92 protein-coding genes and 2 pseudogenes (2 of these 94 running past the window's edge) are annotated in these 115,343 nt (G+C 70.7%); 56 read left to right on the top strand and 38 right to left on the bottom strand.

Annotated features, from left to right (window positions below):
• The 4 genes from ACZ4N5_RS13910 to ACZ4N5_RS13895 all read left to right on the top strand — a co-directional run.
• On the top strand, positions 1 to 1,484 hold the 3' portion of the coding sequence (locus ACZ4N5_RS13910; RefSeq protein WP_467757315.1) for a DUF4118 domain-containing protein. 1,060 nt of this gene lie to the left of the window's left edge; only the last 1,484 of its 2,544 coding nucleotides appear in the window; its start codon lies off the left edge, out of view; its stop codon occupies positions 1,482 to 1,484.
• Complete coding sequence (locus tag ACZ4N5_RS13905; RefSeq protein ID WP_467757314.1) at positions 1,481 to 2,164, top strand: response regulator; 684 nt, start codon at positions 1,481 to 1,483, stop codon at positions 2,162 to 2,164. The genes ACZ4N5_RS13910 and ACZ4N5_RS13905 overlap by 4 nt, the downstream gene beginning before the upstream one ends.
• Positions 2,165 to 2,305: 141 nt before the next feature.
• Entirely contained in the window at positions 2,306 to 2,704 is a 399-nt protein-coding gene (locus ACZ4N5_RS13900; RefSeq protein WP_467757313.1) for an OB-fold nucleic acid binding domain-containing protein, read from the top strand.
• Positions 2,705 to 2,707: 3 nt separating this feature from the next.
• Positions 2,708 to 3,475, top strand: a complete 768-nt coding sequence (locus tag ACZ4N5_RS13895) for a DUF3159 domain-containing protein (RefSeq protein ID WP_467757312.1) — start codon at positions 2,708 to 2,710, stop codon at positions 3,473 to 3,475.
• Between the two features lie 152 nt (positions 3,476 to 3,627).
• Here the strand turns inward: ACZ4N5_RS13895 and ACZ4N5_RS13890 are convergent, their stop codons facing one another.
• A complete protein-coding gene (locus ACZ4N5_RS13890) occupies positions 3,628 to 4,308 on the bottom strand; it encodes a potassium channel family protein (RefSeq protein ID WP_261707696.1) in 681 nt (226 codons plus the stop codon).
• On the bottom strand, positions 4,308 to 4,979 hold the full coding sequence (locus tag ACZ4N5_RS13885) for a potassium channel family protein (RefSeq protein WP_467757311.1): 672 nt from the start codon (positions 4,977 to 4,979) through the stop codon (positions 4,308 to 4,310). The genes ACZ4N5_RS13890 and ACZ4N5_RS13885 overlap by 1 nt, the downstream gene beginning before the upstream one ends.
• A 424-nt stretch (positions 4,980 to 5,403) precedes the next feature.
• On the opposite strand from ACZ4N5_RS13885, the gene ACZ4N5_RS13880 reads away from it, so the two are divergent.
• Entirely contained in the window at positions 5,404 to 7,467 is a 2,064-nt protein-coding gene (locus ACZ4N5_RS13880; protein WP_467757310.1) for an APC family permease, read from the top strand.
• Between the two features lie 144 nt (positions 7,468 to 7,611).
• The gene (locus ACZ4N5_RS13875) at positions 7,612 to 8,940 is read left to right on the top strand and encodes a class I SAM-dependent RNA methyltransferase (RefSeq protein ID WP_467757309.1); all 1,329 of its coding nucleotides are present in this window, start codon (positions 7,612 to 7,614) and stop codon (positions 8,938 to 8,940) included.
• 184 nt (positions 8,941 to 9,124) lie between these two features.
• Here the strand turns inward: ACZ4N5_RS13875 and ACZ4N5_RS13870 are convergent, their stop codons facing one another.
• The 7 genes from ACZ4N5_RS13870 to ACZ4N5_RS13840 all read right to left on the bottom strand — a co-directional run bounded on the left by ACZ4N5_RS13870 (position 9,125) and on the right by ACZ4N5_RS13840 (position 14,939).
• Complete coding sequence (locus ACZ4N5_RS13870; protein WP_467757308.1) at positions 9,125 to 9,544, bottom strand: contact-dependent growth inhibition system immunity protein; 420 nt, start codon at positions 9,542 to 9,544, stop codon at positions 9,125 to 9,127.
• Positions 9,545 to 9,755: 211 nt separating this feature from the next.
• Positions 9,756 to 10,979 carry an IS110 family RNA-guided transposase gene (locus tag ACZ4N5_RS13865; protein WP_467757307.1) on the bottom strand — a complete coding sequence of 408 codons (1,224 nt, stop codon included), beginning with the start codon at positions 10,977 to 10,979 and terminating at the stop codon, positions 9,756 to 9,758.
• Between the two features lie 344 nt (positions 10,980 to 11,323).
• Positions 11,324 to 12,190 carry an MGMT family protein gene (locus ACZ4N5_RS13860; protein ID WP_467757306.1) on the bottom strand — a complete coding sequence of 289 codons (867 nt, stop codon included), beginning with the start codon at positions 12,188 to 12,190 and terminating at the stop codon, positions 11,324 to 11,326.
• 67 nt (positions 12,191 to 12,257) lie between these two features.
• On the bottom strand, positions 12,258 to 12,893 hold the full coding sequence (locus ACZ4N5_RS13855; protein ID WP_467757305.1) for a hypothetical protein: 636 nt from the start codon (positions 12,891 to 12,893) through the stop codon (positions 12,258 to 12,260).
• Between the two features lie 125 nt (positions 12,894 to 13,018).
• Complete coding sequence (locus ACZ4N5_RS13850; RefSeq protein WP_467757304.1) at positions 13,019 to 13,921, bottom strand: hypothetical protein; 903 nt, start codon at positions 13,919 to 13,921, stop codon at positions 13,019 to 13,021.
• On the bottom strand, positions 13,918 to 14,511 hold the full coding sequence (locus tag ACZ4N5_RS13845) for a hypothetical protein (RefSeq protein WP_467757303.1): 594 nt from the start codon (positions 14,509 to 14,511) through the stop codon (positions 13,918 to 13,920). The genes ACZ4N5_RS13850 and ACZ4N5_RS13845 overlap by 4 nt, the downstream gene beginning before the upstream one ends.
• Positions 14,512 to 14,513: 2 nt before the next feature.
• On the bottom strand, positions 14,514 to 14,939 hold the full coding sequence (locus ACZ4N5_RS13840; RefSeq protein WP_467757302.1) for a hypothetical protein: 426 nt from the start codon (positions 14,937 to 14,939) through the stop codon (positions 14,514 to 14,516).
• A gap of 273 nt (positions 14,940 to 15,212) precedes the next feature.
• On the opposite strand from ACZ4N5_RS13840, the gene ACZ4N5_RS13835 reads away from it, so the two are divergent.
• A complete protein-coding gene (locus ACZ4N5_RS13835; protein WP_467757301.1) occupies positions 15,213 to 17,870 on the top strand; it encodes a WD40/YVTN/BNR-like repeat-containing protein in 2,658 nt (885 codons plus the stop codon).
• A 38-nt stretch (positions 17,871 to 17,908) separates the two neighbouring features.
• Here ACZ4N5_RS13835 and ACZ4N5_RS13830 read toward each other — a convergent pair whose 3' ends face one another.
• Positions 17,909 to 18,064, bottom strand: a complete 156-nt coding sequence (locus ACZ4N5_RS13830) for a hypothetical protein (RefSeq protein WP_467757300.1) — start codon at positions 18,062 to 18,064, stop codon at positions 17,909 to 17,911.
• 579 nt (positions 18,065 to 18,643) lie between these two features.
• On the opposite strand from ACZ4N5_RS13830, the gene ACZ4N5_RS13825 reads away from it, so the two are divergent.
• The 8 genes from ACZ4N5_RS13825 to ACZ4N5_RS13790 all read left to right on the top strand — a co-directional run bounded on the left by ACZ4N5_RS13825 (position 18,644) and on the right by ACZ4N5_RS13790 (position 30,500).
• On the top strand, positions 18,644 to 20,326 hold the full coding sequence (locus ACZ4N5_RS13825; RefSeq protein WP_467757299.1) for a TIGR02677 family protein: 1,683 nt from the start codon (positions 18,644 to 18,646) through the stop codon (positions 20,324 to 20,326).
• Positions 20,323 to 21,570: a TIGR02678 family protein gene (locus tag ACZ4N5_RS13820; RefSeq protein ID WP_467757298.1), complete on the top strand. Its 1,248-nt coding sequence runs from the start codon at positions 20,323 to 20,325 to the stop codon at positions 21,568 to 21,570. The genes ACZ4N5_RS13825 and ACZ4N5_RS13820 overlap by 4 nt, the downstream gene beginning before the upstream one ends.
• Complete coding sequence (locus tag ACZ4N5_RS13815; RefSeq protein ID WP_467757297.1) at positions 21,567 to 25,775, top strand: TIGR02680 family protein; 4,209 nt, start codon at positions 21,567 to 21,569, stop codon at positions 25,773 to 25,775. Before ACZ4N5_RS13820 ends, ACZ4N5_RS13815 begins: the two co-directional genes overlap by 4 nt.
• Entirely contained in the window at positions 25,772 to 27,154 is a 1,383-nt protein-coding gene (locus ACZ4N5_RS13810) for a TIGR02679 family protein (RefSeq protein ID WP_467757426.1), read from the top strand. Before ACZ4N5_RS13815 ends, ACZ4N5_RS13810 begins: the two co-directional genes overlap by 4 nt.
• 141 nt (positions 27,155 to 27,295) lie before the next feature.
• Positions 27,296 to 27,793, top strand: coding sequence for a winged helix-turn-helix transcriptional regulator (locus ACZ4N5_RS13805; RefSeq protein WP_467757296.1), 498 nt, complete (start codon positions 27,296 to 27,298; stop codon positions 27,791 to 27,793).
• Between the two features lie 212 nt (positions 27,794 to 28,005).
• Positions 28,006 to 28,530, top strand: coding sequence for an SRPBCC family protein (locus ACZ4N5_RS13800; protein ID WP_467757295.1), 525 nt, complete (start codon positions 28,006 to 28,008; stop codon positions 28,528 to 28,530).
• The gene (locus ACZ4N5_RS13795; RefSeq protein ID WP_467757294.1) at positions 28,530 to 29,636 is read left to right on the top strand and encodes an LLM class flavin-dependent oxidoreductase; all 1,107 of its coding nucleotides are present in this window, start codon (positions 28,530 to 28,532) and stop codon (positions 29,634 to 29,636) included. The genes ACZ4N5_RS13800 and ACZ4N5_RS13795 overlap by 1 nt, the downstream gene beginning before the upstream one ends.
• Before the next feature lie 330 nt (positions 29,637 to 29,966).
• Positions 29,967 to 30,500, top strand: coding sequence for a DUF7144 family membrane protein (locus tag ACZ4N5_RS13790; protein ID WP_467757293.1), 534 nt, complete (start codon positions 29,967 to 29,969; stop codon positions 30,498 to 30,500).
• On the opposite strand, the gene ACZ4N5_RS13785 is transcribed toward ACZ4N5_RS13790, so the two are convergent.
• Complete coding sequence (locus tag ACZ4N5_RS13785) at positions 30,488 to 30,661, bottom strand: hypothetical protein (protein ID WP_467757292.1); 174 nt, start codon at positions 30,659 to 30,661, stop codon at positions 30,488 to 30,490. The two genes, ACZ4N5_RS13790 and ACZ4N5_RS13785, sit on opposite strands and share 13 nt — an antisense overlap.
• A gap of 29 nt (positions 30,662 to 30,690) precedes the next feature.
• On the opposite strand from ACZ4N5_RS13785, the gene ACZ4N5_RS13780 reads away from it, so the two are divergent.
• The 5 genes from ACZ4N5_RS13780 to ACZ4N5_RS13760 all read left to right on the top strand — a co-directional run bounded on the left by ACZ4N5_RS13780 (position 30,691) and on the right by ACZ4N5_RS13760 (position 36,807).
• Positions 30,691 to 30,903, top strand: coding sequence for a hypothetical protein (locus ACZ4N5_RS13780; RefSeq protein WP_467757291.1), 213 nt, complete (start codon positions 30,691 to 30,693; stop codon positions 30,901 to 30,903).
• The gene (locus tag ACZ4N5_RS13775) at positions 30,900 to 32,237 is read left to right on the top strand and encodes a hypothetical protein (RefSeq protein WP_467757290.1); all 1,338 of its coding nucleotides are present in this window, start codon (positions 30,900 to 30,902) and stop codon (positions 32,235 to 32,237) included. The genes ACZ4N5_RS13780 and ACZ4N5_RS13775 overlap by 4 nt, the downstream gene beginning before the upstream one ends.
• Before the next feature lie 298 nt (positions 32,238 to 32,535).
• Entirely contained in the window at positions 32,536 to 33,960 is a 1,425-nt protein-coding gene (locus tag ACZ4N5_RS13770) for a hypothetical protein (RefSeq protein WP_467757289.1), read from the top strand.
• Between the two features lie 328 nt (positions 33,961 to 34,288).
• Positions 34,289 to 35,551: an AAA family ATPase gene (locus ACZ4N5_RS13765; RefSeq protein WP_467757288.1), complete on the top strand. Its 1,263-nt coding sequence runs from the start codon at positions 34,289 to 34,291 to the stop codon at positions 35,549 to 35,551.
• On the top strand, positions 35,548 to 36,807 hold the full coding sequence (locus ACZ4N5_RS13760) for a vWA domain-containing protein (RefSeq protein WP_467757287.1): 1,260 nt from the start codon (positions 35,548 to 35,550) through the stop codon (positions 36,805 to 36,807). Before ACZ4N5_RS13765 ends, ACZ4N5_RS13760 begins: the two co-directional genes overlap by 4 nt.
• A 279-nt stretch (positions 36,808 to 37,086) precedes the next feature.
• Here ACZ4N5_RS13760 and ACZ4N5_RS13755 read toward each other — a convergent pair whose 3' ends face one another.
• The 4 genes from ACZ4N5_RS13755 to ACZ4N5_RS13740 all read right to left on the bottom strand — a co-directional run bounded on the left by ACZ4N5_RS13755 (position 37,087) and on the right by ACZ4N5_RS13740 (position 40,372).
• Positions 37,087 to 37,878 (bottom strand): SDR family NAD(P)-dependent oxidoreductase, encoded by a 792-nt coding sequence (locus ACZ4N5_RS13755; protein WP_467757286.1) that lies wholly within the window; start codon positions 37,876 to 37,878, stop codon positions 37,087 to 37,089.
• Between the two features lie 5 nt (positions 37,879 to 37,883).
• Positions 37,884 to 37,991: a hypothetical protein gene (locus ACZ4N5_RS13750; RefSeq protein WP_467757285.1), complete on the bottom strand. Its 108-nt coding sequence runs from the start codon at positions 37,989 to 37,991 to the stop codon at positions 37,884 to 37,886.
• 121 nt (positions 37,992 to 38,112) lie between these two features.
• Positions 38,113 to 39,786: a hypothetical protein gene (locus ACZ4N5_RS13745; RefSeq protein ID WP_467757425.1), complete on the bottom strand. Its 1,674-nt coding sequence runs from the start codon at positions 39,784 to 39,786 to the stop codon at positions 38,113 to 38,115.
• A gap of 166 nt (positions 39,787 to 39,952) precedes the next feature.
• Positions 39,953 to 40,372: a TOBE domain-containing protein gene (locus tag ACZ4N5_RS13740; RefSeq protein ID WP_467757284.1), complete on the bottom strand. Its 420-nt coding sequence runs from the start codon at positions 40,370 to 40,372 to the stop codon at positions 39,953 to 39,955.
• Positions 40,373 to 40,547: 175 nt separating this feature from the next.
• On the opposite strand from ACZ4N5_RS13740, the gene ACZ4N5_RS13735 reads away from it, so the two are divergent.
• From ACZ4N5_RS13735 to ACZ4N5_RS13720, 4 genes are all read left to right on the top strand, one after another.
• Positions 40,548 to 40,937 carry a cell division protein SepF gene (locus ACZ4N5_RS13735; protein ID WP_387202222.1) on the top strand — a complete coding sequence of 130 codons (390 nt, stop codon included), beginning with the start codon at positions 40,548 to 40,550 and terminating at the stop codon, positions 40,935 to 40,937.
• Between the two features lie 227 nt (positions 40,938 to 41,164).
• The gene (locus tag ACZ4N5_RS13730; RefSeq protein ID WP_467757283.1) at positions 41,165 to 42,322 is read left to right on the top strand and encodes an AAA family ATPase; all 1,158 of its coding nucleotides are present in this window, start codon (positions 41,165 to 41,167) and stop codon (positions 42,320 to 42,322) included.
• Positions 42,319 to 42,651: a nucleotide pyrophosphohydrolase gene (locus ACZ4N5_RS13725; RefSeq protein WP_467757282.1), complete on the top strand. Its 333-nt coding sequence runs from the start codon at positions 42,319 to 42,321 to the stop codon at positions 42,649 to 42,651. Before ACZ4N5_RS13730 ends, ACZ4N5_RS13725 begins: the two co-directional genes overlap by 4 nt.
• A gap of 193 nt (positions 42,652 to 42,844) precedes the next feature.
• Positions 42,845 to 43,324, top strand: coding sequence for a DUF6099 family protein (locus tag ACZ4N5_RS13720; protein ID WP_467757281.1), 480 nt, complete (start codon positions 42,845 to 42,847; stop codon positions 43,322 to 43,324).
• Positions 43,325 to 43,641: 317 nt separating this feature from the next.
• Here the strand turns inward: ACZ4N5_RS13720 and ACZ4N5_RS13715 are convergent, their stop codons facing one another.
• Both ACZ4N5_RS13715 and ACZ4N5_RS13710 read right to left on the bottom strand, forming a co-directional pair.
• The gene (locus tag ACZ4N5_RS13715; protein WP_467757280.1) at positions 43,642 to 44,565 is read right to left on the bottom strand and encodes an LLM class F420-dependent oxidoreductase; all 924 of its coding nucleotides are present in this window, start codon (positions 44,563 to 44,565) and stop codon (positions 43,642 to 43,644) included.
• 236 nt (positions 44,566 to 44,801) lie between these two features.
• The gene (locus tag ACZ4N5_RS13710) at positions 44,802 to 45,515 is read right to left on the bottom strand and encodes an SDR family oxidoreductase (RefSeq protein ID WP_467757279.1); all 714 of its coding nucleotides are present in this window, start codon (positions 45,513 to 45,515) and stop codon (positions 44,802 to 44,804) included.
• Positions 45,516 to 45,623: 108 nt separating this feature from the next.
• Between ACZ4N5_RS13710 and ACZ4N5_RS13705 the strand changes: the two genes are divergently transcribed.
• From ACZ4N5_RS13705 to ACZ4N5_RS13695, 3 genes are all read left to right on the top strand, one after another.
• A complete protein-coding gene (locus ACZ4N5_RS13705) occupies positions 45,624 to 46,247 on the top strand; it encodes a TetR/AcrR family transcriptional regulator (protein WP_467757278.1) in 624 nt (207 codons plus the stop codon).
• Between the two features lie 294 nt (positions 46,248 to 46,541).
• Positions 46,542 to 48,023 carry a 3' terminal RNA ribose 2'-O-methyltransferase Hen1 gene (locus ACZ4N5_RS13700; RefSeq protein ID WP_467757277.1) on the top strand — a complete coding sequence of 494 codons (1,482 nt, stop codon included), beginning with the start codon at positions 46,542 to 46,544 and terminating at the stop codon, positions 48,021 to 48,023.
• A complete protein-coding gene (locus ACZ4N5_RS13695; RefSeq protein ID WP_467757276.1) occupies positions 48,020 to 50,563 on the top strand; it encodes a polynucleotide kinase-phosphatase in 2,544 nt (847 codons plus the stop codon). Before ACZ4N5_RS13700 ends, ACZ4N5_RS13695 begins: the two co-directional genes overlap by 4 nt.
• Before the next feature lie 732 nt (positions 50,564 to 51,295).
• Here ACZ4N5_RS13695 and ACZ4N5_RS13690 read toward each other — a convergent pair.
• Positions 51,296 to 52,189 carry a hypothetical protein gene (locus ACZ4N5_RS13690; RefSeq protein ID WP_467757275.1) on the bottom strand — a complete coding sequence of 298 codons (894 nt, stop codon included), beginning with the start codon at positions 52,187 to 52,189 and terminating at the stop codon, positions 51,296 to 51,298.
• Positions 52,186 to 53,265 (bottom strand): SPFH domain-containing protein, encoded by a 1,080-nt coding sequence (locus tag ACZ4N5_RS13685; RefSeq protein ID WP_467757424.1) that lies wholly within the window; start codon positions 53,263 to 53,265, stop codon positions 52,186 to 52,188. The genes ACZ4N5_RS13690 and ACZ4N5_RS13685 overlap by 4 nt, the downstream gene beginning before the upstream one ends.
• 164 nt (positions 53,266 to 53,429) lie before the next feature.
• Between ACZ4N5_RS13685 and ACZ4N5_RS13680 the strand changes: the two genes are divergently transcribed.
• The 3 genes from ACZ4N5_RS13680 (at position 53,430) to ACZ4N5_RS13670 (ending at position 57,418) form a co-directional block, all read left to right on the top strand.
• Positions 53,430 to 54,653, top strand: coding sequence for an arginine deiminase (locus tag ACZ4N5_RS13680; RefSeq protein ID WP_467757274.1), 1,224 nt, complete (start codon positions 53,430 to 53,432; stop codon positions 54,651 to 54,653).
• A 154-nt stretch (positions 54,654 to 54,807) separates the two neighbouring features.
• Positions 54,808 to 55,815, top strand: a complete 1,008-nt coding sequence (gene argF / locus ACZ4N5_RS13675) for an ornithine carbamoyltransferase (RefSeq protein WP_467757273.1) — start codon at positions 54,808 to 54,810, stop codon at positions 55,813 to 55,815.
• 139 nt (positions 55,816 to 55,954) lie between these two features.
• Positions 55,955 to 57,418 carry an amino acid permease gene (locus tag ACZ4N5_RS13670; RefSeq protein ID WP_467757272.1) on the top strand — a complete coding sequence of 488 codons (1,464 nt, stop codon included), beginning with the start codon at positions 55,955 to 55,957 and terminating at the stop codon, positions 57,416 to 57,418.
• Here ACZ4N5_RS13670 and ACZ4N5_RS13665 read toward each other — a convergent pair.
• The gene (locus tag ACZ4N5_RS13665; protein WP_467757271.1) at positions 57,375 to 57,830 is read right to left on the bottom strand and encodes an ATP-binding protein; all 456 of its coding nucleotides are present in this window, start codon (positions 57,828 to 57,830) and stop codon (positions 57,375 to 57,377) included. The genes ACZ4N5_RS13670 and ACZ4N5_RS13665 overlap by 44 nt on opposite strands.
• A gap of 488 nt (positions 57,831 to 58,318) precedes the next feature.
• Between ACZ4N5_RS13665 and ACZ4N5_RS13660 the strand changes: the two genes are divergently transcribed.
• Both ACZ4N5_RS13660 and ACZ4N5_RS13655 read left to right on the top strand, forming a co-directional pair.
• Positions 58,319 to 59,146: an enoyl-CoA hydratase family protein gene (locus ACZ4N5_RS13660; RefSeq protein WP_261707765.1), complete on the top strand. Its 828-nt coding sequence runs from the start codon at positions 58,319 to 58,321 to the stop codon at positions 59,144 to 59,146.
• A 7-nt stretch (positions 59,147 to 59,153) separates the two neighbouring features.
• Entirely contained in the window at positions 59,154 to 61,499 is a 2,346-nt protein-coding gene (locus tag ACZ4N5_RS13655; RefSeq protein WP_467757270.1) for a bifunctional salicylyl-CoA 5-hydroxylase/oxidoreductase, read from the top strand.
• A 119-nt stretch (positions 61,500 to 61,618) separates the two neighbouring features.
• On the opposite strand, the gene ACZ4N5_RS13650 is transcribed toward ACZ4N5_RS13655, so the two are convergent.
• Together ACZ4N5_RS13650 and ACZ4N5_RS13645 are read right to left on the bottom strand one after the other, a co-directional pair.
• The gene (locus ACZ4N5_RS13650; RefSeq protein ID WP_467757269.1) at positions 61,619 to 62,461 is read right to left on the bottom strand and encodes a PaaX family transcriptional regulator; all 843 of its coding nucleotides are present in this window, start codon (positions 62,459 to 62,461) and stop codon (positions 61,619 to 61,621) included.
• Between the two features lie 15 nt (positions 62,462 to 62,476).
• The gene (locus ACZ4N5_RS13645) at positions 62,477 to 64,207 is read right to left on the bottom strand and encodes an AMP-binding protein (RefSeq protein ID WP_467757268.1); all 1,731 of its coding nucleotides are present in this window, start codon (positions 64,205 to 64,207) and stop codon (positions 62,477 to 62,479) included.
• Between the two features lie 127 nt (positions 64,208 to 64,334).
• On the opposite strand from ACZ4N5_RS13645, the gene ACZ4N5_RS13640 reads away from it, so the two are divergent.
• A complete protein-coding gene (locus tag ACZ4N5_RS13640; RefSeq protein ID WP_467757267.1) occupies positions 64,335 to 65,501 on the top strand; it encodes an acyl-CoA dehydrogenase family protein in 1,167 nt (388 codons plus the stop codon).
• Between the two features lie 66 nt (positions 65,502 to 65,567).
• Positions 65,568 to 65,966, top strand: coding sequence for a RidA family protein (locus tag ACZ4N5_RS13635; protein ID WP_467757266.1), 399 nt, complete (start codon positions 65,568 to 65,570; stop codon positions 65,964 to 65,966).
• 21 nt (positions 65,967 to 65,987) lie between these two features.
• On the opposite strand, the gene ACZ4N5_RS13630 is transcribed toward ACZ4N5_RS13635, so the two are convergent.
• Positions 65,988 to 66,182 (bottom strand): DUF5999 family protein, encoded by a 195-nt coding sequence (locus tag ACZ4N5_RS13630; RefSeq protein ID WP_467757265.1) that lies wholly within the window; start codon positions 66,180 to 66,182, stop codon positions 65,988 to 65,990.
• Between the two features lie 252 nt (positions 66,183 to 66,434).
• On the opposite strand from ACZ4N5_RS13630, the gene ACZ4N5_RS13625 reads away from it, so the two are divergent.
• Positions 66,435 to 66,860 (top strand): DUF6299 family protein, encoded by a 426-nt coding sequence (locus ACZ4N5_RS13625; protein ID WP_467757264.1) that lies wholly within the window; start codon positions 66,435 to 66,437, stop codon positions 66,858 to 66,860.
• A 197-nt stretch (positions 66,861 to 67,057) separates the two neighbouring features.
• A complete protein-coding gene (locus ACZ4N5_RS13620; RefSeq protein ID WP_467757263.1) occupies positions 67,058 to 67,357 on the top strand; it encodes a hypothetical protein in 300 nt (99 codons plus the stop codon).
• Positions 67,358 to 67,544: 187 nt separating this feature from the next.
• On the opposite strand, the gene ACZ4N5_RS13615 is transcribed toward ACZ4N5_RS13620, so the two are convergent.
• The 3 genes from ACZ4N5_RS13615 to ACZ4N5_RS13605 form a co-directional block, all read right to left on the bottom strand.
• A complete protein-coding gene (locus tag ACZ4N5_RS13615; protein WP_467757262.1) occupies positions 67,545 to 69,074 on the bottom strand; it encodes a helix-turn-helix domain-containing protein in 1,530 nt (509 codons plus the stop codon).
• Positions 69,075 to 69,303: 229 nt separating this feature from the next.
• Positions 69,304 to 69,498 carry a DUF4236 domain-containing protein gene (locus ACZ4N5_RS13610; protein WP_467757261.1) on the bottom strand — a complete coding sequence of 65 codons (195 nt, stop codon included), beginning with the start codon at positions 69,496 to 69,498 and terminating at the stop codon, positions 69,304 to 69,306.
• Between the two features lie 511 nt (positions 69,499 to 70,009).
• Positions 70,010 to 70,588: a PepSY domain-containing protein gene (locus tag ACZ4N5_RS13605; RefSeq protein WP_467757260.1), complete on the bottom strand. Its 579-nt coding sequence runs from the start codon at positions 70,586 to 70,588 to the stop codon at positions 70,010 to 70,012.
• Positions 70,589 to 70,724: 136 nt separating this feature from the next.
• On the opposite strand from ACZ4N5_RS13605, the gene ACZ4N5_RS13600 reads away from it, so the two are divergent.
• The 4 genes from ACZ4N5_RS13600 to ACZ4N5_RS13585 all read left to right on the top strand — a co-directional run bounded on the left by ACZ4N5_RS13600 (position 70,725) and on the right by ACZ4N5_RS13585 (position 77,768).
• A complete protein-coding gene (locus ACZ4N5_RS13600) occupies positions 70,725 to 71,402 on the top strand; it encodes a response regulator transcription factor (RefSeq protein ID WP_467757259.1) in 678 nt (225 codons plus the stop codon).
• Positions 71,403 to 71,436: 34 nt separating this feature from the next.
• A complete protein-coding gene (locus tag ACZ4N5_RS13595; protein WP_467757258.1) occupies positions 71,437 to 72,852 on the top strand; it encodes an ATP-binding protein in 1,416 nt (471 codons plus the stop codon).
• A gap of 254 nt (positions 72,853 to 73,106) precedes the next feature.
• Positions 73,107 to 75,821 carry an aconitate hydratase AcnA gene (acnA, locus tag ACZ4N5_RS13590; RefSeq protein WP_467757257.1) on the top strand — a complete coding sequence of 905 codons (2,715 nt, stop codon included), beginning with the start codon at positions 73,107 to 73,109 and terminating at the stop codon, positions 75,819 to 75,821.
• 294 nt (positions 75,822 to 76,115) lie between these two features.
• Entirely contained in the window at positions 76,116 to 77,768 is a 1,653-nt protein-coding gene (locus ACZ4N5_RS13585) for an ATP-binding protein (protein WP_467757256.1), read from the top strand.
• 275 nt (positions 77,769 to 78,043) lie between these two features.
• Here ACZ4N5_RS13585 and ACZ4N5_RS13580 read toward each other — a convergent pair whose 3' ends face one another.
• Entirely contained in the window at positions 78,044 to 78,436 is a 393-nt protein-coding gene (locus ACZ4N5_RS13580) for a hypothetical protein (protein WP_467757255.1), read from the bottom strand.
• 435 nt (positions 78,437 to 78,871) lie between these two features.
• On the opposite strand from ACZ4N5_RS13580, the gene ACZ4N5_RS13575 reads away from it, so the two are divergent.
• On the top strand, positions 78,872 to 79,882 hold the full coding sequence (locus ACZ4N5_RS13575; RefSeq protein ID WP_467757423.1) for a lytic polysaccharide monooxygenase auxiliary activity family 9 protein: 1,011 nt from the start codon (positions 78,872 to 78,874) through the stop codon (positions 79,880 to 79,882).
• 173 nt (positions 79,883 to 80,055) lie between these two features.
• On the opposite strand, the gene ACZ4N5_RS13570 is transcribed toward ACZ4N5_RS13575, so the two are convergent.
• Positions 80,056 to 80,340: a hypothetical protein gene (locus ACZ4N5_RS13570; RefSeq protein ID WP_467757254.1), complete on the bottom strand. Its 285-nt coding sequence runs from the start codon at positions 80,338 to 80,340 to the stop codon at positions 80,056 to 80,058.
• Between the two features lie 129 nt (positions 80,341 to 80,469).
• Between ACZ4N5_RS13570 and ACZ4N5_RS13565 the strand changes: the two genes are divergently transcribed.
• Positions 80,470 to 83,748 (top strand): GH92 family glycosyl hydrolase, encoded by a 3,279-nt coding sequence (locus tag ACZ4N5_RS13565; protein WP_467757253.1) that lies wholly within the window; start codon positions 80,470 to 80,472, stop codon positions 83,746 to 83,748.
• Between the two features lie 134 nt (positions 83,749 to 83,882).
• Here ACZ4N5_RS13565 and ACZ4N5_RS13560 read toward each other — a convergent pair whose 3' ends face one another.
• The gene (locus tag ACZ4N5_RS13560; protein ID WP_467757252.1) at positions 83,883 to 87,707 is read right to left on the bottom strand and encodes a GH92 family glycosyl hydrolase; all 3,825 of its coding nucleotides are present in this window, start codon (positions 87,705 to 87,707) and stop codon (positions 83,883 to 83,885) included.
• Between the two features lie 487 nt (positions 87,708 to 88,194).
• Here ACZ4N5_RS13560 and ngcE point away from each other — a divergent pair, with 487 nt between their 5' ends.
• The 10 genes and pseudogenes from ngcE to ACZ4N5_RS13510 all read left to right on the top strand — a co-directional run bounded on the left by ngcE (position 88,195) and on the right by ACZ4N5_RS13510 (position 101,018).
• Positions 88,195 to 89,646, top strand: a complete 1,452-nt coding sequence (gene ngcE / locus ACZ4N5_RS13555) for an N-acetylglucosamine/diacetylchitobiose ABC transporter substrate-binding protein (protein ID WP_467757251.1) — start codon at positions 88,195 to 88,197, stop codon at positions 89,644 to 89,646.
• A gap of 62 nt (positions 89,647 to 89,708) precedes the next feature.
• Positions 89,709 to 90,632 carry a carbohydrate ABC transporter permease gene (locus ACZ4N5_RS13550; RefSeq protein WP_467757250.1) on the top strand — a complete coding sequence of 308 codons (924 nt, stop codon included), beginning with the start codon at positions 89,709 to 89,711 and terminating at the stop codon, positions 90,630 to 90,632.
• On the top strand, positions 90,632 to 91,552 hold the full coding sequence (locus ACZ4N5_RS13545; protein ID WP_467757249.1) for a carbohydrate ABC transporter permease: 921 nt from the start codon (positions 90,632 to 90,634) through the stop codon (positions 91,550 to 91,552). The genes ACZ4N5_RS13550 and ACZ4N5_RS13545 overlap by 1 nt, the downstream gene beginning before the upstream one ends.
• A gap of 293 nt (positions 91,553 to 91,845) precedes the next feature.
• Positions 91,846 to 92,166 (top strand): annotated as a pseudogene (locus tag ACZ4N5_RS13540) (ABC transporter permease family protein); the annotation flags it as partial.
• Positions 92,167 to 92,406: 240 nt separating this feature from the next.
• Entirely contained in the window at positions 92,407 to 93,606 is a 1,200-nt protein-coding gene (locus ACZ4N5_RS13535; RefSeq protein ID WP_467757248.1) for an ROK family transcriptional regulator, read from the top strand.
• Between the two features lie 133 nt (positions 93,607 to 93,739).
• Positions 93,740 to 94,831, top strand: coding sequence for a sugar ABC transporter substrate-binding protein (locus ACZ4N5_RS13530; RefSeq protein ID WP_467757247.1), 1,092 nt, complete (start codon positions 93,740 to 93,742; stop codon positions 94,829 to 94,831).
• A gap of 246 nt (positions 94,832 to 95,077) precedes the next feature.
• A complete protein-coding gene (locus ACZ4N5_RS13525; RefSeq protein WP_328552899.1) occupies positions 95,078 to 95,869 on the top strand; it encodes an ATP-binding cassette domain-containing protein in 792 nt (263 codons plus the stop codon).
• Positions 95,866 to 97,188, top strand: a complete 1,323-nt coding sequence (locus ACZ4N5_RS13520) for a sugar ABC transporter permease (RefSeq protein WP_467757246.1) — start codon at positions 95,866 to 95,868, stop codon at positions 97,186 to 97,188. Before ACZ4N5_RS13525 ends, ACZ4N5_RS13520 begins: the two co-directional genes overlap by 4 nt.
• 227 nt (positions 97,189 to 97,415) lie before the next feature.
• Positions 97,416 to 99,347, top strand: a complete 1,932-nt coding sequence (gene dxs / locus ACZ4N5_RS13515) for a 1-deoxy-D-xylulose-5-phosphate synthase (RefSeq protein WP_467757245.1) — start codon at positions 97,416 to 97,418, stop codon at positions 99,345 to 99,347.
• A 147-nt stretch (positions 99,348 to 99,494) separates the two neighbouring features.
• Positions 99,495 to 101,018, top strand: a complete 1,524-nt coding sequence (locus ACZ4N5_RS13510; RefSeq protein WP_467757244.1) for an amino acid permease — start codon at positions 99,495 to 99,497, stop codon at positions 101,016 to 101,018.
• Positions 101,019 to 101,379: 361 nt separating this feature from the next.
• Here the strand turns inward: ACZ4N5_RS13510 and ACZ4N5_RS13505 are convergent, their stop codons facing one another.
• Positions 101,380 to 101,754, bottom strand: a complete 375-nt coding sequence (locus ACZ4N5_RS13505) for an NYN domain-containing protein (RefSeq protein ID WP_467757243.1) — start codon at positions 101,752 to 101,754, stop codon at positions 101,380 to 101,382.
• A 114-nt stretch (positions 101,755 to 101,868) separates the two neighbouring features.
• Between ACZ4N5_RS13505 and ACZ4N5_RS13500 the strand changes: the two genes are divergently transcribed.
• The gene (locus tag ACZ4N5_RS13500; protein WP_467757242.1) at positions 101,869 to 102,885 is read left to right on the top strand and encodes a DUF8189 domain-containing protein; all 1,017 of its coding nucleotides are present in this window, start codon (positions 101,869 to 101,871) and stop codon (positions 102,883 to 102,885) included.
• A 306-nt stretch (positions 102,886 to 103,191) separates the two neighbouring features.
• Here ACZ4N5_RS13500 and ACZ4N5_RS13495 read toward each other — a convergent pair whose 3' ends face one another.
• From ACZ4N5_RS13495 to ACZ4N5_RS13475, 5 genes are all read right to left on the bottom strand, one after another.
• Positions 103,192 to 105,318: a 3-hydroxyacyl-CoA dehydrogenase NAD-binding domain-containing protein gene (locus tag ACZ4N5_RS13495; RefSeq protein ID WP_467757241.1), complete on the bottom strand. Its 2,127-nt coding sequence runs from the start codon at positions 105,316 to 105,318 to the stop codon at positions 103,192 to 103,194.
• A complete protein-coding gene (locus ACZ4N5_RS13490; RefSeq protein WP_351130466.1) occupies positions 105,315 to 106,541 on the bottom strand; it encodes a thiolase family protein in 1,227 nt (408 codons plus the stop codon). Before ACZ4N5_RS13490 ends, ACZ4N5_RS13495 begins: the two co-directional genes overlap by 4 nt.
• Positions 106,542 to 106,988: 447 nt before the next feature.
• Positions 106,989 to 108,266, bottom strand: a complete 1,278-nt coding sequence (locus ACZ4N5_RS13485) for an HRDC domain-containing protein (protein ID WP_467757240.1) — start codon at positions 108,264 to 108,266, stop codon at positions 106,989 to 106,991.
• Between the two features lie 171 nt (positions 108,267 to 108,437).
• Positions 108,438 to 109,100 (bottom strand): response regulator transcription factor, encoded by a 663-nt coding sequence (locus ACZ4N5_RS13480; RefSeq protein ID WP_019073943.1) that lies wholly within the window; start codon positions 109,098 to 109,100, stop codon positions 108,438 to 108,440.
• Between the two features lie 281 nt (positions 109,101 to 109,381).
• Positions 109,382 to 110,059: a DUF3000 domain-containing protein gene (locus ACZ4N5_RS13475; RefSeq protein WP_467757239.1), complete on the bottom strand. Its 678-nt coding sequence runs from the start codon at positions 110,057 to 110,059 to the stop codon at positions 109,382 to 109,384.
• Between the two features lie 184 nt (positions 110,060 to 110,243).
• Here ACZ4N5_RS13475 and hemE point away from each other — a divergent pair, with 184 nt between their 5' ends.
• Positions 110,244 to 111,311, top strand: coding sequence for a uroporphyrinogen decarboxylase (gene hemE, locus ACZ4N5_RS13470; protein WP_467757238.1), 1,068 nt, complete (start codon positions 110,244 to 110,246; stop codon positions 111,309 to 111,311).
• Between the two features lie 22 nt (positions 111,312 to 111,333).
• On the opposite strand, the gene ACZ4N5_RS13465 is transcribed toward hemE, so the two are convergent.
• Entirely contained in the window at positions 111,334 to 112,152 is an 819-nt protein-coding gene (locus ACZ4N5_RS13465) for a rhomboid family intramembrane serine protease (protein WP_467757237.1), read from the bottom strand.
• Between the two features lie 212 nt (positions 112,153 to 112,364).
• On the opposite strand from ACZ4N5_RS13465, the gene ACZ4N5_RS13460 reads away from it, so the two are divergent.
• Complete coding sequence (locus tag ACZ4N5_RS13460; protein WP_467757236.1) at positions 112,365 to 112,697, top strand: hypothetical protein; 333 nt, start codon at positions 112,365 to 112,367, stop codon at positions 112,695 to 112,697.
• 237 nt (positions 112,698 to 112,934) lie between these two features.
• Here ACZ4N5_RS13460 and ACZ4N5_RS13455 read toward each other — a convergent pair.
• Positions 112,935 to 113,518 (bottom strand): annotated as a pseudogene (locus ACZ4N5_RS13455) (hypothetical protein).
• A gap of 27 nt (positions 113,519 to 113,545) precedes the next feature.
• Positions 113,546 to 114,685, bottom strand: a complete 1,140-nt coding sequence (locus tag ACZ4N5_RS13450) for a DUF4349 domain-containing protein (protein WP_467757235.1) — start codon at positions 114,683 to 114,685, stop codon at positions 113,546 to 113,548.
• A gap of 195 nt (positions 114,686 to 114,880) precedes the next feature.
• Between ACZ4N5_RS13450 and hemG the strand changes: the two genes are divergently transcribed.
• Positions 114,881 to 115,343, top strand: the 5' end (the start) of a protein-coding gene (hemG, locus tag ACZ4N5_RS13445) for a protoporphyrinogen oxidase (RefSeq protein WP_467757234.1). 1,028 nt of this gene lie beyond the right edge of the window; the window shows 463 of its 1,491 coding nt (coding positions 1–463); the start codon lies at positions 114,881 to 114,883; the stop codon falls past the right edge of the window.

The following is a 115,343-nucleotide window of genomic DNA, read 5'->3' as shown; positions in this document are numbered from 1 at the left end:
TCGTCACCCACGAAGAGGTCGCCAAGGGGCGCGGTCTTCCGGTGGCCCGCGGGGCACGGCTCGGGCGCTCCCGGATCATCTGGGGCTGGGTGATCGGGGTGGGCGGCCCCGTGGTCATGGCGCTGCTGCTGAACACCATCGACCTCGGCCTCGCCAACGACATGCTGCTGTTCCTGGCGGTGACCGTCGCGGCCGCCCTGCTCGGCGGTCTCCTCCCCGCCCTCGCCTCGGCGGCCTTCGGCTCCCTGCTACTGAACTACTTCTACACGCCACCCCTGCATCGGCTGACCATCGCCGACCCGAAGAACATCGTCGCCATCGTGATCTTCGTCGGCGTCGCCGTCTCCGTGGCGTCGGTGGTGGACCTCGCGGCCCGCCGCACCCACCAGGCGGCGCGGCTGCGGGCCGAATCGGAGATCCTCTCCTTCCTGGCGGGCAGCGTGCTGCGCGGCGAGACCAGCCTGGAAGCCTTGCTGGAGCGGGTCAGAGAGACGTTCGGGATGGAGTCGGTCGCGCTCCTGGAGCGGGCGGGCGACGTCGACCCGTGGACGTGCGCGGGCAGCGTCGGACCGGCGCCCTCGACGCGCCCCGAGGACGCCGACGTCGACGTGCCGGTCGGCGACCGCATGGCGCTCGCCCTGTCCGGACGGGTGCTGCCCGCCTCCGACCGCCGGGTGCTGGCCGCCTTCGCCGCGCAGGCCGCCGTGGTCCTGGACCGCCAGCGCCTTCAGTTCGAGGCAGACCAGGCCAAGGAACTGGCGGAGGGCAACCGCATCCGCACCGCCCTGCTGGCCGCCGTGAGCCACGACCTGCGCACCCCGCTCGCCGGGATCAAGGCGGCGGTGTCGTCCTTGCGCTCCGACGACGTGGCCTGGTCCGAGGAGGACCGGGCCGAACTCCTCGAAGGCATCGAGGACGGCGCCGATCGCCTCGACCACCTGGTGGGCAACCTGCTGGACATGTCCCGGCTCCAGACCGGCACCGTCACCCCGCTGATCCGGGAGATCGACCTCGACGAGGTCGTCCCGATGGCGCTCGGCGGCGTCCCCGAGGACAGCGTGGACCTGGAGATCCCGGAGAGCCTGCCGATGGTCGCCGTCGACGCCGGACTCCTGGAGCGCGCCGTCGCCAACCTCGTCGAGAACGGCGTCAAGTACAGCCATGTCGACGAACGGGTCCTGGTCGCCGCGAGCGCCATCGCCGACCGGGTGGAGGTACGCGTCGTGGACCGCGGCCCCGGCGTCCCGGACGAAGCCAAGGACCGTATATTCGCGCCCTTCCAGCGCTACGGAGACGCCCCGCGCGGCACCGGAGTGGGCCTCGGCCTCGCGGTCGCCCGGGGCTTCGCCGAGGCGATGGGCGGCACCCTCACCGCCGAGGACACCCCCGGAGGCGGACTCACCATGGTGCTCACGGTGCGGGCGGTGGACCGCCTGCCCGACCTGGCCGCCCGATCAGCAGTCGCAGAAAGGCAGGCCTCATGACCCGGGTCCTCGTGGTCGACGACGAGCCGCAGATCACCCGAGCCCTCGTGATCAACCTGAAGGCACGCAAGTACGAGGTCGACGCGGCCCCCGACGGAGCCACCGCGCTCCAGCTCGCCGCCGCCCGCCACCCCGACGTCGTCGTGCTCGACCTCGGCCTGCCCGACATGGACGGCGTCGAGGTGATCAAGGGGCTGCGCGGCTGGACCCGGGTGCCGATCCTGGTGCTGTCCGCGCGGCACTCCTCCGACGAAAAGGTCGAGGCACTCGACGCCGGCGCCGACGACTACGTCACCAAGCCGTTCGGCATGGACGAGCTGCTCGCCCGGCTGCGCGCCGCGGTCCGCCGCGCGGAGCCCACCGGGGGCGATGAGGACGACGTGATCGTGGAGACGGCGGGGTTCACCGTCGACCTGGCGGCGAAGAAGGTGCACCGCGACGGGCGGGACGTCCGCCTCACCCCCACGGAGTGGCACCTGCTGGAGGTACTGGTCCGCAACACGGGCCGCCTGGTCAGCCAGAAGCAGCTGCTCCAGGAGGTCTGGGGACCGTCGTACGGGACGGAGACGAACTACCTGCGGGTCTACATGGCTCAGCTGCGCCGCAAGCTGGAGGCGGACCCCTCGCACCCGAAGCACTTCATCACCGAGCCGGGGATGGGGTACCGCTTCGAGCGATGACGTGCGTCACCGGTGCGAGTGACAAAGTGCGGGCCGGTTCGAGGGGGCGGCGCGACCGCCGGATCGAGCGTGGTTCGTACCCGGTTCGGGTGACGGTGCCGCGGGTACGTAGCCGTCAGCGCCCCCCGGTACGCTTTCGGTATGAGTGCTGTTCCTCGTTCCGAAAAGCCGGCGGGCCGCTTCCGGCGCATGATGGACCGGCTCTCCTCGTCCCAGGAGGACCTGGAGTCCGAGGAGCTGCGGGAGGACGCCGCGACCGCCGGCTGCACCCGGATCGGTGACTGCCACGACCGGCAGATCGTCACGGTTACTGGTACCTTGCGCACGGTCACTCTGCGGCCGCGGGCCGGTGTTCCGGCCCTGGAAGCCGAGCTGTTCGACGGCTCGGCCGCCCTGGACGTGGTCTGGCTCGGCCGCCGCTCCATCGTCGGCATCGAGCCCGGACGCAAGCTGATCGCCTCCGGCCGTATCTCGCTGAGCCGGGGCCGTAGGGTGTTGTTCAATCCGAAGTACGAACTCAGACCCCTCGGACGGGAGTAGCCGGTGACGTCGCTCGACAAGCCGACCGAAGACGCCCAGGACGCCCAGCAGGATGCGCGGGCGGTGACCGAGGCCGCACTCTTCGAAGCGTTCGGCGGCTTGCGGGGCATGGTCGAAACGGTGGTGCCGGGCCTCCTCTTCGTCACCATCTTCACGATCAACAAGGATCTGCACTGGTCGGCGATCGCCGCCCTCGCCGTGTCCCTGCTGCTCGTCGTGGTCCGCCTGGTGCGGCGCGACACCGTGAAGCACGCCTTCAGCGGTGTCTTCGGCGTCGCCTTCGGTGTGGTCTTCGCGATGATGACGGGCAACGCGAAGGACTTCTACCTGCCGGGCATGCTGTACACGCTCGGGCTCGCCGTCGCCTATATCGTCACGACCCTCGCGGGTGTACCGCTGATCGGCCTGATGCTCGGCCCGGTCTTCAAGGAGAACCTCTCCTGGCGCACCCGCAACCCCGGCCGGAAGAAGGCGTACACGAAGGCCAGTTGGGCCTGGGGCCTGATCCTGCTCGCCAAGTGCGCGGTGCTCTTCCCGCTCTACTGGTGGGGCGACACCACCCAGTTCGGCTGGGTTCTGATCGCCCTGAAGATCCCGCCGTTCCTGCTCGCCGTCTGGCTCACCTGGGTCTTCCTGGCCAAGGCGCCGCCGCCCATCGACGTGTTCGCGGAGATGGAGGCCGAGGAGCAGGCGGAGAACGAGCGCAAGGCCGCCCTCGCGAACGAGCGCGGTGAGACCGCGGCCCCGGCCCGGCACCGCCGCGAGGCGTAAGCCCCAGGACGCCTGAGCAACGCTGTTCCACGACGAAGGGGGCGCCCGGAGAAATCTCCGGGCGCCCCCTTCGTCGTACCGCCGCGCGGAACGCCCTTCCGTCGGCGGTACGTCCTCCCGTCGCCGGGACGTCGTACCGCCGACGGGAACGGTTAGCTCGTCGCGTTCGTGTCGCGGCGGACCGACAGCAGGTCCTCCAGCTGCTCCTCACGGGCCTGGGCGGCCACGAAGAGGAGCTCGTCGCCCGCCTCCAGGGAGTCCTCCCGGGAGGGCGTCAGGACGCGGGTTCCGCGGATGATGGTCACCAGCGAGGTGTCCTCCGGCCACGCGACGTCGCCGACGGTCGTGCCCGCGAGGGCGGACTCCGGCGGCAGGGTCAGCTCGACGAGGTTGGCGTCGCCGTGGCTGAAGCGGAGCAGCCGCACCAGGTCGCCGACGCTGACGGCCTCCTCGACGAGGGCCGACATCAGCCGCGGGGTCGAGACGGCGACGTCCACGCCCCAGGACTCGTTGAACAGCCACTCGTTCTTGGGGTTGTTCACCCGGGCCACGACCCGCGGGACCCCGTACTCGGTCTTCGCGAGCAGCGAGACCACGAGGTTGACCTTGTCGTCTCCCGTGGCCGCGATGACCACGTTGCAGCGTTGCAGCGCGGCCTCGTCCAGGGAGGTGATCTCGCAGGCGTCGGCGAGCAGCCACTCCGCCTGCGGGACGCGCTCGACCGAGATGGCGGTCGGCGCCTTGTCGATCAGCAGGATCTCGTGGCCGTTCTCCAGCAGTTCGCCCGCGATCGAGCGGCCCACGGCACCGGCACCGGCAATGGCGACTCTCATCAGTGACCCGCCTCTTCCTCAGGGCCCTTGGCGAACGCCGCCTCGACCTTTTCCACCTCGTCGGTACGCATCATCACGTGCACGAGGTCGCCCTCCTGCAGCACCGTCTGGGAGGTGGACAGGATCGCCTCACCCAGCCGGGTGAGGAAGGCGACGCGTACGCCCGTCTCGTCCTGGAGGCGGCTGATCTTGTGGCCCACCCAGGCGGTGGAGGCGTGCACCTCGGCGAGCTGCACACCGCCCGTGGGGTCGCGCCACAGCGGCTCGGCGCCCGAGGGGAGCAGCCGGCGGAGCATCTGGTCGGCCGTCCAGCGGACGGTGGCGACGGTCGGAATGCCGAGGCGCTGGTAGACCTCGGCGCGGCGCGGATCGTAGATGCGGGCGGCGACGTTCTCGATGCCGAACATCTCGCGGGCCACGCGGGCGGCGATGATGTTGGAGTTGTCACCGCTGGAGACCGCCGCGAACGCGCCGGCCTCCTCGATGCCCGCCTCGCGCAGGGTGTCCTGGTCGAAGCCGACTCCGGTGACACGACGGCCGCCGAACCCGGAGCCCAGCCGCCGGAAGGCGGTGGGGTCCTGGTCGATCACGGCGACCGTGTGCCCCTGCTGCTCCAGGTTCTGGGCAAGCGCGGAACCCACTCTTCCGCAGCCCATGATGACGATGTGCACGACCGTCCTTCCGCATGTGAATGGTTACGGCTCAGGCTAAACAGGGTCTCAGACCGCCGCCCAAGCTACACACGCGCGGTCGACCAGGGGCACCCTTGCGCAGGTTCGCCTGCGGTTTTTCGCGGAACGCTCCGGGAACGCCGGTGAACGCAGGGTTCAGCGTCGTGTGATGCTGCGGACACTCGCGAGAGTCAGGATTCCGAGGCCGATCAGTCCGAGGGTGGCGCCGATGAGCTCCGCGCTCAGGTGCATGGGTCCTCCAGGGCGGTCGGGGAACAGGGTTTTGTCATATAGACACGTGGACCTTCCGGGCTGCGGAATCCGCAGCCGGAGCCCGCCCCGTTTTCACCCGGAGAGCAGATGATGTGCCGAAGAGGGACGGCGGGTGGGCGACTGCCAGTTCGAACCCTTACGATTCCCTGTTGTGTCCAAACTGACCGACGTGCCCAAGCGGATCCTCATCGGGCGCGCACTGCGCAGTGACCGGTTGGGTGAAACGCTTCTGCCGAAGCGCATTGCCCTCCCCGTCTTCGCATCCGACCCGCTTTCCTCTGTGGCGTACGCGCCTGGAGAGGTACTGCTGGTCCTCTCCATCGCGGGCGTGTCGGCCTACCACTTCAGCCCCTGGATCGCGCTCGCGGTCGTCGTGCTGATGTTCACGGTGGTCGCGTCCTACCGCCAGAACGTGCACGCGTACCCGAGCGGCGGTGGCGACTACGAGGTGGCCACCACCAACCTCGGTCCGCGGGCCGGCCTCACCGTCGCCAGCGCGCTGCTCGTCGACTACGTCCTCACGGTCGCCGTCTCCATCGCCTCCGGCATCGAGAACCTCGGCTCGGCGGTTCCCTTCGTGGTGCAGCACAAGGTGGCCTGCGCGGTCGCCGTCATCGTGCTGCTCACACTGATGAACCTGCGCGGAGTCAAGGAGTCCGGAAAGCTCTTCGCGATTCCGACGTACGTCTTCGTCGCGGGCGTCTTCATCATGATCGCCTGGGGCGCCTTCCGCGGACTCGTGCTCGGCGACAGCATGAACGCGCCGACCGCCGAGTACCACATCAAGGCCGAGCACCAGGGGCTCGCGGGCTTCGCCCTCGTCTTCCTGCTGCTGCGCGCCTTCTCGTCCGGCTGCGCGGCGCTCACCGGCGTCGAGGCGATCTCCAACGGTGTCCCCGCCTTCCGCAAACCGAAGTCGAAGAACGCCGCGACGACGCTCGCGGCGATGGGCCTGCTCGCCGTCACCATGTTCTGCGGCATCATCGCCCTGGCCATGACCACCAAGGTGCGCATGGCCGAGAACCCCGCCACGGACCTGATCCACAACGGCGTGGCGGTCGGTGCCGGATACGTCCAGAACCCGGTGATCTCCCAGGTGGCCGAGGCCGTGTTCGGCAAGGGCAGCTTCCTGTTCATCGTGCTGGCCGCCGCCACCGCGCTCGTCCTGTTCCTGGCCGCGAACACCGCGTACAACGGCTTCCCGCTGCTGGGTTCGATCCTCGCCCAGGACCGCTACCTGCCGCGCCAGCTGCACACCCGCGGCGACCGTCTGGCCTTCTCGAACGGCATCGTGCTCCTGGCCGGCGCCGCGAGCATGCTCGTCATCATCTACGGAGCCGACTCGACGCGTCTGATCCAGCTCTACATCGTCGGCGTCTTCGTCTCGTTCACTCTCAGCCAGACCGGCATGGTCCGCCACTGGAACCGCCACCTGGCCACCGAGACCGACCAGGCCAAGCGGCGCCACATGGTCCGCTCCCGGGCGATCAACACCTTCGGCGCCTTCTTCACCGGGCTGGTCCTGGTCGTCGTCCTGGTCACCAAGTTCACGCACGGCGCCTGGGTCGCCCTGCTCGGCATGGTGATCTTCTACGCGACGATGACCGCGATCCGTAAGCACTACGACCGCGTCTCGGAGGAACTGGCCGCCCCGGAGGGGCCGTCCGACGACAGCGTCCGCCCCTCCCGCGTCCACTCCGTCGTGCTGGTCTCCAAGATCCACCGACCGGCGCTGCGCGCCCTCGCCTACGCCAAGCTGCTGCGCTCCGACACCCTCGAAGCGCTCAGCGTCAACGTGGACCCGGCCGAGACCAAGACCCTGCGCGACGAATGGGAGCGGCGCGGCATCGACGTACCGCTGAAGGTCCTCGACTCGCCCTACCGCGAGATCACCCGGCCGGTCATCGAGTACGTGAAGGGCCTGCGCAAGGAGTCGCCGCGCGACGCGGTCTCCGTGATCATCCCCGAGTACGTCGTCGGCCACTGGTACGAGCACCTGCTGCACAACCAGAGCGCCCTGCGTCTCAAGGGCCGACTGCTGTTCACGCCGGGGGTCATGGTCACCTCCGTGCCCTACCAGCTGGAGTCCTCCGAGGCCGCGAAGCTGCGTGCCCGCAAGCGGCAGGACTGGAACGCGCCGGGTGCGGTGCGCCGGGGACCGGCCCACGAACGGCCCAAGGAGCACAGCCCGAAGGAGCACAGCCCGAAGAACTAGCGGTCGAAGGAGCCGAGCCCGAAGGACTGGCGGCCGAAGGAGCGCAGCCCGAAAATCGACGGGCGCGGGAAGCGCGCCGGAAGCACGTAGACTGGTGGGCTGTTGTCCGGCCGTTTCCCCCTTCTCATCTGGAGTCACCCCACCATGCAGGCAGAACCGAAGAAGTCGCTGGTGGGGGACGAGTACGAGGTCGAGATCGGCCCCGTGGCGCACGGCGGGCACTGCATCGCCCGTACGGACGAGGGCCAGGTCCTCTTCGTCCGGCACGCGCTGCCCGGTGAACGGGTCGTCGCCCGGGTGACCGAGGGCGAGGAGGGCGCGCGGTTCCTGCGCGCCGACGCCGTGCGGATCATCGACGCCTCCAAGGACCGCGTCGAGGCGCCCTGCCCGTACGCGGGTCCCGGTCGCTGCGGCGGCTGCGACTGGCAGCACGCCAAGCCCGGCGCCCAGCGCCGGCTCAAGGGCGAGGTCATCGCCGAGCAGTTGCAGCGCCTCGCGGGGCTCACGCCCGAGGAGGCCGGCTGGGACGGCACGGTGATGCCCGCCGAGGGCGACAAGCTGCCCGCGGGCGAGGTCCCGGCCTGGCGCACGCGCGTGCAGTACGCGGTCGACGCGGACGGCAACGCCGGACTGCGCCGCCACCGCTCGCACGAGGTCGAGCCCATCGAGCGCTGCATGATCGCCGCCCCGGGTGTCACCGAACTCGGCATCGAGGAGCGCGACTGGTCCGGCATGGAGGCCGTCGAGGCGATCGCCGCGACGGGCTCCCAGGACCGCATGGTCATCCTGGAGCCCCGCCCCGGTGCCCGCCTGCCCCTCGTCGAGCTCGACAAGCCGGTCTCCGTGATGCGGGTCGCCGAACAGGACGGCGGCATCCACCGCGTCCACGGCCGCGCGTTCGTGCGCGAGCGCGCCGACGGCCGCACCTACCGCGTCGGCAGCGGCGGCTTCTGGCAGGTCCACCCGATGGCCGCCGATACCCTCGTCAAGGCGGTCATGCAGGGTCTGCTGCCGCGCAAGGGCGACATGGCGCTCGACCTGTACTGCGGTGTCGGCCTCTTCGCGGGCGCGCTCGCGGACCGGATCGGCGACCAGGGCGCGGTCCTCGGCATCGAGTCGGGCAAGCGCGCCGTGGAGGACGCCCGGCACAACCTCGCCGCCTTCGACCGCGTCCGCATCGAACAGGGCAAGGTCGAGGCGATCCTCCCGCGCACCGGCATCAGCGAGGTCGACCTCATCGTCCTGGACCCGCCCCGCGCGGGCGCCGGCAAGAAGACGGTCGAACACCTCGTGTCCCTGGGCGCGCGAAAGATCGCGTACGTGGCCTGCGACCCGGCGGCGCTGGCCCGGGACATCGCGTACTTCCGCGACGGCGGCTACAAGGTGCGGACGCTGCGGGCGTTCGACCTGTTCCCGATGACGCACCACGTGGAGTGCGTGGCGATTCTGGAGCCGGTGAAGAAGGACGCCTGACCGGAGTCCCTGCCGAAGCGGACGGTGGTCCGCCACGGTCAAAGGCTCATCCCGTCCACGGTCAGTGGCGGCCGGCGCATGGCTCGCTGGAGCCAGCCGTATGTGCCGCCCTGTTCCGACGACGTACGGCGGAAGCGCGAAGGTCCGCTGCGGGCTGTTCCATCACCTTGGTCATGCCTCGCTCTCAGGCATCGTCCCCGGGTAGCGCCGAGAGGAACGCGTCGATGTCCTGGCGGACGTAGCGCGAGACGTCGGTCAGGACGGCGACGGTTTCCTTGAGTTCGTGAGCCAGCTCCGGGGCGGCGGCCCAGACCTCTGGCTTTCTGGTGATGACCGCGTACAGCAGGTCATCGTCGAACCAGCCGCTCTCGGCCTGCTTCGGCGCGGTGTCCCGCAGAATATCCACGGCCAGGGGCAGCAGCCAGGGCAGTCCCACGTCCTGCCCGATCAGCCGGGCCAGCTCGTGCGGCTGCAGGGTCGCGACCGGCCGACGCCGCAGCTCGTACACGTTCCGGGCCATGGGGGTCGTGTCCGCAGGAGGAACCGGCCAGCGCAGGCCCTCCAGCTTCTCAAGGGAGCTACCGCGGTCGAACTCTTCGGGCATCGTCGGATCCTCTCGTGCTCCGCCGCTGCGGCGCAAAGGCGTAAGCGGTCCTGGCGGCAGCAGTGTCGCGGCGGCGCCGCGAGTTCCTGACGCTCGAATGACGCCCGCTCGGGGCGCGCTGCGCGCCGCCGCATCGTCTACGCGTCCATGGAGAGAAGCACACCGCCAGGATCTGACAGCTCGGTAGTCAGACACCCCATGTCGTTGGAGGTCAAGCGGCAGAGGTGTAGGCATGGTGTGACCAGGCGGTGGTTTCGTCGTAGTGGGTACGGGTTTTGAGGCAGCCGTGGAGGATGCCGACGAGCCGGTTGCCGAGCTGGCGGAGGGCGGGGTTGTAGCCGACCTCGCGGGCGCGTTGCTTGTCGTAGTAGCGGCGGGCGCCCGGTGATCGCAGGGCGGCGAACGCCTGGGATTGCAGGGCGTCTGCGAGGCGGTTGTTGCGGACGTAGCGGGCCTGGACGCTGTGGCTCTTGCCGGAGGCTCGGGTGATGGGGCTGGTGCCGGCATAGTTCTTGCGGGCTTTCGCGTTGGCGTATCGGGTGGGATCGTCTCCGAACTCGGCAAGCACCCGGGCGCCGGTGATCTCCCCGATGCCAGGCATCGAGAGGTAGATCTCAGCGTCCGGGTGCGCCAGAAAATGGGTCTTCACCTGCTCTTCCATCGCGGCGATCTGCTCGTTCAGCGCGATGATCAAGCGGGCGTGGGCGGTGGCGGTGGCCGCGTAGGCGGCGGTGACCGGTTCGGGCAGACCAAGTTGCGGCTCACGCAGCGCGGCTTGGATGGTGGCCGCTTTCGCGTCCCGGTTGCGGCGGCGGTGGCGCGTCAGGACGGCGGTGATCTGGGTGCGGGTCAGCTTCGCCCCGGCTGCCGGGGCAGGTGCCTTGATCAGCAGTTCCAGCGCGTCCGTGCTGGTCAGTGTCAGGTCCGCGTATGCGGCCAAAGCGGCTGGGAAGTACTCGCGCAGAGTGCAACGCAGACGCTGGAAGGTGCGGGTGCGTTCCCAGATCAGGCTCTGGTGAGCACGGGCGACGACCTTGACGGCCTGGGCCTGCTCACTGTCCCCGGCCACCGGTCGAAGCTGGTCCCGGTCGATGCGGACCATGTCCGCCAGCGCGTGTGCGTCGCCCTTGTCACTCTTGGCGCCGGAGGAGGCATAGCGTTCCTTGAACCGGTTGACCTGGCGGGGGCTGATCGCGAACACCTGGTAGCCGGAGGCGATCAGGGCCTGCACCCACGAGCCGAGGTCGGTCTCGATGCCGACCACGACCTCGGCTGGGTCCAGGTCCGCGCCGCCGTGGCGGGCGATCAGTTCGTGCAGCTTCGCGATGCCTGCCACCCCTTCGGGCAGGTTCGCGGCGGCCAGTTTGTGGCCGGTCTCGTCCTGGACCTCGACATCGTGGTGGTCCTCGGCCCATTCATCACCGATCAGCAGCAACAGACCCTCCCCGTCTCGTACTTGACACAGCGGTGCAGCCTGCGGAAGGCGCGGCACGCGGCCTAATGGATCCAGTGCTCACGCCCCCGTGGGGCGGGCACGCCACCCCATCAGCGGTCTGGCCTCCCGGCCGACCAGCAGGGGCACGGTCTGACTCCAGAACTCGGCTGGTTCCGGCGGCGATAGTGCTCACCTGCTGGCGGCTACGGCACCGAGCATTCCCCGGCTCCGTAGCTCCCATTAGGCGGTTATCTGGGTTCGGCCGCCGGTGTGACCGCGTACCCGGAGACCGACCACGGGAGCTTGCGTCATCGTTTGTCGAGCCAAGCTCACGCGCCGACGCCTCAGGCCGTATCCCGGGTGTCCCAGCAGTGACGGAACCACGCCAGTGTCTCGGCGAGCAGTTCGCGGTTGTCGTCCCTCTCCAGGATGGAGAGCCGGAAGTTGGGACGCAGTTCCAGTTTTCCCTCGGGGATGTCGACCCCCTTCAGCTCATTGAGGCGCCGCAGGAGCTCGGCGCGCAACCCGCGGTCGGTGAAGGGCTCGCGCGCGGCGAGGTGTTGGAACCCCACCTCCGCCGTCCCGCCGCGTCCGTCGCCCAGGTAGAGCGTCAGCGGCCAAATGCCGCGGCCTTGTGACCCAGCTTCTCCGAGCATGAGAAACGCGCTCGTGGTGACCTTTCCGGCGCCGTGGCCGATCCATCCGCCGAGCTCCTGCCAATGGGCGAGAAGGGCACGGACGGCTTCGACCGTTTCGGGTGAGTCGTCTGCCACGAGCTGACGGAAGAACCGGTCGGCGCGGGTCTCTCCGTTCTGGCCCTGCGCGGTGCGCTGTGCTGTGCCGTCGTCGTCCGCCGGGGTGTCGTCTACGCCGGTGAGCAGGAGAGCGAGATCGTCGGCAGTGAGGCGTTGAACCGGATCGGCCGCACCGTTGACCGTGAAGCGGATGCCGTCCGTGGTCAACCGGGCTCTGACGTCGCCTTCTTCGTCCGGAGACGACCAGCGGAATCCGTCGGAGACTTTGCCCTCAGACGTGAGCACGCGGTAGGCGTTGGCCACGCCCTGGGTGTCGGCCAGGTGGTTTCCTACGGCCTGGGCGCCGGAGCCGAGAAACGCGGCTAGGTCACCGTAGGACGTCCAGGTGCCGTGAGGGAGTGTTGCGAGTGCCTGATGGGCCAGCTGCCAGTCGCGGCTGCGCTCACCTCGGCCCAAGCCGCGTCGAAGTCCATGCCCAGCGGCACTTCCTCGAACTCGGCGGGTACCGAGAAGTCGATCCGCATCACTGTCCGTTTCCTGGACCAGGATGCCGGTCGGAGGGGCCGGGCGGTGGCGGCGGGGGCCCGACCTGGCCGATCCGCTGCCGGTCGTGGAGATCTACCAGCCGTCGGTTCTTCTCGTACCAGCGCTTCATCCATCGAGGGATGAACACCGCGGTCACGGCCAACGGGATGGCGAAGACCAGCAGCACGGCGAGGGCGGCACCCGGTCGGTCCCGCAGCACTCCCGCGACGATGAAGCATCCGAGACCGAGCAGTGCGACGACGAGGGCAAATCTCTTTGACCCGTTGGCTTCGTAGGTGGTGACACCCTGGCGCGCCGACATCATCTCTTCGGCCGTGACGGGCCGGGTCGTGCCTGGCTGCGCGGCGGGAGCGTCCCACGTCGGCAGGAGTGGGCCTCCCGCGCGCAGTCGGTCCCGAGTCTGTTGGGCACGTTGTCGAACTGTCGGGGAATCGTTCCGGACAAAGATCAGGCGGATGGTGCTCCTGCTCGGCATCTCGGTTGCCTGGAGGTCGTAGCCGAACTCGAAGCCGATGGCCGTGATCTTGTTGGATTGACTGCCCTCGAAGCCGCCGAGGAGGAACTCGACGTGGCCTCGCCCGTCGAATCGGGACAGTATTTCCGGGTCTTTCATCGTGCGGCTCACTTCCCCTGCCTGGCTGTTCCGTCCCTCTTGCCGCCGCCGTTCCAGGCGTTCTCGAATGCGACGAGCAGATTGCCGCCCGAGGGTTCGTGGCTCATGGCTTCTCGGGTGCCGGCTCAGTCGTGCGGGACTTCCTCGATCACGGTTTCCTTGAAGCGCCACGAACCCCGGTTGCCTATGGCCTCCGCGCGCAGGCCCATCTCCCAGGCGATCCGGGCGGCTCGTTGCTGCGGCAGGTCGGGGTAGTCCTCGGGCTGGACCTTGACGTAACCACGGCGGTCGGCGGGGTACGTGCGTAGGGCTTCGCGGAGCTTCTCCTCCTGCTCTTCCCCCGTGGTGTGGTTGCCGGTGACGGCCTTGTACGCCTTGCGTATGCCAGCCGACGGCTTTCCACGGTCTCGCCGTCTCGCGGCGTCGGAGCCCCGCCAGGTCATCCAGCCGACGGCGCCGAGTGCGGCAAGCGCGAGCGCACCTGATCCGAGTGCCTCGCCCGTCGCGTCCGCCTGGCCCGGTGTCCGGGGGCGGAGTTCGCCCCGCAGGTCCTCGAGCACGGTCAGTTTCTGGCCGATGTCGTAGCGGTCGGACGTCGTCTTCATGGCTGGTCCCGGCACCTTGGTGCCGTCCTGATGTTCCAGTGTGTAGTTGTAGTCGCGGCCCTTGCGCCCTTGGGCCGGGTCGCGCCACTTCTTCACGACGGTGGCCGTGACCTTCTCCCCGCGCTGCTGCAGTGTGAGATCGTCGCGTGCCATGGTGGCGACGTACACGGACATCAGCGAGGTGATCACGATGAACAGCGCCGTGTACGTGCTGGACTCCTTGGCGCCCAGCTTCCGGATCAGCAGGATGAGCAGCACGCCGTGCACGATCCACAGGGGCACCAACAGGGCAGGACCGAAGTCGTCCGCCAGGAGGAACAGCCCCGCGATCGCCGCGAGCACGTAGCAGCCGATGCCTACCGCGAGCGGGACGGGGTAACGCGTACGCCTCGTCCGCGCCTCATCCTCGGCAGCACCGTTCATGCTCGTTTCTCCGTTTCTTCGGCGGCCAGATCGTCCGGTTTCGGCCTGTCGTCTCCCTGCGGTTCGTCCGTCGAGACCGACTTCATGATGCCGCTGAGTACCTCGAGGTAATCGGACCAGTGTGCGATGTCTTCGGTCGTGAAGACGAAGAGGGCCGACCCGGGGCCGGTTTTCAGCGGTAGACACAGCTGCAGCTGCAGCTGCCGGACCGTGGCCGGGACGGGGTTGTCCAGGCCGAACAGCGCGCCGGGTACCTGCAGATCCTGATCACGCAGGCAGAGGGCGGCGATGCCGTACGGCAGCATGACCAGCCCGATCTCGGCGTCCGAATACAGCTCGCGCCACTGCACGGCCGTGCGCCTGGCGGATCCCTGCCGGTCCTGGCTGCACAGTTCGGTGTGCGGTCTCTCCACAAGGACACAAAGCGTGCCCTGAGACAGTTCCCCATCACTCATGCGAAGGAAGCAGCTGGACACGTGCTCGGCGCCCGCCGCGATCATTGTCTGGAGGATGTACTCGCCCGACACGACGAGGCTGAACTTCTGCTCCGGCGTCGCGGTTGCGAAGAGCGTGTCCGTTGCGTCCGCCATCCTCAGGGATCCGCCTCGATGACCGCGGCGTACTCCGACCTCAGTTCCTCCCGGCCGTCGTTCAGGATCGCCTGGAGCTTCGGATCACTGTTCGTCCAGCCTTCGAAGTTCGCCTGGAACTCCTTGGAGAGTGTGATCTCCGGCCGCCCGGCGACGTCCTGCCCCGCCGGAGCGGAAGCGCTCGCGCTCGCCGAGGCCTTCTCGCCGCCGGCGTCCGCCCCCTTGATCTTGTCCGAGGACGAGTCGTCGCCCCCTCCCGAGCCGCAGGCGGTCAGCAGCAGGGCCGTGGATGCGGTGAGCGCGACTACGACGAGTCGGGCGGGGCGGTTCGCTTGGGACTCCTGTTGAGGTGGGGGTTGCTCAAGTAAACCAACGCTATCCGTGCGGTATGTGATGACACCAGTTGAGAAACCGTCAGGACAGGACAATCGGAGCTCACTTGGTGTCACTCGGACCCCTCCAGCCGTTGCCACTTGCGGGTGTGACGCTGGATGAGTGCCGATCGGCTCCGGAACTCAGGAACGGTTCGCCGGGCGGGTGCGGCGTCGGTGCGAAACCCAGGCGCCGCACGGCCCGCATCCGGTGCGGATGCGGTGAATGACAGGTCCTGATCAAAGGTTTGACCAAGCGTCGGACGTCGTCCTGCGTGCGTGATCGGGTCTCCTGCGACGGCTCTATCGAAGCTCGTTCGGGAGGATCTGGTGTCAGAAACAACCCGCAAGAGACGATGGCTCACGATCTGTGCCATCACCGCGTCTGCCGCCCTCGTCGCGATACCCGCGGGTGCGGCGTCCGGTCGGGGCGGCAGCCCCTTCGGGGCCCGTGCCCTCAAGCAACTCGCCGCCGAGCGCGCGCAGTCGGTGGGCGCTGTCACCCCCAAGGTGACGGCGGAGGGCGACGGCGGCGACGACGGCAATGAAGCCGACGAGATAGCGGAGGGCGCCGACCAGTACGCCGAGGCCCGCACCTCGCCCGGCGTCGTCGCGCCCGGCGCGTACGGTGCCGCGTGGAACAGCCTCGCCCAATTGGCTTCTACCGGCGGCAGTTGGCGGAACGTCACTGATCTTCCGTACAACTCCGACGACGGGCGCTACCGCGACTACGACTCCAACTCCAGCGGCGGTTCGGGCAATGTCACCGGGCGCCTGGCCGCGATGGCGGCCGACGGCGGGGGGTACGTCTACGCCGGCAGCGCGGGCGGCGGCGTATGGCGGTCCCGGTCCGGCGGCGGGCACTGGCAGCCCATCAGCGACAAGCTGTCCTCCCAGTCGACCGGCGCACTGGCGTTGGACGGGTCCGGGCGCCTGTGGCTGGGCACCGGCGAGGCGAACACCAACGCGGACGCGTACCTCGGCAGCGGGGTGTACGCACTGAGCGACCCGCACCACGGCACGTTCTCCTCCCGCAGCAGGGTCGGCGGTGACGAGCTGGAGAGCACCACCATCCACCAACTGCGGTTCGGTGGGGGCAAGGTGTGGGCTGCGACCAGCGAGGGTGTCTGGAGCCACTCCACGAAGACCCTCGGCGGCGCCTGGAAACTGGAGTTCGCGCCCAACCCGGACTACCTGCCGGGCGGTTCGCTGGCCGGCGACGCCTCGGCCCCGTACAAGAACATCACCAACGACATCGCGATCGACCCGAAGAACCCCGCCAAGGTGGTCCTCGCGGTCGGCTGGCGCAGCGGTGACGACTACAACGGCTTCTACACCAAGGGTTCCGGCGGTACCTGGACGCGGATCACTGGCCTGGGCGACCTGCCGTCCGACCCGGACAACGTCGGCGACGTCACCTTCGCCCGGTCCGCCGACGGTTCGCGCTACTACGCCATCGACCAGTCACCGGAGCAGCTGAACACCAACCCGGACAGTGGCCTGGAGGGCTTCTACGTCTCCAAGTCCGGTTCACCCACCGGGCCTTGGACGAAGATCGCCGACTACCAGCAGCTGGCGGCCGACGGTTCGGCGCTGACCTCCAGCGGTTACATGCCGGGCGTGCAGGCTTGGTACAACCAGTTCCTGACCGTCGACCCGGCGAACGCGGAGCACGTGTACGCGGGGCTCGAAGAGGTCTACGAGACCAAGGACGGCGGCAGCAGCTGGTCGACCGTCGGCCCGTACTGGAACTTCGGCTTCTCCTGCTGGAGCATCGACCCGGCCAAGCAGACCGGCGACTGCAACCAGACCACCCATTCCGACCAGCACGGCGTCGCCATCGGCAGCTACCACGGCAAGAGTTACGTGTACGTCGGCAACGACGGCGGCGCCTACAAGCGCCCGGTCAACGGTTCCCAGGACTCCTCGGGCCACGCCACCGACTGGACCTCCCTCAACGACGGCACCATCGACACCCTCCAGTACTACTCGGTGGGCATCGGCAAGGACCGTACGTACGGCGGAGTCTCCGTCACCGGCGGCCTGCAGGACAACGGCCAGTCGATTCTGCGCAGCAACGACAAGGTGATGGGCTCCAACTTCGGCGGTGACGGCGGCGACACCCTCACCGACCCGGCCGACGGCTGCAACATCGCCGAGGAATACGTCTACCTCTCCGTCCAGGTCACCCAGAACTGTGCCGTGAACGACGGTAGTTGGGTGACCGACCCCAGCAAGGTCACGTCGTACAACGTCGCCCCGGCCGACAACGCCACGAGCGAGGCCCGCTTCATCGCCCCGCTCGCGGCGGACATGAAGAACAGTTCGACGTGGATCGCCGGCGGCCGTCATGTCTGGGTGCAGACACATGGCTACGCCATCCGCAGCGGCGACGAGTGGACGAACCTCCACGACCTCGGTGCCGGGCGCACCGCGACCGCCGTCGCCGCGTCCGGCGGCAAGGTGTACGCCGCGTGGTGCGGCCCCTGCAACAACCAGGGCTTCGCGCGCGGTATCTCCGTCGGCAACGCGGACGGCACCGGCTGGCACGACATCACGCTCCCGGCCACCGGCGCGGACGGCGCGGTGCCCAACCGCTACCTCAGCGGCTTCGCCATCGACCCGAAGAACGCCGACCACGTGTATCTGGAGGTCAACGGCTTCTCCCGGCACTGGACCGAGGGACCCGGCGCGGGGGTCGGCCACGTCTTCGAGTCGACCGACGGCGGCACCACCTGGAAGGACATCTCCGCCAACCTTCCCGACGTACCGACCAACTCCGCGGTCGTCACGGCGAACGGCGGTCTCGCCGTCGCCACCGACCTGGGCGTGGTCTACCGGGCGCCGGGCCGTGCGACGTGGCAGCGCGTCGGACAGCTCCCGGCGGTCGCCGTGCTCCAGCTGAAGCTGAGCCCGGACGGCGCCACCCTGTACGCGGCCACCCACGGCCGCGGCATCTACACGATCAAGGTGCGCGACTGCGGCTGACGCACTGAAGCCGCAGGGGTGATCCCGGGTCTCCGGGGTCACCCCTGCGTCGTGTACGGCACCACACTCACGTGCAGGGTGAAGACGACGCGCGGCCCGCCGGCCACATCCGGCGCCTTCGCCGACACGGTGACGTCCGCCGTGCCGCCCCTTGTCCCGGCACAGCGCACCGAGACCCGGGCGGTGCCGTCCACCGCCGTCTCCCACCCGGAGACCAGAGCGAAAGCGGGCGCGGAACTCAGCGCGCCCGTCCACCGTTTGTCGTCGTTCCGTGGCCGGAGGACCAGGGACACCGTGGTGCCGGGCCGTACGCACAGGTGTCGTTCGGGCGCGTCACCGCGGCTGACGCCGACCTCCGCATGCCCGGCGGCGCACTTCCCCGGCGAGGCGGAGGGCGTGAGTGCGGGCGTGGACGGGCCGTGCCCGGTCGGACTCGCCGGGGCGGTCGAGGGCGGGCCCGCGGAGGCGCGCGTCGGCGCACCTGCAGACGATCCCGCCGATCCCGCAGAGTGGCTCCCGGACGGCCCGCCCGTCGATCCGCCACCCGCCGACGCGCCGCAGGCCGCGAGGGCCAACACTCCGGCGACCATCCACCCTCCGGCACACCACCGCATGTCCGCACCTCCCGGCCCGCTCGTCCGACCATCAGCATGCCCCGCCTACGGCATCGCAGCGGCCCCAAGCCCCGCGGCGTACTCGGCCGGGCGAAAAGACGGGCGAAAATCGGACATCGTGCAGGGTGATGGATGCCGGTCCGGGATTATGGACCAACGATGACAGTCCAGACACCAGGCCGTGATTCCGCCGACTACACCCCGTTCGCGCACCTCACCGTCCCCAACACCGCCCTCTACCGGCAGGTGATGCGGGCTTTCCTCGCCGCCAAGGAACGGTTCGCGGTGCATCTGCGGCCGGAGGATGTGCACGCCGCCATGGAGCCGGGGAGTCGGCCCGGTGATGTCGAGGCCGTGGTGAAGGCGCTGGACAGTCTGGTCGGATGGGGCAATCTGCGGTCCGATCCGGACACCGCGCGGGTGACGGCGGTCGAGGACTTCTACCGGAAGCGCTACATCTACCAGCTCACGCGGGCCGGCGAGGCGGCCGAGGGGGCGCTGGGGACGTACGACGAGGTGCTGGGGCGGCGTGGGGAGCTCCAGGCGGTCGCCCTGCACGACATCGTCACGCAGTTGCGGGCACTGCTGGTGATCGCGGCGGAGGAGGAGCCGGACCCGGCCAAGGCGTACGTCGCCCTGTCCGTGCTGACGGCACGCTTCACCGATCTCGCTGACAACGCCCGTGCCTTCATGGGGTCCCTCCAGCGGACCATCGACCTGCACGACATCGAGGTCGAGGCGTTCCTCGCGTACAAGGACCGGCTGATCCAGTACCTGGAGCGGTTCATCCAGGACCTCATCGCGCTCGGCGGGCGGATCGCCCTGCTCATCGGGGAGTTGGAGGCGCAGGGCCGGGTGGAACCGCTGCTGCGGCTCGCCGCGGTCCGGGAGGCCGCCGACGCCGCTCCCGAGGACGCCGACCAGGCCGAGGCCGCGACGCGGGAGAAGTGGGCCGCCCGGTGGTCCGGGCTCGCGGAGTGGTTCGTCTCGTCGGAGGAGCGGGCGTCGCAGGCCCGGCTGCTGCGCGGACGGGCCCTCGGGTCGATCCCGCAACTGCTGTCGGTCGTTAGGCAGTTGAATGAGCGGCGGGCGGGTCGTTCGGATCGTTCGGCCGACTTCCGCGCGCTGGCACGCTGGTTCGCCCAGGCGCCGGACGACGAGACGCGACACCGGCTGTGGCGGGTGGCGTTCGGGCTGTACTCCTCCCGGCATCTGACGGTGGACGCCGACACGCTGGCCGAGCGTGCCGCCTCGCCGGAGCCTGCCTTGACGCCGTGGCGCGAGGCGCGACCACTGCGGATCAGCCCCCAACTGCGCCGTACCGGCAGCTACGAGCGGCGCGGCAAGCCTCGCAGGGTGGCGGACCGGCGCGACGCGAAGCGCAGGCTCGCCGAGATCGCCGCCCGGCAGGCGGGAGAGGCCAGAGAGGCCCGGGACCAACTCGTGACGGGCGGCCCGGTGCGGCTGTCCCGGCTGGGGGAACTCGACTCCCCCTCCTTCCAGTTGTTCCTGCGCCTGCTCGGTGACGCCCTCGCCACCTGGCGGCCGGGTATGACCACCACCACGGCCACCAGCGGGGACGGCTCGATGGAGATCCGGCTGACCGCGCCCGGTGACGGCTCGACGGCCGAAGTGCGCACGCCGGACGGGGTGTTCAGCGGCCCGGATCACCTGGTCGAGATCGTCGACCTCACGGCGGGGGAGAGCGGCCCGGTCGACGCGTCAGCCGGTCCGGCCTTCGGGCCGGTCGAGCCGGGTCCGGCGACCGCCGTGTCCGTCCCCCGGGCGGGTGTCCCCCACCAGCCCTCCCGGACCGCCACAACCATGGGGGAGGACCGATGACCGGCCCCCTGGTCGAGGTTCTCGACGGCCAGCGCGAGGCCGATCTGCAACGGGCCGCGCGAGCCCTGCTGAAGGAGCCCCTGCTCACCGCCGACGGGCCGCACGCCGACGCGTTCCGGCTGGTGCGCCGGCACTCCGCCGAACTGCGGGAGTGGTTCGAGCGCAACGTCGGCTGGACACTGCGCACGGACGCCGACGCCGCACGGCTGCGCAAGACGCCGGGGACCCTCACCGACGCCACGCACCCGGCCCGCGAGGCCGGCCGGTCGGCGCTGCCCTTTTCGCGGCGACGATACGTCCTGATGTGCCTGACCCTGGCCGCGCTGGAGCGGGGCGAGTCGCAGGTTGCGCTCGGACGCCTCGCCGAACAGGTCGTCCTGGCCGCCGCGGACCCCGAACTCGTCGCCGCCGGGATCACGTTCACCCTGGAGCGGCGCGACGAGCGCGTCGACCTCGCGGCCGTCGTACGACTGCTGCTGCGGCTCGGAGTGCTGCGACGGGTGGCCGGTGACGAGGACGCGTACGTCAGCCAGTCGGGAGACGTGCTCTACGACGTCAGGCGGCGCGTGCTCGCGGGGATGCCCGCGGCCCGGCGCGGCCCCTCCCTGATCGAATCCCAGGGGTTCGAAGAACGCCTGGTGGAGATGACGGCGCAGACCGCGCTCGACAGCGACGAGCTGAGGTTCCGCGCGATCCGCTGGAAGCTGACCCGCCGCCTCCTCGACGACCCGGTGCTCTACTACGACGACCTGACCGACGAGGAACTGGCCTATCTCACCCGGCAGCGCGGCTTCATCACCGCGCGCATCGGCGAACTGACCGGACTGGTCGCGGAGGTCCGTTCCGAAGGCGTCGCCATGGTCGACCCGCACGACGAGCTCACCGACGTACGTATGCCGGAGCAGGGTACGCACGGGCACATCACCCTGTTGCTCGCCGGGCATCTGGCACGGGCGGACGGGCCGGTCGATCCCGCTGAACTCGCTTCCCGGGTGCGTGAACTGGCCGCGGAACACGGTGGGTTCTGGTCCAAGTCCGCGCGAGAGCCGGGAACGGAGCCCGAGTTGGTGGAGCAGGCCCTGGAGAAGATCGTGGCGCTGGGACTCGCCGAACGCACGGAGCAGGGTGTCGTGCCGCGACCGGCCCTCGCGAGGTACGCGGTCGGCGAGCCCGTGGTCAGGGAGCCGGGGCGTGCCCATCACCCGGCTGTGGCACCGGACTTGATCGTGAAGGACGAAAGGTGAACCGCGCCGTGACCGCGCTCCCCAACCCCGCGCCGGGCCGCTGGCGGCCCCTGCGCATCGGGCTCGTCGACCTGTTCCACTACGACGTCGAGGAGTTCTGGTTCCGCGACGGCCGGCTGCTGCTGCGCGGCAACAACGGCACCGGCAAGTCGAAGGTGCTCGCCCTCACCCTGCCGTTCCTGCTCGACGGAGACCTCTCCGCCCGCCGTGTCGAGCCCGACGGCGACCCGGGCAAGCGCATGGAATGGAATCTGCTCCTGGGCGGCGAACACCCGCACCCGGAACGGCTCGGCTACACCTGGATCGAGTTCGGACGGCTCGACGAGACCACGGGCGAGCCGCGTTTCCGTACGCTGCTCTGCGGACTGAAGGCGGTCGCCGGACGCGGCATCGCCCGCCACTGGTTCGCGGTGACGGACCAGCGGATCGGTGCCGGCCTCGACCTGCTCGACGCCACCGGCACGGCCCTGTCCCGGGACCGTCTCGCGGAGGCTGTCGCGGGGCGCGGCATGGTCTACGACACCGCGAAGACGTACCGCAGAGCGGTCGACGAGGCGCTCTTCGGGCTCGGAGAGCGCCGCTACGGGGCACTCGTCGACCTGCTGATCCAGCTGCGCCAGCCGCAACTGTCCAAGCGGCCCAACGAAGCGGCCCTGTCCAGGGCGCTGACCGAGGCGCTGCCGCCGATGGACCAGGCGGTCATCGCCGACGCGGCCGAGGCCTTCAGGTCGCTGGACGAGGAGAAGGAGGAACTGCGGGCGGCGCGCGAGGCGGAACAGGCGTCGTCGGCGTTCCTCGACCACTACCGGCGCTACGCCCGTATCGCCTCCCGGCGCCGGGCCCGCCTGCCCCGCAGCGAACACGCCCGCTACGAGCACCTCCAGCGTGAACTCCTCAAGGCACAGGCCGACCGCGAACAGGCCGTGACGGACCGGAAGGAGGCCGGGGAAAGGGCAGCCGCACTCGACGAGCGGGCCGCGCGGCTGAAGGCCCAGGACGCCGCCCTGCGCACCGGACCCGAAATGCGCGACGCCCGCGAACTCGAACAGGCGGCGGCCGACGCCTCCCGCACGGCAGGAGAACGGACGCGTGCCGAGGAGGACCGCCGGACGGCGTCCGAGGCCCACACCCGGGCCCTCGGCCGGCTCGCCACCGCCGGGCGGCGGCGCACCGCGGCGCTCAGTGCGCTGGACGACCTCCAGGGCCGGGTCGACGAGACCGCCGCGACAGCCCGCCTCGACTCGCCGCGGACCCAGGGAGCACCCGAGGCGGCCCTGCGCCGGGAGGCGGACGAGGCGACAGCGCGCAGACGGCGTGCCGTCGCCCATGTGGAGGAACTCGCCACCCGGGCCGAACGCGCCGAGGAGGCCCGCGGGGCGGCCGGGCTACGCGCCGACGAGGCCGACGAAGAGGTCGTGCACAGCGGGGAACGGCTGGCCGAGGCCGAGGAGAACGCCGCCGGAGCGGGGCGCGCACTGATCGCGGAGGTGCGGGAACGCCTGTCCCGCTGCACGGAGTTGCGCCTGCCGGGCCTGCCCGGGATCCTCGACGCGGTCCAGGGCTGGGTGAGCTGCCTGGACGGCCCCCACCCGGCGCTCGCGGCGGCGGCCGGGGCCCATCGCGACTTCGCCTCCGAACTGGCCGACCGGGCGGCCGTTCTGGCCCACCGGGAGGCGGGACGGGCGGACCGGCAGCGCCTCGCGGTCGAGGAGCTGGCCGATCTCGAAAGGGGCGGGCAGCGCGGCCCGTCGGCTCCGTACACCCGCACGCCCCAGGTCCGGGAACGGGGGCCAGGCGCCCCGCTGTGGCGGCTCGTCGACTTCCGGCCCCACGTCACCGAAGCCGAACGCGCGGGACTGGAAGCCGCGTTGGAGGCATCGGGACTCCTCGACGCCTGGGTGCGGCCGGACGGGTCCGCGGTGGCGGCGGGCGGCCACGACGTGCTGCTCGACCCGGCCGACCCGTTCGGCGGCGCCGGTCTCGACCGCGCGCTGTGCCCGGCCGTCGACCACGCGGACGCGGGGGCCGCCGCCGTCGGGGAGCGGACGGTCGAACGGGTGCTCGCCGCGATCGGACTGGCCGGACCGGACGGCAGCGGGCCCGCGGCGACCCCCTGGGGAGTCGAGGGCAACGACACCTGGGTCTCCGTACACGGCAGATTCCGCGTCGGCGCGCTGACCGGCAGCTGGGCCAAGAGCAGCGCCCAGTACGTGGGCGAGGGGGCACGGGAGCAGGCGCGCCGGGCCCGGATCGGTCAACTGCGCATCGAAATCGGTGTCTTGGAGGTCGAGTGGGAGCAACTGGCCGAGGAACGGCGCGTTGTCGCCGAGCGTCGCCGTGTCCTCGACGCCGAACTCGCCGCGGTACCCGGCGACGACGCCCTGCGCCAGGCCCACGCGCGCGTCACCGCCGCGGCCGACGCGGCCCACCGGGCCCGTACCCGACACCGTGAACGGATGGCGGACCTGGCCCGCGCGGACGCGGCCGCGCACCGAGCCGCCGCCGAACTCACCGAGACCGCGGCCGACATGAACCTCCCCGCCGACCGGGCCGGACTGGGCGCCGTGCTCCAGGCACTCGCCGACCACACGGCTCTCCTCGCAGCGCTCTGGCCGGCGTTGAGAGAACGCGCGGAGGCCGAGCACGCGGTCACCGGCGAGCAGGCGGAGACCGAACGGGCCGAACTCCGGGTCCACGAACTCGCGGAGCGCGCGACGGAGGCGACCCGGCTCGCCGCCGCCGCGGACGAACACCTCACCACCCTCCGCTCCACGGTCGGAGCAGCCGTCGCCGACCTCCAGCGGCGGCTGGAGGCGACCACCGCGGCCGCACGCGACTGTGAGCACGGACGGCAGCGGGCCCAGGAGGACATGGGCGAGGCGGACCGCCGCGCCAGCCACGCCGAGGGACGCATCGAGCAGCTCGGCGAAGGTGTCACGGAAGCGACCGCCGCTCGCGAGCGGGCCGTCGCGGCCCTGCAGCGGTTCGCCTCGACGGGACTCCTCGTCGTCGGCCTTCCCGACGTCGTCGTACCGGACGGCGACGGCGGGGCCTGGGCGGCGACCCCGGCCGTCAACCTCGCCCGCGCCATCGAGTCCCGACTGTCCGCCACCGACGACTCGGACGCGGCCTGGGAGCGCGTACAGAAGCGGCTGAGCGAGGAGTTCAGCAGACTCCAGGACGCGTTGTCCCGGCACGGACACACCGCGACGGCCCGGACGGGCGAGGACGGTATGCGGGTCGACATCGTCTACCAGGGCCGCGAACGCGCCGTCCCCGAACTCGCCGAAGCCCTTTCCGCCGAGGTCGCCGAGCTCACCCGCATCCTGTCCGCGCACGAGCGCGAGATCCTTCAGACCCATCTGATCACCGAGGTCGCCGGCACGCTGCAGGAGCTGATCGGCGCCGCCGAACTGCAGGTGCGCGCCATGAACAAGGAGCTGGAGGAGCGCCCGACCTCGACGGGAATGAAGCTGCGGCTGGTCTGGCGGTCGTCCCGCCGGGCCCCGCAGGGACTGGCCGCGGCCCGTGAACGGCTGCGCCAGTCCGCCGACGCCTGGTCACCGCGCGACAGGGACGCGGTCGGCGCGTTCCTCCAGGAACAGATCGCGCGCCGCCAGGCCGACGACAGCACCGGCAGCTGGCTGGAGGATCTCACCGCGGCCCTCGACTACCGCGCCTGGCACGAGTTCGGCGTCGAACGCCACCAGCACGGCAAGTGGGTACCGGCCACCGGGCCCGCCTCCGGCGGTGAACGGGTCCTCGCGGCGTCCGTGCCCCTCTTCGCCGCCGCGTCCTCCCACTACGCGAGCGCGGGAGGCGCCCACGCGCCGCGACTGGTCACCCTGGACGAGGCGTTCGCCGGCGTGGACGACGACTCCCGCGCCAAGTGCCTCGGTCTGCTCCGCGCGTTCGACCTCGACGTCGTCATGACCAGCGAACGGGAATGGGCCTGCTACCCGCAGGTGCCCGGGATCGCCATCGCCCAGCTCTCCCGCGTCGACGACATCGCCGCCGTCCTCGTGACCCGGTGGGAGTGGGACGGCCGCGACCGGAGGCGTGGCGCGGAGCCCGGCGGACCGATGAACACCCCGACGGAGCCGGCCGCGGTCGGGGCGCCGGCCGGGGCGATGGCACCGTCAGCGGGGCAGGGGTGGGACACCGCCGCGAACGGCACCGAGGAGCGGGGGTCCTCGTGGACATGAAACCTCCCGTGCCGCCGTCCTCGACGACCGGGAGGACGTCATGGGAGGCCGGGCCTCGGGGTCCGGTGGGGCGGGAAGACGGGACGGGCGTCGCGCAAGCGGCGCCCTCCGCGGCACCGCAGGCCGTCGAACAGGCCGACACCGAACGCCTCGGCAGGCTGCTGGGTGACCCTGGCCTCGCCTGGCTTCTGGAACGGGCCCGCCAGCGCATGGCACGTGGCCGTGCGCTCATCGGCCCGGTCACGCTGTCCCACCCCGATGAATCCCAACGTCGAGCCGTCGAACGACTGTTGGGTCGGGCGCCGCAGGCCGGCCGCTCCCTGACCGTTCGCCTCGAGGCGGTGGACGCGATCCTGCGCCGCTCCGGTGCCGGCCGTGCCGGACTGGCTGCCGCCGTCGTGACCCTCACCGGCCCCGTCACGCCGCACGCCGAGGCGCGGGAGAGAGAGTCGCGGGCATGGGAAGAGGCGTACGCACCCCTGGGCACCCTTGGCCCCGGGCTCGCCGGCTGGGCGGAACGGATACGCAAGGACGGTCTCGTACGGCGGCTCGCGCACACACCGGAAGCCGCCGGCCCCCTGGTGGAGGCCGCGGTGCGGGCGCTGCTCTCGCTGCCCGTCGTACCCCCGACGTCACGCGCGACGTTCGCGGCGCGCAACCTCTCGGGCGCGCATGCCCTGGACGAGGGGACGCCGCTCGCCGCTCTCGTCCTGTCGGGCCTGCGTTCCCTGACGGGTTTCCCCGACGGGGCCGGTGCCGAGTGGCGGCGGGACGCGTGGGCGTCTGCCGGTCTTCTCAAGGACGACGTGTCATCGACCGTCCTGTCCCTGAACCTACGGGGCACTCCGTCCCTCGACTGGATGGCCGATGCCGGTGAGCCCGCGGTCCTGACCTTGCGCTCCCTCACCCGTCACCCGCAGGCTCCCGCCGTTCCGGAGACGGGAACCGTCCATGTCTGCGAGAACCCTGCCGTGCTGTCCGCCGCCGCCGACACCCTTGGCGCGGCCTGCCCGCCCATGGTGTGTCTCCAGGGCCAGCCCTCGGCCGCCGCGCTCGCCCTGCTGCGTGGCCTGTCCGCCCAGGGAGCCGGCCTTCTCTACCACGGAGACTTCGACTGGGGCGGTGTACGGATCGCCACGGCACTGCGGCGCAATGTCCCCTGGCTGCCCTGGCGCTACACGGCCGCCCACTACCGGGCGGCGGCGACCGGGATGGGCGAAGCCGCCCGGACGCTGACGGGCTCGCCCGCCGCCACTCCATGGGATCCCGACCTGGCCGTCGCTCTCGCCGAACGCGGGGTCCGGGTCGAGGAAGAGGTGGTACTCGACGCTTTGCTTTCGGACTTGGAGCGGCATGGTCGTGCAGGGCGGGGGTGCTGAAGGGCAGGCGACGGCGCAGGCCCGGCAGGCCCGGGCGCGGAGGCCGGCACCGGTGCGAGCACTCCTGGATTCGGCTGTCCAAGGGGCCCGACCCGGTGCGAGCTGCTGGGTCCTTTTCCGAGACCCTCGTATGCTGGGCGCGTGAGGCGGACTTCTTTTGCGAACTGGCCCTGTTCCATCGCGCGCACGATGGATCTGCTCGGCGACTGGTGGACGCCGCTGGTGCTGCGGGAGGCGTTCTACGGGATCAAGCGCTTCGACGCGTTCCAGCAGGAGCTCGGCATCGCGCGCAACACGCTGACCGACCGGCTGCGTCGGCTGGTCGACGAAGGGCTCATGGAGAAGCGGGCCTATCAGACGGATCCGGTGCGGTACGACTATGTACTCACCGAGATGGGCCGGGACTTCTTCGGGGTGCTGGCCGCGATGAACAGCTGGGGCAACCGCTGGCTCAGCGGTGAGCAGGGGCCCCCGGTCGTCTTCCACCACGACCCCTGCGGGCACGAGAGCGACGCCGCTGTGGTGTGCGCCGACTGCGGTGAGCCGATGACCGCCGAGGACACCCATCCACGGCTCGGCCCCGGCTACCCGCCGCACCTCGCCGAGCGCCCGGACATTCGGAAGCGCTTCACCGCCTGAGTGCGGGATGGCAGGATCCTTGGCCGCTGCCGCTGCCGCTGCCGCTGCCGCTGCCGCTGCCGCTGCCGCTGTGACTGAGGCTTGGGCTTCCGCTTTCGGCCTGTGTGCTGGGAGCGGTTTTCCTTGACAGGTCAGTCTATCTACGCAACTCTCAAGGTCAGGGCCCTATAGCGGGTGTGTTTCCTGGGAGACGAGAGGAAGGCCGGAGACTCATGGAGTGGACGGGCGCGCGGTATGCGGACCAGCCGACGGTCGATGTGCGGATACGGATCGACGCTCCACCACGCCGGGTGTGGGAGCTCGTGTCCGACGTCCACCTGATGCCGGAGCTGAGCGCGGAGCTCCAGTCGGTCGAATGGCTCGACGGCGCGACGGGACCGGCGGTCGGCGCCCGCTTCGTGGGGCGCAGCAGGCACGAGTCGCTGGGGGAGTGGGAGACCACCTCGTACGTGGTGGAGTGCGAGCCGTGCCGGGCGTTCGCCTGGGCGGTGGCGGACCCCGAACACCCCAGCGCGGTCTGGCGGTTCGGTCTGGAGGAGACGGACGGCGGCACCGAGCTGACCCAGTGGATGCGGATGGGGCCGGGCCGTTCGGGACTCTCCTTCGCGATCGACCGGATGCCGGAGAAGGAGCAGAAGATCGTGTTCGTACGACTGCGGGAGTTCGAGCGGAGCATGGCGGACACCGTCGCCGCGATCAGGAAGCTGGCCGAGAGCGCGGAAGGGGCGGGTGCGTGATGCGTACCTCCACGACGATCGAGGCGTCATCGGGCGACTGGCGGGAGACCGTCGACTTCGTGGTCGAGGCCGAGAAACTAGGGATGGACATCTGCTGGGTGGCGGAGGCCTGGGGCTCCGAAGCCCCTTCTCCGCTGGGCTACTTGGCGGCGCGGACCGACCGGTTGCTGCTCGGCTCCGGGATCATCCAGCTCGGGACCCGCACCCCGGCGGCCATCGCCCGTGCCGCGATCACACTCTCCAACATCTCCGGCGGGCGCTTCCTCCTCGGCCTCGGCCCGTCCGGCCCCCAGGTGATCGAGGGACTGCACGGCGTGCCGTTCGCACGCCCGCTGTCCCGGATGCGGGAGACCGTGGAGATCGTCCGACAGGCGGTCGCCGGCGAGAAACTCTCCTACGAGGGCAGGGAGTTCACGATCCCGCTGCCGGGCGGTGAGGCACGGCCCATGCGCATGTCCATGCGCGCCGAGCACGACCTGCCCGTCTATCTCGCCACGCTCTCGCCGAAGATGCTGCGGCTGACGGGGGAGGTCGCGGACGGTTGGCTGGGTACCAGTTTCGTTCCGGAGGGCGCCAAGGAGGCGTACTTCGATCACCTGGACGCGGGCCTCGCTGCGGCGGGCCGAAGCCGTGCCGACCTCGATGTCTGCCAGGGCGCCGAAGTGGCGTTCGCCGAGGACGAGGACGCGCTGCGCGCCATGGTCGCGGGCCGGAAGAAGGAACTCGCCTTCAGCCTGGGCGGGATGGGCTCCGCCACCACCAACTTCTACAACGCCGCCTACAGCAGGCAGGGTTGGGCCGAGATCGCCGCCGAGATCCATGAGCGCTGGCAGGCCGGTGACCGGGACGGCGCCGCGGGGCTCGTGACCGACGAGATGGTCCTCGGCACCACCCTGATCGGTACCGAGGACATGGTCCGCGAACGGCTCCGCGTCTGGCGCGCCGCCGGAGTCGACACGGTCCGCCTCTACCCCGCGGGCGAGACCCTGGACGAGCGGCTCACAACACTGGGACGGGCGCTGGACCTCGTATCCGCTGAGAATCTGGTCACCGCCGGGAAGCCGGATCCCGCCGAGAGGCCTGCCACCACCCCGGAGTCCGTCTGACGGGTGACGTGCTCTGACGGGCGAGGTGCTCGAGACCGACGGCCTGCCCGGTTGGGGGTGACCGGGGCCGTCGCCCGGTCCGTGCTCCGCGGCTGTCGGCCGGAGTCGAGGCGGGCAACCCCGAGTACCCGGCCGGCAGCCACCGGAAGCCGGCCGGCAGCCCCGGGAAGCCGGCCGGCAGCCCCGGGAAGTCGGCTGGGCGGCAGTCGGCCGTCACCTGGTCGGCGGAACCCCCGTGGCGGGGGAGGGGCGGTGGGCGGACGCTCGAACTCCCCGATGCTTCCGGCACGGGGACGGCCAGCGGCCGACAGCGCATCGAGGTGGTCGAGCATGAGCCAGGACTCTTCACAGCCTCCGGGCCCCCAGCCCGGTGGTGGAACGGGAGCCCAGCCGAGCGGCGGCGACATGCCGCTGTGGGGAGACCAGTGGTCCGGAGCCGCGCCCGCCGCGGGAGGCATGGGGCCCCCGCCGTCGGGCAACAGCGGCTGGGTGGCCGGTGGTGTCACCTTCGCGGGCGTCCTCCTCCTGGTGAACGGTGCCCTCAACATCCTCCAGGGCATCTCCGCGATCGCCAAGGACGACGTCTACGCGCGCGTGCACGACTACGTCTACCGCATCAACCTCACCGGCTGGGGCTGGATCCTGCTGATCCTCGGCGCGATCGCCGTCGTCACCGGCTGGGGGATCCTCAAGGAGGCCGGGTGGGCCCGGATCACCGGCGTCGTGCTGGCCGCGCTGAGCATGCTCTTCCAGTTCATGTTCCTGCCGTACGCGCCGATCTGGTCGGTCGTCCTGCTCGCCATCGATGTCTTCATCATCTGGGCACTGGCCTCGTACCGGCCCGACGCCCGTCAGCCGCGCTGAGGCACCCCTTCCATCCCGTCGCCGAACGAGCGCCGCCGAGAAGGGGGCTGTCGTATGCCGCCGAACTCCACGAACTCGATCCCCACGAACTCGATCCCCATGAACTCGATCCCCATGAACTCGAAGCTCACGAACTCGAACCCCACGAACGCGAACCCCACGAATTGGACCGAGCGGAGCGAGACGCGCCATGGATGACGTGATCGACCGGACGCGGGCAGGTCAGCCGACCTTGATCCCGACCTTGATCCCGACCCTGATCCCGGCCCTCGTCCCGGTCCAGGTCCCTGCCCTGGTGTCGGCCGCGGTCGACGGTTCCGGGACCCCCGCCGCCGTCCCCGGCGGCGCGGCCGTTCCCGCCCGCGGTACCGCGGGCACGATCAGCGATGCGGAGACGCCGTGAGCGCCGGCGATGTGAGTGCAGGCGGCGCGAGCGGCGGCGACGCACACGAGATCGCCGACCTGCGGGCCCGGGTCGCCGAACTGGAGCAGCGCCCGCCGAGGGTCGAGCATCACCGCGTACGGTCGTCCTTCGCGGTCGTGCTGGTCCTCCTCGCGGCCTTGCTCACCCCGCTGAGCGCCGTGGCGGCCTGGACGAGCGATCTGATCGGGAACACCGATCGCTACGTGGCCACCATGAAGCCGCTCGCCTCCGACCCGGACATCCAGAACGCCGTCGCGAACCGGGTGACCAAAGCGGTGATGCAGCACGTCGATGTCGAGACGCTGCTCGCCTCGGTCGCTCCTGCGGACAGGCCCCGGCTGACCAAGGCCCTGGGGCCGCTGAGCGGTGCGATCACCAGTGGCCTCACCGACTTCGTACACAGCGTGGCGCTGAAGTTCGTCAGCAGCGACGCGTTCGCCACGCTGTGGACCGAGCTGAACAGGAAGGCCCACGCCGCCGTCGACAAGGCGTTGACCGGAAGCGGCGGCGGAGCGGTGAAACTCACCAACGACGCCGTCGTCATCGACCTCGCCCCCGTCATCGACCAGGTCAAGGTGTCGCTCGTCGACAGGGGCCTCGGCGTCGCCGCGAAGATCCCCGAGGTGCACACCAACTTCACGGTGATGACCTCCAAGTCCATCGGCAAGGCCAAGAAGCTCTACCGACTTCTCGAACTCGTCGGATTCTGGCTGCCTGTACTGACCCTTCTGCTGGCGGCCGGCGGTGTGCTGCTCGCCGTACGCAGGCGCCGTGCCCTCGTCACGGCGGCGCTCCTCGTGGCAGCCGGGGCCGCCGTCCTCGGCATCGCGCTCTGGATCTTCCGGGCGCTCTATCTGGACGGCCTGCCGGCGGACGCCTCCCAGGCCGCCGCGGGGTCGTTCTTCGACACCCTGGTGCGCTATCTGCGGACGTCGGTACGCATGGTGATCACCCTCGGCATCGTCGTGGCGCTGGCGGCCTGGCTGACCGGCAGCGGTCGTGCGGCCAAGCGGGTCCTGGCTGCCTGGACCGGCGGCATCGGTGCCGTGCGCACCGCGACGGGGTTCGAGCTCGGAGCGGTCGGCGCGTGGGTGCACCGGGTCAAGAAGTGGCTGAACTGGACCGTGGTCGCGGTCGCCGCCATCATCCTGCTGGTCTGGAGCTACCCCACGGCCGCCGTCACCATCTGGATCGCCGTGCTGGCCCTGCTGGCCCTGGCGGTGGTCGAGTTCCTCGACGACGACGGCACTCCGCACCTGACCGGCTCCATCGACGGACCGGCGGCGGGACCTACGGCCAAGAGTCCGGCCTGACCGGCCGATGGCGGTGGCCGGGTCTGACCGTGGCACTGTTTCCGGTCCCGGTGGTCCCGGTGGTCCCCTTGGTCCGGGCGGTCCCGGTGGCCCTGGCGGTCCCGGCGGTCCGGCTGTTCGGCCCGCGCCTGAAGGTGCGCGGCCGGCCAGTACGGAGTTCGGCCAGAAGCCGAGCAACGCCGGGACCAGGGGCGGCACATAGCACCTGACAGATTCGCCGACCTCGGGCTATGCTCCCCGCGATGATGACTCCCTCTGAAATCAGAATGGGGGACCCGTCCGCGCAAGGTGAGTGCTGATGCTCACTCGAACCGCGTACGAGGATTCCCTCCTCTCCTTCTGGCCGCGCGTGCGTGACTACGCCGTGCCGCCCACCATGATCGAGACTGCGACCGCCCGACGCCTTTCCGGGGACTGGGCGGCGGCGTGCACCGCCGCAGGAATCGACATCGACCTCGATCTGCGTTCCCTGGCACGCACACACGGTCGCGCACTGGTCTCCCAAGTCCGTGCCGATCTACGGCATTTGGCTCCCGACCTGTTGCGCTGGCACCTGCCGAGAGTCGCCCCCGACGGGCTGCTGCGCCCCGGCCTCACCATCACACTGGCCCGGTACGAACATGCCGGGCGTGACGGCGTACACCCGGTGCACCTCGTGGTGCGTACTCCGCCGGCCTGGGCGGACGGCGGCCAGCGGATCAGCCTCGCGCTCTGGGACGGAACGCACGGCGGATCCCACGACCGGTTCTCCTTCGACGCCGGAGCCCGCCGCCATCCGCACCCCCGGCCCAGCCGGCGGTACCGCCTCGACCTGTACCGCCACCTGTGGGACTCGCGCAGGACCGATGAACTGCGCGTCCGTTCCGGGGCCGACCGGCCGACGGGCGGCGCCCGTTCGGGGGACGGGGATCCACGGGGACTCGTGCCCCAGGACCTCGGCTGCGCCGTCGACCGGTGGGCGGCCGAGGCGGCGATCCTGCTCCAGGACGAGGGGCGGACGACCGGCACCGTCACCCTGCGGCTCGGTACCCGGCAGTGGCTGCTCCTGGAGCTGGTCCCCGACCCGGCGGGCGTCGAGCCGCCCGACCTGCGGATCACCGCCGCGCCCGCCGACGGCGGCGTCCCGTCGGTGCCGGTCCTGCCCGACGCCGCGACCTGGGTGCTGCCCGACCTGGCACTGATCCGTGCCGGCGCGATCGAGGCCGAGCGGCTGCATCCGCTGGTCGCCTCGGCGTTGGTGCCGGAACACACCCCGGCCGAATCCACCGGGATCGCGAACCCGGCGGGACAGCCGCGGGTGGTGGAGTGCCGGGGAGCACGGCACCGGATCGGCCTGGTCGAGGGCGTACTCGCGCCGCTCGACCACGACCCGGCCGAGATCCGTCGGGAGGAGCTGCTGGTCGCGCTGACCGGCACACCGCTCCCCTGCCTCCGGGCCATCGACGAGGCGCACCGGCGGCCGCACTGTCTCTCCGGCGTCCGTGAACGCCTGCGCCACGGCGACACCGCCGGTGCGCTGGCCGTCGTCGAGGGGCTGCTCGGCCCCGAGGCGGTGCTGCGCAGCGGCCCCCTGCAGGACGAACTCCAGGCGGCCGCGCTGCGGCGCGTCACCTACGGACTGTTCAGGGCGGGCCTGACCGGTCCCGGACCCGACCGTCTTCGCCCGGGGCCCACCCGCCCCCGCAACCACCGCTCCCGCCCACGTGACACGACCGGCCGCTGACCGCTTTCTGGACCACTGGCCGCTCGTCGGCGGCTGACTGCTTGTCGACCACTGCCGCTCATCGACCGCTGACTGCTGACCGCTGACCGTTTGTCGGCGACCGGCCGCTGGTCGCCCGCTGACCGCTTCTCGCCCGCTGACCGCTCGTCGCCCGCTGACCGCCTCTCGCCCGCTGACCGCCTCTCGACCACTGGCCGTTCGTCGCCCGCTGACCGCTTGTCGGCGGCCAGCCGCTCGTCGCCCGCTCGCTGAACGACAGTTGACCGCCCCGCGCGGTCCATGCCCCCCGCGCCCGCGCGGCCCACCACGAAACCAAAGGTGATCAAACATGCCCACATGCACCCCGTTCGCCGAATCCGATGCTCTTGTCGACCCGACCCGCGCCACCCAACTCGGCGTCGCCGAAGCGCTGTTGGCCCTGCTCCGCGACACCGGCACCGAACCGCGTCCCGACAGCCAACTGGAGGCCCTGACCCTCGCCGTCGCCGCCGACCTGCCCGTACTCCTGTGGGGTGAGCCAGGGATCGGCAAAACGGCGGCCCTGACCCAGCTCGCCGAGACCCTGGACCTGCCGCTGACCACGGTGATCGCCAGCGTCCACGAGCCCTCCGACTTCTCGGGGCTGCCCGTCCTCGGCGACGATCCCGCCGAACAGGGCGTGCCCATGGCCCCGCCGGACTGGGCGGTGCGACTCGTGCGCACCGGTAGGGGACTGCTGTTCCTGGACGAACTGTCCACCGCGCCCCCGGCAGTTCAGGCAGCGCTGCTCCGCCTCGTCCTGGAGCGTCGCATCGGAACCCTGCAACTGCCGCCCGGTGTAAGGATCGTGGCCGCCGCGAACCCGCGTTCCTCCGCCGCCGACGGCTGGGAACTGAGCCCGCCGCTGGCCAACCGGTTCGTCCATCTGCAGTGGGTCCACGACCACGAGGTCGTCGTGCGCGGCCTCGGCGGCACCTGGCCGCGCGCGACCCTGCCACGGCTCGACCCGCGGAAACTGCCGGAGGCCGTGGACTTCGCCCGCCGCGCGGTGTGCGGACTCCTCGCCGCCCGCCCCGGACTCGTCCACCGGCTGCCCAGCAGCGAGACCCGCCGGGGCGGCGCCTGGCCCTCCCCCCGGAGCTGGGAGATGACCCTGAACCTGATCGCCTTCGCGATCGCCGCCGGCTCCTCCCGGGAGGTGCTCTCCCTACTGGTCAGGGGCGCGGTGGGGGACGGTCCGGGACTGGAGCTGCTGGCGAGCGTGGACCGGATGGACCTGCCCGACCCCGAGACCCTGCTCGCCGACCCGGCAGGCGCAGTCCTGCCCGAACGGGGAGATCTGCGCCAGGCCGTCCTCGACGGAGTGGTGGCCGCGGTCCGCAAGCGGCCCGAGAAGGCCCGCTGGGACGCCGCCTGGGCCCTGCTCGTCCGGGCGCTGGACACCGGCGCTCCGGACCTGGTGGTCGTACCCGCGACCACGCTCGCGACGCTGCGGCAGGAGGACTGGGACGTTCCCGCGTCCATCGAACGGCTGGCCGGAGCGGTGACACTGTCCCGGCGCGCGGACGACGCGGCGGCCCGCACCGCGGTCGCCGCCAAGGCGGGACGATGACGGCGGGCGCGCCCGGGGCTCTGGACCTCGAAAAGCTCTACGCCGCCCGCCTGCACGCCGCGCGGGTCCGGCCCTACCTGGCGACGGCGCTGTTCGCCCTGCACACCGTCGAGTCCCGGTGGGTGCCCACGATGGCCGTCGACCGGCACTGGCGGTGCTACGTCTCGCCGGGGTTCGTGGACCGCACGCCCGTCGAGGATCTGGCCGGCGTCTGGGTGCACGAGGTGTCGCACCTGCTGCGCGACCACCACGGACGCAGCGAACGGGTCGCCCGAGAGCGCGGACTCACCGGCCCGGGTGAACGGCTGCGGATGAACATCGCCGCGGACTGCGAGATCAACGACGACGCGTTCGGCGAAGGGCTCGTCCGGCCCGAGGGCGCCATAACGCCGGAGTTCCTGCACCTGCCCCCGGGGGAGCTCATGGAGGACTACCTCCGTCAGTTCCGGCTCGGGCCGCGTACGCAGAGTCTGGCCTGGCTGGACTGCGGCAGCGGCGCCGACGGGCGTGAACGGGAATGGGACCTCGGGCCGGACGGCGCGCACGGCCTCAGCGCGCAGGAACGCGACGCGGTCCGGTTCCGGGTCGCGCAGGGCATCAAGGCCCGCCCCGGGAAGAGCCCGGCGGGATGGCAGCGGTGGGCGGAGGAAGCCTTCCATCAGCCGCAGCCGTGGCGGGAGTTGCTGGGGGCCGCGGTCCGCTCCGCGGCCTCGGGGCCCGGCGCGGGCGAGGACTACACCTACGGCCGGCCGTCGCGGCGCTCGGCCGGTGTACCCGGCGTCGTCCTGCCGAGCCTGCGCCGCAGACCGCCGCGGGTCTCGGTGGTCATCGACACCTCCGGGTCGGTCAGCGACGCGGAACTGGGCGCCGCGCTGCTGGAGGTCTCCGCCATCTCCCGTGCCGTGGGCGGCCGTCGGGACCTGATCACCGTGGTGTCGTGCGACGCGGCGGCCGGGATCGCGCACCCTCTGTGCCGTGCCGAGGGCATTCCGCTCCTGGGCGGTGGCGGTACGGACCTGCGCTCGGGATTCACCGCGGCGCTACGGGCCCGGCCGCGCCCCGATGTCGTAGTGGTCCTGACCGACGGGCAGACCCCCTGGCCGGAAACGCGACCCCCGTGCCGGACGGTCGTGGGACTCTTCCCCCGCGGGGGGTCGGACGACTCATGGGACGAGGACGATCCCGACTACGTTCCCGATCAGCCGCCCGCCTGGGCGCGCGTGGTCGAGATCGGTCCGGCTCCGGCGACCCGGTGAACCCCTCGGGGCGGCCCGGACCCAGGTCGGTGAGCGGGGGCGAGTCCGGCCGTACGAGGGGCCGGACAGGCCCGGCCGGTACGGCGGGTGGGGCAACCCGGTCGTACGTGCGGGCCTTCTACCGATCTCGGTTCGTGCGTGTGGGGCTTCGGCCGGACTCGGTTCGTGCGTGTGGGGCTTCGCCCGGACTCGGGTCGTACGTGTAGGCCTTCGCCCGGACTCGGGTCGTACGTGCGGGACTTCTACCGAACTCGGGTCGTACGGCCGGTCGGGCATGCCCTACACGCTGTACCCCCCGTCCACCCCCAGCGCCTGCCCGGTGATGAAGCCCGCGCGGTCCGAGGCCAGGAACACCACGGCCTCGGCGATGTCCGTCGCGGTCCCGAAGCGGCGCAGTGGGGTGTTGAGGCGGGTGATCTCCAGTGCCGCGTCGTCGAGTTCGCCGGAGTCGATCAGACGGGCGGCGATGCCGTCGGTCAGCATGCCGGGTCCGACGCAGTTCACCCGGACGCCGTAGCGCCCCTCTTCGGCGGCCAGGGCGCGGGCGACCGCCTCGACCGCCCCCTTGGGGCCCGAGGACAGACCGTCGCGGACGGGGAACCGGCGGGTGGCCACGGTGGTGACGGCGACGACACTGCCCCGGCTCTCCCGCAGCAGGGGCAGCGCCGGGTGTACCAGGTTGAAGAACGCGCCAGCGTCCGCGTCGAGTTGGGACCGGAACCGGCTCGGCGTGACCCTGCTCAGATGCACCATCGGCACATGCGGGCCCGACGCGTAGACGAGGGTGTGCAGTCCGCCGAGCGCCGCGGCCGCCTCGGACACGGCGGCTGCGACGGCCTGTTCCTCCGTCAAGTCGAGCCGCAGGGGCATCACATGGCGGCCCTGCTCCGCGAACTGCTCGGTGATCTCCGCGGCGAGCCCGTCGGCGGCCGCCTTGCTGGAGCGATAGGTGAACACCACCTCGCTGCCCCGCTCGGCGAGCATCCGTACGATGGCCGAGCCGATACCGCCGGTGCCGCCCGCGACGAACGCGGCACCCTTGCGGTGCGAGAAATCCGACGTCTTCGACATCGACATCACAGTCCCAGGGATTTGGCGATGATGACCTTCATGGCCTCGCCGGCCCCGGCGCAGATCCGGGTGATGCGCGCGTCCTGCAGCCGGGCGACGGGGTATTCCAGCATGTATCCGTGCCGACGAACACCGGTAGCGCACGAATCGGCGCCGGCCCCAGCTCGTTCGCCCGCTCCGTCGTCGTGACCGGTTGACGGACCGGGCGGGTGCGACCGGGGAGGGTCGGAGTGCTCAGGGCTGCGACGGCGTCAAGTGGATGTCCGTGCTCGACAGGGTCATCGGCGACGCCGAGACGGCGCGCAGACGCACGCGTACGCCGGCCCGTGGGAGCTGGAACTTCCCGTCGGGAGGCCGGAGTTCGTAACGGCCGAAGGCGTGGCCGGCCAGCGTGGCCGGGCCGGACGTCACCGACCAGTAGCGGCTCATGCCCTGGCCCGTGGTCACCGTGAAGTGCGGGCTCAGGGCCGCGGCGCCGAGGTTGGCGACGCCGATGCTGAGGCCGGTCACCGTGTGGGCGGTGCGGCGCGCGTCGACGACCTGCATGCGCAGCGGCGGCGACCCGGTGGCCGCCAGGCTCACCGCCGCCGCGGTCGGAGCCAGCAGCAGGGCGACCGCCGCCACCCGGGCCCCGCGCCGGTGCGGGCCGCGCAGGAAGGCGGGGCGCGGCTGCCACGCGGTCCTGAAGGACTGCCAGGGCGCGGTGATCGCTGCGGCCACCCACAGCGGCGTCATCAGCAGGTAGTAGCCGTCCTGCGATCGGGTCGCCACGTAGAACGCGCACCAGGGCAGCACGGTCGCCGCCGGTCCCAGCCGTCGTACGAACAGTACGAACAGTGCCAGCAGACCCGCCGCCAGCAGCAGACTCGCGTGCGCGTACCAGGTCAGGCGGTCGCTGCCGTCGGTGAAGTACAGCGAGATGCCGACGAGGCCCTGCCCATGGATGTTCGCGTCCTGCGTGAGGGGCAGCGCGATCCCGGAGAGCCAGGCGCGCGGCTCGCTCACGATGAAGTACGCGTTGATCAGCAGCCACGTGGTGGCGGCGATGCCGACGATCCGTCCCACCGCGATCGCCGCCGCCCGCGCGCCGAGGTCCCCGCGGCGCAGCGCGTACACCCCGGCCAGCAGGAACGGCGCTAGGAACCAGGGGAGTTGCTGTGCCGCGCAGGCCGCCCCGAGGCAGGCCGCCCGCGCGATGTCGCCGCGTCCGCCGCCGCCCATCCGTGGCCAGCCCACGACCACCGGGATGAGCAGGGCGCAGGCGAGGATCGCCGGATACCCCAGTCGTGCGTACGTCGGCAGCAGACCGAGGCCGAGACACGCGATGGTCGCGGCGGAACGCCACGGCACCGGCAGCATCCGCCACATGACGACCGTGCCCGCGATCAAGGCCCCTGTGCTGACCATCGTCGCGGCGGCCGAGCCGTGTCCGACCCACAGCAGCGGCGTGGTGAGCATCAGCTCGAGCGGCGGATAGCCGTACGTGAAGTCGTAACCGCCGTTCATCGTCGCGGTGAGGGCGACGCCGTGGCCGAAGAGCCAGGGCCACGGACGGTCGTAGACCTGGTGACCGGCGAGGAACTCGTGGGCGGCCTGGGTGGTGAGGATCGACTCGTCGCTGCCCTGGTGGTTCATGACCAGCCCGCACACGACGAGCGTCAGCGCGGTCACGAGGACGCAGAGGTCGAGTCGCGCCAGCGAGCGGCCCCGGCGCACCACGAGAGTCAGCACGCCCGTCACCAGGATCGAGGCGTAGCAGAGCGAGACGATCGCGGCCACGAGGAGCCGGTGGCTCACGGCCTGCGCCCACAGCGGACGCGTACCGATGAAGAGGCTGATGTCGGCCAGGAGGGTCAGGAGCCGGTGCCACTGCGCGGGCGCCTCGTCCGGGTTCCACCGCGCGAGCAGCTCGCCGGGCGAGACCTTCGAAGGGGCCTGCCGGCGGGTGGGCGCCGGCTTGATTTCTGCCGAGTACACGCCGCAAGACGCTAATTCCCGCACGTGAGCGGCGCTCGACGGGACGTGAAGAGTCCGGTATGAGGCCAGTAAGAGCACCCGTTCGGCGGTCCGCGTGTCAGGCGTTGGACAGTGACACCTCTGTGGACTTGATGAGGGCGACGACTTCGGAACCCGCCGAAAGACCCAGTTCGGTGACCGCGTCCTTGGTGATCGCGGAGGTCAGCTCGCCGCCCGCGACCTGGACCTTGACGCGGGCCATGGCGCCGCCGGAGGCGACGTCGGTGACCGTGCCCGGCAGCTGGTTGCGGATGCTCAGCCCCTTCACCGGACCGGTCGCGAGGGACACCTCCGTCGACTTGATCAGGGCCCGCACCGTGGAGCCGGAGTTCAGGCCGAGCTCCTGCACGGCCTCCAGGGTGACGGCCGCCGTGATCTCCTGACCGGCGTCGAGCCGGATCTTCACCGTCGCCATCACCTCACCCGGGGTGACGGATGTGACGGTGCCGGGGAGCTGATTGCGGATGCTCAGGCTCATGAGGAGGCCTCGATTGCTGTGCGCCGTGATGGATATGGACGTGTATACGTAGCTTGCCGCACGCGTCGCCTCCCCGTCCGGGTCGCGGACCGTGTCGCTGTTGGGCCGAACGGGTGACCATGCGTAAGAATTGCCCGGTGCAGACAACGAGTGCGAGCCAGGACGGGGTGGATCGATGAGCGGCCACGACGTCACCGATGAACAGTGGGAAGGGCTCGCCCAGGTCGTGCCGCTGCGAGGCCGGGACGCCTGGCCCTCGGCGGTCCGCCACCGGTCGATACCCGAGGCCGAGACCGAGACGCGGCGCCGCTTCGTGGTCCTGCGGGTCAATGTCTTCGCGGACGCCCGCGACGTCGCGGAGACGCTGATGTCCGGCATCCCCGTCCTCCTCGACCTGACCGGCGCGGAGACCGAGGTCGCCAAGCGGGTCCTGGACTTCAGTACGGGCGTGGTCTTCGGTCTCGCCAGCGGTATGCACCGGGTCGACCGGAACGTGTTCCTGCTGACGCCCCCGGGGACCGAGGTGCGGGGGCTGATGGAGGGCGTGGGAGTTCCCGGACTCTGACCTCGCGGGGCGGGTTCGGGGTTCCCGCGACTCGGGGGCCCGCTCGGCCGTCCGACGGACTTCCCGGTTGCGGGTTCGGGAGCGTTCCCGGCCAGGGACGCGAAGGGGCTTCCCGTCACGGTCCGACGGGGTTCCAGGGCCCGGGATCGGGCGGTCCCTTCCCCCGATCGTAGGAAGGTCCCCCGGGTGTAACGGTTCGCCTCGCGGTGGAGGCCTACCGTCCGCATATGACCCTGTCCTCGCCGGAAGCTCCCACGACGGCGGAGGCGCGCCCCGTCCGTCCGGGCGTCACCGAGCTGCGGCTCGCCGCCTTCGCCACCCATCGCCGCGTCCGGTTCCCGCTCGGACCGCTCACCCTCGTCACCGGCCCCAGCGGCAGCGGCAAGACAGCCGCCCTGCGGGCCTACGAGGCGCTGGCGCGGCTCGGTTCCGGTGCCGGGCTCCGGGAGGTCTTCCCGGACCCGGTCACCTGTGTGCCCGAGCGGTCGCGGCCCGACGCCCAGCACCGCCGCGGCTTCCGTATCGGCTGCACGGTGGACGGACCCGAAGGCCCGGTCCGGCTTGATGTCGCGGTCCAGGCCGAACCCGAACTGCGCATCGTGGGCGAGCGGTTGTCGGCGGGCGGGCAGACCCTGCTGGAGACGGCGCTGCGCGACCCCGGCCGCCCGTCCGTCCAGGCGGCCTGGCACACCGGGGGTTCCTCCGCCGTGACCCGGGTCCCGCTCCCCGACGACCGCCTCGGTACCGCGCTGCTGCCCCTGCGCGTCTCGGGGCGCACCGCCGGCGAGTGCCAAGTCCTGGCGGCCGCCGAGCAGATGGTGCTCGCGCTGCGTTCCGTCTACGTCTGCGATCCGAGCCCGAATTCCATGCGGGCTCCCGTTCCGCTCGGCTCCGGGCTGCTGCTGCGCGGCTGCGACAACCTCGCCGAAGTGCTGTGGCGCACCAGGTCGGAGTGCGGACACCGCTACGCCCACCTGGTCACCGCGGTCCGCGCCGGCTGCGCGGGCACGGTCACGGACGTCCTGGCCGAGGTGCTCGGCGACGGGACGGTCCGCGCGCTCCTCGACCGCGGGGACGGCGTCCGTACGCCGCTCGGGCTGCTCGGGGACGGCGAGTTGAGGTATCTCGCGCTGGCCCTGGTGCTGCTCACCGGGCCCGGCGTCCTGGAGGTCGACCCGGCGGGCGAGGTCCCGGCCGCGTTCCAGTCCCTGACGGTCCTGGCCGACGGTTTCGACCGCGGACTGGACGCCCGGCAGACCGGGGAGCTGGTGCGGCTGGCGGCGCGGATGTGCGAGCGGGGGCACATCCGGCTGATGGGCGCGGTGAGCGACGGGGCGCACGCGTTCGGGGCGGCCGGGGCCACGGTGGTAGACCTGACGCCGTGAGTGAACTGGACGTAGCGACGCTGCAGCGCAGACTGGCCGAGTTCGCGGCCGCGCGGAATTGGCAGCCTTTCCACACCCCCAAGAACCTGGTCGCCGCCCTGAGCGTGGAGGCGTCCGAACTCGTCGAGATCTTCCAGTGGTTGACGCCGGAGGAGTCGGCCCGCGTCATGGACGACAAGGACATCGCGCACCGTGTCACCGACGAGGTCGCGGACGTCCTCGCGTACCTGCTGCAGTTCTGCGAGGTGCTGGGCATCGACCCGCTCGCGGCCCTGGACGCCAAGATCGACCGGAACGAGCGGAGGTTCCCGGTGCCGGGGAGTCCCTGACGGGGCGACCGTCACGCGGCACGAAAAGAGGAATCTGCCACTCTCCGTAGTCGTCATGGTGTTCCGATGCGATTCCGTGTCCACAGATTTCGGGCTTCCTCTGGCTTTTCGTCTCAAGGGACTTCACTCTGGGTAGTGAACAAGGGAGTTCGGGCGGACGTGCGAGAGCGCGTCGGACAGACGGGGGCAGCGCATGGAAGCGGTGCGGCTCATCGTGGCAAGCAGACGTGCCCTGGCGGAGAGCGGCGACACCCCGGAGGTGATGGCGGAAGCGTGGCAGGCGCATTCCCTGGCACAGGCGATCGGCAGCCGCTTCGCCGTGTCCGGACCTCCTGAACTCCGGGGCGAGGCCCTCGGGTTGACCGAGTTGGCGGGCCGCGGCTGCGGAGTGCTCGGCAACCACGCCCTCGGCGTCGGCGCCTTACGGGCCGCCCAGCTCACGGAGCTGGGCGACGCGCGCGAGGCTCTGCTCTGCCTCGGCGGCCTGCTGGCGGAGGTCGGCATAGCCCTGGTCGGCATCGCCTGCGCGGCGGACGACGAGGGGACCTACTGGCAGTGCATGGAGGCGATCGACGCGGCGGACGAGTCCAGGGACCGCGTCCTGGAGATGCTGAGGCGACTCGCGGTGCGGGACGAGAAACGGGTGGTGGAACGGGATTCGGCTGCGGGGTAGGAGGGGCGAGCGGCTCTCCTGTTTGACGGTCGTCGACCACCTTGCCGGGTGGCGGCGGATGCGTGTGTTCGTGACGCGGCACTCCGGCGGTGGCAGGCGCAGGCGCAATTGGGCGCTCGACGTCCGACGCCGGGCCGGCCGGCCCACCCCCCATACGCACCCCCGCCGCACCCCCGGCCGCATCCCGGCCGACCGCCGACCGTCGACCCACGGCCCCCGCCGCCACGGCCACAGCCACGTCCGCAGCCACGGCCCTCCGGTCGGCGTCGGCCGCGGCCGCGAAGCGGACCGACCGCCCGCGAGCCTCGCGCGACCGCTCAGCCCAGCTGCGGCGTCACCTCGGAAGCGATCAGGTCCAGTTGGTCCAGGTCGTCGAGGTCGAGCATCTGGAGATACATCCGTTGCGAACCGACCGCCTGATACTGGGCGATCCGCTCCACGACCTCCGCGGGAGAGCCCGCGAGTCCGTTGGCCTTCAGCTCGTCGACAGAGCGGCCGATGGCGTCCGCCCGTCGCCTCACCTCGCTGTCGGTCCGCCCGACACACACCACCAGGGCGTTGGAGTAGACGAGTTCGTCGGTCTTGCGCCCGGCCTGTTGCAAAGCGGCGCGCACCCGGCCGAACTGTGCCTCCGTGTCGGCAACCGAGGCAAAGGGGATATTGAACTCGTCACCGAACCGCGCCGCCAGCGCAGGGGTCCGCCTGGCCCCGTGGCCGCCGATCAGGACGGGCACCTTCGCCTGCACGGGTTTGGGCAGCGCGGGCGAGTCCTTGAGCTGGTAGTAGGTCCCGTCGAAGCTGAACCGCTCGCCGACCGGTGTGCCCCACAGCCCGGTGACGATGGCGAGTTGCTCCTCCAGTCGGCCGAACTTCTCCTTCGGGAACGGAATCCCGTACGCCGTGTGCTCGGCCTCGTACCAGCCGGCGCCCAGGCCGAGTTCCACACGGCCGCCCGACATCTGGTCGACCTGAGCGACCTGAATGGCGAGGACGCCGGGGAAGCGAAAGGTTCCGGCAGTCATGAGGGTGCCCAGGCGGATGCGGCTCGTCTCGCGGGCGATGCCGGCCAGGGTGATCCAGGCGTCGGTGGGACCGGGGAGCCCGTCGACGGACCCCATGTGCACATAGTGATCAGAACGGAAGAAGGCTCCGTAATGGAGGTCTTCGGCGGCCTTGGCGACGCGGAGCAGCGTCTCGTAGGTCGCGCCTTGCTGCGGTTCTGTGAAGACTCGAAGATCCATGTATCCATCATGCACCGGTCACAACAGGCGCCCCGTGCCGAACCGCTGTCACGCCTTTCCCGATCGGGAAGCGTCATGGCCGACGGGCCCCGCGGCGGGTGGGGGCGACTCCGTCGGCCAGGCCCGCAGGGCGGTCGGGGCAGCGCGGCCTGCGAGGTCGGCGGCGGCTCGGGGCGGCTCCGCCTGCGCGGCCGGCGGTGGCCTGGGGCAGCGCCGCCTGCGCGGCCCGTGGCGGCCTACTCCTGCCCGGCGAGCTGGGGGTACAGAGCGCTCAGCTCGCCGGAGAGGCCGGCCTTGACCTGGCGGGTGAGCGCGTCCGCGAGGACTTCGTGGGCGTCCGTCTCGATCCCGTCGAGGGCCTGCTCGGCGACGCTCTGAGCGGAGACCTTGGGCACGTCGAGGCCGGCGGTCAGATCGGTGTCGACGTAGCCGACGTGCAGCCCGGTGACCTTGATGCCGCGCGGCTGGAGCTCCAGCCGCAGGGCGTTGCTCTGGGACAACAGGGCGGCCTTCGCGGCGCTGTAGCCGTCGGCCCCGGGCACCGTGACCCACGACAGCACCGAGTGGACGGTCAGGATGTGCCCGCCGCCGTTGCGCTCCAGGACCGGGACGAACGCCCGGGTGGTGAGCAGCGGCCCGAAGAAGTTGATGTCGAATTCGCGTCGTATGTCCTCGACGGGGGAGTCGAGGAAGGATGTGGAGGCCGTCGCGCCCGCGTTGTTGATCAGCAGTGTGACGTCCTGGGCCTGTGCGGCGGCCGCCGCGACCGACGCCGGGTCGGTGACCTCCAGCGCCAGCGGCACCGCGTCGGGGTGGGAGACGGTCCGCGGGTCGCGGGCGGTCGCGTAGACCTTCTTGGCGCCGCGCTCGTAGAGGGCCTCCACGAGCGTCTTGCCGATACCGCGGCTGCCGCCCGTCACGAGCGCCACCGAACCTTCGATGCTGGTCATGAGCTTCTCCTCTTGAGGACCGTTTGGAAACCGATCGGTTTCCTGCGCTGCCCGTACTGTAAACCGATCGGTTTCCGTGAAGCAAACGAAGAACGTAGGCTGGGCGGTATGACACAGGCGACATCGACCACGACCGCCGGCTCCCCGACCCGTGACCGACTGCTCGACGCCGCGGCCGAGCTCTTCTACCGCGAGGGCGTCGGCGTCGGCGTCGAGGCGCTGTGCCGGGTGGCCGGGGTGTCCAAGCGCTCGATGTACCAGTTGTTCGACAGCAAGGACGACGTGCTGGCGGCGAGCCTGGAACGCAGCGCGCCCGCCTACCAGGCTTTCCTGCTGCCCCCCGACGACGACCGGCCGCCGCGTGAGCGGGTTCTGCACGTCTTCGAGCGCCTCGAAGAGCTCGCCGACCGTCCGGACTTCCGTGGCTGCCCCTTCGTGGCCGTGACCGCGGAGCTGAAGGCGCCGGATCACCCCGCGAGCCTGGTCGCCCGCCGCTGCAAGGACGCGCTGACCGCGTTCTTCCGGCAGGAGGCGGAGCGCGGTGGAGCCGCTGACCCCGAGATCCTCGCACGCCAACTGACCGTCGCCTTCGACGGATCGGGCGTCCGGGCCGTCATGCAGGGCCGGGGCCTGGACGGCCTCGCCCTCGCGACCGCCGCCACCCTGCTCGACAGCGCCGGCCTGAACGGGCGCGGAGATGCCTCGCAGCGCGAGTCGGAAACCTCCGGCTGACCCTGGGCCGCACCCCCGGCGGGCCCCCGCGGGCGGCGAAAAACCCCGGGTCCACCTGGGGTGTTCGCTGTACGTTGTGGGGGCGCGCCGAGGACAGGCGTCGCCCCTGCGGTCGGCCGCGGCGCGGCGTGGCCACGGCTGCGGGGGCCGGGGGAGAGCCGGGAGCGGCGACGGCCGAGGCACGCTCGCCCACGCTGCGGCCCATCGGCGTCCGGCCCGTGCGCACCTCTGCGCACCGGTCGGGCGACCCGTTGCAATTCCGCAGCTCAGAAGACGTTTCGAGGCAGACCCACTGTGTTCCTGACGATCAGTACCACCGGTACCCCAGAGCGCCCGGCGACCGATCTCGGCTTTCTGCTGCACAAGCATCCCGACAAGGCGCAAACGTTCTCGACGTCGTACGGCACGGCGCATGTGCTGTACCCCGAGGCGACCGTCGAGCGGTGCACGGCCGCGCTGCTGCTCGAGGTCGACGCGGTGGCGCTGGTCCGGCGGGGCAAGGGCAAGGGCCGCGGCGGCGCCCCCGACGCGGCACTCGCGCAGTACGTCAACGACCGCCCGTACGCGGCGTCCTCGCTGCTCGCCGTGGCGCTCAGCGCCGTCTTCTCCAGCGCGATGAAGGGCCAGTGCGCGGCCCGGCCCGAGCTGCCGGCCGAGGCCAGGCCGCTGCGTGTCGAGGTGCCCGCGCTGCCCGCACGCGGCGGCGCCGACCTCGTCCGCGGGCTCTTCGAGCCGCTGGGCTGGACGGTGACGGCCGAGGCGGTGCCGCTCGACGACCACTTCCCGGAGTGGGGCGACTCCCGCTACGTACGCCTGGAACTGGCGGCGGAGGGGCTGACGCTCGCCGAGGCCCTGCGCCACCTCTACGTACTGCTCCCGGTCCTCGACGACGCCAAGCACTACTGGGTGGCGTCCGACGAGGTCGACAAGCTGCTGCGGGCGGGCGAGGGCTGGCTGCCGGACCACCCGGAGCACAAGCTGATCACCAGCCGCTATCTCTCCCGGCGTTGGTCGCTGACCCGGGAGGCCATGGAGCGCCTCGAACTCGTCCGGCTCGCCGAGACCGACGACACCGAGGTCGAGGAGATCGACAACGCGGTCGACGAGGAGACCGACACCGAGGAGAAGCCGGTGCCGCTGGCCGTGCTGCGCCGGGACGCGATCCTCGCCGCGCTGCACGCGTCCGGCGCGAGCCGCGTCCTCGATCTCGGCTGCGGACAGGGCCAGTTGGTGCATGCGCTGCTCAAGGACACCCGGTTCACCGAGATCGTCGGGGTCGACGTGTCGATGCGCGCGCTCACCATCGCCTCGCGCCGGCTCAAGCTGGACCGCATGGGCGAGCGGCAGGCCGCGCGCGTCCAGCTCGTCCAGGGCTCGCTCGCCTACACCGACCGCCGGCTCAAGGGGTACGACGCCGCCGTGCTCAGCGAGGTCATCGAACACCTCGACCTGCCCCGGCTGCCCGCCCTGGAGTACGCGGTGTTCGGCTCCGCACGCCCGCGGACCGTCCTCGTGACGACCCCGAACGTCGAGTACAACGTCCGCTGGGAAACCCTGCCGGCCGGTCACTCCCGGCACGGCGACCACCGCTTCGAGTGGACCCGCGAGGAGTTCCGCTCCTGGGCCCGCACGGTCGCCGAACGGCATGGCTACGACGTGGAGTTCACCCCCGTCGGCCTCGACGATCCCGAGGTCGGCCCACCCACCCAGATGGCCGTCTTCACCCTGGCCACCGCCACCCCCAGCCCGACCGCGAAGGAGGAGAAGGCCGCATGAGCGAGCAGACCACCCTGGGGCGCGTCCTGCCCGTCACCGATCTCTCCCTCGTGGTGCTGATCGGCGCGTCGGGTTCCGGCAAGTCGACGTTCGCGCGACGGCACTTCAAGCGGACGGAGATCATCTCCAGCGACTTCTGCCGGGGCCTGGTCGCCGACGACGAGAACGACCAGAGCGCCAGCGGCGATGCCTTCGACGTGCTGCACTACATCGCCGGCAAGCGGCTCGCGGCCGGCCGCCGGACCGTCGTCGACGCGACCAGCGTCCAGGAGGAGAGCCGCCGCGGGTTGATCGAACTGGCCAAGAAGTACGACGTGCTGCCGATCGCCATCGTGCTCGACGTGCCCGAGGAGATCTGCGCCGAGCGCAACGCCGCGCGCACCGACCGCGCCGAGATGCCGCGCCGTGTCATCCAGCGCCACACCCGCGAACTGCGCCGCTCGCTGCGCCGGTTGGAGCGCGAGGGATTCCGCAAGGTGCACATCCTGCGCGGGGTCGCGGAGATCGAGAACGCGTCGGTGGTGACCGAGAAGCGGTTCAACGACCTGACCCACCTCACCGGCCCGTTCGACATCGTCGGCGACATCCACGGCTGCGCCTCCGAGCTGGAGACCCTGCTCGGCAAGCTCGGCTACGTCGACGGCGTGCACCCCGAGGGCCGTACGGCCGTCTTCGTCGGCGACCTCGTCGACCGCGGCCCGGACTCGCCCGGCGTACTGCGCCGTGTGATGTCCATGGTCGGTTCGGGCAACGCCCTGTGCGTGCCCGGAAACCACGAGAACAAGCTCGGCCGCTACCTCAAGGGCCGCAACGTCCAGCACAGCCACGGACTCGCCGAGACCATCGAGCAGTTGGACCGGGAGAGCGACGAATTCCGCTCCACGGTCCGGGAGTTCGTCGACGGGCTCGTCAGTCACTACGTCCTCGACGGCGGGCGGCTCGTCGTCTGCCACGCCGGCCTGCCCGAGAAGTACCACGGCCGCACCTCGGGCCGGGTGCGCTCGCACGCACTGTACGGCGACACGACCGGGGAGACCGACGAGTTCGGGCTGCCCGTGCGCTACCCGTGGGCGGAGGACTACCGGGGCCGCGCGGCGGTCGTGTACGGGCACACCCCGGTTCCCACGGCCACCTGGCTCAACAACACCATCTGCCTGGACACCGGTGCCGTGTTCGGCGGCAAGCTCAGCGCGCTGCGCTGGCCGGAGCGCGAGCTCGTCGACGTCCCGGCCGAGCGGGTCTGGTACGAGCCGACCAAGCCGCTGGCCACCGAGGCGCCGGGCGGTCACGAGGGCCGTCCGCTCGACCTCGCGGACGTGCACGGCCGCCGGGCCGTCGAGACCCGGCACGCCGGGCGGGTGGCCGTCCGCGAGGAGAACGCGGCGGCGGCCCTGGAGGTCATGAGCCGTTTCGCGGTGGACCCCCGGCTGCTCCCGTACCTCCCGCCGACCATGGCACCGACCGCGACCTCGCACGTCGAGGGCTATCTGGAGCACCCGGCCGAGGCGTTCGCCCAGTACCAGGAGGACGGGGTCGCCCGGGTCGTGTGCGAGGAGAAGCACATGGGGTCGCGCGCGGTGGCCCTGGTCTGCCGGGACGCGGGCGCGGCGCGCGAGCGGTTCGGCGTCGACGGTCCTACCGGGGCGCTGTACACGCGTACCGGCCGCCCCTTCTTCGACGACGCCGACGTCACCGAGGAGATCCTCGGCCGGGTCCGCTCCGCCGCGACCGAGGCGGGACTCTGGGAGGAGCTCGGCACCGACTGGATACTGCTCGACGCCGAGTTGATGCCGTGGTCGCTGAAGGCGTCCGGGCTGTTGCGCAGTCAGTACGCCGCTGTCGGCGCCGCGTCCGGCGCGGTGTTCCCCGGAGTGCTGACCGCGCTCGAAGGGACGGCGGCGCGGGGCGTCGACGTCGGTGACCTGCTGACGCGCCAGCGTGAACGGGCCGCGGACGCACAGGCGTTCACGGACGCGTACCGCCGCTATTGCTGGACGACGGACGGCCTCGAAGGCGTCCGCCTCGCACCGTTCCAGATCCTGGCCGTCCAGGGCCGCAGCCTCGCCGCGCTGCCGCACGACGAGCAGCTCGCCCTGATCGACCGGCTCGTGGAGCACGACGGGAGCGGACTGCTGCACACCACCCGGCGGCTCTACGTCGACACCGGTGACCCGGAGTCGGTGCGGGCCGGCGTCGACTGGTGGCTGGAGATGACGGGCCGCGGCGGCGAGGGCATGGTCGTGAAGCCGGTCGGCGCGGTGGTGCGTGGCGGTCACGGGCGACTGGTGCAGCCCGGCATCAAATGCCGGGGGCGCGAGTACCTGCGGATCATCTACGGTCCGGAGTACACCCGCCCGGAGAACCTCGCCCGGCTGCGCGGCCGCTTCCTCAACCACAAGCGGTCGCTCGCCCTCCGCGAGTACGCGCTCGGCCTCGAAGCACTGGACCGCCTGGCCGAGGGCGAGCCCCTGTGGCGCGTCCACGAAGCGGTGTTCGGCATCCTCTCCCTGGAATCCGAACCGGTCGACCCCCGCTTGTAGCGGGGAGCCCCCTTAAAGGGCGCGGAGAACGGCCGGCCCCTTTGCCGCACGGGCCTGCGGCAAAGGGGCATTCCTCGAGTGGGGGCACCCCGCGCCCCGTCAGGGGCGCAGCGACTGGCGTGCCCGGCCCGCGCCGGGCAGGGCGCCCCGATAGGGGCGCGGGGAACTGCGCGCCCAGCCCACACCGGGGCTGCAGCCGAGCGATTCCGGGCTGCGGGCGTCCGGGCGTGCACTTTTCGGCCGGGGCCGACCAGGGCGCCCTGTAAGGGGCGCGGGGAACTGCGCGGCCGGCCCCCACCGGGGCCGCAGTCAAACGCCCCGCCCCCGGCGGCGGCCGGCCCCCACCGGGGCCGCAGTCAAACGCCCCGCCCCCGGCGGCGGCCGGCCCCCACTGGGGCCGCAGTCAAACGCCCCACCCCCGGGCCCGGCAGGGAGCCGCCGACAGCCCCGCCTGGGGCAGCGAGGCCCCGGCCGGGCACGGCGATGCCCGGACCGCGGCCCGCCCCCGCCGCGGCCCGCCCCGGCGGGGCCCAGCCCCCGCCAGGGCCGCACCCGAGCACCCCCGGCAGGGATACGCCCACCGCCCCACCCGGGGCAGCGACACCCCTGCCGGACACGGCGCCCCCGGGGACGGGGCAACGGCCGCCCGCTGCCGACGGGGCAGGACCCGGTCCAGGGCCCCGGGGCCCGGCGGGGGCCGGCGACGGCTGGGGCTGGGGGCCGCCAGGCCCCTCAGCCCACCAGCCGGAGCCGAACCCCGGCCACCCCCACCCGCACGGTCTGCCCCCACATCAGCTCCACCGCATCCCCCTCCATCCCGTCCCCGAACGCGATGAGCCGGTCCGACTCCACGGTGAGGGACAGCCGACCGGACGCCGTGAGCTCGCCGGCCACGAGCGAGGTGCCCGTGGCCGGCGACGGCCAGGCCTCGCGGACGAACCAGAGCAGGCGTTCGTCCGTGGGCCCCGGCAGCGGCAGCCCCCCGCCCCGCTCCTGCCAGACCGAGCGGAGCCAGCCGGTGGCCCCGGTCCCGGTGCCCACCAGCACCCCGGAGGAGGCCTGGGGCTCGACGGCACCCCCGTACTCGTCGAGCCCCAGCCGGTACCGGGCCGTCTGATGGCCCGCGGCCCCCAGATAGATCTCGTTGAGGGCGACGAGCCGCTGGGTGTCGTCCGCGACCGCCTCGACCATGGTCAGCTCCTCGGCGCTGCCCCCGTGCGCCGAGGCGAGCAGCGCGCCCGCGTCCTGGGGCCGGTGCCGCACCAGCACGCCCGGATTGCGTCCGGGGTCGGCGTCGATCCCCACCACCGGCTGACCCACCAGGTACTTGGCGACGTTCGCGACCAGTCCGTCCTGTCCGACCACGACCACCACGTCCTCCGGCGCGAACAGGAAACGGTCCAAGTCGGCCCGTTCCACCCGTGCCTGACGCCAGGTCAGCGGAATGGCCGACACGACCGCGGCGAGCGCCTCGCGGGTCCGCCGGTGCCGTTCGGCCACCTCCGCGATGTCCCGGCCGCGGGAGGACAGGAAGAACGCCGCCTGCCCGTGCGTGCCGTGCCGGGCCGTCAACTCCTCGTACTCGGTGGTCCGGTGGACGAGGACGACCCGGGGCGCGAGACTCACGCCGGGTCCCCGGCGGCCCCGTTGCCCAGCTTGGCGAGCAGCCCGGTGAGGACGTCGGGCGAGACGGTGAGGTTCTCGATCCGCGGCAGGTTCTCCGCGAGCCGGGTGCCGGTCAGTGCGTGCAGCGTGACGACGTCGACGTCGCCGTGGACCCGCAGCCAGGCCGCCTGCGCCTCGGCCCGCGCCGCGCCGACTTCACGTGCCGCCTGGGCCTCGGCCCCGGCGAGCCGCACCTTCCGGGTGGCCTCCGCCTCGGCGAGCCGCAGCGACCGCGTGGCCTCCGCCTCGGCCAGCCGTACCGTGCGGGCCGCCTCCGCCCCGGCGCGCACCGCGTCCGCCGCCGCGAGCTCCTCGGCCTCGCGGCGCGCGTTCGTACCGCGCTGGTCGACCAACTGCTCCTCGCGCCGGGCGAGTTCGATCTGACTGGCGAGTTCGTTCTCGGCGATGGCACGCTCCCGCTCGACGGCGACCGCCCGGCGTTCGTACGTCGCCTTGTCCGCGTCCTGCTGGATCTGCTCGCGGGCGGGGGTGCGCAGGGCCCGCTCCACCTCGGGCTCCGGGCGCAGCGCGACGACCCGCACGGCGACCACCTCGATGCCGGTCGCGGGCAGCCGGGGTTCGGCGGCGAGGCCGTCCGCGACCCGCTCCCGTACCGCCGCGACGCCGTCGACCAGGGCGGACGCCAGTGACGTACGGGCCAGCACGTCGAGCGCGTGCTGCTGGGCCGTCTCGGTCAGCAGCGAGCCCAGCTGCTCCAGCGGGGTGCCGCGCCAGGCGCCGGAGTCGGGGTCTATGGAGAAGTCGATGCGGGAGGCGGCGACCGCGGGGTCGCTGATCCGGTAGGTGACGGTCGCCTGCACCGCGACGTCCTGGAAGTCGGACGTACGGGCGTGGAAGGTCATCGCCAACTCGCGGTCGTCGACCGGGACTTCGGAGAGCGCCGCGGTCAGTGAGCGGTACCAGAAGCTGAGTCCGGGGCCGTCGTGGACCAGGCGTCCCGACATGTGGTGCCGGACGTGGGCGGTGGGCGCCCCGCGCAGATGGCGCCAGCCGAGGCGTCGCGTGATGTCGGCCATGAGTACCCCCTCGTCACCGGGCGGTCCCGGCGACTCCTCGTCCTTCATTGTCGTCACTAGGACGATAACGGGGCGGCCTGCTTATCGTCAAGGGGACGAAATGAATGCGGTGCGGCTCGGGCGATCCGCGGGTGAACAGGCGTCCGGATGGTCAGGATGGACACATGGGATTCCATGTCGACTCCGAGGCCGGGCGGCTGCGCCGCGTCATCCTGCACCGGCCCGATCTCGAGCTCAAAAGGCTCACCCCCAGCAACAAGGACGCGCTCCTCTTCGACGACGTGCTGTGGGTCCGCCGGGCGCGCGCGGAACACGACGGGTTCGCCGACGTGCTGCGCGACCGTGGGGTCACCGTCCACCTCTTCGGCGACCTGCTCGCCGAGACCGTGGCGATCCCGGCGGCCAGGTCGCTCGTCCTGGACCGGGTCTTCGACGAGAAGGAGTACGGGCCGCTCGCCACCGACCATCTCCGGGCCGCCTTCGAGACCCTGCCCGCCCCGGAGCTGGCGTCCGTGCTCGTCGGCGGCATGACCAAGCGCGAGTTCCTGGACACGCACGCGGAGCCCACCTCCGTGCGCTTCCACGTCATGGACCTCGACGACTTCCTCCTGCGGCCGCTGCCCAACCACCTCTTCACCCGTGACACCTCCGCCTGGATCTACGACGGGGTCTCCATCAACGCCATGCGCTGGCCGGCCAGGCAGCGCGAGACCGTGCACTTCGAGGCGATCTACCGGCACCACCCCCTCTTCCGTGAGGAGGGCTTCAATCTCTGGTCGGAGGGGCAGGTGGACTACCCGTCCACCATCGAGGGCGGCGACGTGCTCGTCATCGGCAACGGCGCGGTGCTCATCGGCATGAGCGAGCGGACGACGCCCCAGGCCGTCGAGATGCTCGCGCACAAGCTGTTCGCGGCGGGCTCGGCAAGCACCATCGTGGCGCTCGACATGCCCAAGCGGCGGGCGCTCATGCACCTCGACACCGTGATGACGATGGTCGACGGCGACATCTTCACGCAGTACGCCGGGCTCGGCATGCTCCGCTCGTACACCATCGAACCGGGCGCGGGGGACAAGGAGCTGAAGGTCACCGACCATCCGCCGGAGCACATGCACCGCGCCATCGCCGCGGCGCTCGGCCTCAACGAGATCCGTGTCCTGACCGCCACGCAGGATGTGCACGCGGCCGAGCGGGAGCAGTGGGACGACGGCTGCAACGTCCTCGCCGTCGAGCCGGGCGTCGTCATCGCCTACGAGCGGAACTCCACCACCAACACGCATCTGCGCAAGCAGGGCATCGAGGTGATCGAGATCCCGGGCAGTGAGCTGGGCCGGGGGAGGGGCGGCCCGCGCTGCATGAGCTGCCCCGTCGAACGGGATCCCGTGTAGGCCCCGTCGGAGTGTCGTGGGGGCCGCCGTGGGGGGCCGAACTTCCGAGTGGGCCACGGAGTCGAACGCAAGGCCGCATATAAATGCTGAGCGTCGTATAGAATTCCAAGCGTCCGTCCCCGTCCTCGCCCGCCGTCATCCCTGGAGCGCCCCCATGGCGACAGTCCCGACCGCCCTCGCCGGCCGCCACTTCCTCAAGGAGCTGGACTTCACGGAGGAGGAGTTCCGCGGTCTGGTCGAGCTGGCCGCTGGGCTCAAGGCGGCCAAGCGGGCCGGGGCGGAGACCCGGTATCTGAGCGGCAGGAACATCGCGCTGATCTTCGAGAAGACCTCGACGCGCACGCGCTGCGCCTTCGAGGTCGCGGCCGCGGACCAGGGCGCCTCGACGACGTATCTGGACCCGACCGGCTCCCAGATCGGTCACAAGGAGTCGGTGAAGGACACCGCCCGTGTGCTCGGCCGCATGTTCGATGCCATCGAATACCGCGGTGACAGCCAGGCCGCGGTGGAGGAGCTGGCCGCCTACGCCGGAGTGCCGGTCTACAACGGGCTCACCGACGAATGGCACCCCACTCAGATGCTGGCCGACGTCCTCACGATGACCGAGCACTGCGCCAAGCCGCTCGGCGAGATCACGTTCGCCTATCTGGGGGACGCCCGTTTCAACATGGGCAACTCGTACCTCGTCACCGGCGCGCTGCTCGGCATGGACGTCCGGATAGTCGCTCCGCAGGCCTACTGGCCGGCCGAGGAGATCGTCGCGCAGGCCCGCGAACTCGCCGAGAAGAACGGCGGCCGCATCATTCTCACCGAGCACGTCGGCGAGGGCGTCCGGGGCGCCGACTTCGTGGCCACCGACGTCTGGGTATCCATGGGGGAGCCCAAGGAGGTGTGGGCCGAACGCATCGGCGCCCTCGTCCCGTACGCCGTGACCATGGACGTGCTGCGCGCCACCGGGAACCCGGACGTCAAGTTCCTGCACTGCCTGCCGGCCTTCCACGACCTCGGCACCGAGGTCGGCCGCGGTCTCTACGAGGTGCACGGACTCGATTCGCTGGAGGTCACCGACGAGGTCTTCGAGTCGGCGCACTCCGTCGTCTTCGACCAGGCCGAGAACCGGCTGCACACGATCAAGGCGATCATGGTCGCCACGCTGGCCTGATTTCTCCGTACGATGTCCGGCGGCCCCGGAGCCATCCCTTCCGGGGACCGCCGCGCGACTCTCCCGAACTCTCGACTCCGTTCGAGCGGGGGGCACCCCACCGTCGCACCCGCACCACCAGAAACGAGCACCACCCCGCATGCCCGCTCCACGTATCAAGTCCCCCGCTCAACTGATCGCCGAATCCGGTGCCGACCTCGAAGGCAACGGACTCAAGCGCACGATGGGACTCTTCCAGCTCATCTCCTTCGGCGTCGGCGCCATCGTCGGCACCGGCATCTTCGTCGGACTCTCCGACTCGGTCGCCCAGGCCGGACCCGCCGTGGTCGTCTCCTTCGTCCTCGCCGCGACCACCTGCGTCTTCACGGCTTTCGCGTTCGCGGAACTGGGCGGCGCGATCCCCGTCTCGGGATCCTCGTACTCCTTCGCCTACGCCGGACTCGGCGAGGGCACGGCCTTCCTGGTCGGCTGGTGTCTGCTCCTGGAGTACGGCGTCTCCGTGTCGGCCGTGGCCGTCGGCTGGAGCCAGTACGTCAACGAACTGCTCGCGAGCCTCACCGGTACGCAGCTGCCCGCCGCGCTCTCCGCCGGCCCCTCCGACGGCGGAATCATCAACCTGCCCGCCGTCGTCGTGATCGCGCTGGCCTCGGTCCTGCTGATACGCGGCGTGCGCGAGAGCGCCCGCGCGACCGCCGCGATGGCCGTGCTGAAGCTCGTCGTCCTCGTGCTGTTCTGCGCGATCGGCTTCAGCGCCTTCAAGGACGGCAACCTCACGCCGTTCTCCCCGGCCGGACTCGGCGGCATCGGCGCCGGCACGACGGCCGCCTTCTTCTCGTACATCGGCTTCGACGCGATCACCACGGCCGGCGAGGAGGCCAAGAACCCCCGCCGCGACATCCCCGTCGCCATCCTGGTCTGCATCGGCCTGGTCACGGTGCTGTACTGCGCCGTCGCCCTGGCCGCGATCGGCGCCATCGGCGGCGACAAGGTCGGTGGCCGGCCGGCCGCGCTGTCCTACGTCGTCAACGAGGTCACCGGCTCCACCGTCGGCGGTGCGGTGATCGCCTTCGGCGCGGTCGTCGCCATCGCCTCGGTCGTGCTCGCGGTGATGTACGGCCAGACCCGCATCCTGATGTCGATGTCCCGCGACGGCCTGGTCCCGCGCGTCTTCGAGAAGGTCTCGCCGAGGACCTCGACGCCGGTCGCCGGCACACTGATCGTCGCGCTCGTCTTCGCGCTCCCGGCGGCGTTCGCGTCCCTGGACTCGGTGGTCAACCTGTGCACGATCGGCACGCTCGCCGTGATGGCCGCCGTCAATGTCGCGGTGATCGCGCTGCGCCGCCGCGAGCCGGGTCTCTCCCGCACCTTCCGGGTGCCGCTCTACCCCGCGGTGCCGCTGCTCGGCGTGGGCTTCTGCCTCTATCTGATGTACGAGACCGGCTGGACGACCTGGATCCAGTTCGCCGCCTTCCTCGCGGCCGGATTCCTGGTGTACGTCCTCTACGGGCGCCGCAATTCCCGGCTGGCCCGGACCCGTGCTCGCGCCGGAGCCGAGGCCGCTACAACAGGGGACGCCGCTGAGCGGGAACCACAGGCAGTCTGAACCAGACCGCCTTGCCGGAGTCGGTGGGGCGGTGACCGCAGGCCGAGCTGAGGGCGCGGAGCAGTAGCAGACCGCGCCCGTGCTCCTGCCAGGGGTCGGGCTCTCCGGGCGGGTGCGGGAGTGTGAGGTCGAGCGGCGGCGCCGGGTCCGGATCGTGCACCTCGACCCGGCAGCCGGTCGGCATGAGCTCCACGACCAGCTCTATCGGCCCGTCGCCCGCGGTGTGCTCGACGGCGTTGGCGACCAGCTCCGCGGTGAGCAGCTCGGCGGTGTCGCTGTCGGCCGCGTGCTGCCGCTCGGCGAGTGCCGTGCGGACCAGGGCGCGGGCGACGGGCACGGCCGCGACGGTGTGCGGCAGCGCGATGCGCCAGGAGGCGGGTGACGGGGTGTCGTGCAAGGCGGGTCCGTTCATGGAGCAGGCAGTCCTGCTGACAACCTAAGGAATGGTACGACTCCACCGGGCGAACGCGCGCGGTGGGCTTTCTCGGGACATCGGCCGGTGTGTCCCCCGGGTGTCACGGTCTCCTTTCGGGACGTTCGGTCCGATACGGGGCTGTGTACCCGGACGAACGGTCCCCCTCCCCTGTCTGCTCCCGCCGTTACACGGCTATCGATGATCCGTGACGCCGTGACGGACCGGGGGCACCTCGTGGCCCCCCTTCACGACCTGTGGCCGTCCCTCTCGCGATGCACGACCGTCGCTTCACGACTCGCAGTCATCACGTCATGTCATGTCACATCACGTTGCGTCAGGTCGAACGGTGTCCGGAAAGCGACGCGACCGTCGATTCCCGGACACCACAACCGCCCTATCGCGCACTCATGACGACAGTCACAGATGAGTGATAACTTGGTTGAACAGTCGCATCGCGTCGCCCCCGCCCGAGGAGGCCGCCCGTCATGAGTCCCTTCACCGGCTCCGCCACCCGCACCCCCGACTGGGAGCATCTGCGGTACGAGCTCACCGACGGCGTCGCCACGGTCACCCTGGCCCGCCCCGAGAAGCTCAACGCGCTCACCTTCGGCGCCTACGCCGACCTGCGCGACCTGCTCGCCGAACTGTCCCGAGAGCGGTCCGTACGCGCCCTGGTGCTGGCCGGCGAGGGCCGCGGATTCTGCTCCGGCGGTGACGTCGACGAGATCATCGGCGCGACCCTCTCCATGGACACCGCCCAGCTCCTCGACTTCAACCGGATGACCGGGCAGGTCGTCCGGGCCGTACGGGAATGTCCGTTCCCGGTGATCGCGGCGGTGCACGGGGTGGCGGCGGGTGCCGGAGCCGTGCTGGCGCTGGCCGCCGACTTCCGGGTGGCCGACCCGAGCGCCCGCTTCGCCTTCCTCTTCACCCGGGTCGGGCTGTCCGGCGGCGACATGGGCGCGGCCTATCTGCTGCCCCGGGTGGTCGGGCTCGGCCACGCGACCCGGCTGCTGATGCTCGGCGAACCGGTGCGAGCGCCGGAGGCCGAGCGCATCGGCCTGATCAGCGAACTCACCGACGAGGGGCACGCCGACGAGGGCGCGCAGGCGCTGGCCCGCCGCCTCGCCGACGGTCCGGCCCTTGCGTACGCCCAGACCAAGGCGCTGCTCACCGCGGAACTGGACATGCCGCTCGCCGCCTCCGTCGAACTGGACGCCGCGACCCAGGCCCTGCTGATGAACGGCGAGGACTACGCGGAGTTCCACGCGGCCTTCACGGAGAAGCGGGCCCCGAAGTGGCGGGGGAGGTGAACCCGGGATGCGTGGGGACAGCGGTGCGATGCGCGTCGCGGTGATCGGCGGCGGACCCGGCGGACTCTATGCCGCGGCTCTCCTCAAACGACTGGACCCGGCCCGCGAGATCACCGTCTGGGAACGCAACGCGCCCGACGACACCTTCGGTTTCGGCGTCGTCCTGTCCGACGAGACCCTCGGTGGCATCGAGCACGCCGACCCGGTCGTGTACGCGGCGCTCCAGGCCGAGTTCGTCCGCTGGGACGACATCGACATCGTGCACCGCGGAGTGCGCCACACCTCCGGCGGCCACGGCTTCGCCGCGCTCGGCCGGCGCCGGCTCCTGGAGATCCTGCACGAACGCTGCCGCTCGCTGGGCGTCGAGCTGCGCTTCACGGCCGAGGCCCCGCCCGTGGACGAACTGATGACGGCCTACGACCTCGTCGTCGCCGCCGACGGAGTGCACAGCCTCACGCGCGCGGCCTACGCGGAGGTGTTCCGGCCGTCCGTCGAGGAGCACCGCTGCCGCTACATCTGGCTCGCCGCCGACTTCGCCTTCGACGCCTTCCGCTTCGAGATCGCCGAGACCGAACACGGCGTGATGCAGCTGCACGGCTACCCGTATTCCCGCCCGTCGCCCGACCACCACCCCTCGACGAGGCCCTCCGAGCCACAGCAGCAATTCGGCGGCGCCTCCACCGTCATCGTCGAGATGCGCGAAGAGGTCTGGCGGGCCTCGGGGTTCGCGGACCTCGACGAGGAGGAGTCCGTCGAGCGGTGCGGCAAGATCTTCGCGGACGCGCTCGGCGGACGCCCGCTGCGTGCCAACAAGTCGACGTGGACGACCTTCCGGACGATCGTCAACGACCGCTGGTCGCACGGCAATCTGGTCCTGCTCGGCGACGCGGCCCACACCGCCCACTTCTCCATCGGCTCCGGCACCAAGCTCGCCGTCGAGGACGCGCTCGCGCTGGCCGCCTGTCTGGAGGAACGGCCCTCCCTGGAGGCGGCGTTGGCGGCGTACGAGGAGGAGCGGCGCCCCGTCGTGGCCTCCACCCAGCGGGCCGCCCGCGCCAGCCTCGAATGGTTCGAGGACATCGACCGCCATCTCGGCCAGCCCACCCGGCAGTTCGCGTTCAACCTCCTGACCCGCAGCCGCCGTGTCACCCACGACAACCTGCGGCTGCGTGATCCGCACTTCGTGGCCGCGGTCGAGCGGGAGTTCCGCTGCCCGCCCGGCACCCCGCCGATGTTCACCCCGTTCCGGATGCGCGGCCTGACCCTGCGCAACCGTGTCGTCGTCTCACCGATGGACATGTACTCGGCCGTGGACGGCGTCCCCGGCGACTTCCATCTCGTCCACCTGGGCGCGCGGGCTCTCGGTGGCGCCGGCCTCGTGATGACCGAGATGGTGTGCGTCAGCGCGGAGGGCCGCATCACGCCCGGCTGCGCGGGCATCTACACCGCCCGGCAGGCCGAGTCCTGGCGGCGGATCGTCGATTTCACGCACCAACAGGCACCGGGCACCGCGATCGGCCTCCAGCTCGGCCATGCCGGCCGCAAGGGCTCGACACGGCTGATGTGGGAGGGCATCGACGAACCCCTGCCGGACGGCAACTGGCCGCTCGTGGCCGCCTCCCCTCTCCCGTACAAGCCGGACAGCCAGACCCCCCGCGAGCTGTCCCGCGCCCAGCTCACCGATCTGCGCGAGCAGTTCACCGCGGCCGCCTGCCGCGCCGCCCGCAGCGGCTTCGACCTCCTCGAACTGCACTGCGCCCACGGCTACTTGCTCTCCGGGTTCCTCTCGCCGCTGACCAACCTGCGCACCGACGCGTACGGCGGATCACTCGACAAGCGGCTGCGCTTCCCGCTCGAGGTGTTCGACGCGGTACGGGCGGTGTGGCCGCCGGAACGGCCGATGACCGTGCGTATATCCGCCACCGACTGGGCGGAGGGCGGCACCACCGGGGACGACGCGGTGGCGATCGCCCGGGCCTTCGCCGCGCACGGCGCCGACGCGGTCGACGTGTCCACCGGCCAGGTGGTCGCGGACGAGCGCCCCGAGTACGGCCGCTCCTACCAGACGCCGTACGCCGACCGGATCCGCCACGAGACCGGCCTCCCGGTGATCGCCGTCGGCGCGATCTCCTCCTGGGACGACGTCAACTCGCTGATCCTGGCCGGGCGGACCGACCTGTGCGCACTCGCCAGGCCGCACCTCTACGACCCCAACTGGACGCTGCACGCGGCGGCCGAACAGGGCTACGAGGGACCGGGCGCCGGCTGGCCGATGCCCTACCGCGCGGGCAGCCGTCCTCCACGGACCGGCCGTACGGACGCCCCCAAGCCCCGCCTCACGTTGGGCACTTGAGGGCAAGCCTGTCGGGCGGGGAGAGGTGCGTACGGCCCTCCCGGACGTCCCGCGTGAGCGCGGGCACGTCCGGCCCCGCGGTGATCACGCCGTCGGCGCGGGACATCCCGCGGCGGAGGTCACACGCCGTCGGCGCGCCCGGACCACGGGGGCACCCCGGCGAACTCCGCCCCCGCGTCCCGCAGTCGCTCGTGCAGTGCCCGGAAGACGGTGGCCGAGCGGGCGCCGGGCCATTCCTCGGGGAGCAGCGCGGCGGGCAGCCCCGGGTCGGTGTACGGGAGATGGCGCCAGGAGTCGAGGGCGAGCAGATAGTCGCGGTAGGCCTCTTCGGGCGGGGTGTCCGCGCGCCCCTCCCAGGCGTGCAGCACGCGCGCGTGCCGCCCGAGGAACGCCTCGTGCTCCTTGGCGATCGCCGCCAGGTCCCACCAGCGCGCCACCGCGTCGGCCGTCGCGGCGAACCCCAGATGCTCGCCGCGGAACAGCTCCACATACGGATCGAGCCGCAGACGCTCCAAGGTGTGCCGGGTCTCCTCGTACAGCCGCGCCGGGGCGAGCCACACCCCGGGGGCGGCCGTGCCGAAGCCGAGTCCGGCGAGCCGCGAGCGCAGGACGTGCCTCTTCTGCCGCTCCGACTCGGGCACGGAGAAGACGGCGAGCACCCAGCCGCCGTCCTCGGGGGGCGTCGACGCGTACACCCTGCGGTCGCCGTCGTCGAGCAACTGCCGCGCGTCCGGCGACAGCGCGTACCCGGCCGCGCCCGCCGCGGTGCGCGCCGGCTCCAGCAGCCCGCGGCGCTTGAGCCGGGACACCGACGACCGTACCGAGGGCGCGTCGACGCCGACCGCGGCGAGGAGCCGGATCAGCTCGGCCACCGGCACCGGGCCGGGCGTGAACCGGCCGTACGCGCCGTAGAAGGTGACGATGAGGGACCGGGGGGCGTGTTGCTCTGACACGTTGATCACTCTAGTGCGCGAAGATCACTTGGGATCGCCGCCCGCGGGCAAGTCACCCTCGGGTGCGGGAGGTGACAGTGTGTCAGCATCCGTCTCCTCGCGCAGCCGGAACCGCTGGAGTTTCCCCGTGGCGGTGCGTGGCAGCGCGTCCAGGAAGACGATCTCGCGGGGGCATTTGTACGGCGCCAGCTCGGCCTTGAGGAAGGCGCGCAGCGCCTCGGCGTCCCGGCGCGCGCCCTCCTTGAGCACGGTGTAGGCCACCACGATCTGCCCGCGTGCTTCATCGGGCCGCCCGACGACCGCCGTCTCGAGAACGTCCGGGTGCCGCATCAGGGCGTCCTCGACCTCGGGGCCCGCGATGTTGTACCCCGCCGAGATGATCATGTCGTCGGCACGGGCCACATAGCGGAAGTAGCCGTCGGGATCGCGGACGTAGGTGTCGCCGGTGATGTTCCAGCCACCGCGTACGTACTCCCGCTGCCGGGGGTCGGCGAGATACCGGCAGCCGACCGGGCCGCTCACGGCGAGCAGACCGGGTTCGCCGTCCGCCACCGGCGCCCCGTCTTCGTCGACTACGCGCGCGTGCCACCCCGGCACCGGCAGGCCCGTCGTGCCGGGGCGGATCTGACCGTCGGCGGCGGAGATGAAGATGTGCAGCAGCTCGGTGGCGCCGATGCCGTTGATGATGCCGAGACCGGTGCGCCCGTGCCAGTCCCGCCAGGTCGCCGCGGGCAGGTTCTCGCCCGCGGACACACAGCGCCGCAGGGACCCGATGTCGTGCTCGGCCGGCTCCGTCTGCTCCGCCCGTTCAGCCAGTTCGGCCAGCATCGCCCGGTAGGCGGTCGGCGCGGTGAACAGTACGGAGACCCGGTGCTCGGCGATCGCGGGCAGCAACTGCTTGGGGCCCGCCTGTTCGAGCAGCAGGGAGCAGGCGCCGGCGCGCAGGGGGAAGACGACGAGACCACCGAGCCCGAAGGTGAAGCCCAGGGGAGGACTGCCGGCGAAGACATCGTCCTCGTGCGGCTGCAACACATGCTTCGAGAAGGTGTCCGCTATCGCCAACACATCGCGGTGGAAGTGCATACAGCCCTTGGGCCGTCCGGTGGTGCCCGAGGTGAACGCGATCAGCGCCACGTCGTCGGCGGCCGTGTCCACCGCGTCGAAGGGCTCGTCCGGGGCGCCGGTGATCCGCAGCAGCAGATCGTCGGGCGCGTCACCGCCGTACGTCGTGACCCGCAGTCCGGGGATCTCGGCCTTGACCAGGTCGTCGACCGAGCGGATGTCGCACAGGGCGTGCGTCACCCGCGCGATCCCGCACATGGTGCTCAGTTCGTGCGGCCGTTGCTGGGCGAGCACCGTGACGGCGACCGCGCCCGCCTTCAGCACCGCCAGCCAGCAGGCCGCCAGCCACGGTGTGGTCGGACCGCGCAGCAGCACCCGGTTGCCCGGGACGACGCCCAGCTCGCCGCTCAGCACATGGGCGATCCGGTCGACACGGGTGCGCAGCTGTCCGTACGTCCACGGGGCGCCGGACGGCGTACGGAACGCCGGGCGTTCGGGGTCGGTGTCCGCGAGGAGTTCGGCGGCGCAGTTGAGCCGAACGGGGTAGCGGAGTCCGGGCAGGTCGAAGCGGAGTTCGGGCCACTGCTCGGGGGGCGGGAGATGGTCGCGCGCGAAGGTGTCGACGTGGGCCGAGAGTGCCGGCCCCAAGGTGTCCGCGGGATCCGCTCGATCTGCGGGATCCACAGGGTCCATGGAGGGTTCGCCCCCTTGCCTTGGTGGGCGTCGTGGTGGGCTCGCACAAGGAGCGTATCGTGTTGGTGACGACAGTCAACGGTTCGCGATAACGTGGGTGGCGTCCGACGGGGAGAGGGGACGGGCAATGACCGCATTCTCGCTTGATCCGGGGCAGACCGCCTGGTGTGCCGAGCTGCGCGCCCTGGCCGCGGAACACCTGCGCCCACTGGCCGACAAGGGCGAGCCGGGCCACGTCAACCGACCGCTCGTCGCCGAACTCGGCCGACTCGGGCTGCTCTCCCGCCTGTTCACCTCAGGCGCCCTCGACCTCTGCCTGATGCGCGAGTCCCTGGCCCAGGTGTGCACCGAGGCCGAGACGGCACTGGCCCTTCAGGGGCTCGGCGCGCATCCGGTCCACGCGTACGGCACCGCGGCCCAGCGCGAGCACTGGCTGCCCCGGGTCGCGGACGGCGGTGCCGTGGCGGCCTTCGCGCTGAGCGAGCCCGGCGCGGGCTCGGACGCCGCCGCGCTGGCGCTGCGGGCGGACGAGGACGGCACCGGCGGCTGGCGGCTCACCGGGGAGAAGTGCTGGATCTCCAACGCCCCCGAGGCCGACTTCTACACCGTCTTCGCACGGACCTCGCCCGACGCCGGAGCCCGCGGCGTCACCGCCTTCCTGGTCCCCGCCGACCGCCCCGGCCTCACCGGCACCCCGCTCGACATGCTCTCCCCGCACCCCATCGGAGCCCTCGCCTTCGACGCCGTACCCGTCACGGCGGACGACGTCCTCGGCGAACCCGACCACGGGTTCCGGGTCGCCATGAACACCCTCAACCTCTTCCGGCCGAGCGTGGGCGCCTTCGCCGTCGGCATGGCGCAGGCTGCGCTGGACGCGACCCTCGCGCACACGACGCGACGCGAGGCGTTCGGCGGCCCGCTGAAGGAGCTGCAGACCGTGGCCCACCGGGTCGCCGAGATGGCGCTGCGCACCGAGGCGGCCCGCCTGATGGTGTACGCGGCCGCGGCGGCCTACGACGAGGGGGCAGCGGACGTTCCCCGGCGGGCGGCGATGGCGAAGCTGCTCGCGACGGAGACGGCCCAGTACGTCGTCGACGCGGCCGTCCAGCTGCACGGCGCCCGTGCCCTGCGCCGGGGTCACCTCCTCGAACACCTCTACCGCGAGGTGCGCGCGCCGCGTATCTACGAAGGGGCCAGCGAGGTCCAACGGACGGTCATCGCCAAAGAGTTGTACCGGGCGGCCGCACAGAGCCCGGAAGCGGCCGAGCAGGCACGGGAAACGGGGTCCGCATGACTGCTGAACAGACACGGGAAACGGGGTCGGCATGACTGCCGAACAGACACGGGAAACGGGGTCCGCATGACCGCCGAGCGCGTCAACCCGCCGGAGCTCTCCCCGGCGGCCGGGTTCTCCCACGCCGTCGTCGCCACCGGCTCCCGTGTCGTCTTCCTGGCCGGACAGACCGCGCTCGACGTGGACGGGAAGGTGGTGGGGGAGACCCTGCCCCTGCAGTTCGAGCGGGCGCTGACCAATCTGCTGACCGCGCTGCGTGCGGCGGGCGGCGGTCCCGCCGACCTCGCCCGGGTCACTGTCTACGCCACGGACGTCGCCGACTACCGGATCCACGCTCCCGAACTGGGCCGCATCTGGCGCCGGTTGGCGGGCCGCGACTACCCCGCGATGGCCGTCATCGGCGCCACGCGCCTGTGGGACGAACAGGCGCTGGTCGAACTCGACGGCTTCGCCGTGCTGGCGTAGGGCACGCGGGGGAAGCGGAGATCAGGCCGCGACGGCCAACTGGTCGGCGAACACCCGGTGCGGAGCGATCACACTGCCGTCGGGGAGCAGTTCGCCGCTGTCGTCGAAGACGATCGCGCCGTTGCACAGGAGGTTCCAGCCCTGCTCGGGGTGGGCCGAAACGATGTGCGGGGCGGTGACGTCCGCGGACGGGCACGAAGACTGGTGTGAACACATGGTGCACCTCCACGTGGGATGCGAAGAGTGTCGGCGGCGTTGTCGTCGCCCTCGCATGAATAGACCATGCGCGCGTGGCGAACTGATCGGAACAGCCGGTCGTGAAGCGTGACAACACGAGGACAACTCTCGGACGTCCCCAAGACGGACGGTGCCAACTCGCCACCAAAGGGGTGATGATCACCGCCCTCGGGGTCGCGGACCGGTACCTGTTGAGCGCCCTTTCCAGGCCCCCGCTCCAGGAGGTACTCCATGTCATTTCGCCAGGCTGTCGGCACGGCCGCCGGTGCCGCGCTGCTCCTGCTTCTCACCCCGTCCGCCGTCGCCGTGTCCGCCCCGTCCGACGAGGTGGCCGTCGACCCGACCGGCACGGTCGCCGCAGACGGAACCATCACCCTCTCCGGCACCTACCGCTGCACGGGCGCCGCCGGGCCCGTCTTCGTGTCCTCCTCGGTGGCCCAGGGCGACCTCAGGGTCAGCCACGGCATCGGTGGCTCCACGGCTCTCTGCGACGGCGCGGAGCACCGCTGGACCAACTCGGAGAAGCGCGCCCCCGGCACCCTCAAGCCGGGTGCGGCCCACGTCCAGGCCACTGTCATGGAGCTGAGCACCGGCGCCCTCCCGCTCCCCACGTTCCACGCGGTCCGGGACCAGGACATCACGCTCGTACGAAGCTGAACGGGCACGCGGAAGGGCCGCCGACGATGCGGGTCGGCGGCCCCTCTCGTGCCGGCGCGATGACGTGTCCCGTTCCTTCTGCTTCCCTGAGGTTGAGTAAGGCTTCACGGACAAGTGGGGAAATGTGGTCACCATGCACCCCGGCGTGCCGCGGTAGGGCGTACAGGGTCGGCCAAGGTCAATGAAAAGGTGAAGCAATGTCACTCAGTATTCTGGTGCGCACCTATACGGGCGAGGTCCTGGCGACGTCATTGCATCCCGCGATCGGCGCGATGTGTGAAACTGCGCGAAAAAGAGACCTGGTGATGCTCGGTTGCGTGGACAAGTACGACGACACAGTGTTCAACAGAAACCAGGTATCGCATATACGCGGAGAACTGGTCCAGCTTCGTGAACTGTGCGGCGCCGACGAGACGGTGGCGTTGGCGGAGCTGGCGAATCTGCTGGATGTGGTTTCGGAGCGTCCGCACCGGTACCTCGTGTTCAACGGCGACTGATCGAAGCGCATCGCGGGTGTGGGGCCCGCCCATCGAATGGGCGGGCCCCACACCCGACGGCGTTCTTTGCCGCCGCCGGCCCGTGGGGTCGCGCCAGGACCGCCGGGCCGAGGCGGACGTGCAGTGCCATGAACGGGTTTACGAACGCCTCGCTCAAAGCGAGAGCGGGTACGGCGGCATCCGCGATTCAGATGTCCCGGAAGATCTCGATCTGCGCGCCGATCGAGTTCAGCCGCTCGGCCAGGTCCTCGTAGCCGCGGTTGATGACGTACACGTTCCGCAGCACCGAGGTGCCGTCGGCCGCCATCATCGCGAGCAGGACGACCACGGCGGGCCGCAGCGCGGGCGGGCACATCATCTCGGCGGCGCGCCAGCGGGTCGGGCCCTCGACGAGCACCCGGTGCGGGTCGAGGAGCTGGAGCCGGCCACCGAGGCGGTTGAGGTCCGTCAGGTAGATCGCCCGGTTGTCGTAGACCCAGTCGTGGATCAGCGTCTTGCCCTGCGCGGAGGCCGCGATGGCCGCGAAGAACGGGACGTTGTCGATGTTGAGGCCGGGGAACGGCATCGGGTGGATCTTGTCGATCGGCGCCTCCAGCTTGGAGGGCCGTACGGTCAGGTCGATCAGCCGCGTACGGCCGTTGTCCGCGAAGTACTCGGGCGTACGGTCGTGGTCGAGGCCCATCTCCTCCAGAACCGCGAGCTCGATCTCCAGGAACTCGATCGGCACCCGGCACACCGTCAGCTCGGACTCGGTGACCACGGCGGCGGCGAGCAGGCTCATCGCCTCGACCGGGTCCTCGGAGGGCGAGTAGTCCACATCGACGTCGATGTTCGGCACACCGTGCACGGTGAGCGTCGTCGTGCCGATGCCCTCCACCCGTACGCCCAGGGCCTCCAGGAAGAAGCACAGGTCCTGGACCATGTAGTTGGAGGACGCGTTGCGGATGACCGTGGCGCCGTCGTGGCGGGCGGCGGCCAGCAGCGCGTTCTCGGTGACCGTGTCCCCGCGCTCGGTCAGCACGATCGGCCGTCCGGGTGTGACGGACCGGTCGACCCGGGCGTGGTAGAGCCCCTCGGTCGCGGCGATGTCGAGGCCGAACCGGCGCAGCGCGATCATGTGCGGCTCGATGGTCCGGGTGCCCAGGTCGCAACCGCCCGCGTACGGCAGCTTGAAGGCGTCCAGGCGGTGCAGCAGCGGGCCGAGGAACATGATGATGGACCGCGTACGAATGGCGGCCTCGGCGTCGATCGCGTCCATGTCCAGTTCGCTCGGCGGCACGATCTCCAGGTCGATCCCGCCGTTGATCCACCGGGTGCGGACACCGATCGAGCCGAGGACCTCCAGCAGGCGGTACACCTCTTCGATCCGGGCCACCCGGCGCAGCACCGTGCGCCCCTTGTTCAGGAGCGTCGCGCACAGCAGCGCGACACAGGCGTTCTTGCTGGTCTTGACGTCGATCGAGCCGGACAGACGACGCCCGCCGACGACGCGCAGATGCATCGGACCCGCATAGCCGAGCGAGACGATCTCGCTGTCCAGCGCCTCACCGATTCGGGCGATCATCTCAAGGCTGATGTTTTGATTGCCGCGCTCGATGCGATTGACGGCGCTCTGACTGGTGCCGAGCGCCTCGGCAAGCTGCGACTGTGTCCAGCCCCGGTGTTGCCGGGCGTCACGGATGAGCTTGCCGATACGTACGAGGTAGTCGTCTGCCATGGCGCGACCGTATATCGGATGTGAGATAAAGAAAAATGGAGCGCGGCCTTCCGGGTGGCCGGCCCCACCAGGTGCCGTTCGAGGGGGAGTTCGGGTGTCCGCACCGGCACGGCGGCGACGCCCGCGGCGTGCCGGGCAGCGCCGCGAGCCCGTGTCGCCGCCGATGAGTGCCGTGAAGGGGCGCTTCCGTGACGGTTCGTCGATACTGGTGCCCTATGTCGCTATTGGGTCACTTTGCCTTGCGGGTCGTCTTGCGCCATCCGAACGGCCCCGGCAGGTCCATCGACGTCGTCCTGCGTCCGGTGCTGCTGTGCGTGCGCTTCGGCCCGTTCTTTCCACCCGAGGTGATGGACCACGACTTGCGGTTGATGTTGAGCCGCAGCCCCGGAAGGACGCGGAAGCTCTTGCGGAAGGTGAGCGGCATGGGTGCTCCCTGCGGGTCGGTCGCGCCGGGACGTTCCCGGCGGACACCGGGTACCCCGAAACGGCTCCGATGTGCCTGTCCTCCACTTCGGGGCGTCAACTCTCGCCCTGAGGAGACGAGTTGGCTCTCCGGGGTGGCGTCCGATTCCGTCCCCGGGGCCCGGGGCGGGGACCCCGGAGGGGCTCGGCCTTCCGGATGACTGACCGTCACCGGCGGGTGCACGATCAGCGTCGGGCGCCTTCGGGCCGGGTCGCCGACGGTCGCCGCGCCGACCGCCGCCGCCTCTCCTGTGCGGCGCCCGCCCGAGCCTTCGTTCTCGCGAAGAGCAGTGCGGACCCATGGCGTCAGACTGGACAACGAACAAACCCCAGGCTGCTGACCTGGGGTTTTTCTCTGGAGCGGATGACGGGAATCGAACTGTCCGGGTGGTCTTGTATCCGTATGTCGCACCGCGGACGGTCGAACCGCCGAAGCCGCAGGCCGCGTCAGCCCTTCAGAAGAGCCGCGCTCTTCAGCGTCCGGCGATCCGGGCGTCGGGCGCGACGGTGTTGCCGGTCACCGCGCCGGTCGCACCGTCGAGGGTCACCAGGTGTCGGACGCCGTCGGTGCCCAGCACCTCGACCTCCCAGCCGCTTCCACCACCCTGCTGCACCACCACGCGCAGCGCGTCCGGCTTGCCACCGGGGACCGCCTTGCCGGCCGCCTCGATCGCCTTGGCGGCCGACACCGTCGGCACCGGCGCGGGCGCGAGACCGCTTCGACCGTTCTCGCCGTCCTGGCCGCCCTCGGCGCTCCGACGCGTCCTGGACTCGTCGTTCTTGAAGCCGCCCTCGCCTCGGACCTCTCCGCGAGCGCGAAGCTCGCCGCCCTTCCAGCCGGGCACTGCCTCAATGCGCATGCGGGCGCCCTGTTCGACGCGGTCATGGTGGGCGACCACGGCGGCGCCGACCACGGCTCCGCCCAGCAGGACGACCCCGACGCCGAGTGCCAGCCAGCGGCTCCGCCCCAGCTGCGGCAGGCGCGGGAAGCGCCTCCGGGGCGGCTCGGTGGGCGTGGACTCGGACTGCTCCGATGGGACGGGCTGGGACATGCTCGGGCTCCTGAACGCCTCGGCCGGCCCGTTGCCGGCTCCTGCGGTCAGCTTGTAGCACCGTTGCTGAAGCCAGGCTGAAGGCAGCTGAAGACGTCTTCAGCCGCTGTCCGGGCGGCATGCGAGGCTGTACTCCGTGCGTGTACTGGTGGTCGAGGACGAGAGGCGGCTGGCCGCCGCCCTGCAGCGAGGCCTCACGGCCGAGGGATTCACCGTCGATGTGGCCCACGACGGGAACCAGGGGCTGTGGCTCGCCCTGGAGCAGAGCTATGACGTGATCGTGCTCGACATCATGCTGCCCGGCCTCAACGGCTACCGGGTGTGCGCCAGGCTGCGCGCGGTCGGGAGCGAGACGCCGATCCTGATGCTCACCGCCAAGGACGGCGAGTACGACGAGGCCGAGGCGCTGGACACCGGTGCCGACGACTTCCTGTCCAAGCCGTTCTCCTATGTCGTCCTGGTCGCCCGGCTCCGCGCACTCCACCGTCGCACCGGCCGTCGGCTCCCTCCGACCCTGGAGCTCGGTGACCTGGTGATCGACCCGGCCCGTCGCACGTGCAGCCGCGACGGCGACGAGATACGGCTCACCACGCGGGAGTTCGCCATCCTGGAGTACCTCGCCCGGCGCGCGGGCGAGGTGGTGACGAAGCGCGAGATCCTCCAACACGTCTGGGACTCCGCCTTCGAGGCGGACCTCAATCTCGTCGAGGTCCACGTCAGCGCCGTCCGCCGCAAGATCGATGCCCCGTTCGGCCGGTCCGCCCTGGAGACCGTCCGAGGCGCCGGATACCGGCTGGCGGTCAACGGTGGTTAGGCGATTCCTCCCCCGTCCCGACGAGAGCCCGGCCTTGACCCGGCGCCTGCGCTCCAACGTGGTGAGGCTCGCGCGACGCCTGTGGCCGGGATCGGTGCGAGCCCGGGCGACGCTGGGGGCCACCGCGGTCGTCGCCCTCGCCCTGACCGGGGCCTCCTTCGCGCTCCTGGGCACCCTGCACGCCAACCTCCAGCGCAGCGTCAAGGAGGCCGCCACCCAGCAGGCGGACAAGGTGGGGCGACTGGCCGCCCAGGGCAGGCTCCCGGACCTGCTGCCCGTCGCCCCGGGTGCCGACTTCATCCAGGTCGTGGACGCCGACGGCCGCGTGGTGGCCGCCAGCCAGAACCTCACCGGCCGTCCGGCCATCGGCCATATCCGCCCGGACGAGGGCCCGTTGCGCGCCACCTGGTCCGGCGAGCCGTTCCACGACGAACACCGCCAGCGGATCGTCGCCGTCACCGCCATCACCCCCAGCAGCACGGTCACCGTGTACGCGGGCACCTCACTGCGGGACGCGGACAAGGCGGACGAGATCACCTCCGTCGCGCTGGGCATCGGCGCCCCGCTGCTGCTGGCCACCGTCGCCCTGGTCACCTGGTGGGTGACCGGCCGGGCGCTGCGTCCGGTGGAAGCCATCCGGTCCGAGGTCGCCGAGATCACCGGACACGCTCTGCACCGCCGAGTCCCGGTCCCGGACTCCCGGGACGAAGTCGCCCGTCTCGCCCGCACCATGAACGTCACCCTCGACCGCCTGGAGGACGCGGTCGTCCGCCAGCGCCGGTTCATCGCCGACGCCTCGCACGAACTGCGCAGCCCCATCACCGTCCTGCGGACCCAGCTGGAGGTCGCCCTCGCCCACCCGGACCCGGAGCTGTGGCCCGATCTGGTCAGCGAGGTACTGGAGGACACCATTCGCCTCCAGGACCTGGCGGCCGACCTGCTGTTCCTGGCCCGGCTGGACGCGGCCGAGCCGGTGGAGAGCGGTCCGCTGGACCTGGCGGACCTCTGCCGTACGACCCTCACCGCACGCCACGGCGACCGGATCCGGATCGACGCCAGGCTGCAACCCGGCATCACCATCGAGGGCAACCGCAGCCGACTCACCAGACTCCTCACCAACCTGCTCGACAACGCCCAACGCCATGCCGACCAGCACATCGAGCTGGCTCTGCACGCCGACCGGGCCGGTCACACGGCCGTGCTGGAGGTGAGCGACGACGGACCCGGGATTCCGGATGCCGACCGCGACCGCGTCTTCGAGCGCTTCACGCGCCTGGACGACGCCCGCAGCCGTGACCTCGGCGGTGCGGGCCTCGGCCTGGCCATCGCCCGTGACATCGCGGGCCACCACCACGGCACCCTCACCGCCGAGCCCCACCCGCACGGCGCCCGCATCGTCACCCGTCTCCCGCTCTCGCCCCAGGCCCCTGAGCCCCGATCGGACAACTGACACCGATGGGGCAAGTGGCTCCGATCGGACAAGCGACACCGGCCCGGACATGCGGGCGCCCGGACATGACCTGCCCGCCCCCATGTACTAGAGTTATCTCGACATCGAGATATCTGCCGAGGTGTACCGCAGCCGCACTGCGTCGTCCATCCGGCGGTAAGGGTTACCTAACTTAGCCTTGCCTTAGCGGATCGGCCATGACGCCGTGGCGGCAGGATGCGGTGGGAACGCGCACATCAATGAAGGAGACTGTCGTGTCGGCGAACAGCTTCGACGCCCGCAGCACGCTGCAGGTGGGCGACGAGTCGTACGAGATCTTCCGGCTGGACAAGGTGGAAGGCTCGGCTCGCCTTCCGTACAGCCTGAAGGTGCTGCTGGAGAACCTGCTCCGCACCGAGGACGGCGCGAACATCACCGCCGACCACATCCGGTCCATCGGCAACTGGGACTCCCAGGCGCAGCCGAGCCAGGAGATCCAGTTCACGCCCGCCCGCGTGATCATGCAGGACTTCACCGGCGTGCCCTGTGTCGTCGACCTCGCCACCATGCGCGAGGCCGTCAAGGAGCTCGGCGGCGACCCGGCCAAGGTCAACCCGCTCTCCCCGGCCGAACTGGTCATCGACCACTCCGTCATCGCCGACAAGTTCGGCACGAAGGAGGCCTTCGGCCAGAACGTCGAGCTGGAGTACGGCCGCAACAAGGAGCGCTACCAGTTCCTGCGCTGGGGCCAGACCGCGTTCGACGACTTCAAGGTCGTCCCGCCGGGCACCGGCATCGTCCACCAGGTGAACATCGAGCACCTGGCGCGCACGGTCATGGTTCGCAACGGCCAGGCGTACCCCGACACCCTCGTCGGCACCGACTCGCACACCACGATGGTCAACGGCCTGGGCGTCCTCGGCTGGGGCGTCGGCGGCATCGAGGCCGAGGCCGCGATGCTCGGCCAGCCGGTCTCCATGCTCATCCCGCGCGTCGTCGGCTTCAAGCTGACCGGTGAGCTGACCCCCGGCACGACCGCCACCGACCTCGTGCTGACCATCACCGAGATGCTGCGCAAGCACGGTGTCGTCGGCAAGTTCGTCGAGTTCTACGGCGAGGGCGTGGCCGCCACGTCGCTGGCCAACCGCGCCACCATCGGCAACATGTCGCCGGAGTTCGGCTCCACCGCCGCGATCTTCCCGATCGACGGCGAGACCATCAAGTACCTCAAGCTCACCGGCCGCTCCCAGCAGCAGCTCGCGCTCGTCGAGGCGTACGCCAAGGAGCAGGGCCTCTGGCTCGACCCGGCCGCCGAGCCCGACTTCTCCGAGAAGCTGGAGCTCGACCTCTCCACGGTCGTCCCCTCGATCGCCGGCCCGAAGCGCCCGCAGGACCGCATCGTCCTCGCGAACGCCGCCGAGCAGTTCAAGAGCGACGTGCGCAACTACGTCGCCGACGACGACGAGGCGGGCAAGGAGTCCTTCCCGGCCTCCGACTCCCCGGCCTCCGCCAACGGCGTCCCGTCCAACCCGGTCCCGGTCACGGCCCCCGACGGCTCGACCTACGAGATCGACCACGGCGCGGTGACGGTCGCGGCCATCACCTCCTGCACCAACACCTCGAACCCGTACGTCATGGTCGCCGCCGCGCTCGTCGCGAAGAAGGCCGTGGAGAAGGGCCTGACCCGCAAGCCGTGGGTCAAGACCACCCTCGCCCCGGGCTCCAAGGTCGTCACCGACTACTTCGACAAGGCGGGGCTCACCCCCTACCTCGACAAGGTCGGCTTCAACCTGGTCGGTTACGGCTGCACCACCTGCATCGGCAACTCCGGCCCGCTGCCGGACGAGGTCTCCAAGGCCGTCAACGACCACGACCTCGCGGTCACCTCGGTCCTCTCCGGCAACCGGAACTTCGAGGGCCGTATCAACCCCGACGTCAAGATGAACTACCTGGCCTCCCCGCCGCTGGTCGTCGCCTACGCCCTCGCGGGCTCCATGAAGGTGGACATCACTCGCGACGCGCTCGGCACCGACACCGAGGGCAAGCCGGTCTACCTGGCCGACCTCTGGCCCTCCGAGGCCGAGGTCAACGACGTCGTGGCGAACGCCATCGGCGAGGACATGTTCAACAAGTCCTACAAGGACGTCTTCGCGGGCGACGCCCAGTGGCAGGCGCTGCCGATCCCCGAGGGCAACACCTTCGAGTGGGACCCGCAGTCGACGTACGTCCGCAAGCCCCCTTACTTCGAGGGCATGACGATGGAGACCACCCCGGTCTCGGACATCGCCGGCGCGCGCGTCCTCGCCAAGCTCGGCGACTCGGTCACCACCGACCACATCTCCCCGGCCGGTGCGATCAAGGCCGACACCCCCGGAGGCAAGTACCTCACGGAGCACGGTGTCGAGCGTCGTGACTTCAACAGCTACGGCTCGCGCCGCGGCAACCACGAGGTCATGATCCGCGGTACGTTCGCCAACATCCGCCTGCGCAACCAGATCGCGCCGGGCACCGAGGGCGGCTACACCCGCGACTTCACGAAGGAAGGCGCCCCCGTCTCCTTCATCTACGACGCCTCGCGCAACTACATCGAGCAGGGCATCCCGCTGGTCATCCTGGCGGGCAAGGAGTACGGCTCCGGCTCGTCCCGCGACTGGGCCGCCAAGGGCACCGCACTCCTCGGCGTCAAGGCCGTCATCGCCGAGTCGTACGAGCGCATCCACCGCTCGAACCTCATCGGCATGGGCGTCCTGCCGCTCCAGTTCCCGGAGGGCGCCACGGCCGAGTCCCTCGGTCTGACCGGCGAGGAGACCTTCTCCTTCACCGGCGTCGAGGAGCTCAACAACGGCACCACCCCGCGCACGGTGAAGGTCACCACCGACACCGGCGTCGAGTTCGACGCGGTCGTCCGCATCGACACCCCCGGCGAGGCGGACTACTACCGCAACGGCGGCATCATGCAGTACGTGCTGCGCAACCTGATCCGCAACTAAGCGGTCCGGTAAGGCAGTTGTAAGGCAGCTCCACGGCAGTCGAGGGCCGCATCCCAGTGGACGGGGGTGCGGCCCTTCGCCGTCGCCTTCGCCGTCGCCCCCGAAGTCGGTTTCAGGACATCGGCATTGCTCAGGTGGAACACAGGGTTCCCCCAGCGGGCCGGGACAGGATTGCCCCATGTCTGGTGCTTCCGGGGTCCTTGTCGGCCGTGCCCGTGTCCGTGTGCCGATCGTCCACGACGAGCCGGTGCTCACCGGACCGCTGTCCGGCGCCGTGACGGCGGCGGGCGGGAGATGAGTCCCCTCCCCGCCGCGCGCCGACTGCGGGAGCGGCTGCGCGTGCGGTCCCCGCGCACGCGTTCCCTGCGCACGCGTTCCCTGCGCACACGCCTCCTCGTCCTCATCGGACTGGCACTGGTCGCGGTGTGCGCGACCATGGCGTTCACCACGGTCCTCGCGCAACGCGCCTACCTGCTCGGCGACTTGGACCGGCGGGTCGGCGACGCAGCCGAGCGCAGCCGGGACGGCCTCCTTGGCGGTCCGGGCGTCGGTCCGGGCGCTGGTCCCGGCGTCTGGACGGACCTCGGGTTCCTCGACGCCCGGGGACAGCCCGTCGGCACGATCGCCGCCCGGCTCGACGACGGCGGGGCCGTCATCGCGGCGGAGGTGGTGAGCCGTTCCGGCGCGCCGCGGGATCTCGGCGTCGCCCAGCGCTCCGCCCTCGCCGGTATCGAGCCGGACGGCTCCCTGCACACCCGGACGGTCCCCGGGCTCGGCACCTACCGTGTCACCGCGCTCGGCGGCGGACGGCCCGTGCTCACCGGCCTCCCGATGGACGACGTACGGGACATGATCCGTGGTCTGGCCGTGGTCGAGGGTGTGGTGGCGGCCGCCGGACTCACCGTCGCGGGCAGCGTCTGCGCGGTCGTCGTCCGGCGTCAACTGCGCCCGCTCGGACGGGTCGCCGCCACGGCCGCCGAGATCTCCCGGTCGCCGCTGGGACACGGCGAGGTGACCGGCCTGACCCGGGTACCCGAACGGGACGCGGGCCCCGGCAGCGAGGCGGGCCAGGTCGGCGCCGCGCTCAACCGCCTGATCGACCACGTCGAGGCCTCTGTCGCACAACGCCTGCGCGGTGAGGAGGAGTTGCGGGGGGAGTTGCGGCGAGGCGAGGAACGCATGCGCCGCTTCCTCGCCGACGCGAGCCATGAACTCCGTACGCCGCTCGCGTCCATCGCCGGCTACGCGGAGCTGATGGACCGGGGCGCCCAGTGGATCGAACCGGCGCTGGCCTGGCGGCGGGTGTCAGCCGAGTCGGCGCGGATGACGGGTCTTGTCGAGGACATGTTGCTGCTCGCCCGGCTCGACGAGGGGCGGCCGTTGGGGTCGGCGGAAGTGGACCTGGCGGCGCTGGTCACCGAGGCGGTGTGGGAGGCGCGGGCCACGGGGGAGGACCACACCTGGCAACTGCACCTGCTCCCGGACTCCCCGGCCCTGGTGGCCGGCGACGAGGCCAGGCTCCGCCAGATGGTGGCGAACCTGCTGGCCAACGCCCGCGTGCATACGCCCGCGGGCACGACGGTCGTCGCCACGGTGGAGGCCACCGGCGCGACCCGCACGATCCGGGTCCGCGACGACGGCCCCGGCATCCCGCCTACCCTGTTGCCCAGCGTCTTCGAACGCTTCACCCGCGCCGACGCCTCCCGCTCCCGCGTCTCTCCCGGGCACGGCGGCTCGGGCCTCGGCCTGGCCGTCGCCGCGGCGATCACGACGGCCCACCACGGCCGTATCCGCGCCGAGAGCGCCCCGGGTCGTACGGAGTTCACCGTCGAACTCCCGGCCGCCGCAGCCCGCGCCCCCGTCGCGGCTCCGACGGCTTCGGACCCGGCGGAGCGCGCACCCGTGCCCCGGACCGCGGGGGAAACCGCCGTCTTCCCCCGGAGGTGAAGGCGAACGGCTCACGTTCCCGTCCCTCGACCGGACGGACCCCAGGGGGGCCACCCTGGCGCCCTGGTCCGCCGGGAGCCCTCGCGCCGCAGGTCCGGATCGACGGCCCCGGCACGCCGACCGCACGAGCCTCAGGAGGCAACAGTCGCCGGTCCTGCTCTCGGAGACGTCGGCACCCGTGCCCCGCGCCCGGCGGGGAAGCCGCCGTCTTCCCCCCCCGGAGGTGTGAGGGCGAACAGGGCTCGCGGCCGACGACCGGCTCACCGGGCCCGTCCTCAGAACCAGCCAACCGCCTGCCCGAGCAGGAAAGGTGCCGGGACAAGAGCGGCCATGCCGAGCCAGGGACCCACCGGGCGGCCCTCCTGGAAGGGCATCAGGATGTCCACCACCAGCACCATGCCGAGGACGAAGCCGCCGCCCAGCACGGCGCCGGCGATCAGGCCGAGGGCGTTGTCGGGTGTCTCCCGGTGGCAGCCGAAGGGGCCGCCGCAGTCGACGGACGGGAATCGGGTCAGCAGCCACCGCACGCACAGGCCGGGAATGATCCCGACCCCGCCGATCAGCAGGTTCGCGAACGCGGCCGCCGACAGGGCGCGGCCGAGGCCATCGCCGCGGCCGGTGAGCGCGGTGCCGCTCCGGCGACCCCGGCCACTGTCGGAATCCCGCATCGGTCCACCTCCTCCCGAACTCCCCTGGATGCGCGCCGTTTTCACAGCTAGAGGGCGCGGGCCCCCGCGAGGTTCCGGGAACGCGGACTCGCGCCACGGCCGCACCCGCCGTGTGAGGGGTGCGGCCCATGTGCGTGGGCCGTGCGCGAGACGTTTACAGGGGTTCCTGTGCGCGCTACGTTCCGCATGAGGTGGGAGCGCTCCCATAGGGACGGACCGGAACCCGTTCCCGGGATCGCTCCCACTTCACCCGACCCGCACGGTCCCGCGAAGGAGCGAATTGTCATGTACTTAACAAGGCCGCACTTAACAAAACCGCATTTAGCAAGGCCGTATGCGGCGAGTCCGCACTCGGCGAGCCCGCAGTCGGCAGGACGTCGACGGCCGCTCTCGCGATCGCGGCTCGTCGGCAGCCACCCGTCCCCCTTCCTCGTCCTGCTCGCCCTGCTGGCCTTGCTCCCGGCCCTCGCCCTGATCGTCGTGACGGGCGGCCGGGCGGAGGCGCACGGCACCCCCATGAAGCCCGGCAGCCGCACGTTCCTGTGCCGGCAGGACGGGCTCACCGACACCGGCGAGATCAAACCGGTGAACCCCGCCTGCAAGGCGGCCCAACAGGTCAGCGGGACCACGCCGTTCTACAACTGGTTCTCGGTGCTGCGCTCGGACGGCGCGGGCCGCACCCGCGGCTTCGTCCCGGACGGCTCGCTGTGCAGCGGCGGCAACCCCAACTTCTCGGGCTTCGATCTGCCGCGCTCCGACTGGCCGTTGACCCATCTCACCGCGGGCGCGACCGTCGACTTCGCGTACAACGCCTGGGCGGCGCACCCCGGTTGGTTCTACGTCTACATCACCAAGGACGGCTTCGACCCGACCAAGGCGCTCACCTGGGACGCCATGGAGGACCAGCCGTTCCTCACCGTCGACCACCCACCGCTCAACGGCACCCCGGGCACGGTCGAGGCCAACTACTCCTGGAGCGGCAAGCTGCCGGCGGGCAAGTCCGGCCGGCACATCATCTACATGGTGTGGCAGCGCTCGGACAGCGCGGAGACCTTCTACTCCTGCTCCGACGTCGTCTTCGACGGCGGCAACGGCGAGGTCACGGGCATCCACGATCCCGGCAACCCGACCGAGCCCCCGCCCGGCGTGTGCTCGGCGACCCGGCGCACCACCAACAGCTGGCCCGGCGGCTACCAGGCCGAGGTGACGGTCACCAACACCGGCGATGTCCCGATGCTCGGCTGGATGGTCGACTGGTCGCTGCCGGGCGGTCAGTCGGTCGCCAGCCTGTGGAACGGCAACGCGACCTACAGCGGTCAGGACGTGATGGTGCACAACGCCGACTGGAACGGCTCACTGAATCCCGGCGGCAGTTCCACGTTCGGCTACGTCGTTTCGGGATCGGGTGGCGATCCGTCAACGACTCTGCCCTGCCGGGTCGGTTGAACAAGCAACGCTCGGGGCGGACCGGGTGGGTGGGTTCGGACCCGCCCGGTCCGCGAGCCCGGACAGGTCGGGGGAGGCCCTGCCCGGGATGGTGCGGCTTGTGGCGACCGGCGTGCGCGACAACGTTGTCGAACGGTCTACGCAAGACTCTATCGCCTCAACGGACAACGATGTCAAGCAAGTTGACGATCGGCTCGGGTGCGGGCCGCGTCGTCGGGGGTGTGCCGTCGCGGTGTGCCACCGGGATGTGCGGCGGGTGCGTCCCTGGTGGCGGAGGCGGGATGCGCGGCGAGCATGTCCTTGGTGGCGCAGGCGGTGTGTGCGGCGAGCGTGTCCTTGGTGGCGGAGGCGGGATGTGCGGCGAGCGTGTCTCTGGTGGCGCAGGCGGTGGGTGCGCCGGGTGCGTCCCTCGTGGTGCGTAGAGGCCCGTGCGCCCGGCGCGTGGCCCGCGGCGCCATTGGAGTGTGTGCCGGGCGCGTCTCCGGCGGCGCAGGCGGTCTTCCGTGGTACCCGTGGCGCACGTTACTGTCCCTGCGGCTTGTGCGACCTGTGGTGCGCGACCCGTCCGAAGGAGGAGGGGCCGCGTCATGCGATTCCGTCCGTCATCCATCCTGCTGGCCGTCGCCCTGACGGTCGCCGGCGCCACTCCGGCGCTCGCCGCACCCCCGTCGGGTCCACCGGAGCTCGTCCAGGACCCCACCGCGTACGTGGACCCGCTCATCGGCACCAAGAACGGCGGCAATGTCTTCCCGGGGGCCGTCACGCCCTTCGGCATGCTCTCCTGGAGCCCGGAGAACACCCGCGGGGACGCCACCCGCACGGCCGCGCCCGGCGGTTACCAGTACGACTCCACGCGCATCCGTGGCTTCAGCCTCACCCACATGTCCGGAACGGGATGCGCGGGCGGCAGCGGCGACATCCCGTTCTTCCCGTACGCCGGTGAGGTCACCTCCTCCCCGGCGAGCGACACCAAGGACGCCGTCTACGCTTCCGGGTTCGCGCACTCGGACGAGCGAACCGAGCCCGGCCACTACAAGGTGGGACTCGCCTCCGGAGTGACCGCCGACCTCACGGCGACCGCGCGCACCGGCTCGGGCCGCTTCACCTTCCCCGCCGACAAGCCCGCCTCGCTGCTGATCCGCACCGCCAACTCCGAGGTCGGTTCGACCGACTCGACCGTGCGGATCGACCCGGCGACCCGTACCGTCTCCGGTTCGGTCACCTCCGGGAACTTCTGCGGCTACCTCGACCCCGAGGGCCAACGTTCCTACTACACCCTGTACTTCACCGCACGCTTCGACCGCGACTTCAAGACCACCGGCACCTGGCAGGACGACCGGCTGAGCCCGGGGGCCACCGGGGCGAGCGGCGGCACCGGAGGTTTCGGACAGGGCGGCCGTCCCGTCGCGGGCAAGGGGGCGGGCGGCTATGTGGAGTTCGCGTCCGGCACCGACCCGGTGAACGTCAAGGTCGGTATCTCGTACGTCAGTCAGGAAGGCGCCGCCGCCAACCTCGCGGACGAGAACCCGCCGTCCCGCTCCTTCGCCTCCGTCCAGCGCGCCGCCCACCGTGCCTGGCGCGAGCGGCTCGGCGCGATCGGCGTCGGCGGCGGCACCGACAGCGACCGCACCACCTTCTACACCGCGCTCTACCACGCCCTCCTGCACCCGAACGTCATCAGTGACGCCGACCGCAGATACCGGGGCCCCGACGACAAGGTGCACACCGTGAGCCGGGGCCACGAAGCGCAGTACGGCACCTTCTCCGGCTGGGACGTCTACCGCTCCCAGATCCAGCTGCTGACCCTGCTCAACCCGGACACCGGCTCCGACATCGCACAGTCACTGCTCGAACTCGCCCGGCAGAACGGGGGAGCCTGGGACCGCTGGCTGCACGGCGCGAGCGGCACACACGTCATGAACGGCGATCCGTCGGCGCCCGCCCTCGCGGGCATCCGCGCCTTCGGCGGCACGGACTTCGACCTGCGCGGCGCGCTCGGCTCCCTGGTGAAGGCGGCGACCGTACCGACCGAGCAGGACCTGTCCCCGGCGGGCAAACCGCTGCTCTCGGCCGGACAGCGCCCCTCGCTCGACAAGTACCTCGAACACCACTACATGCCGTCCGTGTCCAACGCCTGGGGCGGCGCCGCCGAGACCCTGGAGATGTCCGGCGCGGACTTCGCGATCTCCCAACTGGCCAAGGCGGCGGGGGAGAAGAGGACCGCCGCCGACTTCGCCGAGCGCTCCCAGTGGTGGCAGAACAACTTCAACGTCGCGGCCGACCCCGGCGGCGGATACATCGCCAACCGCAAGGCCGACGGGAGCTGGGTCACCGGCTTCACCCCGGCGACCGGCAACGGCTTCGTGGAGGGCACGGCGGCCCAGTACACCTGGATGGTGCAGCATGACCCCGCGGGCCTCTTCGCCGCCATGGGCGGGCGCGCCAAGGCCCTCGACCGCCTCGACACGTTCTTCCACAACGCGGACGGCAGCTGGGCGTTCACGGGCAGCGGCGGCGACAAGTCCGAGCTGGACAACGAGCCGTCGGTCAACGTGCCCTACCTGTACGACTACGCGGGCGCGCCCTACAAGGCCCAGGAGACCGTCCGCGCGGCGATGACCCGGCTGTGGTCGACGCAGCCGGGCGGCATCCCCGGCAACGACGACCTCGGTGAGATGTCGTCCTGGTACGTCTTCTCCGCGCTCGGTATGTACCCCCAGGTACCCTCGCGCGCCGAACTCACCCTGTCCTCACCGCTGTTCCCGAGGATCGAGATCGAGCGCCCCGGCGGCGCCGACATCGAGATCCGGGCCCGGGGCGCGGCGGCGGACGCCCCGTACATCCAGTCGCTGCGGGTCGACGGCCGTAGCAGCGAACGGCCCTGGCTCCCGGCCTCGTTCGTCCGCGACGGCGGCACGCTCGACTACACGCTGTCCGCCACGGCCGACAAGAGCTGGGGCAGCGCCGAGACGGCCGCGCCGCCCTCCTTCCGCACGGGCGAGCAGCCGTACCAGATCGGGGTGGGCCCGACCGCGGCGACGCTCGCGCCCGGCGGCAGCACCGCGCTCGACATCCGTGCCCTCGCCCTCGCCGGCGGCGCCGGGCCCGAGGTCCGCTTCCACGTGGACGTGCCCGCCGGCGTGACGGCGACGCCCGCCGAGGGCACCGTGACCGACGGCGCCCAGCGGATCGCCCTCACCGCCGCCGACGACGCCGAGCAGGGGTTCTACGACGTCAAGGTGTCGGTGACCTCCGCCGACACGTCGTACGCGCAGCCGGTGGCCCTGACGGTCGCGGCCCCGGGATCCCTCCTCGCGGCCTACAACAACACCGGTGTCTCCGACGACACCGGAGACCACGCCGAGGCCGACTACGACGGCGGCGGCTGGAGCTACTCCCGTCAGGCCCTCGCCGACGCGGGCCTCACCCCGGGCAGCCGGGGCACGGTGGACGGTCTCACGTACACCTGGCCGAAGTCGCCGTCCGGCCGGCCCGACAACGCCTCGGCGACCTCGCAGAGCATCGAACTGGCAGACCCGGCAAGCCGGTTGTCCTTCATCGGCAGCGCCGTGAACGGCAACCAGGAGACGAGGGCGACCGTCACCTACACCGACGGCAGCACCGAATCCGTCGACCTGTCCTTCACCGACTGGACCGTCGGCGGCGGGCGCGGCACCGTCCAGTACGGCAACGAGACCATCGCCAGGACCGCCTACCGCAACGTCGCCGGCGCCGACAAGGACCCGGTGGCCACCTACGTCTTCGCCACCAAGCCCTTCACGGCACCGGCCGGCAAGAACGTCAAGAGCGTCACCCTTCCGGACGACGCCGACCTGCACGTCTTCACCCTCGCGGTGAACCCTTGAATCCTCAGCCCCTGAGCTTGTGAACCCTTGAGCGGGTGAACCGGTGAGCGGGTGAACGGTGAGCTGATCCACCCGTGAACGCGGGGCGGGCCCGGAGTCTCCTCCGGGCCCGCCCCTTTCCCTTCGCCTCCGGCTCAGGCCAGCAGTTCCACCTCCGCGAGGGTCGATTCGCCGTCGAGGACGAGGCGGTAGTGGGCGTACGAGCCCGGGTCCGCGACCGTGAACGCCCGGGTCTGTCTGTCCCAGGGGAAGGACTCACCGGAGCGCTTGTCGAGGTCCGTCCACGTCGTCCCGTCCGAGGAACCCTGCAGGGTCCACCCGGTCGGGGCCCTGGTGTGGTCCGAGCACGTCAGCGTGTACTGAACTCCCTCGGTTGCGGCGCCGACCGGCAGGTCCACCGAGGTGACGGAGGCGTCCGTCGCCGAGGTGTTGTCGAACAGCGCGCCGTCTCCCTTGAGCGTGTCCGCGCGCGGCGACGGCACCTTGTCGTCCTCGGTGACCGAGACCGGCGCCGCGTCCTTGCCCGTGCCCCACGAGGACGGCTCGGCGCCCATGTCGAACTCCAGCACTCCGCCCCGGTTGATCAGCGAGTGGGGGAGCGAAGTCGAGTTCCACCGCTTGCCGTTGAACCGCACGCCCTGCACGTACACGTTCTTCGTGCTGTTCCGCGGGGCCCTGATCACCAGGTCGTGGCCGTTCTCCAGGTGGACCGTCGCCTTGGTGAACAGCGGGGAGCCGATGGCGTATTCGCCGCTGCCCATCACCAGCGGGTAGAAGCCGAGCGAGGAGAAGAGGTACCAGGCCGACTGCTCGCCGTTGTCCTCGTCACCGTGGTAGCCCTGCCCGATCTCGCTGCCGGTGTAGAGCCGGGAGAGGACCTCGCGGACGTTCTTCTGGGCCTTCCAGGGCTGTCCGGCCGCGTCGTACATGTAGTTCACGTGGTGGGCCACCTGGTTGGAGTGCCCGTACTGGCCCATCCGTACGTCCCGGGCCTCGGTCATCTCGTGGATGACCCCGCCGTAGGAGCCCACGGTGTCCGGCGAGGCGGTCTCGGGGGTCGCGAAGTACGTGTCGAGCTTGTCCGCGAGCGCACTGCGGCCGCCGTAGAGGTTCGCGAGGCCCCGCGAGTCCTGCGGCGCGGTGAACGCGTACCCCCAGCCGTCGGTCTCGGTGTAGTCGTAACCCCACACGCGCGGGTCGTACTTCGAGGAGTCGACCCGCCAGTCGCCCTTGGCGTCCCGGCCCTGGAAGAAGCCGGCCTTGGAGTCGAAGAGGTTCACATAGTCCTGGGAGCGGTTGAGGAAGTAGTCCGACTCCTCCTTGTAGCGCTTCTCGCCGGTCTTCTTGTAGAGCGCCTTGCCCATCTCGGCGATGCCGTAGTCGTTGACGTAGCCCTCCATGGCCCACGACAGGCCCTCGCCCGTGGCGGTGCTCGTGTAGCCGAGGAAGGGGGAGGTGGTCATGCCCTTGCGGCCCACGCCGGAGGTCGGCGGGACGACCGTCGCGTTCTTCAGCGCCGCCTCGTACGCCGACTTCGCGTCGAAGTCGACGCCCTTGACGTACGCGTCCGCGAACGCCACGTCCGACGAGGTGCCGGTCATCAAGTCCGCGTAACCGGGCGAGGACCAGCGCGAGGTCCAGCCGCCGTCCTTGTACTGCTGCACGAACCCGTCGACCATCTCACCCGCCTGACCGGGCGTCAGGAACGAATAGGCCGGCCAGGTCGTCCGGTAGGTGTCCCAGAAGCCGTTGTTGACGTACACCTTGCCGTCGACGATCTTCGCGCCGGTGTGGGTCGGGGTGTCCGGACCCGGCATCGGGGAGAACGGCGAGGCGTACTGGTACTTGGAACCCACCTTCTCGAAGCCGGAGTTGGGGTACAGGTACAGCCGGTACATGCTGGAGTACAGCGTGGTCAGCTGGTCCGGCGTGGCGCCCTGCACCTCCACCTTGCCGAACAGCCGGTCCCACTGCTTCCGCGCCCCCTTCTTGACCGCGTCGAACGACGTGCCGTCCGGGATCTCCTGGCTCAGGTTGTCCTTGGCCTGGTCGATGCTGATCAGCGAGGTGGCCAGGCGCAGGGTGACGGTGTGGTCGGAGCCGGGCTTGAACTTCAGATAGCCCTTGACGCCGCTGGAGCCGCCCTCGGTCACGGGCGCGTCGAACACCCCGTAGACGAAGAGCCGGGTGGCGCCGGTCGACAGGCCGGACTTGACGTCCGAGTATCCGGTGACGACACCCGCCGAGGTGTCCAGCGTCAGCCCCGCCTGCTCGGTGACGTTGTCGAAGAGCACGCTCGCGTCGTCACCCGGATAGGTGAAGCGCAGGGCGGCGGCGTGGTCGGTCGGCGCCATCTCCGCCTTGAGACCGTTCTCGAAGGTCACGCCGTAGTAGTACGGCCGCGCGGTCTCGTTCTCGTGCCGGAAGGCCAGCTCGCGGGCCGTGCGGCCGGTGTCCGGGGTGCCGGAGGCGGCCGACGGCATCACCTGGAAAGTCTGCCGGTCACCCATCCAGGGGCTCGGCTCATGACTCGCGCTGAACGCCTGGATGGTGGGCAGATTGTCCGCGTTGTTGGCGCGGGCGTAGTCGTACAGCCAGCTCAGCGAGCCCGCGTTGGTCACCGGCGTCCAGAAGTTGAAGCCGTGCGGGACGGCCGTCGCCGGGAAGTTGTTGCCGCGCGAGAAGCCGCCGCTGGAGTTGGTGCCGCGGGTCGTGAGCGCGTAGTCGGCCAGGTGCGCCTTGGGCCTCTCCCGGGCGGCCGTCCTCAGGGAGACGTCGTCCAGCCAGCCGCGGAACTTCGCGGGGCCCTTCGGCGAGTCGTACGCGAGGAGGATCCGGTCGACGGTCTTCCCGGCCGCGACGGAACCGATCCGCGAGGTCACGTTGTTCCACTGGTTGACGTACAGCACCTTGGACGCGCCCTGGCCCTGCGGCGTCAGCGCGAATCCGTGCTGGTCCACGGCGTTCAGATCGCTCAGCGAGGTGCCGTCGGTGAAGACCAGGTCCACGGACACGTTCGTGGCGTCGTAGTCCCGGTCGCCGTCCGCCATCGAGGGGAAGATCCGGTACGCCAGTTCCGTGTCCCGCCCGACGGCGACGTTCACGTCGAAGACCTTGTTGTACGAGTACGCACGGCCGTCACCCTTGTGGGTGCCGGCGTAACGCAGGGCCCGCTTGCCGGTGAAGCCCGCGCCCGACTTGGCGGTCGGCGAGCCGCTCGGCCCCCGGTCCACTAGCGAGAGCATGTCCTTGGGCGTCGGGTCGTCGCTCTGGCCCGTCGAGAACTGGACATCGGCGATCTGGAGGATGTCGCCGCCGTTGTTCTTGGTGACATCGAGCCGGAAGTGCTGGTACTCGACGGGACCTTGGATGTCGTACGTCTTTGTCTGGAACCGCTCGCCGAAGGACTCGCCGGAGCGGGTGTCGAGGGTCTTCCAGTCCTTGCCGTCGGTGGAGCCCTGGAGGGTCCAGTCCCGGGGGTCGCGCTCGTCGTGGTCGTTTGCGGAAGTGATCGCGTACGTGACCACCTTGACCGGCGCGTCCAGGTCGAACTCCGCCCAGCCGGTCGGCTCGAAGGTCAGCCACTTGCTGCTCGACTCGCCGTCGACGAGGTTCTCCTTGACCTCGCCGGCGCCGGTGTTCTCGCCGCTGGCCCGCACGTCGGTGACATGGTCGGTCACATTGCCGGGGATGCCGGTGCTGTAGCCGCCGTCGACCCCAGAGGATCTCTTCGTCCCGTCGGGCGCCGTATCCACCGTGTTGAGCCAGTCCGGGGCCGGATCGCCCGATTCGAACGAGGAGCTGAATTCACGGTCGGCGGCCGCCGTTCGGGCGGGCAGGGCGACCGCCACGCCCTGCGAGGCCACTAACAGCGAGAGGGCTGCCACCCCCAGTGCCGTCGGGGAAAGCCATCCGGTCCGACGCGTGGAACTCTGTCTGTACCGAGCTCTGTGCTGCATGCGCGAGCACCCTCCCTGCACCTGGACAACGTTGTCAAAATCGATGCGCAAGGACCATTTGGGAGCCAAGTTGACAGCGCTGTCAAGGGTGTTGGGTGTGGCATCCGGGGCGTTTGCCGCGTGACGAACCGTGCATTGAGTTCATTGCGGGAGGTTGGCCTCCTGTGGATCTTCGCCGGGGTGGTCCGGGGCTGCCCCATATTTCCGGGAGGTCTCAACTCGGAAAAGACCGACGGGCAAACCTGCATTCGATCTTGCTCCGCTGGCAGGAAGTGGACTATACCTGTCGCGTCCGGCAAGTCGATCGACTGTCGCTGGACAGGCAGGACCCAGGGGGGAATTTCGAGGGACGGCGGACCGTGGTCCATACAGCTACTGCCGATTCGTCCCACTGAATCCCCCATGCACGACCCCAGCTTGACCTAACCGCGGTGCCGGGGAGGATCCGGTTCACCGCCTGAGTCCTGGAGAAGGCGAGGACTTGAGCATGGGATCCACTTCCGCCGAGAACAGCAGCACCGAAGGTGTCGGCCGCCGTGATCTGATCAAGCGGTCGGCGGCACTTGGCCTGATCGCCGTACCGACGATGAGCTTCCTGTCCGCGTGTGCGAGCAGCGACAGCGGTTCGGAGGACAAGGCCAAGGCCGGCAAGAAGACGACAAAGAATCCGCTCGGAGTCAACGAGACGGCCTCGCTCTCGGTCGTCATCTTCGACGGCGGTTTCGGTACCAAGTACGCGACCGACGCCAACGCCGAGTACACGAAGGCGTACCCCAAGGTCAAGATCGACTTCCACAAGACCCAGAAAATCCAGTCCGAGCTGCAGCCCAAGTTCAACGGCGGCACTCCTCCGGATCTGATCGACAACTCGGGCGCACAGCAGATGGACATGGGGGTGCTCGTCGGCAAGAAGCAGCTGACCGACCTGACCCCGCTCCTCGACGCGCCGTCCATCGACGATCCGTCCAAGAAGGTCCGCGACACGCTTCGTCCCGGCATCGTCGAGATGGGTCAGTTCGACGGCGACCCGGTCTGGATCATGTACTACGCCTACACGGTCTACGGGGTGTGGTACTCGCAGACGGCCCTCGACAAGCTCGACGCGACGTACCCCGAGGACTGGGACGCCATGCTCGCGCTGTGCGCGAAGGCGAAGAAGCAAGGCATCGCCGGTTGGACGTACGCGGGTAAGTACCCGTACTACCTGCCCTTCTCGCTTTACCCCTTCATCGCCAAGATCGGCGGCCGCGAGGTTCTCGACAAGATCGACAACCTGGAGCCGAACGCCTGGAAGGACCCTGCCGTCAAGGCCGCGTTCGAGGCGTACTACGAGCTCTTCAAGAAGGGCTACATCCTCAAGGGCACCCCGGGAATCGACCACATCCAGTCGCAGACCGCCTGGGCCAAGGGCAAGGCGCTCTTCATCCCGAACGGTTCCTGGGTGGAGAACGAGTCGGCGAGCGTGATCCCGAAGGACTTCAACCTGGCCGTCAGTGGCCCGTCCAGCCTCGACAGCTCCGACAAGATGCCGTTCGGCACCATCTGGGCCTCCGGCGGGGAACCCTTCATCGTCCCGGCCAAGGCGGCCAACGCCACGGGCGGTATGGAACAACTGCGCATCATGCTCAGCGAGGCCTCGTCGAAGAACTTCACCAGTCAGGTGAAGTCGCTGACGGCCTTCAACGGTGGCACCGATGGCATCACGCTGACCCCCGGGCTCAAGTCCGGTGTCGCGGCGCTGGAGAAGGCCGGCGACAACGTGGTCAACCCGCGCCTCCAGGACTGGTACGTGAAGCTCCAGAAGGAGCAGATCGGCGTTGCCGGTCTCGGCGAGATGATGGCAGGGCGACTGACCCCGGCCGAGGCCATCAAGAAGATCCAGGGCTACGCGGACGCAGCGGCCAAGGACGGGTCCATCAAGCACTACAAGCACCAGTAGCAACAGCACGTGCGCCTAAGTCACCAGCGGCGGCACCCGCGAAACGATCGGGGTCGGTAACCATGCAACACGGCAAGTACCGGTTCATAGTGGGGTTCTTGGTGACCCCCTTGGTCTTGTACGCGATTTTCGTGATCTGGCCGTTCATCCAGGCGATCTACTACTCGTTCACGGACTGGACCGGCCTGAGCCCCGACTTCAAGATGGTGGGTTTCGCGAACTACACGAGAATGCTGCACGACGACATCTTCTGGAAGTCGTTGCAACACAGCTTGCTGTTCGCTCTCCTGCTGCCGCTGGTGACTCTGGGGCTCGCGCTCTTCTTCGCCTTCATGCTCAATGTCGGTGGGCGGCGCCGAAAGGGCGCCGCCATCACCGGGGTGCGCGGATCGGGCTTCTACAAGATTGCCTATTTCTTCCCGCAGGTGCTGTCGATCGCGATTGTCGCCCTGCTCTTCCAGTTCGCGTACAACCCCAACGACGGTGTCATCAATGGGACGTTGAAGGCCATCGGTCTCGGCAGCGTCCAGCCGGACTGGCTGGGCGACCCGAATCTCGCCCTGTGGTGTGTGATGTCCGTGCTTCTGTGGAGCACCGTCGGATTCTTCGTCGTGCTGTTCTCTGCGGGAATGGCCTCGATCCCGAAGGACTTCTACGAGGCGGCCCTCCTCGATGGCGCCAGCCGATTCACCACTTTCTTCAAGATCACCCTTCCGCTGCTCTGGGACACCGTGCAGTCGGGATGGGTCTACATGGGAATCCTGGCTCTTGGTGCCGAGGCATTCGCTGCCGTGCAGATCATGACCGTGGGTCCTGGTGGGCCCGACTACTCGACCACGGTTCTTCCGCTTTACGTGTACCAATCGGCGTTCCGCGACGCGAACGCCGCCTACGCGACAACGATCGGCGTTGCGCTCCTCATCGTCACGCTGCTGTTCGCGGCGGTCGTGATGCGGCTGGGCCGGCGCGAGCGGTTGGAGTTCTGATGAAGACCACTGACACCCCGCCGCCCGTGGAACCGGTCGAGGATCGGCTTCGGGTGGCGAAGACGCAGGCCGCACCCGTGAAGGCGAAGAGCAGCGAGGGTGGTGTTCTCAACGTCTTCTCGCACGCCGTCCTCGTCATCTGGGCGATCATGGTCGTCCTGCCGCTCCTGTGGGCGGTGATGACGTCCTTCAAGGACGACGACTCCATCTTTAGCTCGCCGTGGTCGCTGCCGCACAAGCTCCACTTCGAGAACTGGTCGCGCGCCTGGTCGCAGGCGCATATGAGCGACTACTTCGGCAACACGCTCATCGTGGTGGGTTTCTCACTGGCCGGTACGCTCGTGCTCGGCTCGATGGCGGCGTACGTTCTCGCCCGCTTCGAGTTCCCGGGCAACCGCTTCATCTACTTCCTCTTCGTCGGGGGAATGAGCTTCCCGGTCATGCTGGCCCTGGTGCCGCTGTTCTACGTGCTGAACAACATGCAGCTACTGAACACGCTGCCGGGTCTGATCCTCGTCTACATCGCCTACTCACTGCCGTTCACGGTCTTCTTCCTGACCTCGTTCTTCAGGACACTGCCGACGTCCATCGCCGAGGCGGCGTTCGTCGACGGCGCGTCGCACACCAGGACCTTCTTCCAGATCATGCTGCCGATGGCCAAGCCGGGCCTCATCAGCGTCGGCATCTTCAACTTCCTGGGGCAGTGGAACCAGTACATGCTCCCGACGGTGCTGAACACCGACCCGGACAAGAAGGTGCTCTCCCAGGGCCTTGTCGAGCTGGCGACCAGCCAGGGGTACAAGGGGGACTGGTCGGGCCTGTTCGCGGGACTGGTGATGGCAATGCTGCCGGTTCTCGCCGCCTACGTCATCTTCCAGCGCCAGGTGGTGCAGGGGCTGACGGCGGGCGCGCTCAAGTAGCGGTGACGCTTCGCGTCAACTTGGTGGCCGACAACCCGGGGAAGCCGGATTCGAAACGGCAGCGGAAGGCGACCGGTCGGGCGGTCGCCTTCCGGCCCGAGGCCGCACAGCCCTTCGGGAGCACCGGCCGCGGTATCGCCGTCGGGCAGCTGAACGGGATCCGCGAACGGGTACGGCTTCGCCGCGACCAGCGGGCCGCTTTCACTTCTAGGCCCGTCCGCCGGGCTCGGACAGCATCTCGCCTGCGGGGCGAAACGGGCCGGGGTGCCGCCCATGGCCGCGGTGCTCGACCGGCCTCGCACACCCGAGCGTTCTTCCAGGTCATGCTGTCCATGGCCAAGCCCGGACTGCTCAGCGTCGGCATCTTCAACGTGCTGGGTCAGTGGAACCAGTACATCCTGCCCTCGGTGCTGATGCAGCCGCAGAGCAGTTCGGATCCGGAACGCTACGTTCTGACCCAGGGGCTCATCCAGCTCCAGCAGCAGCAGGGCTACGCCACCGATCTTCCCGTCCTGTTCGCCGGCGTCACGATCGCCATGATCCCCATGCTGATCGTCTACCTGTCCTTCCAGCGCCAGGTCCAGGCGGGCCTCACCTCGGCGACGCTCAAGTAACGATTCGACCCCTTCTTCGCCTGCGCCACCTCCGTCCCGGGGGTGGCGTACGCGTGTCCGGGCGCGGCCGGAAATCGAACCTGAGGATGGACCCGATTTTCGTCAAGGACTTGACTGCGGTAACCCGTTCAGCGGAGCTTGGAGTTCACAACTTGTAAGTGACCGGGGTCTCTTTGACGTGACCCAGATCACACGGGCGGCATCGGGGCCGCCCGGCTGAGGGCAGGAGTGGATGAGTCGATGGAGACTCCGGGGTCGCAGTCGTCGCTGCACCGAGCCAATCTGGAGCGCGTCGTGCGAGCGGTGCGCCTGGCCGGCTCGCTCACGCAGGCGGAGATCGCGAGGGCGACGGGCCTATCGGCCGCGACCGTTTCCAATATCGTCCGTGAACTCAAGGACGGCGGAACGGTCGAGGTCACACCCACTTCGTCCGGCGGTCGCAGAGCGCGCAGCGTGTCCTTGAGCGGGGACGCCGGCATCGTCATCGGTGTCGACTTCGGGCATACGCATTTGCGCGTCGCGGTCGGGAATCTGGCCCATCAGGTGCTGGCGGAGGAGTCCGAGCCGCTGGATGTGGACGCCTCCGCCGCGCAGGGCTTCGACCGGGCCGAAGAGCTGGTCAGCCGCTTGATCGCCGCGACCGGTGTCGACCGTTCCAAGATCGCCGGCGTGGGCCTCGGTGTGCCGGGGCCCATCGACGTGGAGTCGGGGACGCTGGGGTCCACCTCGATCCTGCCGGGCTGGACCGGCGCCAGGCCCGCGGAGGAGCTGCGGGGGCGGCTCGGCGTGCCCGTGTACGTGGACAACGACGCCAATCTGGGCGCGCTCGGCGAGATGGTCTGGGGCAGTGGGCGCGGGGTCAGGGATCTGGCATACATCAAGGTCGCCAGCGGTGTCGGGGCGGGACTGGTGATCGAAGGCAAGATCTACCGCGGCCCGGGTGGCACAGCGGGAGAAATCGGGCATATTACACTTGATGAATCAGGCCCCGTATGCCGTTGCGGCAACCGCGGCTGCCTGGAGACCTTTGCGGCGGCGCGCTATGTGCTGCCGCTCCTCCAGTCCAGTCACGGCACCGATCTGACCATGGAGGGCGTGGTCAGGCTGGCGCGGGACGGAGATCCGGGCTGCCGTCGGGTGATCGCCGACGTCGGCCGACATATCGGCAGTGGAGTCGCCAACCTCTGCAATTTGCTGAACCCGAGCAGGGTGGTCCTCGGCGGCGATCTCGCCGAGGCCGGAGAGCTCGTTCTCGGGCCCATCAGGGAGTCTGTCGGCCGCTACGCGATCCCCAGCGCCGCACGTCAGCTCTCGGTGTTGCCAGGGGCGCTTGGCGGCCGTGCCGAGGTGCTCGGAGCGCTGGCTCTCGCGCTTAGCGAGATGGGCGATTCGACCCTTTTGGACGGCTCGCTGCCCGCCGTTACACCTGCCTTCACTTAGAGAACGAAACACGCCGTTGCCAAGCCGTTAAGTATTTACTTCTTGACGTCGCACGGGTGGCCGAGTTGACTCCAAACCACCTCGGCCGCAGCGTTGCGGCCCTGTCAGGGAGGCACCACCAATGAACGCAACGATGCGTAGAGTCGTAATCGGTACCGCCGCTGTTTCCATGGCCCTCTCGGTGGCCGCCTGTGGCAAGGCCGGCGACAAGAGCTCCAGCGACAGCAGCAGCAGCTCTTCCTCGGGCAGCAAGACCATCGGTCTCCTGCTCCCCGACAGTGTCACCGCGCGCTACGAGAAGTTCGACCACCCGCTCTTCGTCAACAAGGTCAAGGAGCTGTGCCCGGACTGCAAGGTCCAGTACGCGAACGCGGCCGGCGACGCCGCCAAGCAGGCCCAGCAGGTCAGCACCATGATCACCCAGGGCGTCAAGGTCCTCGTGATCAGCGCGCAGGACTCGGCCGCCATCAAGTCCTCGATCCAGACCGCGGTCAACAAGGGCATCAAGGTCGTCGCGTACGACCGCCTCGCCCAGGGTCCGGTCTCGGCGTACGTCTCCTTCGACAACCAGAAGGTCGGCGAGCTCCAGGGCCAGGCGCTGCTCACCGCGCTCGGCTCCAAGGCGACCCCGAAGTCGAAGATCGTCATGATCAACGGTGACGACGCCGACCCGAACGCCGGTCAGTTCAAGGCGGGTGCCCACAAGGCCCTCGACGGCAAGGTCAACATCGCCTACGAGCAGTCCGGTCTCTGGAAGGACACCGTCGCTGCCCAGAAGATGTCCGCTGCCATCACGCAGCTCGGTGCCAAGAACATCGCGGGCGTCTACTCCGCCAACGACGGCATGGCCGGTGGCATCGCGAACACCCTCAAGGGTGCGAAGATCAGTGGCATCCCGCTGACGGGTCAGGACGCGGAGCTCGCGGGTATCCAGCGCATCATCGCCGGCACCCAGTCCTCCACCGTCTACAAGGCCTTCAAGCCGGAGGCGGACGCCGCTGCCCAGCTCGCGGTCAACCTGCTGGAGGGCAAGGACATCAAGTCCCTCGCCAACCAGACGCTGACCAGCGGCTCCGGCGACAAGGTGCCCTCGCAGCTGCTCGTCCCGGTCTCGGTCACCAAGGCCAACATCAAGGACACGGTGGTCAAGGACGGCCTCTACACCGTCGCTGACATCTGCACCGCGGACTTCGCCAAGGCCTGCAAGGCTGCCGGCCTGCAGTAGCACGACCGTCTCGGGCGACCTCCGCACAACGGGTGGCCGCCCGAGACACGACCGCTGAGCGGTCTCGCGAACCTGTCCGACGCCTGCCCCACCTTCACACCCCGCTGCGGGGCGGGCGTCGGATGGATCCGTTGCGAAATGCAGCGGATTCGCGCATGTTCATCTTGTAAACCTTGTGCATTTCGCACATCCCTCCGCGCCGGTTAGTTCGAGCGCGGCATCCCCGCCGGTCAGGCGGCGAAGGAGATGGTTCACGTGTCCGCTACGCCCGTGCTGGCGTTGCGCGGAGTCTCCAAGCGATTCGGTGCTGTGCAGGCACTCACCGATGTCGAGCTGGAGGTCCACCCCGGAGAAGTGGTCGCCCTGGTGGGCGACAATGGCGCAGGAAAGTCCACCCTGGTCAAGACCATCGCGGGTGTCCACCCCATCGATGAAGGCGTCATCGAGTGGGACGGTCAGCCCGTCAGCATCAACAAGCCGCATGACGCCCAGGGACTCGGCGTCGCGACCGTCTACCAGGACCTCGCCCTGTGCGACAACCTCGATGTGGTCGGCAACCTCTACCTCGGTCGTGAGCTGCTGCACCGCGGCGTCATCGACGAGGTCACGATGGAGCAGAAGGCGCGTGAGCTCCTCAGCACACTCTCCATCCGCATCCCGAGCGTGCGTATCCCGATCGCGAGCCTTTCCGGCGGTCAGCGCCAGGTCGTGGCCATCGCCCGCGCCCTCATCGGTGACCCCAAGGTCGTCATCCTCGACGAGCCGACCGCCGCTCTCGGTGTCGAGCAGACCGCGCAGGTCCTCGACCTGGTCGAGCGGCTGCGCGAGCGCAACCTCGGCGTCATTCTCATCAGCCACAACATGGCCGACGTGAAGGCCGTCGCGGACACCGTCGCCGTCCTGCGCCTGGGCAAGAACAACGGCTCCTTCTCCGTGAAGGACACCAGCCACGAAGAGATCATCGCCGCGATCACCGGAGCCACGGACAATGCCGTGACCCGTCGTGCCGGGCGTCGCAACACGGAGGCCGCAAAGTGAGCGACACGTCCAAGGTTTCCAAGGCGGAGGCCGAGGTGGAGCACCAGAACACGGTGGCTCCCTCCGACGACCCCACTGCCGCTCCCGTGTCGGTCGTGGACCCGCGTCTGCTGGTCCGCGAAGAGGGTCTCAAGGGCTACGTCACCGAGTTCAAGCGCAAGATCAAGGGCGGCGAGCTCGGCTCGCTGCCGGTCTTCATCGGCCTGATCATCATCTGGACGATCTTCCAGACGCAGAACAGCCGGTTCCTGAGCGCCGACAACCTGTCGAACATCAGCTACTTCATGTCGGCCACCGGCATGCTCGCCATCGGCCTGGTGTTCGTCCTGCTGCTCGGTGAGATCGACCTCTCCGTCGGCTCGGTCAGCGGCCTTGCCTCCACGGTCTTCGCGGTGTTCGTGGTCAACCACGGGGTGAACGCCTGGCTGGCCCTGTTCCTGACCGTCCTGACCGGTGCCGTCATCGGCGCGATGCAAGGCTGGTTCTTCGCCAGGATCGGCGTGCCCGCCTTCGTCGTGACGCTGGCCGGCTTCCTGGGATGGAACGGCCTGATGCTGTGGCTGCTCGGTACGAGCGGCACCATCAACATCCCGGCCGACAGTGGCCCGGTGTACCTGCTCGGCCAGAGCTCCTTCTTCATGGGCCAGGCCGTCATCGGCGCCTACCTGCTGGCCGGCCTCGGTGTCGCCTCGATGCTCGTGGGCTCGCTCATCGACCAGCGCCGCCGCAGGGCCGCCGGTGTGCCCTTCCGGCCCACCAGCGAGATCGCGCTGCGCGTCGGAGCGCTCGCCGTGGCGTCCTTCGCCGCCGCCGCCGTGCTGAACAAGGCCTCCGGTGTCTCCAACGCCCTGGTGATCTTCCTCGCCTCCCTCGTGGTCGTCGACTTCGTGCTGCGTCGCACCACGTACGGCCGCAAGATCTTCGCGGTCGGCGGCGGCATCGAGGCGGCCCGCCGGGCCGGTATCAGCGTGCCCATGGTCCGCATCACCGTCTTCGCCATCTCCGGCGGGTTCGCGGCGGTCGGCGGTATGTTCTTCGCCGGCCAGACCGCGAGCGCCACGCTGAACGCCGGTGGCGGCAACACGCTGATGCTCGCCATCGCGGCGGCCGTCATCGGTGGTACGAGCCTCTTCGGTGGCCGCGGAAACGTTTGGTCGGCCCTCCTGGGCATGCTGGTCATCCAGTCGATCCAGACCGGTCTCGACCTGCTCAACATGAACACCTCCATCCAGTACATGATCACGGGTGCGGTGCTCCTGGGCGCGGTCGTCATCGACTCCATCTCGCGCAAGAGCCAGAAGGCCGCAGGCCGCGCGTAACACTCCGCGGGGAACGCCGCACACACCCCGCGGTGGCTTCCCTGTGAAAGACCCTGTGCCCGGCGCCGGTGACGGCGCCGGGCACAGTCACGTCCGGACGGGAACACGTGTTCCCGTCCGGTTGGGCCGATCGTGTGGCGTACATCGCCAGGCCCGGCCCGCGCCCGCAAAGGCGGAACATTAGACTCGACCAAGCCCGGCAACAGCTCTACTGCAAGGAGGCACGGGTGCCGCTGCTGACCCGCATCAGGGGACCGCGCGATCTGGACCGGCTCAGCCTGGAGCAGCTGGACCAGCTGGCCGGCGAGATCAGGACCTTCCTCGTCGACGCGGTCTCCAAGACCGGCGGCCACCTCGGCCCCAATCTCGGTGTCGTGGAGCTGACCATCGCTCTGCACCGCGTCTTCGAGTCACCGAAGGACAGGGTGCTGTGGGACACGGGCCACCAGTCCTACGTCCACAAGCTGCTCACCGGCCGCCAGGACTTCTCCCGGCTGAAGATGAAGGGCGGCCTGTCCGGCTACCCCTCGCAGGCCGAGTCCGAGCACGACATCATCGAGAACTCGCACGCCTCCACGGTCCTCGGCTGGGCCGACGGTCTGTCCAAGGCCAACGAGGTTCTCGGCAGGAACGACCACGTGGTCGCCGTCATCGGTGACGGCGCCCTCACCGGCGGCATGGCCTGGGAGGCGCTGAACAACATCGCCGACGCCAAGGACCGCCCGCTGATCATCGTCGTCAACGACAACGAGCGTTCGTACGCGCCGACCATCGGCGGCCTCGCGAACCATCTGGCGACCCTGCGCACCACCGACGGCTACGAGCGCTTCCTGGCCCGCGGCAAGGACCTCCTGGAGCGCACCCCGGTCGTCGGCAAGCCTCTCTACGAGACCCTGCACGGCGCGAAGAAGGGCCTGAAGGACTTCATCGCCCCGCAGGGCATGTTCGAGGACCTCGGCCTGAAGTACGTCGGCCCGATCGACGGCCACGACATCGAGGCCCTGGAGTCGGCCCTCGCGCGCGCCAAGCGCTTCGGCGGCCCGGTCATCGTGCACTGCCTCACCGAGAAGGGCCGCGGCTACCAGCCCGCCCTCCAGGACGAGGCGGACCGCTTCCACGCCGTCGGCAAGATCCACCCCGACACGGGCCTGCCGATCGCCTCCTCCGGCGCCGACTGGACCTCCGTCTTCGGCGAGGAGATGGTCGCGCTCGGCAAGGAGCGCGAGGACATCGTCGCGATCACCGCCGCGATGCTCCAGCCGGTCGGCCTCGACCGGTTCGCCAAGGCATTCCCCAAGCGGGTGTACGACGTCGGTATCGCCGAGCAGCACGCGGCCGTCTCCGCGGCGGGCCTCGCCACCGGCGGACTGCACCCCGTGTTCGCCGTCTACGCGACCTTCCTCAACCGCGCCTTCGACCAGGTCCTGATGGACGTGGCCCTGCACAAGTGCGGCGTCACGTTCGTCCTGGACCGCGCGGGCGTCACCGGCACCGACGGCGCCTCGCACAACGGCATGTGGGACATGTCCATCCTCCAGGTCGTCCCGGGCCTCAGGCTCGCCGCGCCGCGCGACGCCGACCAGGTCCGCGCCCAGCTGCGCGAGGCCGTCGAGGTGAAGGACGCGCCCACCGTGGTGCGCTTCTCCAAGGGCGCGGTCGGCCCGGCCGTCCCCGCCGTGGGCCGGATCGGTGGCATGGACGTCCTGCGGGAGCCCGGCACCGACGCGCCCGACGTGCTGCTGGTCTCCGTCGGCGCGCTCGCCCCGATGTGCCTGGAGATCGCTGCTCTCCTCGACCGGCAGGGCATCTCCACCACCGTCGTCGACCCGCGCTGGGTCAAGCCGGTGGACGAGGCCATGGCCCCGCTCGCCGAGCAGCACCGCGTGGTCGTCACGGTCGAGGACAACTCCCGGGTCGGCGGTGTCGGCTCGGCGGTCGCGCAGGCCCTGCGCGACGCGGGCGTCGACGTCCCGCTGCGCGACTTCGGCATCCCGCCGCGCTTCCTCGACCACGCCTCGCGTGCCGAGGTCATGGCGGAGATCGGCCTGACCGCGCCCGACATCGCCCGGCAGGTCACCGGTCTCGTAGCCAAGCTCGACGGCCGGTACGAGCGCACCGCCGCGCAGGCCATGGACGCGGTGGAGCCCGCGCGCGACTGACGCGGCCACGCAGGGCCGATGGGCCGGTTTCTGCACCCTGTACGGGTGGTGAAACCGGCCCATCTGCGTGAACCGGGCCGCGTCGGGGGATACGTGCTACCTGCCCTCTCGATCATGTCGAGGACGACAAGCGTGGGAGGTACGTCCGTGAGCAACACCCTCTTCAGGACGAAGAAGGTCGAACAATCGATCTTGGACACTGAGGAGCCGGAGCACGCGCTCAAGAAGACGCTGTCCGCTCTGGACCTCACCGTGTTCGGTGTCGGTGTCATCATCGGCACCGGCATCTTCGTCCTCACCGGCAAGGTGGCCAAGGAGAACGCGGGGCCGGGGGTCTCGCTGGCCTTCGTCGCCGCGGGTGTCGCCTGCGCGCTGGCGGCCCTGTGCTACGCGGAGTTCGCCTCCACCGTCCCGGTCGCGGGATCCGCGTACACCTTCTCCTACGCCTCCCTCGGCGAACTGCCGGCCTGGATCATCGGCTGGGACCTGGTCCTGGAATTCGCGCTCGGCACGGCGGTGGTGGCCGTCGGCTGGTCGGGCTATGTGCGCTCACTGATGGACAACGCGGGCTGGCACATGCCCGAGTCGCTCAGCGGGCGCGACGGGGCGCACGGGTTCGGTTTCGACATCCTCGCCGCCGCGCTGGTGCTGGTGCTCACCGCCATCCTCGTCGTCGGCGTGAAGCTCTCCGCCCGGATCACCACGCTGGTCGTCGCGATCAAGGTCACCGTCGTCCTGATCGTGATCATCGCGGGCGCCTTCTTCATCGAGGGCAAGAACTACAAGCCCTTCATCCCCCCGGCGCAGGCCGTGGAGGCGGGCAGCGGCATCAAGACGCCGCTGATCCAGTTGATGTTCGGCTGGGCGCCGACCAACTTCGGCGTGATGGGCATCTTCACCGCGGCCTCCGTGGTGTTCTTCGCCTTCATCGGCTTCGACGTGGTCGCGACCGCCGCCGAGGAGACGAAGAACCCGCAGCGGGACATGCCGCGCGGCATTCTCGGCTCGCTCGTCATCTGCACCGTGCTCTACGTCCTCGTGTCGATCGTGGTCACGGGCATGGAGAAGTACACCAAGCTGTCCGTGGACGCCCCGCTCGCCGACGCGTTCAAGGCCACCGGGCACCCCTGGTACGCGGGCGTCATCAGCTTCGGCGCCGCCGTCGGACTGACCACGGTCTGCATGATCCTGCTGCTCGGCCAGACCCGTGTCTTCTTCGCGATGAGCCGAGACGGACTGCTGCCGCGGTTCTTCTCCCGCGTCCACCCGAGGTTCCGCACCCCGCACCGGCCGACGATCCTGCTCGGTGTGATCATCGCGATCCTCGCGGGCTTCACCAGCCTCAGCGAGCTGGCCGAACTGGTCAACATCGGCACGCTCTTCGCCTTCATCGTGGTCGCCGTCGGCGTCGTCATCCTCCGCCGCACCCGCCCCGATCTGCCCCGCGCCTTCCGCACCCCGCTGGTGCCGTGGGTGCCGATCCTGTCGGTACTCGCGACGCTGTGGCTGATGCTGAACCTGCCCGCGGAGACCTGGCTGCGGTTCGCGATCTGGATGGTGGTCGGCATCGTCGTCTACTTCCTCTACGGGCGCTCGCACAGCCGCCTCGGCCGGCACGAGGAGACGACACTCGGCGAGATCAACAACCCCCCCGGCGGCACCGCCGGGTAGCCGACTCGCCCTGCCCGGGCCCCGTACGTCCCGCTCCGACCGGGACGACGGGGCCTTGTGGCGTGCTCGTACGCCCGCCCGCTTCCCGCCCCGGCGGTGACCGCGGGGCCCGCCGTGCGCTCGTACGCCCGCCGGACGGCGGTGGTGATGCGGTGCGCGGGCCGGCGTCACGGGGGGGGCGACTTGGAACCGATCCGGGCGTCGCGACGCGCGCCGGCCATCGGGGCCGCGCAAGCGCGGGCGGCGGATGCGATACCGCGCTGGTGGGCGGCGTCGACGGACGCGGTGAACGCGAGGAGGAAGGCGAGGTCGGCTCGGGGCAGTCGTGCGGGGCGGCGGTGCCGTACGCCCTGACCGGCGGTCAGGGGCCGAGGCGTACCGTGCGCGGCCCCGCGACCTGCGCGCCCAGTTCGCCGACCCGGCGTCGCAGCTCTCGGTCGGCCGTGACGACCAGACAGGCGCGGCCCCGGGCCTCGGCCACCAGCTCCACCATGCGGTCGTCGCCGCTGCCCGGAGCCTCGTCGACACGGACCCGGGGGACGGAGTCCACCCCGCGCGCCGCGCCCTCCACCACCAGGACGATCTCCAGCGGGCCCGGGTGACCGGGCAGTCCCGGCTCGGCGAAGTCCGCCAGCCGGTCCCTGAGTCGCTCGGCGGCGCCGCGACGGTCCCGCCACCAGCCGTCCGGCACGGAACCCACCACATTGGCGCCGTCCACGATGAGCAGAGTCGTCATGCCCTCACCCTGCCAGAACGCCCCTCCGCCCGGCGCCCGCGTCACGACGGACACGGCCTCGGCGAACGGTACGCCCCTGATTACCGAGCGGCCGCCCCCGATTAAGGTGAAGTGGTGAACGTCGACTGGCTCATACGCGGCCGCGACGGCAGGCTCGGTGCGTACCTGCTGTCGGAGGCCACCGTCCGCTGCCGGGCGGAGCGCGGATCCGGTGGCCCCTGGGACCCTCCGCGCACCGTGGGCGGCGACCAACGCCTGCACTCCGTACTGGCCTTGGGCCAGGGCCCGGATCGCTACACCCACCTGGTCTCCTGGCGTCCGACGGTCCGCGACCAGTCGGGACTCGTCCATTCGACCCACTTCCGGCCGGACCTCGCCGCCCTCGACTGGAACCCGATCGGTCACCCCGACCGCAACGGGGACCGGACGGGCAACCCCGCCGTCGCGGTCGACGCACAGGGGCGCGCCCATGTGTTCGTCCGCAACAAGGGCGGCGGAGTGAGCATGATCGCCCAGAAGGAGAAGGGCGGCTGGGGGCACTGGCGCGACCTGAAGGGGCATGACGTACAGGGGGACCTGGCGGCGGTGACCGGGGCCTCGGGCCGTGTCGAGCTGTACGCGGCCGTCCCGGGCGGTGTTCTGCACTGGCGTCAGGAGGAGGCGGGCGCGGAACCCGCCCTGGACGAGGCGCTGGAGGCGCCGGTCCGACCGGGCAGCCTGCGCGCGCTCGCGACCTCCGCGGACTTCACCACGCTCTTCTTCACCGACGGTTCGGGCGATGTGTGCGCCTGGCGTCCCGGCACCAAGCCGGTGGCCCTGCTGGCTTCGGCCGGCCCGGGTCCCGTCTGTGTCATCCGCTGCGAACTCGACGGCCACGACTGCACGTTGCTGGCCCAGCGTTCGGCGAGCGGGCGGGTGGCCTTCGCCGCCTACCCGACCGAGGACGAGTCGGCGGGTGCCTGGTGGACGGAGTCAGGACCGGAACTCCCCGCCGACGCCCTGCTGTCGCTGGCGGAGGACGGGGAGGGCCGGGTGGTCGCCGCGACTCTCTCCCCCGGCACCGGCGAACTCCGCGTCACCCGCCGCAAGGACGAGCCGGGGATCGCCCTGGAGGCATGGCGGACGGTCTGACACCGACGGCCGGGGCACACTGGAGCGCGCACGCCGCACGCCAATACCGTCGTGCCGAAAGCGAGTACGGCGGTGGGGCGGGCCAATTGGTGGGCGGATGTGCGCAGTCGGGCTCCGGTGGGGAGCCTGTCTCGCGGCCTGAGTCATTAAGTCCCGCCGGTGGCAGGCGACTTCTTCGCCGACTCGGGGATCTCGGAGTCGGTGCGCAGCGCCTTCCACAGGGCCGACGCCCGACGTCACGGACTTGAACGAGAAAGAGGGCCCCCGCCAAAAGCGGGGGCCCTCTTCACGTGTGCCGTACCGCCGTTACGCCGGAACCGAAGCCAGTCCCTGCGCCAGGAACCGCTTGCCGGTCACTCGCTCGGAGACGCCCTCGCGGTCCAGGTACGGCGTGATGCCGCCCAGGTGGAAGGGCCAGCCCGCGCCGGTGATCAGGCAGAGGTCGATGTCCTGGGCCTCGGCGACGACGCCCTCGTCGAGCATGAGGCCGATCTCCTGGGCCACCGCGTCGAGGACCCGGTCACGCACCTGCTCCTCGGTCAGGACGACGTCGCCCTGCTTGAGGAGAGCCGCGACCTCGGGGTCCAGCTCCGGCTTGCCGGAGTCGTAGACGTAGAAGCCGCGCTTGCCCGCCTTGACGACGGCCGCGAGGTTCGGGGAGACCGTGAAGCGGTCCGGGAAGGCCCGGTTGAGGGTCTCCGAGACGTGCAGGCCGATCGCGGGGCCGACCAGTTCGAGGAGGACCAGCGGGGACATCGGCAGGCCGAGCGGCTCGATGGCCTTCTCGGCGACCTCGACGGAGGTGCCCTCGTCGATGACGTTCTGGATCTCGCCCATGAAGCGGGTCAGGATGCGGTTCACGACGAACGCCGGGGCGTCCTTGGTGAGAACCGCGGTCTTCTTCAGCTTCTTGGCGACGGCGAACGCCGTGGCCAGCGAGGCGTCGTCCGTCTGCTCGCCGCGCACGATCTCCAGGAGCGGGAGGATCGCGACCGGGTTGAAGAAGTGGAAGCCCACGACCCGCTCGGGGTTCTTCAGCTTCGACGCCATCTCGGTGACCGACAGCGAGGAGGTGTTGGTGGCGAAGATCGCGTGCGCCGGGGCGACCGCCTCGACCTCCGCGAACACCTGCTGCTTGACGCCGATCTCCTCGAAGACGGCCTCGATGACGAAGTCGGCGTCGGAGAAGCCCTCGGCCTTGTCCAGCACACCGGAGACCAGGGCCTTCAGGCGGTTGGCCTTGTCCTTGTTGACGCGGCCCTTGAGCAGCAGCTTGTCGATCTCGGCGTGGACGTAGCCCACACCCTTGTCGACGCGCTCCTGGTCGATGTCGGTCAGTACGACCGGCACCTCGAGGCGGCGCAGGAAGAGCAGGGCGAGCTGCGAGGCCATCAGGCCCGCGCCCACGACGCCCACCTTGGTGACCGGACGCGCGAGGGACTTGTCCGGCGCACCCGCCGGACGCTTGCCGCGCTTCTGGACCAGGTTGAAGGCGTAGATGCCGGAGCGCAGTTCGCCACCCATGATCAGGTCGGCGAGCGCCACGTCCTCGGCGTCGTAACCCTTCTGCAGGTCACCGTCCTTGGCCGCGGCGATGATGTCCAGCGCGCGGTAGGCGGCCGGGGCGGCCCCGTGCACCTTGCTGTCGGCGATGAACCGGCCGCGCGCGACGGCCTGGTCCCAGGCGTCGCCGCGGTCGATCTCCGGGCGCTCGACGGCGATCTCGCCCTTGAGGACGGAGGCCGTCCACAGCAGCGACTGCTCCAGGAAGTCCGCGCCCTCGAAGAGCGCGTCGGCGATGCCGAGGTCGTAGACCTGCGCGCCCTTGAGCTGCTTGTTCTGGTTGAGCGAGTTCTCGATGATCACCGAGACGGCCTTGTCCGCACCGATCAGGTTCGGCAGGATCGTGCAGCCGCCCCAGCCGGGGACCAGACCGAGGAAGACCTCGGGCAGCGAGAAGGCCGGCAGGGCCGCGGAGACGGTCCGGTACGAGCAGTGCAGACCGACCTCGACGCCACCGCCCATCGCCGCGCCGTTGTAGTACGCGAAGGTCGGGACCGCGAGGCCCGACAGGCGCTTGAAGACCTCGTGGCCGCCCTTGCCGATGGCGAGCGCGTCCTCGTGCTTCTTGAGCAGCTCGACGCCCTTGAGGTCGGCGCCGACCGCGAAGATGAACGGCTTGCCGGTGACGCCGATACCGACGATCTCGCCGGCCGCGGCCTCCTTCTCGACCTGGTCGATGGCGGTGTTGAGGTTCGCCAGCGACGCCGGGCCGAAGGTGGTCGGCTTGGTGTGGTCGAAGCCGTTGTCGAGCGTGATGAGGGCGAAACGGCCCGCACCGAACGGCAGGTCGAGGTGGCGTACGTTCGCGGACGTCACTACCTCGTCGGGGAACAGCTCGGCTGCGCCCTTCAGGAGTTCAGCGGTGGTCACTTGTCGCCTCCGGCGTCCTTGTGGTGCGGGTTCTCCCAGATGACCGTGGCGCCCATGCCGAAGCCGACGCACATGGTGGTGAGGCCGTAACGGACCTCCGGCTGCTCCTCGAACTGGCGGGCCAGCTGCGTCATGAGACGGACGCCGGAGGAGGCGAGGGGGTGGCCGTAGGCGATCGCGCCGCCGTACTGGTTGACGCGCGCGTCGTCGTCGGCGATGCCGTAGTGCTCCAGGAAGGCGAGCACCTGGACGGCGAAGGCCTCGTTGATCTCGAAGAGGTTGATGTCCTCGATCGACAGACCGGCCTTGGCGAGGGCCTTCTCGGTGGCCGGGATCGGGCCGTAACCCATGACCTCCGGCTCGACGCCCGCGAAGGCGTACGAGACCAGGCGCATCTTGACCGGCAGGCCGTTCTCGCGGGCGAAGTCCTCGGAGGCGAGGATCGAGGCGGTCGCACCGTCGTTCAGACCGGCCGCGTTACCGGCCGTGACGCGGCCGTGGACGCGGAACGGGGTCTTCAGGCCGGACAGGTTCTCCAGCGTGGTGCCCGGACGCATCGGCTCGTCGGCGGTGACCAGGCCCCAGCCCGTCTCACCGACCTCCGCGTTGGTGTTGCGCACCGAGATCGGCACCAGGTCCTGCTGGATCTTGCCGTTGGCGTACGCCTTGGCGGCCTTCTCCTGCGAGCGCACGGCGTACTCGTCGGCGCGCAGCTTGGTGATGGTGGGGTAGCGGTCGTGCAGGTTCTCGGCGGTCATGCCCATGAACAGGGCCGACTCGTCGACCAGCTTCTCGCTGACGAACCGCGGGTTCGGGTCCACGCCCTCGCCCATGGGGTGGCGCCCCATGTGCTCGACACCACCGGCGATGACGGCGTCGTACGCGCCGAACGCGATGGAGCCCGCGGTGGCGGTGACGGCCGTCAGGGCGCCGGCGCACATGCGGTCGATGGAGTAGCCGGGGACCGACTGCGGGAGCCCGGCGAGGATGCCGGCCGTGCGGCCCAGGGTCAGACCCTGGTCACCGATCTGCGTGGTCGCCGCGATGGCGACCTCGTCGATCTTCTTAGGGTCAAGACCGGGGTTGCGGCGCAGCAGCTCCCGGATGGCCTTCACGACGAGGTCGTCGGCGCGGGTCTCGTGGTAGATGCCCTTCGGGCCCGCCTTGCCGAACGGGGTACGGACGCCGTCGACGAAGACGACGTCCCTGACGGTACGAGGCACGATGGCTCTCCTCCAGATGCGGGATGGCACTGCTGCGCGGACACGCCTGAGCGCGCGCTCAGCACCCATGCTACTTACGAGTAACCAACCTGCCCAGTCCCGAGGCCCGGAGCGGCGAAGGTCACATCCGAAAGGCCTCGGTGCCCCGGCCCGGCCCGCCGGGTACAAGGGCGGGTCGGCACCGGCGCGCGGTTCGGGGTCCGCCACGTCGCGGACGTTGCGAGGTCGCCGAGGTCGCCGAGGTCGCCGAGGTCGCGACGTCCGGTCCGCGTACGCCGCCGGGCCCGGCGGCGTACGGAAGCCGGGCAGCGCGCTCGGGCGGCCCAGGATCTTGGCGTGATCTCGTCGTCCGTTCGACGGGTCGGTTCCGCTTCAAGGACCCGTTCGGCGTAAACCGAGCGCACGGAGCACTCGGAACCCGCCGACGGGGGCGGTCGAACGGCGGTCCTAGGCGGTCTTCAGGGACAGTGCGGTCACCAGGACCGGCGTGACCAGTTCGACCTGCCACGGCCGCGCCCCGCAGGCGGTGAGCGCCACGCCCACGGACTCCGTGTCCGGTGTCGTCGGCGGCTCCCAGCACACGCGCCGCACGGTGTCCGGGGTGATCAGGTTCTCCTGCGGCATGTTCAGTTGCTCGGCCAGCGCCGATACGGCGGCCCGCGCGGCGGAGAGCCGGGCTGCGGCGGCCGGGTCCTTGTCGGCCCAGGCCCGCGGCGGGGGAGGCCCGGTCACCGGCTGTCCGGGCTGCGGCAGCTCGGTGTCCGGCAGCGCCTTCGCCCGGTCGACCGCGGCCTGCCACTGCTCCAGCTGGCGCCGGCCCATGCGGTGCCCGAAGCCGTTCAGGGCGGCCAGGGCGTGCATGTTGGCGGGCACGGCCAGCGCCGCCTCGACGATCGCCGCGTCCCCGAGCACCTTGCCCGGCGAGATGTCCCGGCGCTGCGCGACCCGGTCCCGGGTCTCCCACAGCTCCCGGACGACGGCCATCTGCCTGCGGCGGCGCACCTTGTGCATCCCGGACGTACGGCGCCAGGGGTCCTTGCGCGGCGGCGCGGGCTCGGCCTGCGCGATCGCGTCGAACTCCTGCCGGGCCCATTCCAGCTTGCCCTGCCGGTCGAGCTCCTTCTCCAGGGCGTCACGCAGGTCGACGAGGAGCTCCACGTCGAGCGCGGCGTAGCGGAGCCAGGGCTCGGGCAGCGGGCGCGTCGACCAGTCGACGGCCGAGTGCCCCTTCTCCAGGACGAAGCCGAGAACGCCCTCGACCATCGCGCCGAGGCCCACCCGGGGGAACCCGGCCAGACGTCCGGCCAGCTCGGTGTCGAAGATGCTGGTGGGGATCATGCCTATCTCGCGGAGACAGGGCAGGTCCTGGGTGGCGGCGTGCAGCACCCATTCGGCCCCGGAGATCGCCTCGCCGAGACCGGACAGGTCGGGACAGGCGACGGGGTCGATGAGCGCGCTGCCGGCGCCCTCGCGGCGCAGCTGCACCAGATAGGCGCGCTGGCCGTACCGGTACCCGGACGCGCGTTCGGCGTCTACGGCCACCGGGCCGGATCCGGCGGCGAAGGCGGCGATCACCTCGGCGAGCGAGGCATCGTCGGCGATCACGGGCGGAATGCCTTCTCGGGGCTCGAGCAAAGGGGTCGGCGCCGATTCGACGTCGTCCGGAGGGCCGCCTCCGGTGGTTCGCAGTGAGCTGTCTGCTGCGGTCTCTTGGGCGTCGGTCACCTGTCAAGAGTATCTGTGTATGGACAACGCCCGCCGACGGAACGTTCCGTCGACGGGCGTCTGATGGTCGTAAACCAGTCAGGTACGTGCAAGACCCGGTTCACACGCGGGGGAAGCGGCCAAAGGGCGGAGAAGGGTGGGGGGGTAGGGCGCGGTGGTGTCGGGGGAGGGTCAGTGGATGATTCCGGTCCGCAGGGCCACCGCGACCATCCCGGCGCGGTCGCCCGTGCCGAGCTTGCGGGCGATGCGGGCGAGGTGGCTCTTGACGGTCAGTGCGGACAGGCCCATGGAGACGCCGATGGCCTTGTTCGACTGGCCTTCCGCGACCAGCCGAAGGACCTCGACCTCTCGTCCGGACAGTTCGCGGTAGCCGCCCGGGTGGCTCGGGGCACCCGGGGGGCGGCGGTGCATGCGGGCGGCGGCCGAGCCGATGGGCGCGGCGCCGGGCCGGGTGGGGAGCCCGACGTTCGTACGGGTGCCGGTGACGACGTAGCCCTTGACGCCGCCCGCGAGGGCGTTGCGCACGGCACCGATGTCGTCGGCGGCGGAGAGGGCGAGGCCGTTGGGCCAGCCCGCGGCTCGGGTTTCGGAAAGGAGGGTGAGGCCGGAACCGTCCGGCAGGTGGACGTCGGCGACGCAGATGTCACGCGGGTTGCCGATTCGGGGACGGGCCTCCGCGACGGACGACGCCTCGATGACGTCGCGCACTCCGAGCGCCCACAGATGGCGGGTGACGGTGGAGCGGACCCGGGGGTCGGCCACGACCACCATGGCGGTCGGCTTGTTCGGGCGGTAGGCGACCAGGCTTGCGGGCTGCTCGAGGAGAACGGACACCAGGCCTCCTGGGGTGCGGGACGGGACCGGCTCTGGGGGGGGCGAGCCAGGACGAACCGTGCTTTCAAGGTCACAGACGTCTTCGGCATCAAACCCATCGACCTTTAGAGAATGATCACGATGTGATGAGTAACAATCCGTGCAATTCGGACACGCGATCGATCATCCGAAGATCGAACCGAGTCGTTCCGCGTCGATACGCGGCCGAAAGTGGTCGTATCGACATTCGGCCGGTAAGGAAACGGAAAGGGCGCGCGCGTCGGCGCGCGCCCCAGTAGGGGTCAGCGGGACTGTGGTCCCCGGCGCTGCGGCAAGGTGACCACCGAAGCGTCACCCGGAGTCACCGGCGGCAGTCCGGCGATCTGGCACAGCAGGTCGCACCAACCCGCGAGGTGCGCGGCCGTGTCCGGGACGCCGCCGAGTCCCTCCCGGGGTGTCCACGACGCGCGGATCTCGATCTGCGAGGCGGCCGGGCGCTCCGCGAGCCCGCCGAAGTAGTGCGAGCTCGCGCGCGTGACGGTGCCGCTCGCCTCGCCGTACGAGAGACCGCGGGCCTGGAGCGCGCCGGTCAGCCATGACCAGCAGACCTCGGGGAGCAGCGGGTCGGCGGCCATCTCCGGCTCCAGCTCCGCGCGGACCAGGGTCACCAGACGGAAGGAGCCCTGCCACGCGTCGTGTCCGGCCGGGTCGTGCAGCAGGACGAGGCGGCCGTCGGCCAGATCCTCGTCGTCGGCGACGACCGCGGCCTCGAGCGCGTACGAGTACGGAGCCAGGCGCTGCGGTGGTCGCGTCGGGTCGATCTCGATGTCCGGCCGCAGCCGCGCGGCCCGCAGCGCCTCGACGGCCGCCCGGAAGGGCAACGGGGCCGTCTCCGCCGCATTCCTGTCCTCCTCCTTCTTCTCCTTCGCGTCGTCCATTCCGCCAGCGCCGTCCGACAGTCGTCCCTGAGCCGCAGCCATGCCGGGAAGATTAAGGGGAACGGAGCCCGCGCGCAGGGAGAGACACCCGTGCGTGGGACCCCTGTCCGGATCGTGCCGCGCGAACACCGCCCGGTGGGCGGGCCGTCCGCGGGGCCCGGGCCGGGGCGGCGGGCCACCGGGGCCGGGGACGGGGATACCCGTGAGCCGTGGGAGACTTTCCGTCGTGAGCGCCAACCACAGCCCCGCCGGGCAGCAGCCGACAGCCACGTACGAGTCAGCCTTTCTCAAGGCGTGCAGGCGCGAGCCCGTGCCGCACACGCCCGTGTGGTTCATGCGGCAGGCCGGTCGCTCACTGCCCGAGTACCTCAAGGTGCGCGAGGGCATTCCCATGCTGGAGTCCTGCACGCGGCCCGAGCTGGTCGCCGAGATCACCCTCCAGCCGGTGCGCCGGCACAACGTGGACGCGGCGATCTACTACAGCGACATCGTCGTCCCGCTGAAGGCCATCGGCGTCGACCTGGACATCAAGCCGGGCGTCGGCCCGGTCGTCCAGAACCCGATCCGCACCCGCGCGGACCTGGCCCAGCTGCGCGATCTGACCCCCGAGGACGTCTGGTACGTCACCGAGGCGATCGGGCTCCTGACGGCCGAACTCGGCGAGACCCCCCTCATCGGTTTCGCGGGCGCGCCTTTCACCCTCGCGAGCTACCTCGTGGAGGGCGGTCCGTCCAAGAACCACGAGCACACCAAGGCGCTCATGTACGGCGACCCGCAGCTGTGGGCCGACCTGCTCGACCGTCTCGCCGAGATCACCTCCGCCTTCCTGAAGGTGCAGATCGAGGCCGGCGCGAGCGCCGTCCAGCTCTTCGACTCCTGGGTCGGCGCCCTGGCCCCCGCGGACTACCGCCGCTCGGTGATGCCCGCGTCCACCAAGGTCTTCGACGCCGTCGCCTCGTACGGCGTGCCGCGCGTCCACTTCGGCGTCGGCACCGGTGAACTCCTCGGCCTCATGGGCGAGGCCGGCGCGGACGTGGTCGGCGTCGACTGGCGCGTCCCGCTCGACGAGGCCGCTCGCCGTGTCGGCCCCGGCAAGGCGCTCCAGGGCAACCTCGACCCCGCGGTCCTGTTCTCGACCACCGAGGCCGTCGAGGCGAAGACCCGCGAGGTGCTCGACGCCGCCGCCGGTCTGGAGGGCCACGTCTTCAACCTCGGCCACGGCGTCCCGCCGAGCATGAACCCGGACGCGCTGACCCGCCTGGTGGAGTACGTCCACACGCAGACAGCGCGCTAGCCCGGCTCCCGTACCCGCCGGCTCACCAACTGTGCCGCGCCTGTCTGCCGAACAGCAGACGGCGCGGTTCGGGTGGTGGCGGGGTGCCGGGGCGCAGCGGCCAGGCGAGGAGCATGCCGACCAGGAAGCCGACGACGTGCGCCGCGTAGGCCACGGTGCCCGCGGCGGGCACGGCGGCGCCGGACGAGTAAGCCGCCTGGAGCACGAACCAGAAGCCCAGCACGAGCCACGCGGGCAGCCGGAGCGGCAGGAACACCAGGAACGGGACGAGCACCCAGACCCTGGCTCTCGGATACAGCACCAGATAGGCGCCGAGGACCCCGGCGATCGCCCCCGACGCGCCGATCAGCGGGTCGCCCGAGTCGTCGTTCAGCAGGGCGAAGCCGTACGCCGCCGCGAAACCACAGGCCACGTAGAACAGCGTGAAGCGCACATGTCCCAGCCGGTCCTCGATGTTGTTGCCGAAGATCAGCAGGAAGAGCATGTTGCCCAGCAGATGCAGCCAGCTCCCGTGCAGGAACATCGCCGTCAGCACCGACAGCGGCGGCGACTTGTCGTAGCCCGGCGGACCCACCAGACAGCCCGACCCGTGCGGCCCGCCACCGACTTCGCCGGTCGGCACCAGCCGGGGCATCCGATGATGGATCAGTTCCTGCGGCACGGCCGCGTAATGCTCCATGAACGCGTGCAGATGACACAGCTGCGACAGCGCGCTGTCCCCGGCCACCGATCCGGCGAGACCGGGCGTGTAGAGGAACACGAGGACGTTGGCGGCGATCAGTGCGTACGTCACATAGGGCGTGCGCCGCACCGGGTTCACGTCATGGACGGGAATGACCACGAGGAAGTACTGCCCCCGATGCGCGGGGTGAATCCGCGTTCCACAGGGCCCGGCGAGGCATGCGACCGGCCCGGCGGCCGATGAGGTTGCCCACCGGACACACTGAACACCTGTGCCCCCGCAGCCGTATGTCTCCTCAACCGCCCGCGCCGCGCCGAAGCCGCGACGCGGGTACGACGACGCGACGACGTGAAGACGTGAGGACACAGGCCATGAGCGACCGAGTTACTCCTCCGATGCATGCCCTGCCCGACGGCGAGGCGGAAATCGCCCTGGTGCTGCACCTCCCCTGGGAGGACGTCGCGGCGCTCGGCCAGGAGGCCGGACGCCTCGCGGCCCGGATGCAGCGGCCCGTGACCCTGGACGAGGCCGTCAGCCATCGCCTGCGGTCCTCCCGTTCGGCCGCGCACGCGAAGCCGGCCCAGACCCCGCCCGCGGTCACGGCGGCCGCCTCGGTCTCCTCGCTGCCGCCCCGGCCGCCCGCCGAGCAGGCCCGGCAGGCGATAGACCGCATCAACGGCTCGGCCGGGCACGAGTCGGCGTAACCGGCGCGCGCGGGCCGCCGCACGCACCGTCGGCCAGGTGCGGTACCCGCCCGGCCGGGCAGCCGACGCGCCTTCCCACGCCCGTGACGGGGCGTCGTGCTGTGTCGTTCCGCGCTTGTGACGGGCGCCCTGCCCGGTGTTTCCGCGCCCGTGACGGGCGCAGTGTCGTACCTTCCCGCGCCCGTCACGGGCCCTCTCGCCTGTCAGCGGGCGCCGCGCCGCGTCTCCTCGCAGCCGTCACCGGTCGCCGTGCCGCACCTTCGCCACCGCTTTGCGGGCCGCCACCAGGACGGGGTCCCAGACCGGCGAGAAGGGCGGCGCGTAGCCGAGATCCAGCATCGTCATCTGTTCCACCGTCATGCCCGCGGTCAGTGCCACCGCCGCGATGTCCACCCGCTTCGCCGCGCCCTCCCGGCCGACGATCTGGACGCCGAGCAGCCGCCCCGTGCGGCGCTCCGCGAGCATCTTCACCGTCATGAGGGCGGCGTCCGGGTAGTAGCCCGCCCGGCTCGTCGGGCGCCCGCGACGTCGATCTCGGTGACCTCGGTACGCATCCGCAGGTCGATCGCGCGCTCACGGTGTTCCTCGGGGGTTCGCGCGATCAGCCGGTCGCGTTCGGGGACGTCGCCGCCCACCCAGTACGGGATGCCGCACGCCGAGTACGACGTGAAATGGCCCCGCTCGAACGCCACGATCTCCAGCTCGTCCGGACCGCGCAGCCGGCGTGCCTGTGACGCGGCGGACATGCCCGCCGCGTCACCGCCGATCACGACCAGTCGCTCCCGTGCCCCGCCCCTACCGCTCGTACCGCTCATGCTCATACCAACACGCTACGGGGACACGGCACTTCAGTCCTCCTCGCCACCTTCCGAGGACGCGCCGCGGGCGGGCGGGGCGGTCTTCGGCGCGGCCGGTGTCCCCGAAGCCGGGTCGGAAGCCGGTTCCGGGGCCGGGCGGGAGGCCGGGACCGGGGCCGGCGACGGACTCGCGGCGGGACCGGCGGACGAACCGGGAGCCACCGTCGGGGCCGGACCCGAAGCCGCCGCCGGGGCCGGGCCGCGGCGCAGCCGGGGGCTCACGCCGCGGAACCACACCAGGGCGATCAGGGCGAGGACGGCCGCGAAGGGGAGCACCGCCCCGATCGCCAGGGCCAGCCATCGCACGATGGTGACCAGCACGTTCCAGCCGCCGGAGAGCGCGTCCAGGAAGCCCGGGTCCGCGTCCTTCTTCTCGGCCTTCTTCACCGGGGTCTCGGACAGCGAGAGCGTGATCGTGGCCAGGCTCGTACGGTCCTTCAGCGACGCCTGCTGGGCGAGCAGCGCCTCCAGGTCGGACTCCCGGCTGCTCAACTCCCCTTCCAGGGCGACCACATCACTGAGCTTGGTCGCTTTGTCCATCAGTTCGCGGACCCGGGCCACGCTCGCGCGCTGCGTCTTGACGCGGCTCTCCACGTCCACGACCTGATCGGTGACGTCCTGTGCCTTGGCCGTCCGCTCGACGACCTTGCCGGCGCCCTCCAGATCGGCGAGTACCTGGTCGTACCGCTCGCTGGGCACCCGCAGGACGACGCGGGTGCGCTCGTGACCGCGCCCGTCGCGGGTGGTGGTCTCGGCGCCGACGTAACCGCCGGCGTTCTCGGCCGTGGTGCGGGCGTCGTCCAGAGCCTTGGGCACCTCCTTGACCACGACGGTCAGCGAGGCGGTGCGGATGATGCTGTTCGCGGTCACCTTGGCCGGGGCGGCCTTGGAGCCGTTCGAGCCGTCGCTCCCCGCGGCACCCGGCGCCACCTTCTCGCCGCCGGCGTCGTTCGCGCTTCGTGCGTCCGGGGCCGCCGCCTTGCTGTCGCCGGCGCTGCCCGTGTCATTGGCGCCGCATCCCGTCAACGCGAGCGCGGCGACGAGCAGCACCCCCGACAGGACCCGGGCGGGGAGTACGCGGCGGACGGGCAGTACCGGCGAGGCGGAAGAGGCGGACGGGACAGGTGACACGGGTCGTAGCGGATGTCCGGAGCTGCGTGTGTGCATGCGGGCCTACCCCCAGGGTGGTGACGACTGACGGTTCTTCGACGCCGGAGGGACGCGGGACGTTGGCGGGATCCGGTCCCGATGCGGTCACGGTCCGGACTCGCGCGGGACACCGGGCTCCCCGCCGGAGGTGGCGGTGCGGTTTGAGAAGGTGGAGTCATGCGCGAAGAGGACACTCGTACCCGTTCGGAACACGTCGTGGTCGTCGGCGGAGGGATCGCGGGGCTGGCCGCCGCCCACCGCCTGCTGGGGCGGGGCGCGCGCGTCACCGTCCTGGAGGCGTCGGACCGCCTCGGCGGCAAACTGCTGTCCGGCGAGATCGCGGGCGCACGCGTGGACCTCGGTGCCGAGTCGATGCTGGCGCGCCGCCCGGAGGCCGTGGACCTCGCCCGTGAGGCCGGACTCGGCGACCGCCTCCAGCCGCCCGCCACGGCGTCGGCCTCCCTGTGGTCCCGCGGAGTCCTGCGCCCCATGCCCAAGGGGCACGTCATGGGCGTCCCCGGAGACGCGTCCGCCGTCGCCGGCGTCCTCTCCGAAGAGGGCCTGCGCCGCATCGAGCGCGACGCCGACCTGCCCCGCACGGAGGTGGGCGAGGACATCGCCGTGGGCGAGTACGTGGCGG

The organism is Streptomyces sp. NPDC026500 (assembly GCF_055567635.1).
The sequence above is the reverse complement of the archived record's forward strand: the minus strand, read 5'-3'. Positions and strand labels throughout refer to the sequence as shown.

Bases quoted from the DNA above. Each gene is read 5' to 3' on its own strand.
- ACZ4N5_RS13780 (WP_467757291.1), top strand. From the start codon at position 30,691: ATGGATGACGTGATCGACCGGACGCGGGCAGGTCAGCCGACCTTGATC.
- ACZ4N5_RS13820 (WP_467757298.1), top strand. From the start codon at position 20,323: ATGACCGGCCCCCTGGTCGAGGTTCTCGACGGCCAGCGCGAGGCCGAT.
- ACZ4N5_RS13585 (WP_467757256.1), top strand. From the start codon at position 76,116: ATGAGTCCCCTCCCCGCCGCGCGCCGACTGCGGGAGCGGCTGCGCGTG.
- ACZ4N5_RS13755 (WP_467757286.1), bottom strand. From the start codon at position 37,878: ATGTCGAAGACGTCGGATTTCTCGCACCGCAAGGGTGCCGCGTTCGTC.
- ACZ4N5_RS13625 (WP_467757264.1), top strand. From the start codon at position 66,435: ATGTCATTTCGCCAGGCTGTCGGCACGGCCGCCGGTGCCGCGCTGCTC.
- ACZ4N5_RS13460 (WP_467757236.1), top strand. From the start codon at position 112,365: ATGAGCGACCGAGTTACTCCTCCGATGCATGCCCTGCCCGACGGCGAG.
- ACZ4N5_RS13525 (WP_328552899.1), top strand. From the start codon at position 95,078: ATGGTTCACGTGTCCGCTACGCCCGTGCTGGCGTTGCGCGGAGTCTCC.
- ACZ4N5_RS13560 (WP_467757252.1), bottom strand. From the start codon at position 87,707: ATGCAGCACAGAGCTCGGTACAGACAGAGTTCCACGCGTCGGACCGGA.
- ACZ4N5_RS13680 (WP_467757274.1), top strand. From the start codon at position 53,430: ATGGGATTCCATGTCGACTCCGAGGCCGGGCGGCTGCGCCGCGTCATC.
- ACZ4N5_RS13800 (WP_467757295.1), top strand. From the start codon at position 28,006: ATGGAGTGGACGGGCGCGCGGTATGCGGACCAGCCGACGGTCGATGTG.
- ACZ4N5_RS13765 (WP_467757288.1), top strand. From the start codon at position 34,289: ATGCCCACATGCACCCCGTTCGCCGAATCCGATGCTCTTGTCGACCCG.
- ACZ4N5_RS13795 (WP_467757294.1), top strand. From the start codon at position 28,530: ATGCGTACCTCCACGACGATCGAGGCGTCATCGGGCGACTGGCGGGAG.
- ACZ4N5_RS13610 (WP_467757261.1), bottom strand. From the start codon at position 69,498: ATGCCGCTCACCTTCCGCAAGAGCTTCCGCGTCCTTCCGGGGCTGCGG.
- ACZ4N5_RS13855 (WP_467757305.1), bottom strand. From the start codon at position 12,893: ATGAAAGACCCGGAAATACTGTCCCGATTCGACGGGCGAGGCCACGTC.
- ACZ4N5_RS13660 (WP_261707765.1), top strand. From the start codon at position 58,319: ATGAGTCCCTTCACCGGCTCCGCCACCCGCACCCCCGACTGGGAGCAT.
- ACZ4N5_RS13750 (WP_467757285.1), bottom strand. From the start codon at position 37,991: ATGCTGGAATACCCCGTCGCCCGGCTGCAGGACGCGCGCATCACCCGG.
- ACZ4N5_RS13635 (WP_467757266.1), top strand. From the start codon at position 65,568: ATGACCGCCGAGCGCGTCAACCCGCCGGAGCTCTCCCCGGCGGCCGGG.
- ACZ4N5_RS13735 (WP_387202222.1), top strand. From the start codon at position 40,548: ATGAGCGGCCACGACGTCACCGATGAACAGTGGGAAGGGCTCGCCCAG.
- ACZ4N5_RS13810 (WP_467757426.1), top strand. From the start codon at position 25,772: ATGAAACCTCCCGTGCCGCCGTCCTCGACGACCGGGAGGACGTCATGG.
- ACZ4N5_RS13580 (WP_467757255.1), bottom strand. From the start codon at position 78,436: ATGCGGGATTCCGACAGTGGCCGGGGTCGCCGGAGCGGCACCGCGCTC.
- ACZ4N5_RS13475 (WP_467757239.1), bottom strand. From the start codon at position 110,059: ATGGCTGCGGCTCAGGGACGACTGTCGGACGGCGCTGGCGGAATGGAC.
- ACZ4N5_RS13570 (WP_467757254.1), bottom strand. From the start codon at position 80,340: ATGGCGCCGCGGGCCACGCGCCGGGCGCACGGGCCTCTACGCACCACG.
- ACZ4N5_RS13620 (WP_467757263.1), top strand. From the start codon at position 67,058: ATGTCACTCAGTATTCTGGTGCGCACCTATACGGGCGAGGTCCTGGCG.
- ACZ4N5_RS13875 (WP_467757309.1), top strand. From the start codon at position 7,612: ATGCAGGCAGAACCGAAGAAGTCGCTGGTGGGGGACGAGTACGAGGTC.
- ACZ4N5_RS13720 (WP_467757281.1), top strand. From the start codon at position 42,845: ATGGAAGCGGTGCGGCTCATCGTGGCAAGCAGACGTGCCCTGGCGGAG.
- ACZ4N5_RS13850 (WP_467757304.1), bottom strand. From the start codon at position 13,921: ATGAACGGTGCTGCCGAGGATGAGGCGCGGACGAGGCGTACGCGTTAC.
- ACZ4N5_RS13615 (WP_467757262.1), bottom strand. From the start codon at position 69,074: ATGGCAGACGACTACCTCGTACGTATCGGCAAGCTCATCCGTGACGCC.
- ACZ4N5_RS13900 (WP_467757313.1), top strand. From the start codon at position 2,306: ATGAGTGCTGTTCCTCGTTCCGAAAAGCCGGCGGGCCGCTTCCGGCGC.
- ACZ4N5_RS13760 (WP_467757287.1), top strand. From the start codon at position 35,548: ATGACGGCGGGCGCGCCCGGGGCTCTGGACCTCGAAAAGCTCTACGCC.
- ACZ4N5_RS13740 (WP_467757284.1), bottom strand. From the start codon at position 40,372: ATGAGCCTGAGCATCCGCAATCAGCTCCCCGGCACCGTCACATCCGTC.
- ACZ4N5_RS13790 (WP_467757293.1), top strand. From the start codon at position 29,967: ATGAGCCAGGACTCTTCACAGCCTCCGGGCCCCCAGCCCGGTGGTGGA.
- ACZ4N5_RS13530 (WP_467757247.1), top strand. From the start codon at position 93,740: ATGCGTAGAGTCGTAATCGGTACCGCCGCTGTTTCCATGGCCCTCTCG.
- ACZ4N5_RS13845 (WP_467757303.1), bottom strand. From the start codon at position 14,511: ATGGCGGACGCAACGGACACGCTCTTCGCAACCGCGACGCCGGAGCAG.
- ACZ4N5_RS13670 (WP_467757272.1), top strand. From the start codon at position 55,955: ATGCCCGCTCCACGTATCAAGTCCCCCGCTCAACTGATCGCCGAATCC.
- ACZ4N5_RS13640 (WP_467757267.1), top strand. From the start codon at position 64,335: ATGACCGCATTCTCGCTTGATCCGGGGCAGACCGCCTGGTGTGCCGAG.
- ACZ4N5_RS13645 (WP_467757268.1), bottom strand. From the start codon at position 64,207: ATGGACCCTGTGGATCCCGCAGATCGAGCGGATCCCGCGGACACCTTG.
- ACZ4N5_RS13870 (WP_467757308.1), bottom strand. From the start codon at position 9,544: ATGCCCGAAGAGTTCGACCGCGGTAGCTCCCTTGAGAAGCTGGAGGGC.
- ACZ4N5_RS13710 (WP_467757279.1), bottom strand. From the start codon at position 45,515: ATGACCAGCATCGAAGGTTCGGTGGCGCTCGTGACGGGCGGCAGCCGC.
- argF (WP_467757273.1), top strand. From the start codon at position 54,808: ATGGCGACAGTCCCGACCGCCCTCGCCGGCCGCCACTTCCTCAAGGAG.
- ACZ4N5_RS13545 (WP_467757249.1), top strand. From the start codon at position 90,632: ATGAAGACCACTGACACCCCGCCGCCCGTGGAACCGGTCGAGGATCGG.
- ngcE (WP_467757251.1), top strand. From the start codon at position 88,195: ATGGGATCCACTTCCGCCGAGAACAGCAGCACCGAAGGTGTCGGCCGC.
- ACZ4N5_RS13890 (WP_261707696.1), bottom strand. From the start codon at position 4,308: ATGAGAGTCGCCATTGCCGGTGCCGGTGCCGTGGGCCGCTCGATCGCG.
- ACZ4N5_RS13550 (WP_467757250.1), top strand. From the start codon at position 89,709: ATGCAACACGGCAAGTACCGGTTCATAGTGGGGTTCTTGGTGACCCCC.
- ACZ4N5_RS13695 (WP_467757276.1), top strand. From the start codon at position 48,020: ATGAGCGAGCAGACCACCCTGGGGCGCGTCCTGCCCGTCACCGATCTC.
- ACZ4N5_RS13605 (WP_467757260.1), bottom strand. From the start codon at position 70,588: ATGTCCCAGCCCGTCCCATCGGAGCAGTCCGAGTCCACGCCCACCGAG.
- ACZ4N5_RS13715 (WP_467757280.1), bottom strand. From the start codon at position 44,565: ATGGATCTTCGAGTCTTCACAGAACCGCAGCAAGGCGCGACCTACGAG.
- ACZ4N5_RS13535 (WP_467757248.1), top strand. From the start codon at position 92,407: ATGGAGACTCCGGGGTCGCAGTCGTCGCTGCACCGAGCCAATCTGGAG.
- ACZ4N5_RS13825 (WP_467757299.1), top strand. From the start codon at position 18,644: ATGACAGTCCAGACACCAGGCCGTGATTCCGCCGACTACACCCCGTTC.
- ACZ4N5_RS13665 (WP_467757271.1), bottom strand. From the start codon at position 57,830: ATGAACGGACCCGCCTTGCACGACACCCCGTCACCCGCCTCCTGGCGC.
- ACZ4N5_RS13655 (WP_467757270.1), top strand. From the start codon at position 59,154: ATGCGTGGGGACAGCGGTGCGATGCGCGTCGCGGTGATCGGCGGCGGA.
- ACZ4N5_RS13630 (WP_467757265.1), bottom strand. From the start codon at position 66,182: ATGTGTTCACACCAGTCTTCGTGCCCGTCCGCGGACGTCACCGCCCCG.
- ACZ4N5_RS13705 (WP_467757278.1), top strand. From the start codon at position 45,624: ATGACACAGGCGACATCGACCACGACCGCCGGCTCCCCGACCCGTGAC.
- ACZ4N5_RS13505 (WP_467757243.1), bottom strand. From the start codon at position 101,754: ATGACGACTCTGCTCATCGTGGACGGCGCCAATGTGGTGGGTTCCGTG.
- ACZ4N5_RS13905 (WP_467757314.1), top strand. From the start codon at position 1,481: ATGACCCGGGTCCTCGTGGTCGACGACGAGCCGCAGATCACCCGAGCC.
- ACZ4N5_RS13730 (WP_467757283.1), top strand. From the start codon at position 41,165: ATGACCCTGTCCTCGCCGGAAGCTCCCACGACGGCGGAGGCGCGCCCC.
- ACZ4N5_RS13770 (WP_467757289.1), top strand. From the start codon at position 32,536: ATGCTCACTCGAACCGCGTACGAGGATTCCCTCCTCTCCTTCTGGCCG.
- ACZ4N5_RS13685 (WP_467757424.1), bottom strand. From the start codon at position 53,265: ATGGCCGACATCACGCGACGCCTCGGCTGGCGCCATCTGCGCGGGGCG.
- ACZ4N5_RS13565 (WP_467757253.1), top strand. From the start codon at position 80,470: ATGCGATTCCGTCCGTCATCCATCCTGCTGGCCGTCGCCCTGACGGTC.